This is a genomic window from Neobacillus camarae (assembly GCF_054950115.1).
Map to the genome: position 1 here is coordinate 288,358 of NZ_JBUCKX010000003.1, position 114,618 is coordinate 402,975.

At 42.1% G+C, this 114,618-nt stretch carries 122 protein-coding genes, 2 pseudogenes and 1 riboswitch (2 of these 125 cut by a window edge); of the genes and pseudogenes, 39 read left to right on the forward strand and 85 right to left on the reverse strand.

The window, feature by feature from the left end; genetic code table 11:
* Positions 1-159: the start of a gamma-glutamylcyclotransferase family protein gene (locus ACY8D0_RS16565; RefSeq protein ID WP_462411629.1), read on the reverse strand. The gene continues 270 nt to the left of window position 1, outside the view; the window shows 159 of its 429 coding nt (coding positions 1-159); the start codon lies at positions 157-159; the stop codon falls past the left edge of the window.
* A 34-nt stretch (positions 160-193) separates the two neighbouring features.
* A complete protein-coding gene (locus tag ACY8D0_RS16570; protein ID WP_462411630.1) occupies positions 194-1,066 on the reverse strand; it encodes an aldose 1-epimerase family protein in 873 nt (290 codons plus the stop codon).
* Between the two features lie 191 nt (positions 1,067-1,257).
* Between ACY8D0_RS16570 and ACY8D0_RS16575 the strand changes: the two genes are divergently transcribed.
* The 6 genes from ACY8D0_RS16575 (at position 1,258) to ACY8D0_RS16600 (ending at position 4,519) form a co-directional block, all read left to right on the forward strand.
* Complete coding sequence (locus tag ACY8D0_RS16575) at positions 1,258-1,698, forward strand: cell wall hydrolase (protein ID WP_462411631.1); 441 nt, start codon at positions 1,258-1,260, stop codon at positions 1,696-1,698.
* Positions 1,699-1,847: 149 nt separating this feature from the next.
* The gene (locus ACY8D0_RS16580) at positions 1,848-2,402 is read left to right on the forward strand and encodes an HD domain-containing protein (RefSeq protein ID WP_462411632.1); all 555 of its coding nucleotides are present in this window, start codon (positions 1,848-1,850) and stop codon (positions 2,400-2,402) included.
* Between the two features lie 123 nt (positions 2,403-2,525).
* Entirely contained in the window at positions 2,526-3,140 is a 615-nt protein-coding gene (locus ACY8D0_RS16585; RefSeq protein WP_462411633.1) for a trimeric intracellular cation channel family protein, read from the forward strand.
* 145 nt (positions 3,141-3,285) lie between these two features.
* Positions 3,286-3,786, forward strand: a complete 501-nt coding sequence (locus ACY8D0_RS16590; RefSeq protein WP_462411634.1) for a redoxin domain-containing protein — start codon at positions 3,286-3,288, stop codon at positions 3,784-3,786.
* A 31-nt stretch (positions 3,787-3,817) separates the two neighbouring features.
* Entirely contained in the window at positions 3,818-4,252 is a 435-nt protein-coding gene (locus tag ACY8D0_RS16595) for a glycine/sarcosine/betaine reductase selenoprotein B family protein (protein ID WP_462411635.1), read from the forward strand.
* Positions 4,253-4,279: 27 nt separating this feature from the next.
* Positions 4,280-4,519, forward strand: coding sequence for a hypothetical protein (locus tag ACY8D0_RS16600; RefSeq protein ID WP_462411636.1), 240 nt, complete (start codon positions 4,280-4,282; stop codon positions 4,517-4,519).
* A gap of 135 nt (positions 4,520-4,654) precedes the next feature.
* On the opposite strand, the gene ACY8D0_RS16605 is transcribed toward ACY8D0_RS16600, so the two are convergent.
* The gene (locus ACY8D0_RS16605) at positions 4,655-5,995 is read right to left on the reverse strand and encodes an acetyl-CoA hydrolase/transferase family protein (RefSeq protein WP_462411637.1); all 1,341 of its coding nucleotides are present in this window, start codon (positions 5,993-5,995) and stop codon (positions 4,655-4,657) included.
* 336 nt (positions 5,996-6,331) lie between these two features.
* Between ACY8D0_RS16605 and ACY8D0_RS16610 the strand changes: the two genes are divergently transcribed.
* Complete coding sequence (locus ACY8D0_RS16610) at positions 6,332-6,805, forward strand: divergent PAP2 family protein (protein ID WP_462411638.1); 474 nt, start codon at positions 6,332-6,334, stop codon at positions 6,803-6,805.
* Positions 6,806-6,837: 32 nt separating this feature from the next.
* Here ACY8D0_RS16610 and pssA read toward each other — a convergent pair whose 3' ends face one another.
* On the reverse strand, positions 6,838-7,329 hold the full coding sequence (gene pssA / locus ACY8D0_RS16615; protein WP_462411639.1) for a CDP-diacylglycerol--serine O-phosphatidyltransferase: 492 nt from the start codon (positions 7,327-7,329) through the stop codon (positions 6,838-6,840).
* A gap of 202 nt (positions 7,330-7,531) precedes the next feature.
* Between pssA and ACY8D0_RS16620 the strand changes: the two genes are divergently transcribed.
* Positions 7,532-7,705: a hypothetical protein gene (locus tag ACY8D0_RS16620; protein ID WP_462411640.1), complete on the forward strand. Its 174-nt coding sequence runs from the start codon at positions 7,532-7,534 to the stop codon at positions 7,703-7,705.
* Positions 7,706-7,770: 65 nt separating this feature from the next.
* Here ACY8D0_RS16620 and ACY8D0_RS16625 read toward each other — a convergent pair whose 3' ends face one another.
* The 7 genes from ACY8D0_RS16625 to ACY8D0_RS16655 form a co-directional block, all read right to left on the reverse strand.
* Positions 7,771-7,992, reverse strand: a complete 222-nt coding sequence (locus ACY8D0_RS16625; protein WP_462411641.1) for a hypothetical protein — start codon at positions 7,990-7,992, stop codon at positions 7,771-7,773.
* Between the two features lie 169 nt (positions 7,993-8,161).
* Positions 8,162-8,614 (reverse strand): C40 family peptidase, encoded by a 453-nt coding sequence (locus ACY8D0_RS16630; RefSeq protein WP_462411642.1) that lies wholly within the window; start codon positions 8,612-8,614, stop codon positions 8,162-8,164.
* Between the two features lie 124 nt (positions 8,615-8,738).
* On the reverse strand, positions 8,739-9,107 hold the full coding sequence (locus ACY8D0_RS16635) for a VOC family protein (protein ID WP_462411643.1): 369 nt from the start codon (positions 9,105-9,107) through the stop codon (positions 8,739-8,741).
* 114 nt (positions 9,108-9,221) lie between these two features.
* A complete protein-coding gene (gene galU, locus ACY8D0_RS16640) occupies positions 9,222-10,130 on the reverse strand; it encodes a UTP--glucose-1-phosphate uridylyltransferase GalU (RefSeq protein WP_462411644.1) in 909 nt (302 codons plus the stop codon).
* Positions 10,127-10,531: a GtrA family protein gene (locus tag ACY8D0_RS16645; RefSeq protein ID WP_462411645.1), complete on the reverse strand. Its 405-nt coding sequence runs from the start codon at positions 10,529-10,531 to the stop codon at positions 10,127-10,129. Before ACY8D0_RS16645 ends, galU begins: the two co-directional genes overlap by 4 nt.
* Positions 10,528-11,490 carry a glycosyltransferase gene (locus ACY8D0_RS16650; RefSeq protein WP_462411646.1) on the reverse strand — a complete coding sequence of 321 codons (963 nt, stop codon included), beginning with the start codon at positions 11,488-11,490 and terminating at the stop codon, positions 10,528-10,530. The genes ACY8D0_RS16645 and ACY8D0_RS16650 overlap by 4 nt, the downstream gene beginning before the upstream one ends.
* 286 nt (positions 11,491-11,776) lie before the next feature.
* Positions 11,777-12,205, reverse strand: coding sequence for a cell wall hydrolase (locus ACY8D0_RS16655; RefSeq protein ID WP_462411647.1), 429 nt, complete (start codon positions 12,203-12,205; stop codon positions 11,777-11,779).
* Between the two features lie 187 nt (positions 12,206-12,392).
* Here ACY8D0_RS16655 and ACY8D0_RS16660 point away from each other — a divergent pair, with 187 nt between their 5' ends.
* From ACY8D0_RS16660 to ACY8D0_RS16685, 6 genes are all read left to right on the forward strand, one after another.
* A complete protein-coding gene (locus ACY8D0_RS16660; protein WP_462411648.1) occupies positions 12,393-13,049 on the forward strand; it encodes an efflux RND transporter periplasmic adaptor subunit in 657 nt (218 codons plus the stop codon).
* Positions 13,050-13,057: 8 nt separating this feature from the next.
* A complete protein-coding gene (locus ACY8D0_RS16665; RefSeq protein ID WP_462411649.1) occupies positions 13,058-14,929 on the forward strand; it encodes a DHA2 family efflux MFS transporter permease subunit in 1,872 nt (623 codons plus the stop codon).
* Positions 14,930-15,037: 108 nt separating this feature from the next.
* Positions 15,038-15,436: a DoxX family protein gene (locus ACY8D0_RS16670; RefSeq protein ID WP_462411650.1), complete on the forward strand. Its 399-nt coding sequence runs from the start codon at positions 15,038-15,040 to the stop codon at positions 15,434-15,436.
* A gap of 90 nt (positions 15,437-15,526) precedes the next feature.
* Entirely contained in the window at positions 15,527-16,147 is a 621-nt protein-coding gene (locus tag ACY8D0_RS16675) for a hypothetical protein (protein WP_462411651.1), read from the forward strand.
* 76 nt (positions 16,148-16,223) lie between these two features.
* A complete protein-coding gene (locus tag ACY8D0_RS16680) occupies positions 16,224-16,382 on the forward strand; it encodes a hypothetical protein (RefSeq protein WP_462411652.1) in 159 nt (52 codons plus the stop codon).
* A gap of 403 nt (positions 16,383-16,785) precedes the next feature.
* Complete coding sequence (locus tag ACY8D0_RS16685) at positions 16,786-16,917, forward strand: anti-repressor SinI family protein (protein ID WP_462411653.1); 132 nt, start codon at positions 16,786-16,788, stop codon at positions 16,915-16,917.
* Positions 16,918-17,000: 83 nt separating this feature from the next.
* Here ACY8D0_RS16685 and ACY8D0_RS16690 read toward each other — a convergent pair whose 3' ends face one another.
* Positions 17,001-18,116, reverse strand: coding sequence for a mechanosensitive ion channel family protein (locus ACY8D0_RS16690; RefSeq protein ID WP_462411654.1), 1,116 nt, complete (start codon positions 18,114-18,116; stop codon positions 17,001-17,003).
* A gap of 359 nt (positions 18,117-18,475) precedes the next feature.
* Between ACY8D0_RS16690 and ACY8D0_RS16695 the strand changes: the two genes are divergently transcribed.
* Together ACY8D0_RS16695 and gntK are read left to right on the forward strand one after the other, a co-directional pair.
* Positions 18,476-18,862 carry a GNAT family N-acetyltransferase gene (locus ACY8D0_RS16695; RefSeq protein WP_462411655.1) on the forward strand — a complete coding sequence of 129 codons (387 nt, stop codon included), beginning with the start codon at positions 18,476-18,478 and terminating at the stop codon, positions 18,860-18,862.
* 328 nt (positions 18,863-19,190) lie between these two features.
* Positions 19,191-20,735, forward strand: a complete 1,545-nt coding sequence (gntK, locus tag ACY8D0_RS16700; RefSeq protein ID WP_462411656.1) for a gluconokinase — start codon at positions 19,191-19,193, stop codon at positions 20,733-20,735.
* Positions 20,736-21,123: 388 nt separating this feature from the next.
* Here gntK and ACY8D0_RS16705 read toward each other — a convergent pair.
* Positions 21,124-21,612, reverse strand: a pseudogene (locus ACY8D0_RS16705) (Rossmann-fold NAD(P)-binding domain-containing protein); the annotation flags it as partial.
* Between the two features lie 104 nt (positions 21,613-21,716).
* Here ACY8D0_RS16705 and ACY8D0_RS16710 point away from each other — a divergent pair.
* Complete coding sequence (locus ACY8D0_RS16710) at positions 21,717-22,019, forward strand: hypothetical protein (RefSeq protein ID WP_462411657.1); 303 nt, start codon at positions 21,717-21,719, stop codon at positions 22,017-22,019.
* A 41-nt stretch (positions 22,020-22,060) separates the two neighbouring features.
* Positions 22,061-22,420: a hypothetical protein gene (locus ACY8D0_RS16715; protein ID WP_462411658.1), complete on the forward strand. Its 360-nt coding sequence runs from the start codon at positions 22,061-22,063 to the stop codon at positions 22,418-22,420.
* 613 nt (positions 22,421-23,033) lie between these two features.
* Here the strand turns inward: ACY8D0_RS16715 and ACY8D0_RS16720 are convergent.
* The 9 genes from ACY8D0_RS16720 to ACY8D0_RS16760 all read right to left on the reverse strand — a co-directional run bounded on the left by ACY8D0_RS16720 (position 23,034) and on the right by ACY8D0_RS16760 (position 35,185).
* Positions 23,034-23,252 carry a Fur-regulated basic protein FbpA gene (locus tag ACY8D0_RS16720; RefSeq protein WP_462411659.1) on the reverse strand — a complete coding sequence of 73 codons (219 nt, stop codon included), beginning with the start codon at positions 23,250-23,252 and terminating at the stop codon, positions 23,034-23,036.
* A gap of 230 nt (positions 23,253-23,482) precedes the next feature.
* Positions 23,483-23,974, reverse strand: coding sequence for a PTS sugar transporter subunit IIA (locus tag ACY8D0_RS16725; RefSeq protein WP_462411660.1), 492 nt, complete (start codon positions 23,972-23,974; stop codon positions 23,483-23,485).
* An 86-nt stretch (positions 23,975-24,060) separates the two neighbouring features.
* Positions 24,061-25,386, reverse strand: coding sequence for a 6-phospho-alpha-glucosidase (locus tag ACY8D0_RS16730; protein ID WP_462411661.1), 1,326 nt, complete (start codon positions 25,384-25,386; stop codon positions 24,061-24,063).
* A 57-nt stretch (positions 25,387-25,443) separates the two neighbouring features.
* On the reverse strand, positions 25,444-27,045 hold the full coding sequence (locus tag ACY8D0_RS16735) for a PTS transporter subunit EIIC (protein ID WP_462411662.1): 1,602 nt from the start codon (positions 27,043-27,045) through the stop codon (positions 25,444-25,446).
* Positions 27,046-27,168: 123 nt separating this feature from the next.
* Complete coding sequence (locus tag ACY8D0_RS16740; RefSeq protein ID WP_462411663.1) at positions 27,169-27,942, reverse strand: MurR/RpiR family transcriptional regulator; 774 nt, start codon at positions 27,940-27,942, stop codon at positions 27,169-27,171.
* A 148-nt stretch (positions 27,943-28,090) separates the two neighbouring features.
* Entirely contained in the window at positions 28,091-31,354 is a 3,264-nt protein-coding gene (locus ACY8D0_RS16745; protein WP_462411664.1) for a UvrD-helicase domain-containing protein, read from the reverse strand.
* Positions 31,351-34,092, reverse strand: a complete 2,742-nt coding sequence (locus tag ACY8D0_RS16750) for a PD-(D/E)XK nuclease family protein (RefSeq protein WP_462411665.1) — start codon at positions 34,090-34,092, stop codon at positions 31,351-31,353. The genes ACY8D0_RS16745 and ACY8D0_RS16750 overlap by 4 nt, the downstream gene beginning before the upstream one ends.
* Positions 34,093-34,335: 243 nt before the next feature.
* Positions 34,336-34,473 carry a hypothetical protein gene (locus ACY8D0_RS16755; protein ID WP_462411666.1) on the reverse strand — a complete coding sequence of 46 codons (138 nt, stop codon included), beginning with the start codon at positions 34,471-34,473 and terminating at the stop codon, positions 34,336-34,338.
* 370 nt (positions 34,474-34,843) lie between these two features.
* A complete protein-coding gene (locus ACY8D0_RS16760; protein ID WP_462411667.1) occupies positions 34,844-35,185 on the reverse strand; it encodes a RidA family protein in 342 nt (113 codons plus the stop codon).
* Between the two features lie 181 nt (positions 35,186-35,366).
* On the opposite strand from ACY8D0_RS16760, the gene ACY8D0_RS16765 reads away from it, so the two are divergent.
* On the forward strand, positions 35,367-35,777 hold the full coding sequence (locus tag ACY8D0_RS16765) for a GNAT family N-acetyltransferase (protein ID WP_462411668.1): 411 nt from the start codon (positions 35,367-35,369) through the stop codon (positions 35,775-35,777).
* A 116-nt stretch (positions 35,778-35,893) separates the two neighbouring features.
* Entirely contained in the window at positions 35,894-36,052 is a 159-nt protein-coding gene (locus ACY8D0_RS16770) for a hypothetical protein (RefSeq protein ID WP_462411669.1), read from the forward strand.
* Between the two features lie 107 nt (positions 36,053-36,159).
* On the opposite strand, the gene ACY8D0_RS16775 is transcribed toward ACY8D0_RS16770, so the two are convergent.
* From ACY8D0_RS16775 to ACY8D0_RS16785, 3 genes are all read right to left on the reverse strand, one after another.
* Complete coding sequence (locus ACY8D0_RS16775) at positions 36,160-36,480, reverse strand: hypothetical protein (protein ID WP_462411670.1); 321 nt, start codon at positions 36,478-36,480, stop codon at positions 36,160-36,162.
* Between the two features lie 124 nt (positions 36,481-36,604).
* Positions 36,605-37,258: a DsbA family oxidoreductase gene (locus ACY8D0_RS16780; RefSeq protein WP_462412482.1), complete on the reverse strand. Its 654-nt coding sequence runs from the start codon at positions 37,256-37,258 to the stop codon at positions 36,605-36,607.
* Positions 37,259-37,385: 127 nt separating this feature from the next.
* Complete coding sequence (locus tag ACY8D0_RS16785; RefSeq protein WP_462411671.1) at positions 37,386-38,330, reverse strand: bifunctional riboflavin kinase/FAD synthetase; 945 nt, start codon at positions 38,328-38,330, stop codon at positions 37,386-37,388.
* Positions 38,331-39,032: 702 nt separating this feature from the next.
* Between ACY8D0_RS16785 and ACY8D0_RS16790 the strand changes: the two genes are divergently transcribed.
* Positions 39,033-40,283: an MDR family MFS transporter gene (locus ACY8D0_RS16790; protein ID WP_462411672.1), complete on the forward strand. Its 1,251-nt coding sequence runs from the start codon at positions 39,033-39,035 to the stop codon at positions 40,281-40,283.
* Between the two features lie 66 nt (positions 40,284-40,349).
* On the opposite strand, the gene ACY8D0_RS16795 is transcribed toward ACY8D0_RS16790, so the two are convergent.
* The 14 genes from ACY8D0_RS16795 to ACY8D0_RS16860 all read right to left on the reverse strand — a co-directional run bounded on the left by ACY8D0_RS16795 (position 40,350) and on the right by ACY8D0_RS16860 (position 56,320).
* Entirely contained in the window at positions 40,350-41,783 is a 1,434-nt protein-coding gene (locus ACY8D0_RS16795; RefSeq protein ID WP_462411673.1) for an MDR family MFS transporter, read from the reverse strand.
* Positions 41,784-41,969: 186 nt separating this feature from the next.
* Positions 41,970-42,941, reverse strand: a complete 972-nt coding sequence (locus ACY8D0_RS16800; protein WP_462412483.1) for an aldo/keto reductase — start codon at positions 42,939-42,941, stop codon at positions 41,970-41,972.
* 221 nt (positions 42,942-43,162) lie between these two features.
* Positions 43,163-44,440, reverse strand: a complete 1,278-nt coding sequence (locus tag ACY8D0_RS16805; protein WP_462411674.1) for an L-lactate MFS transporter — start codon at positions 44,438-44,440, stop codon at positions 43,163-43,165.
* A 234-nt stretch (positions 44,441-44,674) separates the two neighbouring features.
* Positions 44,675-45,439, reverse strand: a complete 765-nt coding sequence (locus tag ACY8D0_RS16810; protein WP_462412484.1) for a TatD family hydrolase — start codon at positions 45,437-45,439, stop codon at positions 44,675-44,677.
* Positions 45,440-45,566: 127 nt separating this feature from the next.
* Complete coding sequence (locus ACY8D0_RS16815; RefSeq protein ID WP_462411675.1) at positions 45,567-46,751, reverse strand: M1 family aminopeptidase; 1,185 nt, start codon at positions 46,749-46,751, stop codon at positions 45,567-45,569.
* A 175-nt stretch (positions 46,752-46,926) separates the two neighbouring features.
* A complete protein-coding gene (gene glnA / locus ACY8D0_RS16820) occupies positions 46,927-48,291 on the reverse strand; it encodes a type I glutamate--ammonia ligase (RefSeq protein ID WP_462411676.1) in 1,365 nt (454 codons plus the stop codon).
* A gap of 277 nt (positions 48,292-48,568) precedes the next feature.
* Positions 48,569-50,296, reverse strand: coding sequence for a glycine betaine ABC transporter substrate-binding protein (locus tag ACY8D0_RS16825; protein ID WP_462411677.1), 1,728 nt, complete (start codon positions 50,294-50,296; stop codon positions 48,569-48,571).
* A gap of 1 nt (position 50,297) precedes the next feature.
* Positions 50,298-51,503: a quaternary amine ABC transporter ATP-binding protein gene (locus ACY8D0_RS16830; RefSeq protein WP_462411678.1), complete on the reverse strand. Its 1,206-nt coding sequence runs from the start codon at positions 51,501-51,503 to the stop codon at positions 50,298-50,300.
* Positions 51,504-51,681: 178 nt separating this feature from the next.
* The gene (locus tag ACY8D0_RS16835) at positions 51,682-52,077 is read right to left on the reverse strand and encodes a YkvA family protein (RefSeq protein ID WP_462411679.1); all 396 of its coding nucleotides are present in this window, start codon (positions 52,075-52,077) and stop codon (positions 51,682-51,684) included.
* A 154-nt stretch (positions 52,078-52,231) separates the two neighbouring features.
* Positions 52,232-53,209 (reverse strand): alpha/beta hydrolase, encoded by a 978-nt coding sequence (locus tag ACY8D0_RS16840; RefSeq protein WP_462411680.1) that lies wholly within the window; start codon positions 53,207-53,209, stop codon positions 52,232-52,234.
* Between the two features lie 174 nt (positions 53,210-53,383).
* Positions 53,384-53,626: a hypothetical protein gene (locus tag ACY8D0_RS16845; RefSeq protein WP_462411681.1), complete on the reverse strand. Its 243-nt coding sequence runs from the start codon at positions 53,624-53,626 to the stop codon at positions 53,384-53,386.
* A gap of 115 nt (positions 53,627-53,741) precedes the next feature.
* Positions 53,742-54,905 (reverse strand): YecA family protein, encoded by a 1,164-nt coding sequence (locus tag ACY8D0_RS16850; protein ID WP_462411682.1) that lies wholly within the window; start codon positions 54,903-54,905, stop codon positions 53,742-53,744.
* A 94-nt stretch (positions 54,906-54,999) separates the two neighbouring features.
* Positions 55,000-55,812, reverse strand: a complete 813-nt coding sequence (locus ACY8D0_RS16855; protein WP_462411683.1) for a hypothetical protein — start codon at positions 55,810-55,812, stop codon at positions 55,000-55,002.
* A gap of 34 nt (positions 55,813-55,846) precedes the next feature.
* Entirely contained in the window at positions 55,847-56,320 is a 474-nt protein-coding gene (locus ACY8D0_RS16860) for an Hsp20/alpha crystallin family protein (protein ID WP_462411684.1), read from the reverse strand.
* Positions 56,321-56,499: 179 nt separating this feature from the next.
* On the opposite strand from ACY8D0_RS16860, the gene ACY8D0_RS16865 reads away from it, so the two are divergent.
* Genes ACY8D0_RS16865 through ACY8D0_RS16880 form a run of 4 tightly spaced genes read left to right on the forward strand, consistent with a single transcriptional unit; the run spans position 56,500 to position 57,533 of the window.
* Entirely contained in the window at positions 56,500-56,733 is a 234-nt protein-coding gene (locus ACY8D0_RS16865; protein WP_462411685.1) for a hypothetical protein, read from the forward strand.
* A 33-nt stretch (positions 56,734-56,766) separates the two neighbouring features.
* Positions 56,767-57,027 (forward strand): hypothetical protein, encoded by a 261-nt coding sequence (locus ACY8D0_RS16870; RefSeq protein WP_462411686.1) that lies wholly within the window; start codon positions 56,767-56,769, stop codon positions 57,025-57,027.
* An 8-nt stretch (positions 57,028-57,035) separates the two neighbouring features.
* Positions 57,036-57,272, forward strand: a complete 237-nt coding sequence (locus tag ACY8D0_RS16875; RefSeq protein ID WP_462411687.1) for a hypothetical protein — start codon at positions 57,036-57,038, stop codon at positions 57,270-57,272.
* Between the two features lie 27 nt (positions 57,273-57,299).
* Entirely contained in the window at positions 57,300-57,533 is a 234-nt protein-coding gene (locus tag ACY8D0_RS16880) for a hypothetical protein (RefSeq protein WP_462412485.1), read from the forward strand.
* Between the two features lie 38 nt (positions 57,534-57,571).
* On the opposite strand, the gene ACY8D0_RS16885 is transcribed toward ACY8D0_RS16880, so the two are convergent.
* Positions 57,572-57,895: a hypothetical protein gene (locus ACY8D0_RS16885; protein WP_462411688.1), complete on the reverse strand. Its 324-nt coding sequence runs from the start codon at positions 57,893-57,895 to the stop codon at positions 57,572-57,574.
* Between the two features lie 79 nt (positions 57,896-57,974).
* A riboswitch (SAM riboswitch) is annotated at positions 57,975-58,080 on the reverse strand.
* A gap of 148 nt (positions 58,081-58,228) precedes the next feature.
* Positions 58,229-58,552: a BC1872 family protein gene (locus tag ACY8D0_RS16890; protein WP_462411689.1), complete on the reverse strand. Its 324-nt coding sequence runs from the start codon at positions 58,550-58,552 to the stop codon at positions 58,229-58,231.
* 228 nt (positions 58,553-58,780) lie between these two features.
* On the opposite strand from ACY8D0_RS16890, the gene ACY8D0_RS16895 reads away from it, so the two are divergent.
* Both ACY8D0_RS16895 and yiaA read left to right on the forward strand, forming a co-directional pair.
* Positions 58,781-59,299: a hemerythrin domain-containing protein gene (locus ACY8D0_RS16895; protein ID WP_462411690.1), complete on the forward strand. Its 519-nt coding sequence runs from the start codon at positions 58,781-58,783 to the stop codon at positions 59,297-59,299.
* Between the two features lie 246 nt (positions 59,300-59,545).
* Positions 59,546-60,013, forward strand: coding sequence for an inner membrane protein YiaA (gene yiaA / locus ACY8D0_RS16900; RefSeq protein WP_462411691.1), 468 nt, complete (start codon positions 59,546-59,548; stop codon positions 60,011-60,013).
* A 312-nt stretch (positions 60,014-60,325) separates the two neighbouring features.
* Here the strand turns inward: yiaA and ACY8D0_RS16905 are convergent, their stop codons facing one another.
* From ACY8D0_RS16905 to ACY8D0_RS16935, 7 genes and pseudogenes are all read right to left on the reverse strand, one after another.
* Positions 60,326-60,478 carry a DUF3231 family protein gene (locus tag ACY8D0_RS16905; RefSeq protein ID WP_462411692.1) on the reverse strand — a complete coding sequence of 51 codons (153 nt, stop codon included), beginning with the start codon at positions 60,476-60,478 and terminating at the stop codon, positions 60,326-60,328.
* A gap of 343 nt (positions 60,479-60,821) precedes the next feature.
* Positions 60,822-61,307, reverse strand: coding sequence for a nitroreductase family protein (locus tag ACY8D0_RS16910; RefSeq protein WP_462411693.1), 486 nt, complete (start codon positions 61,305-61,307; stop codon positions 60,822-60,824).
* Positions 61,308-61,514: 207 nt separating this feature from the next.
* Positions 61,515-63,041: a cation:proton antiporter gene (locus tag ACY8D0_RS16915; RefSeq protein ID WP_462412486.1), complete on the reverse strand. Its 1,527-nt coding sequence runs from the start codon at positions 63,039-63,041 to the stop codon at positions 61,515-61,517.
* Between the two features lie 267 nt (positions 63,042-63,308).
* A complete protein-coding gene (locus ACY8D0_RS16920; RefSeq protein WP_462411694.1) occupies positions 63,309-63,812 on the reverse strand; it encodes a DinB family protein in 504 nt (167 codons plus the stop codon).
* A 145-nt stretch (positions 63,813-63,957) separates the two neighbouring features.
* Positions 63,958-64,612, reverse strand: a pseudogene (locus ACY8D0_RS16925) (SGNH/GDSL hydrolase family protein).
* Positions 64,613-64,686: 74 nt separating this feature from the next.
* Positions 64,687-65,022 carry a hypothetical protein gene (locus tag ACY8D0_RS16930; protein WP_462411695.1) on the reverse strand — a complete coding sequence of 112 codons (336 nt, stop codon included), beginning with the start codon at positions 65,020-65,022 and terminating at the stop codon, positions 64,687-64,689.
* A gap of 13 nt (positions 65,023-65,035) precedes the next feature.
* Positions 65,036-65,770 carry a gamma-glutamyl-gamma-aminobutyrate hydrolase family protein gene (locus ACY8D0_RS16935; RefSeq protein WP_462411696.1) on the reverse strand — a complete coding sequence of 245 codons (735 nt, stop codon included), beginning with the start codon at positions 65,768-65,770 and terminating at the stop codon, positions 65,036-65,038.
* A gap of 261 nt (positions 65,771-66,031) precedes the next feature.
* Between ACY8D0_RS16935 and ACY8D0_RS16940 the strand changes: the two genes are divergently transcribed.
* Positions 66,032-66,802 carry a glycosyltransferase family 8 protein gene (locus ACY8D0_RS16940; RefSeq protein ID WP_462411697.1) on the forward strand — a complete coding sequence of 257 codons (771 nt, stop codon included), beginning with the start codon at positions 66,032-66,034 and terminating at the stop codon, positions 66,800-66,802.
* Positions 66,803-66,906: 104 nt separating this feature from the next.
* On the opposite strand, the gene rfbC is transcribed toward ACY8D0_RS16940, so the two are convergent.
* From rfbC to ACY8D0_RS17000, 12 genes are all read right to left on the reverse strand, one after another.
* On the reverse strand, positions 66,907-67,476 hold the full coding sequence (rfbC, locus tag ACY8D0_RS16945; protein ID WP_462411698.1) for a dTDP-4-dehydrorhamnose 3,5-epimerase: 570 nt from the start codon (positions 67,474-67,476) through the stop codon (positions 66,907-66,909).
* A complete protein-coding gene (locus ACY8D0_RS16950) occupies positions 67,466-68,401 on the reverse strand; it encodes an NAD-dependent epimerase/dehydratase family protein (RefSeq protein WP_462411699.1) in 936 nt (311 codons plus the stop codon). Before ACY8D0_RS16950 ends, rfbC begins: the two co-directional genes overlap by 11 nt.
* 4 nt (positions 68,402-68,405) lie before the next feature.
* Positions 68,406-69,497: a CDP-glucose 4,6-dehydratase gene (gene rfbG, locus ACY8D0_RS16955; protein WP_462411700.1), complete on the reverse strand. Its 1,092-nt coding sequence runs from the start codon at positions 69,495-69,497 to the stop codon at positions 68,406-68,408.
* Positions 69,498-69,511: 14 nt separating this feature from the next.
* On the reverse strand, positions 69,512-70,291 hold the full coding sequence (gene rfbF / locus ACY8D0_RS16960) for a glucose-1-phosphate cytidylyltransferase (protein ID WP_462411701.1): 780 nt from the start codon (positions 70,289-70,291) through the stop codon (positions 69,512-69,514).
* Positions 70,292-70,477: 186 nt separating this feature from the next.
* Positions 70,478-70,798, reverse strand: a complete 321-nt coding sequence (locus ACY8D0_RS16965) for a hypothetical protein (protein WP_462411702.1) — start codon at positions 70,796-70,798, stop codon at positions 70,478-70,480.
* Positions 70,799-70,879: 81 nt separating this feature from the next.
* A complete protein-coding gene (locus ACY8D0_RS16970; RefSeq protein ID WP_462411703.1) occupies positions 70,880-72,052 on the reverse strand; it encodes an ABC transporter permease in 1,173 nt (390 codons plus the stop codon).
* Positions 72,045-72,722, reverse strand: a complete 678-nt coding sequence (locus ACY8D0_RS16975; RefSeq protein WP_462412487.1) for an ABC transporter ATP-binding protein — start codon at positions 72,720-72,722, stop codon at positions 72,045-72,047. The genes ACY8D0_RS16970 and ACY8D0_RS16975 overlap by 8 nt, the downstream gene beginning before the upstream one ends.
* Positions 72,723-72,733: 11 nt before the next feature.
* Positions 72,734-73,606, reverse strand: coding sequence for an efflux RND transporter periplasmic adaptor subunit (locus tag ACY8D0_RS16980; RefSeq protein WP_462411704.1), 873 nt, complete (start codon positions 73,604-73,606; stop codon positions 72,734-72,736).
* A 236-nt stretch (positions 73,607-73,842) separates the two neighbouring features.
* Positions 73,843-74,667 (reverse strand): CPBP family intramembrane glutamic endopeptidase, encoded by an 825-nt coding sequence (locus ACY8D0_RS16985; protein WP_462411705.1) that lies wholly within the window; start codon positions 74,665-74,667, stop codon positions 73,843-73,845.
* A 186-nt stretch (positions 74,668-74,853) separates the two neighbouring features.
* A complete protein-coding gene (locus ACY8D0_RS16990) occupies positions 74,854-76,656 on the reverse strand; it encodes a DUF2357 domain-containing protein (RefSeq protein ID WP_462411706.1) in 1,803 nt (600 codons plus the stop codon).
* On the reverse strand, positions 76,640-78,682 hold the full coding sequence (locus tag ACY8D0_RS16995) for an McrB family protein (RefSeq protein WP_462411707.1): 2,043 nt from the start codon (positions 78,680-78,682) through the stop codon (positions 76,640-76,642). The genes ACY8D0_RS16990 and ACY8D0_RS16995 overlap by 17 nt, the downstream gene beginning before the upstream one ends.
* Positions 78,683-78,688: 6 nt before the next feature.
* The gene (locus tag ACY8D0_RS17000) at positions 78,689-79,825 is read right to left on the reverse strand and encodes a hypothetical protein (RefSeq protein ID WP_462411708.1); all 1,137 of its coding nucleotides are present in this window, start codon (positions 79,823-79,825) and stop codon (positions 78,689-78,691) included.
* A 253-nt stretch (positions 79,826-80,078) separates the two neighbouring features.
* On the opposite strand from ACY8D0_RS17000, the gene ACY8D0_RS17005 reads away from it, so the two are divergent.
* On the forward strand, positions 80,079-80,861 hold the full coding sequence (locus tag ACY8D0_RS17005) for a Cof-type HAD-IIB family hydrolase (RefSeq protein ID WP_462411709.1): 783 nt from the start codon (positions 80,079-80,081) through the stop codon (positions 80,859-80,861).
* 138 nt (positions 80,862-80,999) lie between these two features.
* On the opposite strand, the gene ACY8D0_RS17010 is transcribed toward ACY8D0_RS17005, so the two are convergent.
* Complete coding sequence (locus ACY8D0_RS17010) at positions 81,000-81,620, reverse strand: DUF3298 and DUF4163 domain-containing protein (RefSeq protein WP_462411710.1); 621 nt, start codon at positions 81,618-81,620, stop codon at positions 81,000-81,002.
* A gap of 180 nt (positions 81,621-81,800) precedes the next feature.
* On the opposite strand from ACY8D0_RS17010, the gene ACY8D0_RS17015 reads away from it, so the two are divergent.
* Positions 81,801-82,670 (forward strand): hypothetical protein, encoded by an 870-nt coding sequence (locus tag ACY8D0_RS17015; RefSeq protein WP_462411711.1) that lies wholly within the window; start codon positions 81,801-81,803, stop codon positions 82,668-82,670.
* Positions 82,671-82,699: 29 nt separating this feature from the next.
* Here the strand turns inward: ACY8D0_RS17015 and ACY8D0_RS17020 are convergent, their stop codons facing one another.
* The 4 genes from ACY8D0_RS17020 to ACY8D0_RS17035 form a co-directional block, all read right to left on the reverse strand.
* The gene (locus ACY8D0_RS17020; RefSeq protein ID WP_462411712.1) at positions 82,700-83,506 is read right to left on the reverse strand and encodes an EcsC family protein; all 807 of its coding nucleotides are present in this window, start codon (positions 83,504-83,506) and stop codon (positions 82,700-82,702) included.
* 152 nt (positions 83,507-83,658) lie between these two features.
* A complete protein-coding gene (locus ACY8D0_RS17025; RefSeq protein ID WP_462411713.1) occupies positions 83,659-84,603 on the reverse strand; it encodes an alpha/beta hydrolase in 945 nt (314 codons plus the stop codon).
* 33 nt (positions 84,604-84,636) lie between these two features.
* On the reverse strand, positions 84,637-86,286 hold the full coding sequence (locus ACY8D0_RS17030; RefSeq protein ID WP_462411714.1) for a flavin-containing monooxygenase: 1,650 nt from the start codon (positions 86,284-86,286) through the stop codon (positions 84,637-84,639).
* Positions 86,287-86,561: 275 nt separating this feature from the next.
* Entirely contained in the window at positions 86,562-87,617 is a 1,056-nt protein-coding gene (locus ACY8D0_RS17035; protein ID WP_462411715.1) for an LLM class flavin-dependent oxidoreductase, read from the reverse strand.
* 200 nt (positions 87,618-87,817) lie between these two features.
* Here ACY8D0_RS17035 and ACY8D0_RS17040 point away from each other — a divergent pair, with 200 nt between their 5' ends.
* The gene (locus ACY8D0_RS17040) at positions 87,818-89,032 is read left to right on the forward strand and encodes an NAD(P)/FAD-dependent oxidoreductase (RefSeq protein ID WP_462411716.1); all 1,215 of its coding nucleotides are present in this window, start codon (positions 87,818-87,820) and stop codon (positions 89,030-89,032) included.
* 62 nt (positions 89,033-89,094) lie between these two features.
* On the opposite strand, the gene ACY8D0_RS17045 is transcribed toward ACY8D0_RS17040, so the two are convergent.
* Positions 89,095-90,120 (reverse strand): threonine aldolase family protein, encoded by a 1,026-nt coding sequence (locus ACY8D0_RS17045; RefSeq protein WP_462411717.1) that lies wholly within the window; start codon positions 90,118-90,120, stop codon positions 89,095-89,097.
* A 112-nt stretch (positions 90,121-90,232) separates the two neighbouring features.
* Positions 90,233-92,392, reverse strand: coding sequence for an ATP-dependent helicase (locus ACY8D0_RS17050; RefSeq protein WP_462411718.1), 2,160 nt, complete (start codon positions 92,390-92,392; stop codon positions 90,233-90,235).
* 221 nt (positions 92,393-92,613) lie between these two features.
* Between ACY8D0_RS17050 and ACY8D0_RS17055 the strand changes: the two genes are divergently transcribed.
* Complete coding sequence (locus tag ACY8D0_RS17055) at positions 92,614-93,084, forward strand: DinB family protein (protein WP_462411719.1); 471 nt, start codon at positions 92,614-92,616, stop codon at positions 93,082-93,084.
* 81 nt (positions 93,085-93,165) lie between these two features.
* On the opposite strand, the gene ACY8D0_RS17060 is transcribed toward ACY8D0_RS17055, so the two are convergent.
* The 7 genes from ACY8D0_RS17060 to ACY8D0_RS17090 form a co-directional block, all read right to left on the reverse strand.
* Positions 93,166-93,447 (reverse strand): DUF3784 domain-containing protein, encoded by a 282-nt coding sequence (locus tag ACY8D0_RS17060; protein WP_462411720.1) that lies wholly within the window; start codon positions 93,445-93,447, stop codon positions 93,166-93,168.
* 21 nt (positions 93,448-93,468) lie between these two features.
* Positions 93,469-93,861, reverse strand: coding sequence for a hypothetical protein (locus tag ACY8D0_RS17065; protein ID WP_462411721.1), 393 nt, complete (start codon positions 93,859-93,861; stop codon positions 93,469-93,471).
* A complete protein-coding gene (locus ACY8D0_RS17070) occupies positions 93,858-94,079 on the reverse strand; it encodes a helix-turn-helix transcriptional regulator (protein WP_462411722.1) in 222 nt (73 codons plus the stop codon). The genes ACY8D0_RS17065 and ACY8D0_RS17070 overlap by 4 nt, the downstream gene beginning before the upstream one ends.
* Before the next feature lie 337 nt (positions 94,080-94,416).
* Positions 94,417-95,538 carry a cysteine desulfurase family protein gene (locus tag ACY8D0_RS17075; protein WP_462411723.1) on the reverse strand — a complete coding sequence of 374 codons (1,122 nt, stop codon included), beginning with the start codon at positions 95,536-95,538 and terminating at the stop codon, positions 94,417-94,419.
* A gap of 116 nt (positions 95,539-95,654) precedes the next feature.
* Positions 95,655-96,920: an ammonium transporter gene (locus ACY8D0_RS17080; RefSeq protein ID WP_462412488.1), complete on the reverse strand. Its 1,266-nt coding sequence runs from the start codon at positions 96,918-96,920 to the stop codon at positions 95,655-95,657.
* A 114-nt stretch (positions 96,921-97,034) separates the two neighbouring features.
* On the reverse strand, positions 97,035-97,604 hold the full coding sequence (locus tag ACY8D0_RS17085; protein WP_462411724.1) for a hypothetical protein: 570 nt from the start codon (positions 97,602-97,604) through the stop codon (positions 97,035-97,037).
* A gap of 58 nt (positions 97,605-97,662) precedes the next feature.
* Positions 97,663-99,624: a primary-amine oxidase gene (locus ACY8D0_RS17090; RefSeq protein WP_462411725.1), complete on the reverse strand. Its 1,962-nt coding sequence runs from the start codon at positions 99,622-99,624 to the stop codon at positions 97,663-97,665.
* Positions 99,625-99,898: 274 nt separating this feature from the next.
* Between ACY8D0_RS17090 and ACY8D0_RS17095 the strand changes: the two genes are divergently transcribed.
* Together ACY8D0_RS17095 and ACY8D0_RS17100 are read left to right on the forward strand one after the other, a co-directional pair.
* A complete protein-coding gene (locus ACY8D0_RS17095; protein WP_462411726.1) occupies positions 99,899-100,723 on the forward strand; it encodes a helix-turn-helix domain-containing protein in 825 nt (274 codons plus the stop codon).
* A 97-nt stretch (positions 100,724-100,820) separates the two neighbouring features.
* Entirely contained in the window at positions 100,821-102,242 is a 1,422-nt protein-coding gene (locus ACY8D0_RS17100) for a Na+/H+ antiporter NhaC family protein (protein ID WP_462411727.1), read from the forward strand.
* Positions 102,243-102,301: 59 nt separating this feature from the next.
* Here the strand turns inward: ACY8D0_RS17100 and ACY8D0_RS17105 are convergent, their stop codons facing one another.
* The 6 genes from ACY8D0_RS17105 to ACY8D0_RS17130 form a co-directional block, all read right to left on the reverse strand.
* Complete coding sequence (locus tag ACY8D0_RS17105) at positions 102,302-102,679, reverse strand: SET domain-containing protein (RefSeq protein WP_462411728.1); 378 nt, start codon at positions 102,677-102,679, stop codon at positions 102,302-102,304.
* 139 nt (positions 102,680-102,818) lie between these two features.
* Positions 102,819-103,034 (reverse strand): hypothetical protein, encoded by a 216-nt coding sequence (locus ACY8D0_RS17110; RefSeq protein WP_462411729.1) that lies wholly within the window; start codon positions 103,032-103,034, stop codon positions 102,819-102,821.
* 52 nt (positions 103,035-103,086) lie between these two features.
* On the reverse strand, positions 103,087-103,419 hold the full coding sequence (locus ACY8D0_RS17115) for a hypothetical protein (RefSeq protein WP_462411730.1): 333 nt from the start codon (positions 103,417-103,419) through the stop codon (positions 103,087-103,089).
* 142 nt (positions 103,420-103,561) lie between these two features.
* Positions 103,562-104,209 carry a PspA/IM30 family protein gene (locus tag ACY8D0_RS17120; RefSeq protein ID WP_462411731.1) on the reverse strand — a complete coding sequence of 216 codons (648 nt, stop codon included), beginning with the start codon at positions 104,207-104,209 and terminating at the stop codon, positions 103,562-103,564.
* A gap of 20 nt (positions 104,210-104,229) precedes the next feature.
* On the reverse strand, positions 104,230-104,577 hold the full coding sequence (locus ACY8D0_RS17125) for a lmo0954 family membrane protein (protein WP_462411732.1): 348 nt from the start codon (positions 104,575-104,577) through the stop codon (positions 104,230-104,232).
* Between the two features lie 183 nt (positions 104,578-104,760).
* Entirely contained in the window at positions 104,761-105,321 is a 561-nt protein-coding gene (locus ACY8D0_RS17130; protein WP_462411733.1) for a GNAT family N-acetyltransferase, read from the reverse strand.
* Between the two features lie 183 nt (positions 105,322-105,504).
* On the opposite strand from ACY8D0_RS17130, the gene ACY8D0_RS17135 reads away from it, so the two are divergent.
* Complete coding sequence (locus ACY8D0_RS17135) at positions 105,505-106,128, forward strand: cell wall hydrolase (protein ID WP_462411734.1); 624 nt, start codon at positions 105,505-105,507, stop codon at positions 106,126-106,128.
* A gap of 31 nt (positions 106,129-106,159) precedes the next feature.
* On the forward strand, positions 106,160-106,975 hold the full coding sequence (locus ACY8D0_RS17140; protein ID WP_462411735.1) for an RMD1 family protein: 816 nt from the start codon (positions 106,160-106,162) through the stop codon (positions 106,973-106,975).
* A gap of 128 nt (positions 106,976-107,103) precedes the next feature.
* On the opposite strand, the gene ACY8D0_RS17145 is transcribed toward ACY8D0_RS17140, so the two are convergent.
* Positions 107,104-107,607: a hypothetical protein gene (locus ACY8D0_RS17145; protein ID WP_462411736.1), complete on the reverse strand. Its 504-nt coding sequence runs from the start codon at positions 107,605-107,607 to the stop codon at positions 107,104-107,106.
* 258 nt (positions 107,608-107,865) lie between these two features.
* Here ACY8D0_RS17145 and ACY8D0_RS17150 point away from each other — a divergent pair, with 258 nt between their 5' ends.
* On the forward strand, positions 107,866-109,023 hold the full coding sequence (locus ACY8D0_RS17150; RefSeq protein ID WP_462411737.1) for a pyridoxal-phosphate-dependent aminotransferase family protein: 1,158 nt from the start codon (positions 107,866-107,868) through the stop codon (positions 109,021-109,023).
* A gap of 148 nt (positions 109,024-109,171) precedes the next feature.
* Here ACY8D0_RS17150 and ACY8D0_RS17155 read toward each other — a convergent pair whose 3' ends face one another.
* The 3 genes from ACY8D0_RS17155 to ACY8D0_RS17165 all read right to left on the reverse strand — a co-directional run bounded on the left by ACY8D0_RS17155 (position 109,172) and on the right by ACY8D0_RS17165 (position 112,108).
* The gene (locus tag ACY8D0_RS17155) at positions 109,172-110,152 is read right to left on the reverse strand and encodes an aldo/keto reductase (protein WP_462411738.1); all 981 of its coding nucleotides are present in this window, start codon (positions 110,150-110,152) and stop codon (positions 109,172-109,174) included.
* A gap of 74 nt (positions 110,153-110,226) precedes the next feature.
* A complete protein-coding gene (locus ACY8D0_RS17160) occupies positions 110,227-111,408 on the reverse strand; it encodes an MFS transporter (RefSeq protein ID WP_462411739.1) in 1,182 nt (393 codons plus the stop codon).
* Positions 111,409-111,634: 226 nt separating this feature from the next.
* Entirely contained in the window at positions 111,635-112,108 is a 474-nt protein-coding gene (locus ACY8D0_RS17165; RefSeq protein WP_462411740.1) for a hypothetical protein, read from the reverse strand.
* A 166-nt stretch (positions 112,109-112,274) separates the two neighbouring features.
* Between ACY8D0_RS17165 and ACY8D0_RS17170 the strand changes: the two genes are divergently transcribed.
* On the forward strand, positions 112,275-112,502 hold the full coding sequence (locus ACY8D0_RS17170; RefSeq protein WP_462411741.1) for a hypothetical protein: 228 nt from the start codon (positions 112,275-112,277) through the stop codon (positions 112,500-112,502).
* A 47-nt stretch (positions 112,503-112,549) separates the two neighbouring features.
* Here the strand turns inward: ACY8D0_RS17170 and ACY8D0_RS17175 are convergent, their stop codons facing one another.
* Positions 112,550-113,461, reverse strand: coding sequence for an MBL fold metallo-hydrolase (locus tag ACY8D0_RS17175; protein ID WP_462411742.1), 912 nt, complete (start codon positions 113,459-113,461; stop codon positions 112,550-112,552).
* Positions 113,462-113,574: 113 nt separating this feature from the next.
* On the opposite strand from ACY8D0_RS17175, the gene ACY8D0_RS17180 reads away from it, so the two are divergent.
* Positions 113,575-114,618, forward strand: partial view of an ArsR/SmtB family transcription factor gene (locus ACY8D0_RS17180; RefSeq protein WP_462411743.1) — the 5' portion only. 57 nt of this gene lie beyond the right edge of the window; only the first 1,044 of its 1,101 coding nucleotides appear in the window; its start codon is at positions 113,575-113,577; its stop codon lies off the right edge, out of view.

A 114,618-nucleotide genomic window follows, 5' to 3' on the forward strand; every position in this document is an offset into this window, starting at 1 on the left:
CCGAGTAGATGGCCCTTGCTCCACAGCAGGATAACCATAGCTTGAATCATACATGACTCCATTTGTCCAACACTGTTCGGCAAGGCAGATGGCATGTTTTAAAAACCGGTCATTGGACCCACCTTTACGTAATGTTCCATATACAAACACCTTGTGCATTTCTCTCACTCCTCTCCCCTAGCTTACCCCTGCCTCACTTAAACTTCATCTTATACTCCGCTTGGAATGTACCATTTGGTGTGAGTTTATTGATTCCAAATTTCTCTTTCAGGTCGCCGGTAGTGTTGTGTGTATCAGCGATGCCATACCATGGCTCTATGCAAACAAAAGGAGCAATCTTGCCGTTTGTGTACTTTGACCAGATTCCGACAAAGGGAAACCCTTCGAACCCTACTTCCACACCATGGTCTGACTTATCTGATGCGAGTGTGATTTGATTGATATAGCTATAAACTAAAGCGTCCTGGGCAAACAAGGAGTCGGTGAGCTTGATTGTGGATAGATTATTGGCTGCCCCTTTCTCGTGGATAAGGGCATCCTTTAGCTCGTATTCCGTTACTTTCTTAAACGCTGCAGGAACCATGTGTAAACTGTAGTCCTCGATGGTTTCATTTGGTAACAAAGGAATCCTAAAGGCGGGATGGGCACCAATGGAAAAATACATTTCATCCTCGTTGTCATTGACAATTTCCCACCCGACAACAAGCGTATCCTCCTTAATGGTATACCGAATCATCGCTTTAAAATCGTAAGGATATATATCAAGGTAACGCCCCGCCGACTCGAATCGGAAGGAAACATCTGTCGCGGTCTGCTCTTCCACCTCAAAAACAACGTCGCGTAAAAATCCATGCTGGGACAGATTATAATTCTTACCGTCTAGCTGGTATTGATCATCCTTTAAACGCCCTACGATGGGAAACAAAACAGGTGAAACCCGGCCCCAGTATTCTGGGTCCCCAGTCCACATGTAATCCAGGCCGTTTTTCTTTTGCTGTACACCGCGCACTTCCGCCCCGTTTGTACTGATTTCTACCCTTAACCAATCATTTTCTAATATGATCATCTTCAATCCCTCATTTCTAACTGTTCTGTCTTGTATAAACATTATTATACCGAAAGTTACCCTTGCATGAGATTCATACTGGCATCCATTTGAACCAGAAACACTCTACCTCTTATCCATAGCCTCATTTTATTATTTACCATTTTTCACCATGTAGGCTTTTTTTCATACTATATTTTGGGGGTGAAACAATGCCAAGGGTAAATTATCGAAGTTCAGACGTTGACTTAATGGCAAGGATGATGAGAGCGGAAGCCGAAGGTGAAGGAAAACAGGGAATGCTATATGTTGGAAATGTGATTGTGAATCGTATTGTAGCCAATTGTTTAGACTTTAAAGGTCTCAGGAGCATTCCCCAAGTTATTTACCAAGTACAGGGTGGAAACTTTTCTTTTGAAGCAGTCCAAAAAGGGAATGTGTTCTATCAAAGGGCAAGGACCGCCGAAAAAAGATTGGCAAAACAGAACTTGGAGTATTGGAGACAGCACCCAGGGAAATATGCTCTTTGGTATTTTAATCCACATGCTCCATGCCCTCCAACATGGTACGGTCAACCCGCATCGGGGCAATTTAAAAATCATTGTTATTATGAACCAAAACCTGGAACATGCGAAAGTGTATATTCCGGCTAAGCTTACTCTTGAGTAAGCTTTTTTACATATTAGGAAAATGTTACGTTTTCTCCCATATTTTTTCTGAAAATTTAATAAACTTTTTAACAAAAACATCACCAATTGTCTTATAATACAAAATAATAATTTTTTTAGAAGGTGATGGGAAAATGAGACACGTAACCTTGATGCAAATTTTCAATCATCATATAGCAAAAAAATATCTCACCCGTTCGGGGATTGCCCATGCCATTGCTTGTGCATACCATGCTTTCAAATTGGCAAAAACCTTTAACGTTTCGGTAGATTTGGCCACAAAAGCCGCTTTGCTGCACGATATGGGCCATTACACTTGGTACCGCAATGGAAAATGGGATTATGATTTATATAAAAAGAATGATATCCATGCCATCAAGGGAGCGGAAAGAGCCCATAAATTATTGATTCGATTGGGAGAAAATCCGATTATCGCAAAAGAAATTGCGCTGGCTGTCCTATTTCACACGGATTCCTATATGCCAGAAGGTTTTATTAAACGTACGCCATTACAGGAAATCGTGAAACTGGCGGATGAGTTAGATGAGGAACAAGGCGGCATGCACCATTATCGAAAAGTCGAGAAAGATAAGGCTATAAAAATGATTGAACGGTTGGACCAAATGATAGAAAAAGAATTGAAAACTTCTAATCAGGGGTTAAACTATCGCCAAGAAGGACTTCTCTAATCATCACGTGCCTTTATGGACTTTTGCGGTTTAAAAAGAATCGTTGCATTTTGGTGGAAAAGTGCTAAAATCAAACTGTTTGCAGACTTTAATCCAAAGGATCATAAGGGGAAAGTGAAGAGGATGACGTGGGAAGTACTTAGTATGGTTGGCACCATCGCGTTTGCCGTAAGCGGGGCAATTGTTGCGATGGAAGAGGAATATGATATTTTAGGGGTTTATATATTAGGTATTGTGACGGCGTTCGCAGGAGGGGCCATTCGGAATTTGTTAATTGGAGTCCCCGTTTCGGCCCTATGGAGTCAGGGATTGTTATTTCAAATTGCTTTATTGTCTATAACTGCTGTATTTCTATTTCCAACAAAACTGTTAAAGCATTGGCAAAAGTGGGGAAATTTCTTTGATGCGATAGGTTTGTCTGCCTTCGCAATACAAGGTGCCATATACGCTTCAAAAATGGGGCACCCGCTCAGTGCTGTGATTGTTGCCGCTGTCCTTACAGGAATTGGCGGAGGGATTATTCGTGATTTGCTTGCCGGAAGAAAACCAATTGTTCTAAGAGCAGAGATTTACGCCGTTTGGGCGATCCTGGCAGGAGTCATCATTGGTTTAAAAATAGCCGTGGAACCATGGCAGTTATATACCCTGTTCGTCATCGTTACTGGCTTGCGTGTTCTCTCGTATACGTTTGATTGGAAGCTGCCCGTAAGAAGGCTGGGGACACATTACGACGGTTAATCCGTCGATTTTTTTTGCATTTGAAGTTGAGAAGAAACAGTCAAAATAGGTAACGTTTATGTTGGCCAGCTTGGAGGTTAAACTAATTGAGACAAGGGAATAATGAACAGTGTTCGTGAATGAATTCAAGAAAGGAGAGGTTTACATGCCACAAGGAGCTACTGAAACAAGCACCTTGAAAATTGGTGATCAGGCACCTGATTTCACCTTGGAAGCCCATGGCAATCGTGTCGTCACTTTAAGCGATTTCCGCGGCAAACAAAATGTTTTCCTTTGTTTTTACCCTTTAGATTGGACCCCGGTCTGAGGCGCGCAAATGCCTTCTTACGAGGATGATCTACCTCGTTTTGAAGATTTTGATACCCAGGTCTTGGGTATTTCAGTCGACAGCGTCCACAGTCATGATGCATGGGCACATTCCATTGGAGGAATATCCTATCCGCTATGTTCCGACTTTTACCCTCACGGTGAAGTTTCGGAAAAATATGGCGTCCTTCGCAAAAATAAGGATGAGGCAGCCTATGGAGCTTCAGAGCGTGCCCTCTTTATTATTGATAAAGAGGGAATCGTTCAGTGGATAGATGTTCATCCAATTGATAAGCAGCCTGATAATGAAGAATTGTTTGATGTTTTGAGGAAACTTTAAGACCAGCTTGCAGAAAATAAGGAGGCTGTGTATGGAACTCTCAAGAAAAGCTATCCCATATACACCCAGCAGTAAAACACTGCATGAAATGACGATCATGATTGTTTCCACCTCCGGCGTCCATCTGAAGGGTATGGAACCGTTTAACACCGACCCCAGAGAAGGTGATGCGACCTTCCGCATTATTCCAGGAGACGTGGATGCAAAGAACTTAACCGTAACCCATGCCGCCCCAAAGGAGCATTATAATACCGATGCCCCAAAAGAGGATATTAACTGTGTATTCCCTATCGACCGCCTGCGGGAAATGGTGGATGACGGAGACATTGGGGGAGTTGCTGAAAAACATCTCACCATGATGGGTTATTCCATGAGGTTGAATAAAATTAATAATGAAACCATACCCGCGCTTGTCAAAGAAGTGGTTCGTTCCAAAGCGGATGCCGTATTGTTAACTGCCGGCTGACCGCTTTGTCATCGCACTGTAGTTACAGTGCAGCGTGGTATTGAAGCACAGGGTATTCCAACAACCTTAATTACATTGGACGTTGAACAGTCTGGTTTGATGAGGCCGCCAAGGGCGATTCATCCGGTTGGATTCGAATTCGGACATTCGTTAGGAAAACCCCATGATAAAGCAACACAATCAAAAGTATTATTGGCAGCACTTGCGGAATTAAATGAAAGACAAGAGCCAGGACATATTCATGATGTAAATTTTCCATCTTACTAATGCTTTCAAAAGGACGGCTTGATGGGCATCCTTTTTATAAAGTTTGATTTCAAAAAAGGCACGGGCCATATGAAGCCCGTGCCTATATATTGTAAAACAACTTGCTATATTTAAAGTCTTATTAAATTCGTTCCTTTAAACCCTTTTGTTGGTCTTTCTCCAGATTTTCATCTTCTCGGCTTCTGCAATCAAGCTTTCCCTAAAATCCGGATGGGCAATCGAAATTAACAGCTCTGTACGCTCCCATGTGGAACGTCCGGATAGATTAACTTTCCCGTATTCCGTCACAATATATTGGGACTGTGATCTTGGGACGGTTACAATTTCGCCCAGATTTAGAGTAGGGACAATCCGAGAATGTAGTTCGCCATTTTTATCTTGATAGGTAGACGTAAGGCAAATAAAAGCTTTTCCGTCTTCAGCAAGGGAAGCGCCATCCACATAATCCAATTGGCCTCCTGTTCCGCTAATGTGGTTCACCCCAGATGACTCGGAAGAAATCTGGCCAAACAAATCCACCTCAACCGCGTTATTAATCGCAACCATGTTTTTCTGCTGTCTAATCATCCGGGGGTCATTGACATAATCAACGGGGAAAGACGCCAAAAAAGGATTGTCGTTGATCCAGTCATACAATTCCTGTGACCCAAGCGCAAATGACCATGCCGCTTTCCCGCGATTGATTGTTTTTTTGCTGTTGTTTAATTTCCCAGCATTATACATATCAAGGTAGGCATCGACCAGCATCTCGGTATGACAACCCAAATCTTTTAAATCGGATTGAGCAATCAGTTCACCAACTGCCGAAGGTAACGCCCCGATGCCGAGCTGGATGGTGGACCCATTTGCCATTTCTCCTACAACCAGCCGGGCAATTTCTTTGTCCACTTCTTTGCTCGCTGCCCTTGGAAGTGTGGGGATGGTTGGGTTTTGCCCTTCCACGATATAATCGACTTCAGAAATGTGAATGCACTCATCGAAACCTCCTAATGCCCTTGGCAGATTTTTATTCACTTCCACAATCACTGTATCAGCTGTATCCAGAATGGCTTTAGTTGCGGAATTGGTAAGGGAAAAGTTAAAATATCCATGCTGGTCCATTGGAGGTACCTGAATCATGGCTACATTGACTTGCAGGTAATTCCGGTAAAACAATGGTTTATTGCGGTAAACCATCGGGATAAAATCACATAAGCCTTGTTTGTATAACTGCCTGTCTACGCCGCTAAAATGCCAGCTATTATAATAAAAAGTTACCCGATCTGGATCCGCCTTGACGACTTCCGGCACCCGCATTAACAGCATACCTCTAATCTTAATGTCTACAAGTTCGTCTTTCCTTGCGGCTAAAGCCCGGTCCAGCTCGATCGGCATGGTCACTCCAAAGCCGTAATCGACCCAGTCTCCAGAACGGATCATTTTTACCGCATCTTCTGCGGTTCTTAACTTTGATTGATATTCTGCTGTTACCTTCATTTTAAAGCCTCCAAAACTGCAAAAATGTCAAGATAATGATTTTTCAATCGATTAGTGACACAGTAAGATATACTCAAATCAATAAAATCGCCAAAATTATAACTAGGTACTAATTGCTAGTACTAAAGATGATTTTAGCATTTTCGGTACTAGTTGACAAGAAACTAAAAGAATTGTCAAAAAAAACAAATTTTTTTAAAAAACAAATTCCGCTCTTCCCCACAACATATATACAAAACTTAATAATCATGAAAAATTGAATAGGTGTCATTGGTCATTTATAATAAAATCATTCATTAGGATTTTTATGAAAATTGCCTACATTCAGGAGGAAAGATGTTTATATCCTATCCCATTTTAGCAGCACTTTTGGGCATGCTGATTGCTCAATTCGTTAAAATCCCCATCCATTATTTAACAACAAGGGAATTAGATTGGAGACTAATGTTTAGTACAGGTGGGATGCCGAGTTCCCATACTGCCACGATTATCTCGTTGACTACGGCAATTGGAATGAATGCGGGGATTTATTCCAATGATTTTGCAATTGCGGCTATCGTTTCCCTCATTGTGATGCACGACGCGACCGGTGTTCGAAGGCATGCAGGGTTTCATGCGGAAATCCTAAATAAACTTTTGGTTGATTTCAATCAACTAATCGATACCTTAAAAAATCCAAATCTAAAGAAAACGGAATCGAGGGAAAAACTAAAAGAATTGTTAGGACATAAACCTATCGAAGTGTTTTTTGGAGCCATTACAGGCCTCATAGTTGGTGTGTTAACGTATTATTTCTTTCCATTTCAATAATCTTATTGGCATGGAAAAGCAGCTTCACTTCTTCAAAGTTTTTTAATCCTTATGGGGGCCACCATTAAAAGGGCAAGGATGAACGTAATCCATACATTTGCATAAGAAAATATTCCCATGGTTGCCAATGGTAAACCTGCAGCTGGAATGGGTAACCCTCTAAAATAGCCAATAGTCGGTTTCACATTAAACCTTGCCAGCCTTAATGCCCCCATTGTTGGAAAAAGAACAAATGCCAACGATGTTAGGATGGAAGGATTCGCAATGGAGTGGAATACAAGTGCAGGGGCTACTCCAAAACTCACTATATCTGCCAATGAGTCTAATTGGATTCCCACTTCACTGTTCACTCTTAATTTCCTTGCGACTCTTCCATCCAGGAGATCAAAAAGAGCCGAGAAAAAAATAAAAATGGAGGCGGATACCAAAAATCCGCTCATATTTAATGTAATGGAAAACACACCACATAATAAATTTCCGATGGTTAGTAAATTAGGTACCGCTTTTACGACTTGAACAAACAATCTAGTCACTCCTGACGTCGGAATTCTCTTCCTAGTAGCTTCTACTGCAAAATCCCTTGTTATTCTCCTGACACAGGTCCATAAGAAAACCGGGCAAAAACCGCCCGGGCTTATTTTTAGTGATTTTCAAATGGGAGCATGAGATGTTGAATAATTTCACGGGAATTAAGCATTCTAAGATGTGTTTAGGAGGTGAAGTACCTTGTCTTATCAACCAAATGGAAATGAAAAACAAAAAGGTAAAGCATTAGCAGGAAATAGCCAAGGTTCCGGCACAAAATATCATCAAGAGCACGCCGGTAATGTCGAAGGTTACGGCCAGCCTCATCCGGTCGATGGCACTGACACCGGTAGTATGAATATAAACAATGATTAAATCTTTCGGTTATAAAGTCTTCTAAAGAAGGGCTTAAGGCTGGTTCAATAAGCCCTCCTCCTTCTTCATTTATAGTGATTTCCGCTATAATGCCATCTCCCTTCCTCAATCTGCGGCAGTATCCCTCTTATATACGCTTTTAATTCTTCTGGTAATTCATCCTTTTCAAGTTCATCCAGCGTAAAATGGATGATACGGGATAAAGCCGGATCCATGACTTGGACATGGATTTGCAAATTCCCTTTTAAATCGGATACTTTTCTAGTCAACATAATATGAAAAGACATATGATCACCTCAAATATATTATAAAGGAACGTATGTTCTGTTTTCAATCCTTAACTTATTCCTCTAATCCCACATCAGCCTCTTTTCGGGCCGGGACCTTTTGCCTAAAAAAGAAAAAAGCGCTATTCCCTTGTTTTAGGAAAGCGCTTAGTGATTATATACGTTTCTATTAAACCCTTTTAGCCCCTATATATCTAGGGTGCCAATAAGTATTGTAAATGCTTGTAATCATGACACCTTTTGACGATGAGGACATAATCATTCTACCGTTTCCGATATAAATCGCCACATGCGTTGGCCTGCTGGCTTTATTGGGAGCAAAGAACATTAAATCGCCAATCTTAAGAGAAGATATGCGGTATCCATTTCCGTAATACATCTGTGCGGCGGTACGTTTCAGTGTGATTCCTGCTTTTCCGTAGGAGTACTTGACAAGACCGGAGCAATCAAAACCGCTTGGTGACATCCCGCCCCACCGATAAGGAACTCCCATATTGTTTTCCGCTACTTGAATGGCTTTTATATGATAATCATAATAGGCTTCTGCTTTATTACCGGCGTTAGCATACAAAGTGCCAACAGAAGCTAAAATGACAAATGCTGTGATGAATTTCTTTAGCATGCTTATGCCCTCCTGGTAATTTGATAGTTCTACTATACCAAGGGGTTATGACAACGCCATCACAGCTAATTTACAATCCTATTACAATATTATTTTAAAATAATATTATCTTCATAGAGACCGGTTATACCCACTCCAACATTTCGATCCGGTTCCCAAACGGGTCGTTCACATAAAATCGATTGGCACCAGGGAGTTTATCGTCCTCCACATACTCGATGTTATTCTCCTTGAGGTGTTTTTTTAACTCTTCAATCTGTTGAATTTCAAAGGCGGGGTGGGCTTTTTTGGCAGGTACAAACGGTTCTTCTACCCCGATGTGGATTTGCACATTTCCCGCTTTAAACCAAACACCACCACGTTTTTTCAATTCTTCGGGCTTTTCCATCTCCTCAAAACCTAGGATATCGATAAAAAATTTCCTTGCCGTGTCCTCACTGCCTTTTGGAGCCGCCAGCTGCACATGATCGATGGCTCTGAACGTAAACATCATCCCATCCCCCCTATCATCTTCTTTCTTAATAGTACTACAAGTGGATTGGAGTAAAAAGTAACATTTTTAAAAAACCCCCAATTTTCAGGATGATGGGATTTTGATAGATTAGTTCTATTGGGATACGAGTCTTTTAGGAACGGGATCTTTCCTCCGCTCCTCTTTAACAATCCCTTCTATAAACGAAAGAAGGATGTCGTGTAAGTCCTCATGCATTAAGGCAACCTCTATCATGGCTTGTAAATACCCTGCCTTATCTCCAATATCATACCGTTTTCCTTCCAGTTCTAACGCAAACAGGTTTTCCTTCTCACAGAGGAGCCGCAATGCATCGGTTAATTGAAGTTCATTCCCGATGCCGCGTTCAATCGTTTTTAGATACGAGAAAATAGTTGGATTCAGGATATAACGTCCCATGACAGCAATATCCGAAGGGGCCTGTTGAATGGAGGGTTTCTCCACCAAATCCTTCACGGAATGAACCCGTCCAAATTTGCTGTCTGGGTTGATAATTCCGTATTTTGACACATCTGCTTGGGCCACTTTTTTCACACCGATTACAGACTGCTTCGTATGTTGATACGCATCGATCATTTGTTTTAACGCCGGCTGCTCCGAGATCATAATGTCATCACCAAGCAGAACCGCAAAGGGCTCTTCCCCTATAAACTGCTCCGCACATAGCACCGCATGACCGAGTCCTAGTGGTTGTTGCTGACGAATATAATGGATGTTCGCCAGAGAGGAAATCTGCTGCACTTCCCTTAATACATCCCATTTCTGTTTTTCTTCTAACATTTGCTCCAATTCAACCGACTTATCAAAATGATCTTCAATTGATTTTTTATTCCTTCCGGTAATAAAAATGATGCTTTCAATCCCTGATGCGACTGCCTCTTCCACGAGATACTGGACCGCCGGTTTATCGACAATAGGCAGCATTTCTTTTGGTTGTGCCTTGGTCGCAGGCAAAAATCTCGTCCCTAATCCACCAACTGGAATAACTGCTTTTTTTATTTTCATAAATGTACCCTTCTTTCCTTTATCCTGGTAAATACAAGTTGTTTCGTTCCAATATAATTGATTCCAACGCTAATCGCTGTGACGAGTAACTTACTGGTAAACAAAGCAATTCCAAACCACTTATAAAAAACTGTTAATAGTAAAGAAGTAATCACTAACGTGACCAGATTCACACCGATAAAAGTGAAAAACTCCTGCTTACTTCCCTTTCCCTTTTGTTCAAATGTCCACTTCCGGTTCATCATGTAGCTGTTTAGAACCCCTGCACTGTACGAAATACATTGTGCCAGGATAAAGTTAACGGTGAGCCAGGTCAGAAGTGCATAGACGGTAAAATCAATCGAGGTATTGACAATACCCACAAGGGCAAATTTGATAAACGGTATCCACTTCTTAATCATCTGTACATCCTAATCTTTTCAGATTTTTTTTGATAAACCTCCCGAACGATATATAGAGGACGATGTTTTGATTCGTCATATATCCGGCCGATGTATTCACCGATCATCCCGAGCATAAATAAAATAATACCGCTGAATAATAGCTGGATCACAATAAGCGAAGACCAGCCAGTAATGGTCGCATTAGTAAATATTTTTAGGTAGAGGACGACTAACAAATAGAAGAATCCAATCACCGATAAAGCGGCGCCGGCAATACCGGCTAACTTTAATGGTTTATAGGAAAAAGAAGTAATCCCATCCATCGATAATTTGAGCATTTTTTTAAGGGGATATTTGGATTCACCGGCTAAACGCTCATCCCGTTCATATTCAATCGCTGTTTGTTTAAATCCTACCCAGCTCACCAAGCCGCGTACGAAACGATTCCTTTCTTTCAGGTTATTCATTTGGTCACAAACTTTTCGGTCCAATAAGCGGAAATCACCCGTATCAAGTGGGATATCAATCTCCGTCATCGAGTGTAAGAATCGGTAAAACAGCTTGGCCGTCTGTTTTTTAAACACCGTTTCTCCTTTGCGTTTCGTCCGTTTGGCATACACCACATCGTATCCTTGCTTCCATTTTTTTATCATTTCTAAAATAAGCTCAGGTGGGTCCTGCAAGTCGGCGTCAATGACAACGACTGCCCTCCCGAGTGAATATTCCATTCCCGCTGTAATCGCAATTTGATGTCCAAAATTTCTTGAAAAGTCCAGCAAAACAACCGAAGGGTCTTTTTCGCTATACTCCTTTATTATTTCGGCTGTTCGATCCCTGCTTCCATCGTTTACAAACAGAAGTTCATAAGCTTCTCCTGTTGAACGCATTACTTCTGATAAACGGTGATAGGTTTCATGTATCACTTCTTCTTCGTTATATACAGGAATTACAATTGAATATTGGATGGATTGACTCATATTCCATTCCTCCTCATAACTTTTTAGTTTCACATCATAAATACCAATGTTCTATCTAGTCATCCTTCGCTTCTAGGAATTCATGTATTTATCATGCACCTGCAAACTTAAGCAGAACTGAGGATTAGCTGAAAGTTTCCTGAAAGTCAGCGTCAGATGAGTGTTTACAATGGAAACCCTTCAGATAAACAGCAAAAGGCGATACAAACATTTTCTGCTTGTACCGCCTTTTTGTTATTATTTATAGCCCAAACATCACTGCCATGTTGCCCTCGTTTTTAATTCGTTAAAATGTATTATAAACATTTTCGCAAGTTTCCGGTTTCGGTTCGTAAAAGCAATGTGATTTAAAACGGGATACCAATGGTTGACCGTACCATGTCTGCGGACAATTTCCAGACGGCTTGAAGTACCACAAGCTAAATTTCGCCGGCCAAAATCTTTCGCCGTTAACTACCCTGCGGGCTAAGCGTCTCTCACTTTCCCTTGCTCTTTGGTAAAAGTAACCATGCTTAACCGCTTCGAAAGCATGGGGCTGGTAAATCATCTGGGGAATTGTGCGAAGGCCCTTAAAGTCAGAACAGTTGGCGCGTACTCGATTAATCCCAATATTGCCTACTAATAACATTCCCTGAGTGCCTTCACCCTCTGCCTCAGCTCTAAGCAGCCTTGCCAGTAAATCGATATCTGGATTCCTCGCATTCACTACGGCCATAGGCTCCCCACCATCGTTGTTTATCACAAATATATTCTTTCGGGTTTTGTATAGACCATCAATATTCCAATGAATTTTGAACACTTGAAGAAATAGACCTGCTAAATGCATTTCAATGACAAAAAAGGAAATACTTGAATTATTAAAGGAAAATAGGTTTAACAAGATATTTCTGGGGGTAAAGTGAATGAGCACGAAGCGTCTATTAATCGTCAACATCATTATTTTGCTTATTTTAGTGGGTGGAGGATTCGGAATTTATGCCTATTACAATCAATCCGTCAATTATTTATCAACGGATAATGCACAAATTGCCGGACAACAGGTAACCATCTCGGCTCTGGCCAACGGAAGATTGACAGATTGGAATGGCCATGTAGGTGACAAATTTTCAAAAGATGCTACTGTAGGTACTATTGCGACAACGGATGCAGCTGGGAGAACCGTCACAATGGATGTGACCGCACCAACCGACGGAACCATTGTCCAGACGAATGCCGTTCCTAATTCCACTGTAGTGGCAGGCACCCAGCTTGCCCAGGTTTATGACCTGGACTCATTATGGGTAACCGCTAATATCGATGAAACCGATATTGACCAAGTTAAGACAGGACAGGATGTCGATATTTATGTCGATGCCTTCCCTAACAATTCATTAAGTGGAAAAGTGGAACAAATCGGCATGGCAACCGCGGGAACTTTTTCTCTCTTGCCAAGCAGTTCGAATACATCAGGCAACTATACAAAAGTCACTCAAGTTATTCCTGTCAGGATATCGATTGATGATAATGAAGGTGTAGGTATCGTACCCGGCATGAATGTAACCGTGAGGATACGTAAGTAGGTGATCAGATGACCATGTATATCACGGTTTATGTCATTTTAGGAATATTAGTGCTTCTATTATTAAATTTCAGGATGGTAAAAGCAAGAAAGAAAGCTACCGGTCAAAAACAACTCCAACCGGTTTTAAACCGCCCGAACACGCCATCCGATCCAACGGCAGAGACCCCAGAGCAGCCTCTTTCCCGTACCGGGACACAGGACGATAAAGCACAGGAAGCCCCTCAGCATAATTTATCAGACGAAGTTGAAGACATGCTGAAGGAATCAGCCATTCCTGAACCGGCCTTGGAATATGTTGAAGCTAACGTCGAACTGGATGAAAGCAAAATTCAGCAGCAAAAATCCGCAGAGACTGCTGCGGGAGAAACGGGAGCAGGAAAAGTACTCGTGGCTTTGATGCTTGGCGCGTTTGTTGCCATCCTAAATCAAACGCTGCTAAATGTGGCCATTCCCCATATTATGAATGATTTGGGCGTTTCAGCCAGTACCGTCCAATGGCTCTCAACCGGTTATATGTTAGTGAACGGGATTGCCATACCGATTACGGCCTTTCTTATTGAAAAATTCGGAACAAGGAAACTGTTCCTTACAGCCGTTTTTCTATTTACGATTGGTTCGGTCGTTTGTTCCCTTTCAGCTAACTTCAGTATGCTGATGATTGGAAGGGTCATCCAAGCCAGTGGTGCCGGGATTATTATGCCGCTATTAATGACCGTGTTTTTCGCACTGTTTCCTCCCGAAAAGCGAGGAAAGGCAATGGGAATTATGGGAATCGTCATGATTTTCGCTCCTGCCATCGGTCCTACTCTTTCCGGCTGGCTGATCGGACATTATTCTTGGAGATTATTGTTTGATATTGTCATTCCCATTGGGGTTCTGGATTTAATCCTAAGCTTCTTATGGATGAAGGACGTAACAAAGGTAACCAACCCTAAATTTGATCTTCCGGGCTTTTTATTTTCAACCATAGGGTTCGGATTCCTGTTATACGGTTTTAGTGAAGCGGGCAACGATGGCTGGACCAGTGCCACTGTTATCGTTTCATTGTCTGTCGGAATCATAGCCTTGGTGTTATTCGTCTGGCGTGAATTAACGACAGACAAGCCCATGCTGGATTTACGGGTGTTTAAATATGATATTTTCTCCTTAACCACCATCATCAGCATGATTGTCAACATGGCCATGTTTGGAGCCATGATTTTGCTGCCGATTTATTTGCAAAACATTCGGGGCTATACGGCACTCGAATCAGGACTATTAATGCTGCCGGGTGCTATTGTAATGGGAATCATGTCGCCTATTTCCGGAGCGCTATTTGATAAAGTCGGGGCACGGCCGCTTGCGGTGATTGGCTTAATTATTACCGTGATTACCACATGGGAATTTACACGGTTAAGCATGACGACAAGTTATAGTCATATCCTGATTCTCTATGTGATGAGGATGTTTGGCATGTCCTTTATTATGATGACCGTCATGACGGAAGGACTTAATCAGCTGCCCCGTCACCTTGGATCCCATGGCACAGCGGCATCCAATACAGCCAGGCAGGTTGCCGGAAGTATTGGGACAGCACTGCTTGTTACGGTTATGACAACAAGGCAAGGAGTCCATTATGGGGGTTATACCAATGTGATCACAAGTTCCAATCCTTTCATAGCGAGCAGTTTCTCGCAACTCTCACAAGGGATTTCGGCTTTAACCCATGTACCGGTAACAGTGGGCAGGCAGCTTACCACCTATTTAATTTACGGCAAAACCGTGCAGCAAGCGACCATTGATGGAATCAATGATGCCTTCATTGTTGCAACCGGCATTGCCACCCTAGCATTACTTTTGGCATTCTTCATTAAGAGGGCTACTGTGAAAGAACAGTAAATCGTGCGAAATGAAGGAAGACTAGAATGGGTTCCTTAGTCAGGGACCTCTTCTAGTTTTTTTAACAATTGTATGTTAAGTTGGTATCTTTAGGAAGGAGGGTTCGAATTGGTTGACTTAGGACTTTTAATTATTCGGCTGGCGGTTGGCCTGACATTCGTCGGGCATGGGATGCAAAAATTATTCGGCTGGTTCGGCGGCTCAGGTCCTGTTCAGTTTGGGGAGTATTTGAAGTCCATCGGAATTGAGACTGGCGGTAAGCCATTAGCGATTATCGCCGGATTGTTTGAACTAATCGGCGGTCTGCTATTTGCTGCGGGTTTTTTTACCTGGTTTGGTTCCATTTTGATTATTATTATCATGATTGACGCCATCTTCACCGTTCATGGTAAGCATGGGTTTTGGTTAACAGAAGGCGGTTTTGAATATAACTTTATTCTGATTGCCGTTACTCTCGGCATCGCCTTGATTGGTCCTGGTCATTATGTTTTAATTCCTACCCCTTAAAATTAAGATGATATTTTAGAAAATTTAAGAAATATTTAAGAAAGGCTTGTTATGATAGAGGAAAGAATAAGCAATGGGGTGTGTTTTGCTATGAAAAAAGATAAACGTGTCTATATTCCCGCCATTCTCGTGCTGCTAATCAGTATCGGCTTCCTTGTTTATTATTTCCTCTCTCTACCATCTGGAGAAGGTGCCGGTCACATGCCAAAAGGTGAACATTTGCCGGGTGAAAGGCCACAAGAGGGAGGGGAAATATTTAAGACTTTTGGCACCATTTCTATTATTGTAATGGCTGCCAGTTATTCTTGGTTTAGATTTAAAAAAATATTGCGCTCCCCTGTTCCACAACTTAAAAAGCTTTCCCGCTTTATTCACAAGGCCCATCACTTTTTTGGCTGGACTGCGCTAATTATTGCTATTGTGCATGGAGGATATTATCTACTTACGAAATTTGGCGATTTCCACACGAAATCGGGATTGGCGGTTATCCTTCTTTTTATCACGCTTGCCGTTTATGGTTACTTGGTCAAACGGGTACGAAACAAATATATAAAATCAGTACACTTTTTGTTAAGTAATCTTTGTATTGCCGCTCTTTTAGTTCATGCAGCCGGTCAAGTATTGGCAACTGCCTCTGGTACGATTGCCCTGTTTATTATCCTTTGGTTAGTGGAACGACAAGCAAAGCGGTCACAGCCCAGTTCCATTTAACCTTCACTATCAAAATAGAATGGGTAAAAACATGGCGATTAAGCCATGCTAAAACAACAAAATGAGGAGGATTTTTATGCAACAGAAGCAACTGGCGAAACAGGATGTAGGCTCAATTATGAAACCGGAGTTTGCCGGAACGGATGCACAAAAAGTAAAACAACAAATTCAAAAAGATGTAAGCGAAGGACAAGGTGCCATAACTTCTCGGGAAGCAGGAGCCATGCGCGATTAAAAAACCCGATGAGTGGTTATCAGATTGCCGAGAAAGATTGGGCCTGTTGATTTCCGCTCCGGGTGCTTCGCTTTCCGCGGGCGTGCCAAGGAAGCCTCCTTGGCACTGAAAGCACCTGCGGGGTCTCCCCAGCTCCGTCCATACTTTATCCAACAATGGAACCTTTCTTTACTTTGGCAGGCTGCAGTCAGAAGTGCCTGGTGAAATGGCCCTTTTTTCCTCTCTTTTTTATAGTAAACCTTATCCCTCCTATTAATTTCCATTACAAATTTTTCATTTCCTTATCAATTCCTATTTAAACTCCATATCCCCCTTATATGGTTCGAAAGTTATATTAAGGGCGTTTTCATCCTTGAATGTTTACCTTAGTTTACATACATCGTTGTTATAAGGAGGCGGAATTGTGAAAAGAAACGAGTCTAATATTCCTAAAGAATGGATTGAGCTAATAAAAGAAGCAATGAAAGCAAATATTACAAAAGAAGACTTCAAGATTTATTTAAAAGAAGAAAAAGAGAAAAGAGAGAAGAAATAGGTCTCTACAATACATAAAAAGGATAGAATCGGCATTAATTATGCTGCCATTCTATCCTTCTTTTTATCATTTAGAATCCTCTATTAATCAAAGGAACCCATCGTTTGGAATAATTCGTTTGTTTGTGGGGACACGTAGAGGGTTCTGCTCGGGAATGCAACTTCCACTCCCTCTTTCTCCAAGATCGCCATGATTTTCAAGTTGATATCATGTTTAATTTTTACGTGTTCAGCCCACACTGTCGTATTCGTGAAAAAATAGATTAATATATCAAGACTGCTTTCATTATAATGGTCGAATGCAACCATAATCGTATCCGGATGGATTTCTTCATGAATCTTCAACATTCCCTCAATTCGGCTGACCACTCTTTCAATTTGTTCTTTGGTCGTTTGATAGTTTAGTCCTAAGTGAAACTGTATTCGTCTTTTCCCCATCCGGCTCCAGTTGGTAATCGGTTCGTTGGCAAGGGTAGAATTCGGGACGGTCACGAGCGCTTGGCTAAACGTCCGGACTTTGGTGCTTCGGAAATTGATATCCTCTACTGTTCCCTCCACGCTCGGGGTCAAAATCCAATCGCCTATAGAAAACGGCTTTTCTGTCACGATCACGATTCCGCCAATTAAATTCCCTACAGCTTCTTTGGCGGCTAATGCGAATGCCAGTCCGCCTAGTCCAAGACCAGCGACCAATCCATTGACATCATAATCAAATTCCTGGCCAATGATACTGATGCTGATGGCAATCAGGATCACCCGGACGGTCCTTGAAATGAACGGTATCAAAATCAAATCAATCTTATTGTTTATTTTCTGATTGACGCTAATTAAAATCCCTGAGGTCGGTGATGTCAAATTAAACAAACCCCAAGTAAGTAACACGATGACCATGGACCGCAAAAATTTTAAAAATAACGCATTATGCTGCTCGACGAACGGGAAATAATCCATGGCCACGTACAAGCCGACAATAATAAACGCCCATCCTAAGGGTCGTTCAAAGCCTAAACAGATCTGGGTAAAGAAATCAGTTGGTGTCTTTCTAGACAATTTCAATATCAATTCAAACACATACTTGGTAAATAGGTTTCTAAAAAGAATAAATAACAGTAATATCCCTATAGAAATCCCTAGGTTTGTCAACATTTCGGCATCTATATCAGCAGATGAGAAACCCATAACAAATGAATCTAATAACATGACAAATATACCTTCCCTCTTTTATCGCTGAATTCATTCAATCATGATTTAATGACAAGACGATGAAACCAGATCGATTGAACCCTATTTTCCATTGATTACAATGAATTATCTTAACTTTTTTAACAAGATATTTAAATACAACAAAAGTCTCAGATTATACAATTTTTCTGCAAAAAATAGTAATTTACTGTCATTGATTTTTCATGACAATTCAATCAAATTGTAACCTGATAGTTTAATAGAATATGATACATTGTATATAAGTTTTAATAGAAATTACCAGTATGAAGCCATAATTCTTATTTATCACCATTGCCATGAACAACGCTTTCACTATTTTTAAATGAGGGGTTCATATGCTGACACGCTACAAGAAAACGTTCAAAAAAATCGCCATGGGTTTACTATCTTTTATGCCAAATGAAAAAGAATTACCGAGACTCCAAAAGACGATAAAGCTTTATGAAACCGAACAAAACCGGCAACTCTTTTTATGGAAATCTGAAGAAGGTATTATTGGACTTATTGGGCTTTTATTTGTGGACGAGAATGTGAGGCAAATATTGCATATCTCAGTTAACCCTTCTCATAGGGGCGAAGGAATCGGGAAACAAATGATTGAGAACCTAAGGGAACATTATCCGGAAATTATTTTTATCCTCGATAAAAATATCACCTCAGTGAATCAGAACTATGACAAATATGAAGCATTGGCTGCCAGCTGGTCGGATACACCGGCTTGATGAAACTAATTCAGAAAATGTGGTTCTCGTCTTCTTGGAAGACCACATTTTCCCTCTTGTACGTTACTCCTTAACCCATCCCTATCCTCCCTATTAACCATCGGTCTTGTCCATTTTAATTGCAAGTTCACAAGAGCACTGACCCTCAATAGGTATGAAACAAGGTTTTTTTTCGTGAAACAAGGTGCGAATTGTTGGAAATCCTTTTAAAAACAGCCTAATCTTACATACAATAATCTCGTATAGATTTTACTCAAATCACAAATCATGACTTTTCTAATTATAAAAATACAAAGATTATCCAGCTAAAAAGGAGATTATGCAGTTTATGAAGTATTCATCGTACTATTTAGGTGTTGATATTGGTACTACAAGCACAAAAGCTGTATTATTTGGGGGTAAAGGCTCTGTGATTAGCATGCATCATGTCGAATATCCGCTTCACAGCCCTGCCCCCTCGATTGCCGAACAAGATCCAGAAGAAATTTTTCAAGCAGTAAAGACAGCGATGAAAAGTGCGTTGGGAATAGGCTCTGTTGATGCATCCAAGCTCGAGCTGGTATCGTTTAGTTCGGCTATGCACAGTGTCATCTGCATGGACGGTGAAGGAAACCCATTGACGCGCTGCATCACTTGGGCAGATAGCCGTGCTGCAAAATGGGCAGAAAAAATTAAACAGGAATTCAACGGGCTGGAGATTTACAAACGAACCGGTACGCCGATACACCCGATGGCCCCATTAGCCAAAATTGCCTGGCTCAGGACGGATCATCCGAATGTTTTTCAAAAAACAAGAAAATTCATCGGGATAAAGGAATATGTTTTTTACCGGTTCTTTGACCGGTTTATTATCGATCATTCCGTAGCATCGGCCACGGGCCTGTTCAACTTAAACAACCTTACTTGGGATACGGAAGCATTAGGCGTTGCCGGGATTACGGAGGAACAATTATCGAAACTTGTTCCGACTACTTTTCACTTAACTGGATTAAAGAAAGAATACGCGGATGAATTGGGAATATCACATGAAACTCCTTTTGTCATTGGGGCCACAGACGGTGTTTTGTCAAACCTGGGGGTAAATGCCATTGATCCTGGAATCGTTGCGGTCACGATTGGGACAAGCGGCGCAATCAGGGCGGTTACTGATCGACCTGCCACCTCCCCAAATGGGAACACGTTTTGTTACGCCCTTACCGAAGAGCATTGGGTCATTGGCGGTGCTGTCAATAATGGCGGAATGACGTTCCGGTGGATACGGGATGAACTTGGTGGGGCTGAAGTCGAAACCGCCAAGCGGCTGGGAATGGACCCCTATGAAATTTTGACTGAAATCGCTTTGCGGGTTTCCCCCGGTGCCGATGGGTTGTTGTTCCACCCCTACTTAGCCGGCGAGCGGGCCCCGCTTTGGAATGCGAATGCCAGAGGCTCCTTCTTTGGACTCGGTCTGCACCATAAAAAAGAGCATTTGATTCGAGCCGTATTGGAAGGGGTTATTTTCAATCTGTATTCCGTTCTTCTGGATATGCAAAAAATGATTGGGGTGCCGACAAAAATTCACGCAACGGGGGGCTTTGCCCGCTCTGAACTGTGGCGCCAAATGATGGCCGACATTTTTCAACAAGAAGTCGTTGTTCCCGAAAGCATTGAAAGCTCCTGTTTGGGTGCTGTGGTTCTCGGCATGTATGCCCTTGGGAAAATCGATGATTTGTCCGTCGTATCGGAATGGGTTGGTACAACCCATTCCCATCAACCGATAGTGGAAAACGTAAAAATTTACCGGGAATTGGCTCCTATCTTTATTCGTATATCCAGTAAATTGGAACAGGAATACAAAGCTATTGCGGATTTTCAGCAGAAATGGGTGAAATAACAGTTAATTCAATGGATGTAAAGCTATGCGACAGTTGGTGCTCGCTATCCGACAGTTGTGGCTGCATATCCGACAGTTGGGCCCTCTTTTCCGACAGTTAAATGCTTTGCGACAGTAGGATCCAGCTATGCGACAGTTGCGGCTGCTTTTCCGACAGTTGGGCCCTCTTATCCGACAGTTGCTGTACGTATTTATACCGCTATTATTTAAAAATGAGATTGTTGATTTTTTTAATACTGTTTATTGGAACAGAGGGCGCTCGACTCCTGCGGGAGTATAAGGCAGGAGATACCCCGCAGGCGCTTCTTGCGCCGAGGAGTCTCCCCGGCACGCGCCCGCGGGTTCGCTGAGCGACTGGAGCGGACAGGCCTTTGTGGACACCCTGGCACAAGCCGACAAGCTGCCCTGCCCTTACCTGCAAAACACGTCCCGGCCAATTTTTCTCCACTTCCGACTCAAAAAGAGGCCTTCAATGCGCCGTAATGCTCATATGGAGAAATGTTCGCCTCTTCACCCCCTTTCAGTTGTACCTGAGTCAAAGTTTGCTTATGATATTCTTCGGTGATATAGGGTGAAATCCAATCTTTGTATACATAGATGCTTGAAATATACGTATAATGTTGGATATTATCGCTAAGTGCTTCTGCAATTTTTTAAATGTTGCGGAACAAACCACAGGTATCCATTACCACACCCCAGTTCGGGTTTTTCAGACGGGATACATCCCCATTTCTGTCTCCGATGAGCTGCTCCACTTCAGGAAAAGCTTCCTTTTTGGTCCCGCGATTAAATAGGGTGACCTCGTGTCCCTTGCCATTCTTTCTTCCACCAATGCTCTTCCTAAAAACCTAATCCCTCCTAATAGTAAAACTTTCATCCTCCCCCCATTCCAAAAATGTTTACTTCTTATATAACGATTGATGAATGTGTTAAGATACGATGAGATGATAAATTTTAGTCTTTCATTTGAGGAGGGTTTGGGTGATAAATCGTGTGAAAGAGAAATTGGATACAGCCCTTGTGGATTGGGAACTGATGAAGAAAGCTTCGGAGGATGAAAGCGAAGAATGTGCCGAACGGTTTGAGAGGCATTTTTATGACTTTATTGATGAATTAAAGGTTTGGTATCAGCATTTGGAACAACCGCCAGCTACTATTGAAGAGGCGGAAAATCTTAGTGACATCAAGGAAATAATCGACCGGTTGCCGGCACCGCTTGAACTCAACTTTTTAACAGAGCTGGAGTTCATCATAGAAGGAGTAGACCGAGTCAGCTATGATTGAATTACTCTTAGTAGCAGTGTTTTCCGAAGGAGGGTTATCAATTGAAGATTTCTTCACTTTTGTTTAAAGAATCTCCCTCCTATCACGAAATCCCTCCAATTTATGAAGATTTGGGTTTACCTGATTTAGCTTCCTTTATTGAGCAGCGCTTTGAGTTTACTTTTACCATGGGAAAAGAGGACAGTACAGGGCTAGGGACCATAAGATATTATAAAAGCCAGAGGACATACAAGATTTTAATCACCGAAAAAATAACGGGTATTGGTCCCGTTAAAATAGAGAAATTAAAAGAAATGTTATTAGTGGAAGCTAAAGAAGCTTTCATCAACAATATGGAAGCTGAACAAGAAAAAACCAAGGTATATCACGCTGATTTTCGGCGTCCAGGAAAATGGAAATGATAAAAATCGGATGCAGAATTATTGTTCAAAAAAACGAGACTAACAAAAGGCTTTAGCTCCAAGCATATTGAAAAGGAGCCTTAAGCTCCTTTTCATTTAATGAATTAACCTAATTTTTTATCCAGGTCAATAACCTTACAATCTGGAATGGATCATTCCAAGTTAGCAAAAAGCTGAACAGGAAAAACACAGCAACAGCCAAAAACTTCATGTTCCCCTTTTCCCTTTTGAACATAGCCCCAAAACTTAGTACCACTCCCAGAAACAGTACGACCAACCCCGTCCCCATCAATAGCTCAGGAGAGTTGGTATTCAAGGTAGAGGAACCTAGTAACAATGCTCCAATGGCAGCGAATAAAATGGATAATTTAGTAAGCAAATGCAACAGACACCCCTTTTCTTCTAAATTATACCAATTCTTTATTGATAGGCAATAAGTATTTATCCCTCATTCGAGCGTTTTTCTGGAAGTTAGTCAAAAAGACTTGCTTTATATATCGGACTCACGACCACAATTGCCTCCGACCTTTTTAATTCATTGTTGTGCCAGCTATATTCTAGAATGGTTAAGCCATAAAAAAAGGCCCCTATCTTTATAAAAAGTTAAGGACCTTCAGCTGTCTGATCTTTTACCTTTTGCCTTCCACTTGATTGCATTCATGCTATTGTGGGGATGGCAGGTTCGTTTGAGTTCTCTGTATTCATTTTCTAATTCGGATAAGGATAATTCATATAGTTGCCTATCCGCTTTCTTATAAACATTTAAAGCAATTAATTGGTCGATTAATTTTTGTCGTCTCTCTTCCACCGCTTTCCTGAGAATGTTTCCCACTCTTTTCACTCCTTACCTTATAAATTAGCCAAAAAAGGCCCTGCAACGCTTCATCATAAGATGAAACATTGCAAGGCCTTCAGTGAACTGATCGAACCTTAATTATTCCGATTGGTTAAATACGAATTAAATTTATCAGTATTTTCAAACAATGTCAACTGATATTTTAGTTTTTTCTTGTAATTTAGTCAATATTTGCTTCCATATGAAGTATTTCAAGCAGCTTCTTTTTATTTCATTTTCACCTGTAACAAAACAGATTCCCCGCGTGTTACAGAGCCTTGTTCAGTTTTTGTCAAAGAATCCACGGCATCAGTGTTTGTAATGACTACTGGTGAAATCGTGCTTTCCGCCTTTTCCTTGACGAGACCCAAATCAAAGCTAACAAGCTTGTCGCCCGCTTTGACTTTATCGCCTTGCGCCACATGTCCTTCGAAACCTTCCCCTCCCATGGCAACGGTATCCATCCCGATATGGACTAAGATCTCAAGCCCCGTTGTACTGCGGATCCCAACGGCATGGCAGGTAGGAAAAATTTGCACGATCTCTCCGTCCATCGGTGCGACGACAATCCCTTCTGATGGCTCAATTGCCAGGCCGTCTCCAATCATTTTCTGACTAAACACTGCGTCCGGAACCTCTTCTATTCTAATGACCTTTCCCGTCATTGGAGCAACAACGGTTTCCAGTGTTTCCTTTTTGCCGAACAACTTCTTAAACATGGCGGTCCCCTCCAATACCATTCGATTCTATTGGAAAAGGCGAAAAAGTTTTCAGCTTTTTTCGCCTTCTCCTTTATTTTATATTTTTAATGTAATTCCGGCCAGTAGCCTTTATTAGCTTCAATTAGGTCATCCAGGATTTCTTTCGCCACTTTTGCACTCGGCACGGTTTTGGACAGTGTTAACGCCTGCCATAATTTTTGGTAGCTTCCTTCCACATAGGCTTGAACGACCAATTTTTCGACGGTTACCTGCTGATACATTAATGCTCTTTGGAAATCAGGGATCTTGCCTTGGCTTAATGGCTCTGCACCGTCTCTGCCGACAATGCACGGTACTTCTACCATAGCATCATCATCGAAGTTGGCGATAGCTCCATTGTTTTCCACAATCAACAGCATTCTTTCGTGTGTGTTAAAGGCGATTGCAGTGGCCAGGTCGACGATAAAGGTTGCATGGGCACCCATTTCAAATTCACAGCCTGCAGACGTTCCGTTTTCCGTAATGGTTCTAGCTGATGAAAAGACTGTCTTTTCTCTGCCGTCCATTACTTCATTAGCCCTTGTGTATTCTGGATTAGAATGTTCCACCACATAATCAGGGTAGAAGTAATATTTTAAATACGTGTTTGGCAAGAATCTTGGGTCGACCGCTAACAGGTCCTTTGCTTTTTTATGTGTTTCCTGCCAGCTTGCATCCATATGCTGAGTATCCACTTCTTTTTGGGTCAGATAGCCATGCTCTGCTACATAATCGCGAATTTGCGGTAGATATTCATGACCTTCTTTATCTTTTACGCTTGTCCACCAGCCGAAGTGATTTAATCCGAAATAACGCACTTCCAGGTCTTTTGGTTCTTTGCCTATGATATGTGACATTCTGCGCAGCGTTCCAACAGGCATATCACAAATGTTCAACACCTTTGAATTTGGGCGAAGAACGCGGCATGCTTCCGCCACAATGGCCGCTGGGTTGGAGTAGTTCAACATCCAGCAGTCCGGTGAGTATTTTTCCATAATATCAATCAACTCAATCATGTCGCTGATGCTTCTCATGCCATATGCGATTCCGCCAGGTCCGCAAGTCTCTTGACCTACTACACTGTGCTTCAATGGAATCTTTTCATCCATTTCACGCATCGCGTAGCCACCGCTGCGGATATGCGCAAAGCAGAAGTCCACATCCGTGAAAGCTTCTTCCGGATCGGTCGTGAAGGAATATTCGATGTCTGGTGCTTTCTCTTTCAAGACAATGTCGAGCGCTTCCCCTAAAACCGCCTGCCGCGCGGCGTTATTATCATATAATTTTAACTTACGAAGCGGGAACCGGTCCAAGTTATCCAATAACATCATCACAATCCCTGGTGTATATGTGCTACCTCCGCCAGCAATAACTACCGAAAACTTTTTCATATTCTCCATTCCCTTCTATTAATCTGTCGTTTCTTTTGATGTTCCATTTGTATTTTCCTATTCGTTCGTACTTAATCCTAAGTAACTGTCCACAGCTTTTCGAATGTTCGTGACTTGCAGTCCATATACCACCTGGACGTTTTTATCTTTTATGATGACACCGCTAGCACCTGTTTGTTTTTTCAATACATCTTCGTCCACTATGTTCGGATTATCCAGCGTTAATCGAAGTCTTGTATAACAATTTGTAACAGTATTGATATTGCTTGCACCGCCTAAAGCATCGACGATGACGCCTGCAATCCCATCATTCCCCTGAGGGACGCTCGACCCCGCATTTCCTTTGCTTTGCTTTTCTTTGTAATCTTTCTTAGAATATAATTTGGTTTCCTGTCCTTCCTCTTCTCTTCCGACTGTTTTGAAGTTGAATTTCACAATCAAGAAGCGGAAGACCACATAATAAATCGCAAAGAAGATTAACCCGGTTAAAATGTACATCGGCCAGTGGGTCTTCTGAATTCCTAGCGGCAGATTGAACAACAGGAAGTCAATCATTCCGTTTGGACCAATGGCTCTCACATCTAATAGATGCAATGTCACCATGCTTAACCCGCTTAGCGCTGCGTGAACCACAAACAATAATGGGGCTACGAACATAAATGAGAACTCAATTGGCTCTGTTACACCGGCAATAAAGGAAGTGACTGCAGCCGGAATTAAGATGGCTTTCACCTTTGCTTTGTTTTCAGGCTTAGCCGTATGATACATCGCCAAACACGCCCCGATTAAGCCAAACATTTTCGAAATACCTCGTGCATCCCAAATGACGCTTGGTGAAAGTACTTTTACCGATGGGTCGGCAATTTCCGCATAGTATATATTTCTCGCACCTTCGTATACTTTCCCGCCGACTTCTGCTGTGCCGCCCAGTTCTGTATATAAGAATGGAGTATAAATCAAGTGGTGCAGGCCGGTTGGTATCAACAAACGTTCCAATGCCCCGTATAAGAAAATGCCGAAGCTTCCGCTGTGATTGATCAGCGTTCCCAGCTTGTTAATTCCTGTTTGAAAAAATGGCCAAATATACGTTAACGCGATGGATAATAATACAACGACCGGGATTAATACGATAAAGACAAATCGCGATCCTCCGTAAATCTGAAAAGCGCCCTTAAATTCCTTATCAATGAATTTGTTATGAATCATGGCGGTAATGATACCGAGAATTAATCCAAGGAACACACCCATATCAAGGATTTGCACACCCAATACCAAAGTTTGTCCTGTTCCCTGCAAGGAATCCCCTACAAAAAGCAGTCCGTTCAGTGACATAAATTTATTCATAGCATTGACAAACACCAAGTACCCCAGCAAAGCCGTAAAACCGGCAACCGCCTTTTCTTTGTTTGCCAAACCGACTGTAATCCCTACACAGAAAATAAGTCCCAGGTTACCGAGGATCGAAACCAATGACCCTGTTAAAATCGTCCCGAAACCAGTGGTGATCGGATTATTTAAAAATGGGACCACTTCCAATAATCTTTGATTGGTGAGTAGATTTCCCAGAGCAATTAGAATACCTGCAATCGGCAAAATAAGGACTGGTATGAACATCGCTTTTGAAAAGCGCTGCATGCCTTCCATGATTTGTTTTTTCATTTTGCCTGTCCCCCCTCTTATAAGTTGTTCGTTTTTGTCGACACGTTTAGCTTACAATGTAACCGTTTTAAATTCCATATATCAGACAGGATAAAAAACGTGTTTCATACATTGAAACACGTTTCACTCGTTGTGATCCTCTTTTGGGCTTAGCGCTTCCACATACTGCTTGACGATAAATTCAAACATCAAGAGCAGGCTGGGAAAGAAGCTGTTCGGAAGCATATTCCGGTCATCAAGCTTATTATGATCGATGATTTTAAAATTTAAATCGGCAATCCCGGCGATCCGGTTGTCTGTTTCCTTTGTAAAAGACACGGTGAAAATCCCATTCTCTTTTGCGGCTAGCAATTTATCGATGACCATCTGGGTTTCACCCGATTTTGAAATGACTACCAAGGCGCCAATATCTTCTAGATTATTTTCAAAAACTCCAATAGAATCGGTACCGCTGGCAAAAATCGTTTTTCTCCCCAATACCAGCAGTTTTTTATACAAGTACTCCGCCGCGATGGCTGAAAACCCAGTAGCATAAATGAAAATATAGCTCTGTTTCAGATTCAAGACTTTTTCAATAAACGTTTCCATATCCCCTTCTGAGTTATTGGTCAATAAATCCTTCTGGCTGATTTCCAAAAACTCTTCCGACAGGTCGTTTTGCCGGATATCCGCCTTTTTGACTAAAGGCAGCAATTGGTAATACATATCGACAAATCCGCCATAACCAAGTTTTTTTGACAAGCGTATGACTGTTGCGGGAGATGTATAATTTTCTTTTGCGATTGTGCGCACTCCCTTGTGCAATACGTCGTCGATGTTATCAATGATATATTGGACCAGTTGGACATCCAGTTCCGTTAAATTCTTACCTTGGATAATTTTGCTGATATCAATCATTTTTATCACTCTCACTAATTGAAAACCTTTTTAACTACAATATTTTATTATACCAAAAAATCTTTCCTTTATGGGAGCCGTTTCTGACCAAATCAAAAAACCCATGAGGATGTCCTGTTTCATGGGTTTTCATTGTTCTTATAAGTTGTTAGGAACGTATTTCATCATCTGAAAAGTGAATCATGGCCCCGACGATCGGCATATGAATCCATGCCTCAGCAACCGGCTTTCCTGTTGCTTTTGTTATGGCCTCCGCATAGGTTCTTAGCTGCGGCAGGTAACTGAGTCCCTGTATTAGCCAGTCACTTTCTTTTCCAGGGAAGGTCTTATGGTCAATGATCACCCAGCCCTTTGGCGTTTCAAGCAGCAAATCGACCCATCCGGAGGCCTTTTGCCATCCTTTTCTTAGATGGATCGGCCATTCATGGTGCTTTGACATCAAATCAGGATATTGTTTAGCAATAAACTGATCCAGCCTTTCGGAAGCCTCAAGCATGGATGCTTCCGCCAAGGCAAGAATGCCGTACCTTTGCGTGAAGGACTGAGCCATGGCCAATCGTTGTTCCGTTGTCCCGGTACGATTGTCCGCAGCTAAAAAGCCGTGAACCATCTCCCCAAGCAAGGCCATGTCCTGATTTCCGGATAATGGGATCCGAGTTCCAATGCGATGAATTTTGGTTACATCTGGCATCATATTTAAGGACGGAACACGGTTGACATCTTCATCTGCTATATGATTATTCTTCAGTCCACTCGGGCTGAACCGGGCCGGCAGAAACGGTCCTCCCTCTATTGTTCTACCCACGTAAACCTTTTCTTGGGACGGTGTAAGCTCGACTGTTGCTTCCGGCTCTTCCTCCATAGACAGCCTCCTTACCCTGCAAGGGAATAGTTCACCATTTACGATGATATTCCCCCTAAGGCTGATTCCATCCTCTTCAGTTCCTTCTGGCACCCCAATGCTGGCAATCACTTGACGTCCGGAGGCGTCAGTCAACTCTTCCAGCCAGCCGGTTTTTTCAAAATCGCGCGCTGCCATCACCAGATAGTCTCTGGCCCTTGTCATGCCTACATACATGAGTCTTTGATTTTCGTCCAACAATTGCCGCTCCCTCTGTTGAAGCTGAGGAGCTCCTTGTGCATAGGCATCCAAGCTCACATTACTGGTCTGCTGTCCATAGGGCCATGGCCAGTAATACAGCCGGCGGCCATTAAGGGGATCTTCCACATTAAATTTAACAGTGCTAACCGCCGTGACCTTATCAAAAACCGGAAGCTTTTTCCGTTTTGACGACCTATCCAAGGAGTTTAAAATCACAAACGGCCACTCCAACCCTTTTGCTTTGTGATAGGTTAAAACACGCACAGCATTTTCATCAGTGGATTCCGCCACCAGGTTCAATTCTTTATCCCTTACCGCCTCACCCAGGAAAAAGAGAAATCCACTCGTCGTTGCGGCCGAACCATTCGTTGCGGCTGTTTCCTCGTAAACGGAGACAAGCTTGCGCAGGGCATCCAAGTTGGCTAAACGTTGATCCCCTCGGCCCCAGCTCAAGGCGGTTTCGTCCACTCTTGCAGTGACCAAGGCTAGATCCATTACTTCAGCCGGGCTCATTTGGACGATTTTTTCACGCGCATTATCCAACTCCTGTACAAATGGCTCTGTAGCAAAGATGTCTGATAGCTTGTCCGATTGAAGCCAATCGCTTAACCATCGCCCCTCTCCCCATGTGTCCGAGGAAAAGTGCAGCAGTTCTGCCAGTGCCAGTGTATCCCGCGGGTCGATCAAAAAGCGAAATGCGGCAACGGCAAACACCGCTTCAGGCGTTGATAATAGGCCAATTTCTCCTACCGTAGCCGGGATACCCAGTTTGGAGAGTGCTTCAGCCGCCTCAAGGCACTCATCATTGGATCTGCATAGAATGGCCATATCTCCTGCTCTTAAGGCGCGGGGTTCGCGGGTGATTTTATCTATAATGACATATTGGTCTTTATGTCGCAATACATCTTGCACACCAAGTGCCAAATGAGCCGAGTCCATCGTTTTATTTTTGGAGTCTGGATAAGACCAAGCTTCCACTGCCATCGTTTGCTCTGGTCTGTCTTCCCGCTTTGGATCCAGTGCAATTCGCTCGGGTTCCATCCCCCTTGCTTCAAAGACAGGGACGAAAATGCCGTTCACAAACTCAACCAGCGACTGGCGCGACCGATAGGAGGCATCCAAAATGTCAATTTCCAAGTCAGGGATGCTGGTCATGGCGGTTTGCATCAATTCCGGGTCTGTGCCCCTAAAGCCATAGATGGCCTGCTTGACGTCGCCTACCCAAACAGCGCTTTCGGCAATGCCGCGTAGTTGCATGTTCAAGGCGATTTGCAGCGGGCTTGAGTCTTGAAATTCATCGATGAACACTGCGGATATTCGATCCTTTAATACTACTGAATTTTGCTCATCCTGCAAAAGTTTTAAGGCCAGTGATTCTTGGTCGGTAAAATCTATTAACCCGCGTTTGTTCTTTTCCATCGCATAAATTTCCATGGTCTCCGCGGCACAAAGAAACACGGCTGTCATTGCATCCTTCATATCCTGATGCAGCTTTGGATGGCGATCATGGATTGATGCTGCTGCGTGTATAGATGAAACCGCATCCCTGCTTTTGGCTCCGGGCTTTAATTTACTTAATTTTGCCCATTGCTGCCAGGAGAGTGACCCATACCGCTCCCAATCCCTCAGTGACTGCCCAATGGCATCCACTGTTTTGGCGGTGTCTTTAGTCTTATCTTCCCCAGGCAGAGCTGATTTTGCGACGGTGAGGGCTGCCTTTAAGTCTGAATCCAGCTGGTGGTCGGGAATTGAAAGTGGTTCTGGCAGCCAAGAAGACATAGTTTTCCAAGAATACTCAGCACATGCTTGCACTTCTTCGGCACTCATCCCATTTTCCCGTGCAAGCTTAAGCACCTCAAGGACTTGGTTCCCCCAATAATTGCCGCTTTTGTCATTTCTATCATTTATGCCGAGGCGGATAAAGACTGGCCAGTAGTCACGGTAAAATTTATCGATTACTTCCGCAGCAATGGTAGAAAAGAGCGTCTTGGATTCTGTGTCAGCTAGAACTTTTTGTACCGGAGAAAGGCCGATTTCTAAGGCAAATTCACGCAAAAGCCTGCCAAAAACACTATTCATCGTTCCGACATATCCATCCAGAATACGGGTTGCGGATGCACGGTCACCTTCTTCCAGCAGTTTCAACCGAACACGCCCGATTAACTCATCCGCTGCCTTTGTTGTGAAAGTTGTGGCCATAATATTCTCCGGAGGCACACCGTTTTTGATTGACTTGTAAATCTCTTGTGTTAAACTGTAGGTCTTTCCTGCCCCAGCGCCGGCACTTAACATTTTTAATTTTCCGCTCATTCCTTCACTCTCCTAAAACCACAAAGATTCTGATATTCGCAAAATAAGCATGGCGGGTCAATCGTTGAAACAAATGGTTCTTCGATTGGGGCCTGACCATTTGCGGTTTCTGCCCTCATGTTCGTTTTCACTGGAACACCGGATGCAATAACAGTGCCTTTTAAGAGCTGCGACGATACATCCTCCACGGCTTTCCGTAAAACTTCAAATGACTCAAGGAGTGATGGGCCGGTTACATGGTAGTCGGAAGGAAAATCGTCATGCGGTCTGCTGAAGAAATCTCCGGTACTCAACATGAAATAGGCGACCGGCAATTCTTCATTTTTTTGGTCTGATAAAAGCCAATGATATAGAGCCAACTGGACGGATATGTTTTCAAGCTTCACTCTGTAATTATTTGGCCGTTTCGACCATTTGGCATCAAGGAGAATTTTGCTGCCCGATTGGGTTTGTCCAACCAAGTCCAATCTTCCTTTAAACTCCACTTCGCCAGTCCAAGGCTTTTGCAATTCCAACTCGGTATGTTGAATCTTGATACCGGCATCGTTTAAAACTTTGAAAAATTTCTGAAGTGATTTCTGCAAATTGAATCGGGTTTCACTGCGCGTCACCCCGTTTTTTGGTTCCAATAAAGGAGCCGCCATCATGGGCGTTAACTCATCAAACAGTTCCCCTGCCCGAATCCTTGCTTCTTCCTCTGTCCAGCTGGATTTTTCCGTAATCAATTGTTCCAAAATCAAATGTCCCAGGTTTCCAAGCATAATGGAGTCATTTGGGATTGAAAGGACATTTCCCGGTCTAACTTTTGCCGCATAGCGAAAGGTCCATTTTAACGGGCAGCCGATTAAAGCTTCAAAACTGGTGGCGGACTCTTCTTTACGGCGGGCAACGGTTTTCTCTGGAACTCGCCATACTCTAATAGGTTCAGGAATATTACGCGAGTTTAATGGCATACGTTCAAAAGTTTCACAGACCAGAGAATGGCTTGGATGTTTTCTAAGATTAGAAGCATCAAGGGTAATTTTGTTCACCGCACCATTGTCTCTCGCTATGGCATAACGAATTTCATCCCAAAGGGGGTGAATGGGCAAATCAGCCCCTTTTACCTTCCCAGGAGCAAACAAAATCAGGCGGCGGTTTGCCAGTCGGGCAGCCTTCTTCCATGAAGCCGCTTCCCTTAGTCGGCGGACAGCCTCATCGGGAAGGTGGACTCCATGGCTGCTTAGCCAGGTCCTCTCGTTTAAAGTCCAAATCCGGATCCCCGGCCCTGACATGTCTTTATGGAACCCCCACCATAGAATCGTGCCTGCCGGGCCCCAAATTTGTCCAGGATGGCTGACCACCTGCCATTTTGAAGCCTCCTGGCGATAGTTTGACAATGTTGCTCCTTCCCCTAAGACCGAATCAAAAATCCTGGCGACTTGCAAATGGTTCACCATTTTGACACCAAGTGTTTTGATTCCCTCGATGATTTCTTTGGCTATCTGTGTCGCTTGAGCATACATGATATCGTTGGTCATCTGAAACTTAGCGGCAGCCCATTGACTGACCTTTTGACAAATAGTCACCAGTTTATCATATGGAATCCCTTCATTCGGATCGTAATAATCATGCCCAATCCATAAGTCGAGCTTCTCTTGCAAATTCTTTCTGCGTTTTTTTACCTCTTGACCGTCGATTTCCTCTGCTTCCCATAAATGCTCATATTCGTTCATCCCGGCTTCAATTGCTTGGTTCCATTTTGGTCCACCGATTCCAGGATATGCTGCCAATTCATTCGCAAGTTTATAACGAATTCGTCCTGGTACAGGGGAACTAGGGATGGTTAACAATTCCATCATTCGTTCTACCCTTAGGGGTTCCCAATATGTATCAATGGTTAATGGCAGTACTTGGAGTACGGCTCTCCATTTGGAAGAAGCGTCGACCCCTGCACCTGGAACTCCACGTCTGTGCATGAGTTCATCGAGAAACAAGGAGCCTTCCCCCTTTATGACAACGGTATCTTCCGTGTTGTATTCTTGCAGCCAGCTGACCAAAAAGTCCGCCGCGTCCCATTCCTGTTCGGAGCGTATAAGGAGAATGCTTCCATCCCCTTGAGCTTCTTGCGACGATATTTCTCCAGCCAGTACGGCCTGAAGCAGTGATAAATCGGATGCCTGATTTTGAAGGTTTGTTCCAAAAGAACCTGCTTCTTTTACGACTTCGACACCTTGTTTTTTTAATAAATCCACCAGCTGAATCGCCCATGGATCCCATAGGGTTTCGTCTTCATCCACAACCATGATGGAGTCAATATGGACTTGTCCTTGGTTTTCAAGCTGTGACATCAGTGCCCTGACCCGATCGGAAAAGCCAACTGTTTGATTGGAATTAGCCAGTTCCAATTTTGACAGTGTCTCCAACCACTTGCTTCCTCCTGTATGAACAGCCGGGTCCCACCCAGCTAGGATTAATTCATCCCTCCGTCGCAATAGTTCTCTTGCTGTATTCCATGAGTCCGTCTTGAATGACTGGGAGAATGGCATATTTCCTGTATCGTGCTCGCGAATCAGCTCCTGCCACTCCGCAATTCTGATATTTTCTGAGTTTGCAGGTGAAGACATGCCTAATTGGGTCTCCAAAATGCCAATCAAACCGTTAAAACCTGTTACAACTGTTCCTGCCGATGCCTGTTGGTTTCCCAGTGCATCCGGGTAAGTGGCGGAATCCAGCCAGCAGCCAAGAATGATGTTCAAAAATGTCTCCTCCTTTAATGTTGAGCATTCCCCATTAATCGATTAAAGTGGAAAATTGTAATATCCTTTTCCTTTTTGTCATTTTGTTTCGATAGAATCTATTATACACAAAAAGGTGCACCGTTTTTGGTACACCTTGAAAAATTATCCATTGCCATGCCATTTCTATAATTGAAATCCTGTACATAAAAAAACCATCTTTCTATGTATCATGACAAAAAAGATGGTTAACGTATTATCCTTTTATTGTTTTTTAACAGGAGTCACGACAGCAAATAAATTCTCAGATGGATCTGAGACATTCATTTTTACGATTTTATAGCCATTTCCTGCTTCTTTGGTCTCTGTCTTCCTGATAATTGGTAATTGATTATTATTCATGGTTTCTTACTTCCTTCCTGATTTTTGTCACCCAAGAGCCACTATATTCAGGAAGGTCAAAAAGGTGAATCCATTTTGCAAAAATCAAGCCTAATTTTTATCGACTTGACTCTGTTAAATTTCCCGTTGACTTTCCCTCCAATCGGTCAGCAAACCCGCTGGCATGTCGTGTAGCCTCCTCCCAAGAATCGCCCGCGGTTTCTCCACAGCCTCGTTATTCCCTCAGGAGTCGCGCTTATCCGCTTCAATCAACTAGTTAAAGAAACAACATTACCGTTTAACAGAGCATGGGCTTAAAGTTTTTTGTCTTGGCTTTCAACAGCCGCCACTGCTTCGACCTCGACCAATTGGTGCTTGTATCCAAGCACCGTCACCCCGGATAGGGTGCTGGGACATCATGTTCTCCAAACTCTTCCCGAATGGCATCCCATGCCATGACTAAGTCAATTTGGTTACCGGAAGCTACCAGAACTCTCGTATATATTACATCTTCCAATGTTGCGCCTGATTCTTTTAAAGCTTGCTTTAAATTTTCCACACAAAGTTTTGCCTGAAGGCTATAATCCCCTTGGTTAGGTACTTTTCCGTCTTGATCAAGCGGGCAAGCACCTGCAAAAAACAGCAAATCCATTCCTGTTGGAACCCGGGTGGCGTAAGCATAATCAACTTGAGCTAAATGGGCAGAGCGGATTAATGATGCTTTTTTTGTCACATTCCTTCCTCCTTTTTGTCCATATATACAAATTAAATATTTATTGAGAATATCCTTTTTCATTTAAAAAAATCATCATTTTGGTCCCTGGTACCATTAAAACATATGAATCTGGTACTTACCACTCACAAATCCATGGATTACAATTAATAATAACTTAAGTAAATGGAGGAAGGAACAAATGTATAAGAATTATGATATCACGTACATATTGAACGCACCTATTAGCCCCGAACAACTTTCCGCTGTTTTCACGGCTTCAGGGATTAGGCGGCCCACAGGCGATTTACCTCGGCTTCAGCGCATGATTGATAATGCAGATATCACCCTTACGGCGTGGGACAATGACAAGTTGGTTGGTGTCGCAAGGGCAGTAACGGATTTTAGTTATTGCTGCTATTTATCAGACTTAGCAGTGGACTGCGACTATCAAAAAAGGGGAATTGGCAAGGAACTGGTCAGAAAACTGAAGGAACAAATTGGGGAGGAAGTGACCCTTTTATTATTGGCTTCCCCAGTCGCCATGGAGTATTATCCGAAGATTGGGTTTGGAAAAATTGAAAATGGTTTTTGGATTCCTCGAAAAGGATAAAATATCACCACTTGTTTGGCCTATACCACTCTGGTATATCTTTTATCAATTGAATTCATCATCCAGGTGGTATTAATTTTTTCATAATACGCACTCTATATTTCGGAGGTGATAATATGGAAAATAATAACCAAGGAAATAATCATCGTGGAGATAACAATGATGGTGGCATGATGGATAAAATTGGGGAAGTATTTGAAAATGTGGTCGATACCATTACAGGAAATAATCAAAATAATGGTCAACAAAAAGGGCAGAATAATAACAATCAATAATTAATAGTAATCCTATTCTTAAATAAAAAACGGGAAAGAGCTTTGGGAGTTTGAATTTCCCTAGGCTCTTTTTAGGTACTTTTCACCAATTTGTGCTTCCCTGTACTTTAACTTAATAATGTTAATGGAAAAAACAGGTATGCATCATCGATAAAAAACACTGTTACTAGCCCAACCAAACTTCCCATTCCCGACCAAATTGTAATTTGAATTTTGTTTTTTACCAGATTAAGTGAATATCCTATAGCCAACGCCAGATATACAAATGTTAACCCCACGGTGATCCGCCCAATGCTCCATGCAGCAATTAGACTGAAAATGTATATACCGAATGACGCCAGCCAATAAAATCGTTTCTTGCCGTTCAAAGCTAAAGAAATGGATAAAATGGAAACGAACAAAGATATAATTAGAAGGATTGAAAACATAATAGCTGCCCCCTTTTCACCAATAGTAACATATTTTTCCATTTTAAATAAAAAAGACTAGTCTCTTTTTCAACTTTTTGAAAGGAGACTAGTCTTTTATTTGTGAGATTTTTACAGGACGCAATTATTTTTTGGGGATCTCGCACCCATTTTCATCACAGATCATTCCTTCGTCGTTATTTAATACGACGATTTCACCCTCTGCAATGACTTTTCTTAACGCCTGAACAAACACTTCCGTTGGCTGGGCACCGGTCAGGGCGTACTTTTTATTTATCAGGAAGAAGGGGACACCTGTAATCCGGTAGGCTTGAGCTGTTTGCTCATCTGCACGGACCTCATCCGCCATCTCATCACTTGCAAGCATTTTTTCGACCGCTTCCCGGTCCAAACCTACTTCTGCAGCCAATTCCGCCAATGTTTCACGATTTCCAATATGTTTGGATTCAGTAAAATGAGCATGCAGTATACGTTCCGTCATCTCTTTCATTAAACTATGTTTTTTCGCAAACATCGTCAGACGGTGAGCATCGAAGGTGTTCGTTAGAATCAATGTATCCATTTGATAACTCAATCCAGCATCTTTCGCCATTTGAACCATATGCTGGGTATTCGCTTTCGCTTGGGCTATGCTCATTCCATATTTTTTTGCTAATGATTCGTAAATACTTTCTTTTATATCTGTTCCGCTTGTCGGATCCAATTCGAAGCAACGATACGTCACTTCTACCGGATAATCAATCTGTTTAATGGCATCCTCCAGATGCCTTTTGCCAATATAGCAAAATGGTCAAGCAAAATCGGTCCACATTTCGATATGGATCATTCTTATCCCTCCTAAATGCCATTCTTTGTATAGTATAGTGGCTAAGCTTATTTTTTACACAGATTTTGATTATAAAGCCCTATCCAGTGATTCCCAATATCACTTTTGCTTCCTTCTTATCCAATTCCATCCGTTCAATAAGAGCATCGAGCCCGGTAAATTTGATTTCTCCTCTCATGTACCGCAAAAAGGAAACGTGAACCGTTTTTCCGTATAAATCACCAGCATAATCGATTAAATAGGCCTCCACAAGATATCCTTGCCCATTTACAGTCGGCCGGTAGCCAGCACTTATGAGGGCATTCCAAATTTCATTTCCCTCTTCTTCATGATGGATTTTCGCTGTTCCCAAATACACTCCGGGTTTAGGTTCAACATATGACCCCGTACTGCCTAAATTAATGGTCGGAAAACCAAGGGTTCTTCCTAAAGCTTCTCCATGGACAACCTCACCGCTAATGGTATAAGGCCTTCCCAAAAGGCTTTGCACTGCCTCCATGTTTCCGTTTTTCACTAATGAACGAATATGGGTGCTGTTGATTTTTCGTCCGTGTTCCCTCATTTCGGGAACCACGGTAACCGAAACATTTATTTGTGAACATAGTTTAATTAATTCATTTGCGGAGCCGTCCCCGCCTTTTCCAAAATGGAAGCCTTCTCCGACCACAATCTGTTTGACATTTAATTTTGAAAGGTGCTCGAGAATAAATTCATTCGCGGTAATTTTTGCGTATTCTTCCGTAAAATGAACCCGATAATATCGGTCGACATCAAATTGTTTGAGGATTCTCACTTTTTCTTGATCCGGCGTAAGTTTCTGCTGATATCCCGGAGCCTTTTTTAGTATCCAGAGGGGATGGTCCGAAAAACTTAACACGGCAAGTGTTTCACTTTTCCCCTTCATTTCTCTGGCTGTTTGTAAAACGGATTGATGCCCCAAATGGACTCCATCAAATTTCCCAATCACTAAAGTTAATGGAGTAGAATCATAAGGGGGTTCTGACGTTACCTGAATAATTTCCACTGTAATCCCTCTCTAACACCGGTAGTTCCATTATGGTTCACTCTCTTTTAAGCCTTAAAATATAGTTGATATTGCAGTCTTTTTTACTATAAAGCCTTTTTTTATATTAGTAAAAAAATATGTTTGCAATACATATTCAAGCTGCTTTATGTTCTAGTAAAAAAAAGAGCGGATTAGTCCTGCTCCATTTTTTGTTACAGTTTGGTTCGGTTAAATTTGGCTGTAGATACACTCTCCAGGCGCTCATCGAACCTGCAGGCTTGCAGGAGTCGAACTTATCCGCTTTAATCACCAGAGAAAAAATCAATATTATCGTTAACAAAGCCAAAAGTAATATTGAATGGTGCGTAGAAGTCACTCCTCGTTCGCACTCGTTTTTACATATGTTAGGTTGATTTTACTATGTGTATGCTGGGTATACTTACCATGCTGATTGTATTATCTGCCATCACACTTACTGTTTTATTCAAAATTTTCTAGATACACAAAAGGCCCTTCCAATGGAAGAGCCTTACCTCAAATTGAAACGTATGTTCGTTTTTTCATACAATCAAACTAAACGATCCTATATTCGATTTTCATAATATTATTATAAACAATTCTTAATTATAAGTCTATATCTTTATCTAATTTTATACTAATGTTTTAGTTACAAGGGCACTGGTCTTACAAAAATTTGATATTTACGGGAGAGGCGATGTTGTGCATATCCGTTCATGGAGTACCAATTTGAAAATAAGGTTAATGGGTGAAGCTTTGTTTAACATGCTTTTTTGGATGTACTTTCCATTCATAACGGTCTATTTCAGCGGGATGTTAGGAAATGGAATAGCGGGAATCCTAATGATGGTCCCCCCTATTTTCAGTATGGCCGGGAGCCTGCTTGGAGGAGCTTTAACGGATCAAATCGGACGACGTCCTGTCATGCTGATTGGTACTTCGATTCAGATGATGATGTTTGGACTTTTCGCTGTGTCCCCTTCTCCCTGGATTGATTATATCTCGTTTATTGGCATTGGATTGGGCGGTGCGGTCTATAGGCCTGCTAGTTCTGCAATGGTGGCAGATTCCGTTCCCTCCGATCAGCTTCGCCAAGTATTTGCTACCTTTATGACAGCCAACAACATTGGCGCGGTCCTAGGTCCTGCGCTTGGTGCCATTTTCTTTTTTCAGTATCGGCAATTCTTACTATGGACCTGCGCATTGGTTATGCTGCTGTATTTTATCGCCATTTATATCATAGTGGAAGAAACATTGCCTGTTTCGGGGAAAGGGAAAAAAGCTACTGGCAACGTTGCCCGAGTATTCAAGCAACACTGGACGGGTTACAGACTCATATTACACGATAAAGTATTCCTGATTTATATTTTTGCAGGCATCTTTTCTTTAATTCCGATTATGCAGCTAGATATCTATTTACCTGTCTTTATTATCCATCATGTTCCTGCCCAGTCACTGTTTGCATGGAATGGCGCATCCCTCACGCTTTCCAGTACAGAAATATATGGTTGGTTAGTGGGATTTAACGGCCTGCTGTTTGTCCTGTTTATACTTCCCGTAACGAAATGGTTTCAGCACTGGAATGAACGAAACGTATTCATTTTGTCATCTCTGCTGTCTGGAATTGGCACATTCCTTGTTGGCCTTAACACCAATATATGGTTCTTGTTTATTGTTACGGTTATCTTTACCTTTGGTGAGATTGTACGCTCCCCCGTCACTCAAAGTTTTATCAGCCGCTATGCCCCAGAGCATGCACGAGGGCAATATATGGCAGCTGATAGTTTGCAGAACACAATCGGAAAATTTTTGGCACCGATAACGGTATTTCTTTCTAGCTGGGTTCCCCCGATTGGAATCTTCAGCATTATCCTATTTTTGGCATTCATCAGCATCATGTTATATATTCTCTTATTTAAGATGTATTTTGTGAAGGAAGCTTCAGCGGATTAAAACATTATAACTTACCTCAATATGGAAAATAATAAAAGCCGCCAAAAAGTTTGGCGGCTGAACACTTTAGTGTTGAACCTGCTCTTGCTGCTCTAGTACCTTCCTGTGAGACGGCAGGAAGAGTATCGCAATGAGGTTGGCAATTCCAATAAAAAATACCAGAATAAACACAAGATGCATCCCTTGGGAGAGTGCTGCATGACTTACACTGCCCGCATGATCTTTTCCGTATGTGATAATCGCATTATTAAAAATCGTTCCAAATACAGCGATTCCGACTGTTTGGCCAATCGACCGCGTGAAAGTGTTGGAAGCCGTGGCAGCTCCCCGCATTTGCCAGCCAACGGCCGATTGGACAAGGACCGTAGTTGGGGTTGTCGCGTAACCCATACCAAGACCAATCACAATCATAATCCCGACAAAATACCAATACGGCGAACCCAGTTCCAATGCCAATAGCCAAGTTCCCCCGAGAGCAATAAAGATGGCACCTAGAACAGCAGTCAGTTTAGAACCGATTTTGTACATATAGCGCCCGGCAAAGGTTGCACCCAGCGGCCATGCAATCGACATCGGCATTAAAGTAAAGCCAGAACTTGTGGCACTATGTCCCAGAATAGATTGAATCCACATCGGCAAATAAACGTTGACCGCAATCACGACAGTGCTCGATAGAAAACTGACGATATTGGAAACCAGTATGACTGGGATTCGGAACAATGATGGCGGAAGCATCGGCTCCTCCGCTCTTGACTCTATGTAACCAAAGAGCGCGATAAAGATGAGGGCAACGGCAATTAGCATATAGATGGGTGCAGAATTCCAGGCATATTTTTGTCCTTCCCCCGCATTTAACAAGGCATATAAGAGGGATGAAATCCCAATGGTAAAGGCCGCTGCCCCGAGATAATCAATTTTTGGCTTCTGTTTCTGTTGAAGGGTTTCATGGAAAAAGATTGTGATTAAAACGAGTGAGACAATTCCAATTGGCAGGTTGATATAGAAAATCCAGCGCCAGCTTACTTGGTCGACAAAGAATCCGCCCACCAAAGGACCAAGAAGTCCGGCAATACCCCAAACAGAACTAAAGACTCCTTGCATTTTGGCTCGCTGCTCACCAGGAAAGAGATCACCAATTATGGTAAAGGTCAGCGGCATGACGGCACCAGCACCGATCCCTTGGACTGCACGGAACCATATTAATTGGTGCATCGTTTGTGCCGCACCGGACAGCATGGAACCGAGAACAAATAAAATGACTCCGGTTATAAAAACTTTTTTACGGCCAAATAAATCAGCCAATTTCCCATAAATCGGAGTCGTTACCGAAGTGGTAAGTGTATAAATGGCGAATACCCAGCTAATGAGATTTAGCCCGCTAAGGTCACTGACAATTTTCGGCGTGGCTGTACTGACAACAGTAACATCAATGGCAACCAAAAGAATCGCTACTAGCATCGCAATGGTTACCATCTTTCGATTAGTCGTTTTTGGTGACATGTTTCTTTTCTCCTCAAATCATGAAAAAATTGTTCTCCTTATTGTTATCCCCTTTTCCGTCCTTTCATATGAACTGGAGAACATCCAATCATAGTAAGTGGAGATGTTTAACCTTGTCAAGCAATAAATCTCCGAATGAGGAACAAACGAAGACCCGGATCTTTGTCTGGACCCGGGCCGATACTTTTAAATTTGTTTTGAAACTTGATCTATCTCATCCATTTGCTTTTTCGTTAGTTCAAAGGATAATGCACCAATATTCTCTTTAGCGTGGTGTCGTTTTGAGGCCCCTGGTATGGCCACTATGGTTTCTCCGTGGAAGTGAATCAGCCAGTTTAAGGCAATTTGGCTTGTCGATACGCCGTATTCTGCAGCCAACTTTTCTAATATATCAATCAATGGCTTTGTTCTGGCTAGGACGGACGGTTTAAAACTCGACATATACTTTCTCGGCCCATTAAGATTTTTCAACAGTTCGGGATTTTTATGAAATTTGCCGGAAAGGATGCCCTGTTCAAGCGGAGAATAGGCAATAATCGTGATGCCGAGCTCTTTGGCAGCAACCAGAACCCCATTTCTTTCAATCCGCCTGTCAAGCAGGCTATATTTCACCTGGTTCGACACCATCGGGAAACCGTGGCTTTTCAGGACTTCAAAGGCTTCCCTCATTTTTGCTTCATTAAAATTGCTGACACCTGCGGACCGAATTTTCTTTTCTGATAACAAAACCGCCATGGCATCCATCTCAGCCCTGACACTTGAAAACGAAAAAGGCTGATGAATCTGGTATAAATCAATCGTTCTTCCCTTTAAAAATTTCAGTCTTTCATCGATTGTTTTGGTGATGGAAGAAGATGTCCGTAACGCTGGCCACCATTTGGTCGCAATCAGCGCATCATTTGCTTCCTCACCCAGTGAATTTAAGGCATTTGCTAGCGCTTCCTCCGATTTTCCCTTCCCGTATACTTCCGCTGTATCGAACCAATTGATCCCGCCTTCAAGACTGAGCCTGACAATCTCCGTCATTTCCTCTTGTTGCAATGCCGGCCAGTACTTTCCAACCATTCCATTAGCGTTGCTAAATTGCCATGTCCCCAGACCTAATGGAGAAATTTCAATATCTGAATTGCCTAATTGTCTTAGTGAAGCCTTCGTAATGGTTCCCACAACCGTCACCTCATTCCTACTGATTTCAACCTGTTTAAAAAACTCAGTTCTTTGCAGTATTGTAGCGCACATCTGTGTCACAGAACAGTATTAATTAAACAATATGCTGAACTTAGTGTGACAAGAATGAGGAAAATCGCTTAAAAAAAGACCGGATCCCTTCCACAAGAGTTCCGGTCTTTGGTCCTTATATAGAGAAGTGTTTTAACTGGCTAATAATGACCTTTCATATTCGCGATCCCTGACTCGTTCATAGACCGCAGTTTCCTAATATCAAATCTAATTAAAACAGACACAACTAGAGCTGCAATAAACAGGCCCGAAAATACTAACAACGTCCCTTGATAGCTGCCTGTTGTTTCACGGATCCATGAGACAAAGATGGGTCCCGCTAAACCAGCCGCTGCCCAGGCGGTCAGGATGTAGCCATGTATAGCCCCAAGCTGCTTAGTCCCAAATAGATCGCCAATATAGGCTGGGATTGAGGAAAAACCTCCTCCATAACAGGTCATAATCATATAGACAATGATAGAAAACAGGATTGCCACTGTCATATTAGGCAAAACAAAGAAGGCGACAATTTGAAATGCGAAAAATAAGGTGTAAACATTTGGCCGCCCAATATAATCGGAAATCGCAGCCCAAACAATCCTTCCGGAACCATTGAACAGGCCCATGATTCCAACCATCGTCGCTGCAGATGTCGTTGACATGCCTACTAGTTCTTGAGCCATTGGGGACGCAACAGCAAGAATGGCGATGCCGCAGGTAATGTTGATAAACAACATCAACCACAAAGCCCAGAATTGCCTGGTTTTAACTGCCTCATTTGCTGTTAATTGCCTTAGATCAGGCTTAATTCTTTTATTTCCAGACACACCCTCCGTCGAATCAAGGCCCTTAGGGACCCAGCCTGCTTTAGGGGGAGCAAGGTATTGGGCGGAACAGAAGATAATCACAAAATAACAGCCGCCCAAGATATAAAAAGTGTTTGATATGCCGTAATAAGTTATTAAATGATTCATGATTGGGCTGCTGACCATAGCCGCAAATCCAAATCCCATGATAGCCAGCCCTGTTGCTAAGCCTCTCCGATCCGGGAACCATTTAACCAATGTTGAGACAGGCGTTATATAGCCTACCCCTAAACCAATACCTGCAATGACGCCATAAAATAAATAGAGTAATAGCAACGATTCAAAATGTACCGCCAAGCCAGCACCCGCAACCCCAATCCCAAAAAACAATGAACTGAGAGTTCCGGATGCTCTTGGACCGAACTTCTCCACGAAGTGGCCAAGAAAGGCCGCCGATAATCCAAGAAACAAAATGGCTAAACTAAATGTAAAGGAAATTTGTTTTAATCCCCAGCCCATTTGCTGCTGCAACGGCTTTGTAAAAACGCTCCATGCATAAACAGAGCCAATCGAAATATGGATACCTACTGCTGAAAGTGCAACTAGCCATCGATTTTTCATTTGATTTTTCATCCCATTCCACAGATTTTTTATACTTTATTCCCGAGGGTTTTAATTATTTTCACTCCCTTTACATTGTTTGTTATTTGATAATAATATCCTATTATTTTATGTCTATCAAGTAATTTTATCCTTTCAAACACGAACGTTTAAAAATTTCGAATAAATATTGTTCGTTTTTTTAAAAATAGAAATAAAAAAAGCAAGACTGTCTCACGTAATAGGAAACGGTCTTACTTTCAATTTTTATATCCTATAAAATGTCCTGGTGTTATGTAACAGTCTTTCTGCCACTTCGAACTCCGAGAGATTTTTTATTTTTGCAATCATTGAAATGGATTCCTTCATCATGGCAGGATGAGTCATTTTCCCTGCAAAAGGACCTTCAAACGGCCATGGACCGTCGGTTTCGATCATCATTCGTTCTAAAGGGTATATTTCGACTAACTTCTGTATTTTACTCTTATAGACAATTTCAGGTGTAATTGAAATATAATAGCCATTTTCTATCATTCTAGCGACCGTGCTTTCATCTCCTTTAAACCAATGGAAATGCGCTTTCGTTACCAAATATTTTTCAAGAAGATCACAAACTAGAGGAGCGTCATCATAGACGGCATGCAAAACAATTGGTTTGTCCCATTCCTTCGCTAATTTGATAAACATCTCAAGAAGCTCAATATATTGTTCATACTGCTTTTTCGACACCTTTTGATCCTGCCTTAAATAGTACGGCAAACCCACTTCTCCCACTGCAGCCATTTCTTTGCGATACTCCGTCATCCATTCAGCCAAACGAATCACCTCTTGCTCAGTCGGCAGACTTTGCTCCGGATGAAAGCCAAACGCAGCTTTTATCTTTTGATCGGTTCTTGATAATTGTAGATTTCGCTTACACGACTCCAGATTAAATGAAACCGACAACAAGGCTTCAATCATGTCTGAATCTCCCAAAATCAAAGCAATTTCTTGATTGCTGTATTGATCTAAATGAATATGGGCATCAATCATTTTCACTTTCTATTCACCTCTTAGGAGTGCATGTTTAACTTTTTTATTAACAATGAAGAAACACGGCCTCATCATATGCCGTGTTCCACATTCGTGCTAACGACTATAAAATCAACCTGCTCATGATTTAATTCGCATAATAGTTTTTAAATTCCTCTGAGAGCTTGTCGACAGGTCCATATGTCTTCTCTAAGGATTCCAAAGTACGTTTCTGAGAAGTTTCCATCTTTTGTTCAAGGCGCTTATCGGTATACTTATTCTTTGATAAGTATTCAAGCATTTTAGTAAATTCCGGCATACCCTTCGATTCAATTAAATAATTGGATAACAGGAACCCATCCCGATACAGGGTCATATCCTGGTCGGTGACAGCCAAGGTCCCAAGCTTATCGATTGTTTTTACAGTTTTGGACTTTTGGGTCGCCAAGGCAGCCTGCTCCTCCGCCAATTTGGCATCAATGGAAATAGTGCCTGACGCATCCCGTAAGACGCTTCCTTCCAAATACATCGCCAGCCCCTCTTGTATGAATGGGGTTGCGTTATCGTTCGTCAGATCACCAACCATCTTGTGGGTTAGCTCATGTGCCAAATAGCTGAACATGTTGGGTTGTTGTTGTTCCGTGGTAAATTTGAAGGACTCACCCATTTCATTCCACCCTGCGACACTAAGCCAAGGGACCGTAGCGGAAATCTCTTTTACAGACGGATAGATTTTTATTGATATCGGTTTTGGTTTCCAATTAAACTGTTTGGCATAAAAATTAACTAAATCTGCTGCATCTTTCAAGGTTTGTTGGGCTGGCTCTTCTTGCCCTTTTGTGTAATAGACCGTCAGATTCCCTGTTTCGTCTGAAATTTTTTCAAATGGCACATCGTTGAGAACCCACTTATCTTTTACCTTAATCATCTGGTAGTTTACCGTGTTGGTGGTTCCTTGTTTCTTCGGGTCACTCATCATCACACCAAAGGTGACCGTTCCGGTTGTGTCGTTTTCCTGGTGGAAGCTGTATAATTCCACTGAAATTTCATAGCCTTGTTTTTTCCGATAGACGGCTTCTTCAAGCCATCTTTTTTGCTCTTTGTAAAACGTTTTATTTTCCTTATTTTGATAGCTCATAAATAATTCTTGGTCTTCCATGGCCACGGCTTTTTTGATTTCCTGCATGGTCCATTCGGGTGTGCCCTTTTTGACGGTTTGTTCATTATTCTCTTTCTTTTGCGGCGTTCCTTTTGCCTGCTCCTTATCGCTGCACCCGGCTAATAGGAAGCAGAGAACAAGAAAAATCCACCCCGCTTGTAAAAATTTCTTCATTGGTTACTCCCCCTTTATATATTTACGGGAATTTACATGAGTAGTAAAAATTTCCCACTCATTTATATTCGGGAGGAACCAATTATTTCCTTCTTATTCCTAAGTCTAATAACCGTTCCAAAAAAAAAAAAAAAAGCGGGGACAGAGTCGAAACAACCCCATACCCGCTTATTTATTAGAATTTAGATTGGTAGTTTTCGACTTCCCAAGTATGAACTGCAGTACGGTAGCTGTCCCATTCAGCTTTTTTCATTGAGACATACTCGTTATATACGTGCTCACCAAGAGTTTTCGCAGCAATTTCTCCTGCTTCCAGTTCCTTTACAGCTTCAGCTAAACTTCCTGGCAGATTTTCAATGCCTCGGAATGCTCTTTCTTCTTCAGACATATGAAAGATATCATCATTAACTGGTGCTGGTGCTTCCAAACCTTTATCAATCCCATCTAAACCTGCAGACGCAATAACCGCAAACGTTAAGTAAGGGTTAGAGGATGGATCTGGACAACGTAACTCCACACGTGTAGCCAGTCCTTTTTTGGCAGGAATACGGATTAATGCTGAACGATTTGAAGCAGACCATGCGATATAAACTGGTGCTTCATAGCCTGGTACCAAACGCTTGTAAGAGTTTACTAACGGGTTCGTTACAGCCGCAAAGCTCTTGACGTTCTCTAGTACACCAGCAATAAATTGGTATGCTTTTTCTGAAAGCTGCAGTGCATCTTCTGGGTCAAAGAATGCATTTTCGTTTCCGTTAAAGAGAGACATGTTTACGTGCATTCCAGAACCGTTGATGCCGAATACCGGCTTTGGCATAAAGGTGGCATGCAAGCCAAACTTCTTAGCCACTGTCTTGACAACCCATTTGTAGGTAGTAGCAAGATCCGCAGCTGTCAGTACATCAGCATACTTAAAGTTAATTTCATGTTGTCCTTCAGCTACCTCATGGTGAGAGGCCTCAATCGTAAAGCCCATCGCTTTTAAAGCACGATAGATTTCTAAGCGGACGCGCTCGCCAAGGTCATGCGGTGATGGCTCAAAATAACCGGCCTTATCACTGATTTCTTGGGTAGCATAGCCATTATCATCTGTTTTGAATAAGAAGAACTCCAGCTCAGGTCCCACTGAAATAGTATACCCATTGTCAGCTGCACGTTCTACTGTTTTCTTTAGTACGTTTCTAGTATCTCCTTCAAAAAGTGTACCGTCCGGGTTTGTAACAGAGCAAAGGAATCTAGCTTCAGAATATCCTTGTTCAACTGTCCAAGGAAGCACGGCAAAGGTTGATAGGTCTGGCTGTAGGTACAGGTCTGAATTATTGATTGGTGAAAATCCCTTAATGGAGGAACCATCAAACATGATCTTCCCTTCTACTACATCTTCCAGCTGTTCGCTTGTAACCGTTACGTGCTTTAGAATCCCTTCAATATCGACAAATTGCAAGTGTAAAAGTTCGACACTTTTCTCATTGATAGTTGCTTTAATCTGTTCTAAAGTAGCTGCTGATAAAGTTGCTTTTGAAGTTAATGTTTCGCCCATGTCACGTTACCTTCCAATTCCATGTTATATTTTGTTACATCTGATAGATTGATTATATTTAATAATTCATAGTTTGACAATCTTTTTTTGAATATTTTTTGAATATTTTTTATTATATTTAGGAAAGCGTTTACAATTTTATACGCAGTTAATCCGGGTAGTTTCAAATAAATTGTTATAAATATACAAAAAAATGTAATTTTATGTTATTGTTTTGACCTGGGTACCTGCCTCGTTTGCCAAAAAAGGACCATCCTAAAAAGGACAGTCCTCCTCACTATTTTAAGTCTTCTATCGAGTCGATTTTCATATACTTTGGCACAACCAGTCCATTTTGTGTACCATGAAGGTTAGGACCCAAATCGACAATGTCGTCCTTATATTTTTCGTAATATTCCTTATGTGTACTTGGCAGCCAGCCAGAGACCATGCCGTCGGCACTGCCGTTGGCTACACCAGCGAACATCGGTCCAACCTCCACTTGGCTCAATTTTACCTTATACCCCTTCTGCTTAAGTACCCTGGCAATCACATTGGTGCTGGCTATTTCTGTATCCCACGCCACATAAACAAGATTAATGGTTTCCCCACTGCCTGATTCGGCGCCCTTGGTCCATTCCGCCACTATATCGGAATGGTTCTTTATCCATTTATCCGCCGCATCCACCGGGTCAGTTCCATCTTTAATATCCACCATTACCTTTTGGATATCCTCGGTTTTCCAAGAAAACTGGTCGAGTATGGTATACGCACCGGGCGCATCCTGTTCCAGCCCTTTTCTGACAATCGTGTGAATATCCTCAACCGCACCGTATGTCTGATTTGGATCTTTAAGGAACTTCAGATCGTAAGTGGAAAACATCCAATGCGGAGACCATCCAGTAACAATAATGGGTTTCTTCTGGTCATACGCCTTCCTTAATTCTGCGGCCATAGCGGCCGATGAACCTTCCTGCAGATTCCAATCACCCAGTTGATAATCCTTCAACACTTGTTTCGTCTGGGCCATAATCCCTGCTCCAGGTTCAATTCCAATTATTTGATAATCGGTTTGGGCACCTACACCGTTTCCATCTTTATTTTTAGCTGTTTCTTTTGTCATCCCTGTCACAACGGCCGTAATAATAACCAGAACAGCTAAAATCGAAAAGACAATTTTTTTCTTAACCACATGTTCATAGGCAGGCTTTCGTAGGTTTTGGGTGATCCGGTCAAGAATGACGGCAATGAAGACGATGGATAATCCCGCTTCAAAGCCACGTCCAACGTCGATTTGGCTCACTGCCCTGTACACGTCGGCCCCCAAGCCAGGCGCCCCCACTAATGATGCCGTCACGACCATTGATAAGGCAAGCATAATACTTTGGTTGACCCCAGCCATAATCGTTGGCATTGCAATCGGCAACTGAACCTTGAATAATTTCTGGCTGTTGCTCGAACCAAAGGCATCGGCAGCTTCAATTAAATCCCTCGGGACTTCTTGAATACCCAAATTGGTCATTCGTATCGTCGGAGCAATCGCGAAAATGAACGAAGCGATAATTCCTGGTACCACTCCGATGCCGAAAAATAAAATAGAAGGTATTAAATACACAAAGGCCGGCATGGTTTGCATGAAATCCAAAATCGGTGTTACAATCCGATGCACCGTTTTTCTTTGGGCACTCCAGATTCCAACTGGGATTCCAATAATGACCGTAAGCAACCCAGACAATAAAACAATCGCAATCGTTTGGAGGCTCGAATCCCAATAGCCAAGGTTGTCAATCAGAAACAGGCTCAAGAGTGCAAAGACCCCTAATGGCCATCTGCTGGTATAAATAACTAATAGGGTTAAGACGATAATTAAAACAATCGGAGGGCCGGCGCCTAATACATCGACGATAATATCCAGCAGGCCCTCAATCGCAGTGGTTACTAAACTGAAAAAGCCGGCAAAGGCAACGGTAATCCATTGGACCAGTTCATCTACCCATTTCCCTAAAGGGATTTTTGGCACCTTCATGTCATTCACTCTCCAAATCGTTCAAGGAATCTTTGTTTCCCGCCAGAGCTCCAATGACGGCGCCCCGAATGACAACCCCTCTTAACCGGTGTTCTTCATCGACTACAGAGATGGGAAAACTGGAAGTGGCAATCTCGTCCATCAAGTCAGCCAATACGGTATCTCCAGTAACTGTCGGGATATCGGTTGTCATCACGTCTGCAATCTGCTGGTTCTGGGCGATTGCCTGCCGCGCCTGTTCTGCGGTAATAGCGCCTAACAACCTTCGATTCCGGCCGACGACAAAGATACTGGAATATCCTTGCTTCCTCATGATTTCCAAGGCCACCCGCGGCCCACGATCGGCACCGACTCGTTCTGCTGGCTTCATGACATGGGAAGCGGTCAATACTTTCGACAAGTCGACATCTTCCACAAACTTTTCAACGAATTCATTAGCGGGGTTCATGAGAATTTCTTCCGGTGTCCCGAGCTGAATGAGACTTCCATCCCTCATTAACGCAATGCGGTCTCCAATCCGCAATGCTTCATCCAGATCATGGGTGATAAAAATAATGGTCTTATGGTACTTTTCTTGGATGTCGAGCAACTCATCCTGCATATCCTTCCGAATTAACGGGTCGAGTGCGCTGAAGGCCTCGTCCATCAAGATGACGGCGGTATTACTGGCAAGTGCCCTTGCCAGTCCGACACGCTGCTGCATGCCACCGCTTAATTGTTTGGGAAACTGATTTTCATAGCCTTTTAACCCAACCACCTCTAATGCTCGTAAGGCCCGTTCGCGACGCTCTTCAGTGGGAACGTTTTGGATTTCTAAACCGTATTCCGTATTTTCAAGAATGGTTCGATGAGGAAACAAGGCAAAATTCTGAAATACCATACTGATTTTTTTCTGCCGAACCTGCCTCAAGTGAGCGTCGTTCATGGTGACGATGTCTTCATTTTCAATCAAGATTTCTCCGATTGTTGGCTTAATCAGCCTGTTAAACATTCGGATTAAAGTGGATTTCCCGCTTCCGGATAGGCCCATGATGACAAAAATTTCACCTGGATAGATGGCGAAGGAAACATTCTTCACCCCAACGGTCTGTCCGGTAGCTTTTAAAATTTCCTTCTTCGTCTTCCCTTGTTTCAATAACTCAATTGCCGCTTTTGGGTTATTGCCAAAAATTTTCGATACACCCTTGACTTCTATGTATGGGTTCATACTGTCACCTCATTCGATTAATGACCATATCATATACATTTTTACCCATTATTCGTTTTATATGTTACTTAAGTCCTGCAAATTTCCAAAATGGCCGAGCATGATCATAGGCAAAAAAATTAAAGAACCTGCCTAAGTTAAAGACAAAAAAAAGACGCTGCTTAGCGTCTTTTAAAAGTTATTCTATACGTTCTTTCCACAATTTGAATTTCTCAAGATCTTTTGTAATTTGCTTTAGGATAAATCCAATGACCGTCGCATCATCCACAAGTCCTAATCCCGCTATAAAATCGGGAACTAAATCGACAGGCGAGACAAAATATAAAATGCCCGCAATAATCATGACGATTGAGCGGGTTGGTATTTCCTTGTAGTCCCCTTTAATCCATGCCCGGAGAACCTCAAACAGCAGCTGCAGTTTTTCCCAAACATTACTTAACGCGCCTTTTTTCTGATTGGCCTTTTGGATCGCTTCTTTTAACAGGCCATCTGCTTTCTCTTTATCATTCAAGTATTCGCTTGCTTTTGATTCGTATTTTTTATAGCCATCTTCAAATTGAGAATCTTTCGCCATGCAGATTTTCTCCTTATTTCGTAATTGGGGAACACAACCCATTCATTAGGTTTTAAACTCTCTTTATTATTTAATTGTTAATTACTCTTTATTAAACCATTACAACAAAAAGATGTACAAAAAAAACTGCACACCTTCATGGTTGATTTTTCTTTCATTTTAAATCAAGAGAATGGTCTAAAAATGTTCTTAACCTTTGCTGATATTCTTCTTCAGCAATGGTATAAGCTTCGGTATGTCCTGCCCCCGGAACAATCCATAGCTCTTTGTCTTTCGCTGTGGCCGTTTCGTAAATTTCTTTAGCCATTTCTGTTGGAACCAAATCATCCTTGTCTCCATGAATAATAAACAGCGGCAGTTTATTTTTCTTGACGCTCTCGAGTGCTGAAGCCTCTTTAAACGAGTATCCTGCCCGCACTTTCGTAATGGCACTTGTCACATTCATGATGGGAAATGCAGGCAGATGGTATAAATATTTTAATTGATGGGACAATTCTGCCATGACGGTTGTATATCCGCTGTCTTCGATAATTCCTTTTACCTCTTTAGGAAGCTTTTCCCCTGAAGTCATCAGAACGGTTGCCGCTCCCATTGAGAATCCATGAAGGAAAATCTGATCCTCTTGCTTGTCCTTGATTAAAAAATTTACCCACCCTACGTAATCCTTGCGTTCATGCCAGCCGTAACCGATATAGTCGCCCTCACTCATCCCATGGCCTCTGGCGTCCGGTTTTAAGATATCATAACCCAAATCGTAATAATACTTGGTAATTCCTTGCATTTGCTCACCGCTGCCCCGATAACCATGGGCCAAAATAACAGCTTTCCCGTTGGTGTTGGGATTTTTCAAAAACCGGGCTTTTAAGGTTAACCCGTCATAAGAATGGATTTGGACGATTTCAAACTTTTGCTGCTCCGTCCATTTGAGCAGTTCAGCGGTTCTGGCCTGCTGTTCAGGCGTCGCCTTTATGCTAGCAGCAACAGCACTGCTTCCCCCTCCATGCAAGTCAGGTGCGTCCGCACTGCGCTTAATCGCGACGTTATAAAAATAGTTGCCGCCAATTCCGAGCCCAATCGCCAGTATCATAATGACCACAATCCCTATGATGATTAATTTCCGTTTCACGTTCATTCCCCTTGCCTAAATCCATCTTTATTACTAGTTTAATAGAGAAATAGAATACCATATGGTTATTGTTCCCGCAACCGTTCACGTCATCAACCTAATAATGGTGGGATTGAAAAAACAAAAAGACGATGTACATCTGTACATCGCCCCAAACTTTATTTGATTTCTTCATAAAAATTATGCGTATTGTACGCCCGCTTTTTTGATATTGTTGATATCGTCAGATCCGCAAGGGGTAACAGCATAGGTCATGCCGCATTTTGGGCAGTCCATAATAACAGTTTCCAAGGTAAACGTTTCACCACATTCACATTGAATCTCATGTGGAACTAATGGGGCTTGGTTTTCTTTCCCTTTGCTTTTTACATGGTCGACGACAGCTTTTCCATCTTTTAGTCTTGATGCACATCCACAACTCAAATCAATCATCCTCCAAGGATCTTTTTGTATATTTAAGATACCATATAAACCACCGAATCCTTGAGAACAAAAATGAAACCATTGTGAACGTATTTTTTAGCAACATCGAGAGTTATTATTTCCCGCAGCACTTTTTATATTTTTTGCCGCTTCCGCATGGGCAAGGGTCATTACGACCAATTTTATTTTCATTTTTCACAGGAAAGTTATGCAGTAGACCGCCTTGTTCCGATTCCTCCTTAAATTCCATTTCCTGTTCCAGCGCGGCTTGTCTCCAAAACTCCATATCAGGATGCTTTTCCCCGATGATGGAATAATAGCTGTATACCACCTGTTCGATATCCACCAAATTAGTGAAATATTCCTTATCCATGTGAGCGGAGATTTCCGGCAATGCCTCTTTTGAGAACTGGTGGCAGAGCGCCTCAATCAGCATATCCTGTTCATCCAGCTCCTCGGTTGACCGGTAGGCCTCGCGTAAAGCCTCGACGGCAAAGTCCGTTTTGATGTTTTCGACAACAGAACTGGCATAAATGATGGACTCTGATTGATTCAAGTATGGAGCAACCTCTTTTACCACCACATCCGATTGGAATTGGATCAACACGTCCGCTACTTCTTCCAAAAGAACATCCTCATCACGGTTTAACAAGCTTGCCAGCATTGGAATGTATTTTTCCAGCTTCATTAATCCAATCATATAGACCGACAAAATTCCCTCATACGAAAACCATTGCTCTTCAAGATTTTCCTGGATCACCTTGTCGATCTCGTCCCCAGTTATCCAGCCGTTATGTACGATGCTGTTTGCCAGTTTTTTCGCTTTCACAAATGCTTTATGCTGAAACTCATGTGCGCTCTCCAGCGAATCAACGGTTTGCGCAAATTCTTGCAGTACTATCTCTTTTGTGCCCGCAGCAATGAGCTCATAAAAAGCCCATGTATCCTTAGTAAAGTAGCGGTTCAGCTGCTCCTTATATTTAAGCGCCAGTTCCACCTCAACAGATCTTAACAAATCGATGGCCAAATGGGTGAGGTTCTTGTCCATATTTGGGATATTTTCAAGCAGCACGTTTAGTGCCTCTTCAGTTATTTTCTGGTGGTCCACATAAACCAAAACCGATTCCAGCTTTTCTTTATTTTGAAAAGCCTCCTTGAGCAAAGCAACGGTCCACGCTTCTGGTACGTTTGGATAATCATGGAGGGCATAAAGGACCGTTTGTTGGATTAAAATGTCGTTGCTCGTAAGGTGTGGCTTTATTTTTTCTAAAAATGTCATAAGATAATTTCCCTTCTTTAAGCGCTCATTCAATTGTAAGTTTATCACATCCTAAAAACAGAAAAAAAGGACTTCACGAATGACCAGCCCTTGATTAGGATTCCTCATGGGAAGATTCCTCCACTATTTGGATGTTTGTAAATTCCAAATCCGTTTCTTCAGTAAAACTTCCTTGCTGTTCCGTTTCTGATACTGGCCCGCTGGATTGCTTTTGGTACATCTGTTCTTTCATTGCCTTCATTTGCGCGACATCTTCCTGAATTTGTTCGGATACTTCTTTAGGCACCACATCTTTGCCGTAGGTCGCCCCAATATTTAGAGCACCGCTCAATTCCTTGATTCCCAGCTGGGCAAAATTGTTGTTTTGTTCATACCGATCCAGAAATAACTTATCGATATAGAGGGTCTTAAAGAGCGGCTCCGGCTTCGATTCGATGTCTTCCGTGCCACTGGGCTGTTTCGTCCCTTCCTCCAGTTTTTCGGACAGGCCGGCAATTTGTTTTAGGATGACGGCTTGTACCTCATTTAGCAATAAAAAGTTAGTCTCTAAAGCGGCAATTTTTGCACGGATGGCAGATTGTTCGGCCTCATCACGATGCTCCTCACGATTGGACGGATTTTCGTTCCGGGAAAGTGGAATGACCTTGATTTGCCGGACAACCTGTTCCAGGTGATTCACTTTCCGAAGCAAATGTTCATACTCCTTATTCCCAGTCAGCGTTTCATGGCCGGTTGGAGCCTGCCGCTTCTCCTCCTCTTGCCGGCTCAGCTTAAGCAACAAGGGCCGGGCCTGTTTTTCAAATTGGAGCAACTGCTTGACTTGGACCTCCAGTGTGTTCATTCTTGAATTTTCCCGTTGCTCCGGATTGGTTTCATTGGTTTGCTTAAAAAATTTTTTCATATCCATTCCCGATCTCCGTCCCTCATTATTTTATGGGACCTTACTCAATATTTACATATTCCTCGTTTTTAAATTCCCGTTTATAGGAAATGAAAAGCAGGCCATTTTGGAATTTTGCCTGCATTTGGTTCGAATAGACCGGCTCCGGCAACTCAATGGCGCGCTGAAAATCACCCAAATGTCTTTCCTGAAGGATTGGCGTACCTGCATTCATCTGGCGGCTGGAACCTCTTAAATAAAGCTTGGTTCCTGACAATGACAATTGCAAATTCTCTTTGCGATAACCTGCCAAATCACAAACAATAAGGACCTCGTCTTCCGTCAAGTAGATATCGGTTGGAGGAAAGCTTCCGTCCTGGCCGGCTTGGCGTTGGGAACCCTGTGACGGTGTGGCATCTGAAGCTTCTTTTATAAAATCGTTCACAGAGGCCTGCTCAAAGATACTGTTCCAGAAGTCACCTGTCTGGTACTTTTTTGCCAATTCCAGCCATTCCATAAGGTGCTTCATGTCCATGATGGATTCCCCCCTCTGCAACCAGACAAAGCTCGTACTCATAAAGTCTATTATTACATCATATTTGTTCTTCTAGAAAAAAATTCATGTGTTTCCGGTCGGACTTCCTCTCGGTTTCTTAACATAAATCATTTGCCAGCCGCATAGTCTGTAAAAACAGGCTCGGAAGGATTGGATGGATGATGATTTTTTTGCCTTCAAATATCACTATTAAAGGACTGAAGCTGAATAATATCGACCACTTAAGTTCAATGTCTTTTTCTTCAACCATTAAAATCAACCGGAGTGTTTCTGCTAAGAAAAACCAAGGATTTGGCCAGCAGCTCGCCGACAAAACCTTAAGGGCTTTCTCCATCCACTCCACGGTGGACAACGATGCCCAGGATGTTTATTCTGTTAAAAAAAATTTGTAAGTTGATTGGCGCCAGAGATGAAGGAGGAATTACATGACCGGACCCGTTCCCTACATTAACATCAATATCAACATTATCAAGGTCAACTCATTTGAGAACGCTTCGGCCATTAATGTGGGCCAAAACCTGTTGGCGGAGTGGCATAATTCAGACAAGAAGAACCAAGGATTTGGCCAGAATATGGGCGATGGAAGCCATTTTCTCGGGACACGCAGCGGTGTCGATGACCGAGACCAAATCGATTCCGCTTCTTCTTTCGCTTCGTCTCCTATACCGATTATACCGATTCCTTGAGGGGTGACATGATGCTGTTTGCACCGGTATCGCTTACGATTTTGGGGTTTAAAGTGAATGCGATAGACCATGGAGCCGTGGTGAATTTAGGCCCCAGCCAGCACATTGATTTGTTTGTATCCTATAAAAGGAACCAAGGGATTGGGGAGCAAAACGGCGACTTGTCTCCGAACCTATTATCTCTTTCCGGCGTGTCGGATATGGATTTGATTGACAGCCCTACCGTAAAGAACAGCATAATATGATGCATCATAAAAGGGGTGAATCAGTTGATTTTTATTACACCAATGGCGATCAATCTGCTGGGATTTAAAATTAACACGATGGACAACGGTTCCGTGACAAACATGGGTCCGATGCAACTCGTGGACCAATTTATTTCGTACAAACGAAATCAGGCATTTGGGGAGCAAAATGGCGACCTGTCCCCGATTAATGTCCCAACTGCTTTCGTGTTTGATCCTGACGGGACAGACAGCAATACCATTAAAAATAGTGTTATATAGAAGGATGCAGGTCTGAATCAGGCCTGCATGCTTTGTTTTTATAACACATAGTCAATATAATTTCCATGGCCCCTTTCAATCGAGAGCCCTTGGTCCTCTAGTTCCTTCCAAATTCGATGGTCCAGTGCAAAGGCCCCCATTTGCTGCAAGGCAGCAATTTCCTCGTCAGGAAGCGGAATATAATAATCCTCGTCATCAGTACTGATAATTATTTCATATTTTTTTAGTTTTAGAACCATCACTTCAAACTTTTCATCCCATTCTTTCAGTTGACCCTCGACGCAATTGGCGACATGCAGCAGAAACCGTTCTGGATTATAATTTTTAGACATTAACCCCCGGGCAAATCCACTAATGTTCATGAGTTCCACTTCTCCTTTTTATTTTCAACAGTAAAATAAAACAAACCCTCCTACGATGGATGCAAAAGGGGTTTTGGCCGTTTTATCATCCAAAGCTGCAAGCTTTGCTGGTGGGAGCACCTTGCATTTTGTGCAGGTTGCTGTGGCATCATCGAACCAGTTCTCTCAGCCACTCTAGATAACTATTTAATTAGTATTATTTTACTATAAAAATTAGAGATTTAACAATAACTTTGACATAAGATTTCGTGACCGGCTGCTCTTTCCTGTTTTTAGAATAAAACAAAAAACGGCTGCCTTTTAAGCACGACAGCCAAGAATTAGATTTAAGTTTTAGCACATCTTCCGCCATACGTTGGCACCAAAGCCCAACGAATTCCGTTCGATGAGAGAATAGGCGGCATTGGTAATCGCTTGTTCCAATGTATTGCCGGTGGCACAAATATCATTGAAACACACCCTTGATGGCCCATTGATTTTATAGGAGTATCCCAACGCTTCCAATTTATCGACAATCATCATAGCGTGAGCCAGGTTATGCTCTGGCTGGAACTCGGAATCATGGATGAATGTCCCCGTTTCATAATCATACCAGCGATCCCATCTGTTTAATTTCCAACCCAATATTCGTCTTGCAATCGCATCAATTTTCACCATATCCTTCTCCCTTTCGTTTCATCCATTGTGTTATATAACAATTTAAATTATTTATATGAATTATATAACAGAAAAAAATTAATTTCCAGCCATTTTTTTGAAAAATTCAATAAAAAAATTTATGTTCGCTATTCCTTGTAAAATTGTTTTATTAGTGATTTAGGTCACAATAAATTAGCCACGTTTTTTATATAGTTATAGTAGTAATTTCGAAAGGGGATTTTTCCAATGCAAGGATGTCACAGCGGATTATTCTGTAACAGCCCGGTCACACTGTCAGAGGGCTTAAATAAATTAGTGAGCGAACATACTCCATTACGGAGCAGCCTAGAAGCATTATTTACGTTATGTAATCAAGTTGAACAAGAGCCACATGGAAATGCCTTTGCGGAACTCGTTCCCGCAGTACAACATTTTTTTACAGACCTTGAATTCCATTCCGAACGTGAGGAAGACATTTTGTTCCGGATGATGGAAGTATATTTCGGCAAAAACGGCGGCCCGATTGCCGTGATGGAGTACGAACACGAACAGGCGAGAGGGTATATTCAAGAGTTTCTAAAAAGTGCCGAAACCCCAGCAGCACTGACTGTTGAAGAACAGATTAATAATTCCAGTTTGATCAAAGGTGCCTACGAAACACTCTTAAGCCACTTCGCCAAAGAAGAACAAGTCCTATATCCAATGGCCGAGCGGATGCTAACCGACGAGGAAAAAGAAGCCCTAAACCAAAAAGTTTCGGAATAACGCTACCCTATTTAACAGCCCAATCTATTAAAAGATTGGGTTGTTTGTGTAATTTGTAACTTTAACACTAGTACGGATCGGGCGCCTTTTTAAAGTTTCCCGATCAGTACTGAAAAATTGCAATTGGAATTTATGCAAAATTCTCTATCCTTTGTAAGAAATTTCTATATAATAGATTTAGACAGGAGCACAACAGCGTAACTGTGGTGCTCTTTATAGATAAAAAAACAAAGGGGGAACATTCGAATGTCAAACGAAAATGAGGTTTTATTCGATAAAGGAAAAAATAATTCAAAAATGAAAGTGGAAAGAAAAGAGGGAGAGCCGACACCCGCTTTCAAAGGTGCCTCCTGGGCCGCGCTGTTGGTTGGTGTTACGGCTTATCTCATCGGATTGTATAACGCAGGGATGCAATTGAACGAAAAAGGATATTACTTTGCCGTTTTAATATTTGGATTATATTCATCCGTTTCTTTACAAAAAGCTGTAAGGGATAAGGATGAAGGTATACCGGTTACGAATATTTATTATGGGATTAGTTGGTTTGCACTTATTGTATCTGTTGCATTAATGGCCATCGGTTTATACAATGCAGGAAGCATTGTATTAAGTGAAAAAGGATTTTATGGAATGTCATTTGTACTTAGTATATTTGCAGCCATAACAGTTCAAAAGAATATACGGGATACTCAGAAAGCAAGAGAAAGAGATTGAAGTAGTTGTTGCACTTTTATCAGGGCGTACCCCTTTTCAGATGTATACTTGAATAAAAAAAATCGAACGGCAGGAATCCTGCCTTTTTTTTATGTAGAGATTGCTTATTTTCCAAAAGGTCTTTTAAAGATGGCTGTTGATTTCCGCCCCGTACTTCCGCAGGAGTTGAACACATTCCGCTCTAGTCAACAGAGTACCTTAAAAATCGAAATCGTTTACTGGAATCTTCTAATAGGAATCTCTCAGGTTATATCCGAATACAATACTTTTTTTCCTTCGGTTAGATCGCTGCGGTCGATTTGTTTATGGTGGTTAATCCAACCACTCGTTTGCCATCATGATGTTTGCCCCATCCTCAGAATATTTCAGTATTTCCGCACTCAACCTGGCATATTCCACGACTAAACCACTTCTTTGGCTTTCAGAAATGGATACCCCGTAGTTTCCCCGCCCGGCATAGACCATAAAGACTTTTATTTCTTCATCCTCGATATTTTAAAGGAAATATTTATTCACACAAATGGACATACTTTCTGCCATGTAGCTTGTCCATAAATATGACAAATCGGCAGAAGTTAAGTTATTGTTTTCATACCGTACTTCCATTTTGTGACCTCCTGATAATTACATTATGATGTAAGGTCTCCAAATGAAGGGATAATATGATTAACTTGTTAGGCAGGGAGACATATTCATTTTTCTCCATAAGAAAACGCACCACCGATTGTTGGGATGTGTTCAACAATAAGTGATGCGGTGCTCAAATTGGGTACTTTTTTAATTACTCCATGCTTTTAGGATGGAATTCCTATGGGAGCTGCTTACATTTTTGTTGGATGGGGGTGCGTTGCTTGATTTCTGGTATCACTTCCGGATAACCAACACCCAAGACTCCAATGACATCATATTCATCTGGAACCCCAAGAATTTCACGATTTTTTGGATTTCCTCCCATAGAAGACCAGTAGGTACCCACGCCTTCATTCCAAGCAGCTAAATTGAAGTTCTGAACGAAACAGGCTGTAGCCAAGCCGTTTTCCTCTGTTTCAATATCCGTCTTACCATGCTTAGACAGCACCGCTAATACAACGGGAGCATTTCCAAAATTTGTTTTATGGTTTAACTTGGCTCTCGTCTCCGGACCAATCAAATAAACTTCCCAAGGTTCGGTCATGCGATGGTTAGGAGCCATTGCGGCAGCTTGCAGCCATATTTGAAGCATACCAGGGTCAACAGGCTCCGTCTTGAAAACCTTTATATTGCGACGGGTATTAATAATTTCTAAGATATCCAAGTGCTCTCCTCCAACCTTTGTTTTTTTTACTGTATTTATGAAACATTACCGAAACATCCCCAATTAGAATGCCGCGTTAATCATAGTTTAGACTACAATTATCGGTCCGTACAAGTTTAGAAGCTAACTTAGGATAAAAAAAGAAATGCCGCCTTGAAGGAGTTTTTATCAGTTTCCCATTAGTATTCTATTTACAAGTTTCTTGCTTTAATGCCTCTCTTCTAATTGAACCAACTTCTTAATAATTTCATCCTGCTCTTGTTCGGCCACCTCATTTGCAATAATATCATCCTTCACTAATTTTTCAATCGTTTCGTGCTGTGCGTATAATGCATGTTTTTCTAATGTCAATTGTTGTTGCTGTTTTAGGTCAGGATATTTCTTTAAAAGTTCATTGATTTTGTTTTTTTGCCTGGCCAGTTCCTGCTCATACTTTTCAACAAGCTCATGGGAAATTGATTCCGTGATGAACAGTCTTTTTCGAACAGTTTGTATCTCTGCTATTGCTGTTTCGAACCGGTGCCCACGGGCGATTATCTTCTCGTATTCCTTAAGGGTTGATTCCTTTTTATTTACACCTAACAATGCAAGAAGCGGTTTGATGGTAAGACCTTGGATGATTAAGGAGAACAACACGACGCAAAATGCCAAGATTAACAATTCCTCCCTGTCCGCAAAATCACGAGGCAGGCTTAACACGAGAGCGATTGACAGGGATCCTTTTAATCCACCCCAGTTGATTACATGTTTCCAACTGGTTGGAAAATTCCCCATGAACAATAGGCTCAAATAAACAGAAAGGCTTCTGGCCAGAAGCACAATTATGATGGAAGCTAAAACCAATACCCACTTACCTGTCATGTTGATTCTGGTAATCTCTAAACCGACCATCAGGAATACAACGGAGTTGGCCAGCAGGGCGGCAACATCCCAAAAGTTATTAATGTTTAATTTTGTCGTTGGACTCATTCCTATTTTGGCACCGTAGTTTCCTAAAACCAAGGCAGACACCACTACAGCAATGACACCGGACGCATGCACCGTTTCTGCTAACAGAAAGGAACCATAAAACAAGATCAAGCTGAAGATGATTTCCAGCGGATAGTCATCAAAATATTTAGTGAGTTGCGAGAAGCCAAAGCCAAGTGCGCCCCCGATGATGAGGCCAAGAGAAATTACCTTGATAAACTCCCACAAACCATAACCAATACCGGCGAGCCCTAAATCTATGTATGTAAGTAAATAAAAGGCGGATATGTTAAAAAAGACGACCGCCAGTCCATCATTAAACAAGCTTTCCCCTTCAATGACGGTGGCCAACCGTCTGTTGACCCCCACGCTTTTAAAAATTGACAGGACACTAACCGGGTCGGTTGCACTCATTAACGAGGCAAAAACAAATGCTGTTGGGGCAGAAAAACCCAAAAACCATACCATGGCAAGGCCAACAATAAGGAAGGATAGAAGCGTTCCAACGAAAGCAAGTAGCAGAATTGGTCCTCTGTTCTCCTCTAAATGGGTATAAGGGAGTTTCAGAGCGGCTTCCCCTAACAGGGCTGGTAAAAACAATGTAATGATGACAAAGTTAAAAACTTCCCCTTCTGTAATAAAGTCCTTTAAAGGATCCAATACAGGGATAGGAACCGCCCCAATAATTGCACCTACAATCACCAAAGCAATCGGATAAGGACGATTCAACTTTTTCGCAATCGCCGTAACCATAGCAGCCATCATAACCAACAAAAGACCAAGCTCAAATACAAAATGTAAATCTAACTTACCCGTCACTTATTCCCCCCCTTTCCCCTTATCATTTACCAATTATCTAGTAAAAATAAGTGGGGCCTATCCCCCACTGCTTCACCGCGTTAACTGGCTGGGGGCCTGTCCCCCGCCGCTTTACCGCGTTATTACACTGGGGGACAGACCCCCGTTCGAGGTTCAAAAAATATGACACCGCCATCATGACGGTGCCGGATTTCCTTGCTCAAATGATTTTTGTTATACAGATGGCGCATCCATCCCGATTTGAGCCCATTCTTCTCTTGCCGGGCCATAAACGCCTGGGACCCTTATTCCTGCTTGGCGCATAAGGACGGTCATTTGCCCACGATGGTGGATAATGTGTTTGATAAGCAGTGAAAGAGTGGCTGCCCTTGTCATCGTTCTTCCGAAAGCATTGACGGTTTCGTTCAATGTTTCGTCCTTCCATTGTTGTTTGACTGCGTGGACGGTATCGGAACACACTCTTCTAAACGTTCCAGCAATATCCTTTGCCGATGCTGGAACGTTTTCAGAGTTTTCGACTGGCGGAACCTCGAGTCCAAACTCCATCAGCATCCCTGGAGTACTGGTTACGATATGCCAGGCAATCCTCCCTAACGTACGGTTATCCGATGATACCTGTTGATGCAAGGATTCATTCGATAGTGCATCTAATACATTCTGTGTTGAAAAGGCTTCTTGATTCCATTCTTCCATGAATTCAGAAATGGATGTAAACATTGTTTTTCCTCCTGTATTAAATAAAAATTTTCCTTAGTAAGGCCATCAAAAGATAATCCCTCATGTCCCTTTCATAGTATGGAACTTTCACCTTGTTATTAAAAGGTAATTTTCTATTCTTTTACAATGTGAATTCATTTAAAAATTAAGACCGGTTCCAATCAAAGTCGATTTCTTTAAGGAAGGCCCGCGCCAGAACCATATGTCCTGCAGCGCTTGGATGGACACGGTCCCACGCCAAGGTGGCGGCATATAGGTCTTTTAATACCACATTAAAAGCGGCCTGCGTATCGACTAATAAACAACCATTCTCTTCTGCAATTTTTTTAACAACACGTCCATATTGGTCCATGGTATGCCGCATTAAATCCTGTTCGTTCCTTTCCAAATAATATGGAGTCATAAGGACGATTTCCTTCACCAGTGGCTTGGTCTCGATCACCAGATTGCGGAGCGTGTCCTCGTACTCCTCGATATAGACATGTCCTTCTTTTATGTAAGGTGTGTCGTATTGGCGCCATACATCATTAATCCCAATCATAATCGATAACCAATCGGGCTTTTGCTGGATGACATCCTCTTGCCATCTGTTTTTCAGGTCCCGGACAGTGTTGCCGCTATTGCCCTTATTGACCACACGGATGCCCAGTTCCGGATAAACCGCCTGAAGCAGCCCCTCCATAAGATACATACCCTTTGCCGAGCGCGCCGAACAATCCCTCCCCTGCCGGTCTCACCCGTTCGCAATCGGTAATTGAATCCCCCATAAACAACAGTTTTTGCCCTTTTTCTAATTTCAATCGTATCCCTCCCAATTTAGCAAAATAAATAAATGGAAGCCGCCAAGTTAACGTAACTCAGAGGCTTCTCATTCCTACCTTCTATATTTTCTTAATTGCTCATTTAATTCCTTTGTTTGTACTTGAACTTTTTTATAAATTTCAAATAAATTTTTATAGGCTTCCACATTTTTCGGAATCGGATAATAGGTTTTGGACGTTTGAATAAAAACCTGGGCACATTCTTTAAGCGATAAAAACCAGCTGCAGCCGTATGCTGCCAACATTGCAGCACCCATGCCGGGTCCTTGTTCGCTCTTCAGCTTTTCAATTTTTGCATCAAAAAAATCATCCCTAAAGAAGCCCATCCTTTTCATTCGAGGATGGGCCATTTTTGATTGGGAACCGGCGTCCTTTTTCCATTTGTTCACCAATGTATAAATCCTACAATACGGGGATCTTTGTGCTGCTTTTGATAAATTCCGCAAACAATTGGTTCATGGCCTGGTTTGCCCTGGCCATCGATTCCGGATGCCATTGTACTCCGATTGTAAAGGTGGACGGCTTTATATATTCCACTGCCTCTACAATTCCATCAGATGACTGGGCGACAATCCGCAAATCGTTGGCAACCCGGTCGATTGCTTGATGGTGCAGGCTATTGACTCTTACTTTCTCAGAACCAAGCACTTGAAATAGTCGGCTATCTTTTACCAAAGTCACCCAATGGGTATCACGGCTTCGATCAATCTTCTGTGAATGCTGAATCGATTCTTTCACTTGGCTGGGAATATCCTGTATTAATGTACCGCCGAGCGCAACATTCAAAATCTGGATTCCCCGGCAAATGGCCAAAAGCGGAATATCGTTATCCAGGGCAAATCGGGCAATCGCCATCTCCGTCAAATCCCGTTCCGGTGTAAGCGGCCCTAATTGAGGATGGGGGTCTTGGCCAAAAAAAAGTGGGTCCACGTCTTCTCCCCCACTTAGAATGATACCGTCACAAAAAGCTAAGGTCTCTATTGCCAATTCGGGGTTGATATAAGGCAGGACAATCGGTATTCCCCCATTTGCTGCCACGCTCTTATGATAATCATGGTGCACATAGACACCTTCCATGAACTGGTTATGGTTTACATAAGCACCTGTAATGCCAATTACCGGTTTCTTCTTACTCATCTCATTGTCTCCTTGCTTCAGTTATCACGATATTAGAATATTAAACTATTGATTCTAACAAAATATAATCAAAATATACCACTTTTCTGGCGTCAAACATAGTGATATACCTACTTCAAACAAACCCAATATCTATTAACTTAAAGTTTGAACAAAAGCTCGTCTTTTGGCTATTCGTTTACCCAATCAACTCTTAATTAACTATCATAGAATAAGGTGTTGGACAGTAAAAAATATTTGCCCAAAGGGAGGCCATCAATTATGGAGCCGATACAAATAGTGACAATAAGCAGTGATGAGTTTGCAAAGCATCTAGCAGTTATGCTCTATTCATTGCTTAAGAATAAAGTTTCAACTCAAGAAATCGTGATTAATATTATTGACAGTGATATATCGGAAGAAAATAAAATAAAACTTACCCAGCTTGTTGAGAAATTTAACGGGGAAATAAAATTTTTAAACATTTCCGATAAGAAATCGCTTTTTGATGGTTTTAAATTACACCATCATTTTACAAAGGAAACTTTCTTTCGCATTATTGCCCCTGAGTTATTAGACTCCAGTATAGAAAAAGCGATTATTTTAGACGGGGATCTTATTTTTGAACAGGATGTAACCGAACTTTGGAATACAGATTTAGGGAGTTATTTGGTAGGTGCCGTTGAAGAACTTTATGGGAAGTATGTAGAACACCTCTACATTCCTGAAGATGCCATTTATTTTAATGCTGGGGTACTGCTGGTTAACGTAAAAAAATGGAGAGAAAACGATATTTCCAGCACGGTACTTAAGTTTATGCGGGATAATGATAAGAAAATATTTTGGCTAGACCAGGATGGGTTAAATGCTATTCTTACCGATAAATGCCTTCCTTTAGATATTAAGTGGAATTATTGCAGTCACCACCATTACGCAAATATTCTCATTGAAAAACCTGCTATAATCCATTATAACTCAGATATAAAGCCTTGGAACGAATACCATATTATGGGAGAATACTATTTAAAATATAAACAGGAGCTGGATTGGTAGGCAAATTCTCAGTAACCGTACTGTTAGATTAACAGAAAAATAAACTGGTCTAATACATTTGGTATTAGACCAGTTTTTATTTATTAAGCAAGAGGGATTCTCAATCAAAAACCACTATGTTTTTTTAGGAAATCTTGTAATGAAGGAAGTTTTTTATCCTTCTCAGACAAAATAATCTTGTCTTCAGGTTCTACATTCCAGTTAATTCCTAAATCTGGATCGTTCCACACAATTCCTGAATCGTATTCAGGATAATACGGATTGTCACTGAGGTAGTAGAAAGTAGTATCATCTTGTAATATTAGGCACCCGTGTGCAAAACCTTTAGGAACATATAGCATTTGCCTATTTTCAGAGGAGAGGATAGTGGAAAAACTTTTCCCGAAGGTTGGGGATTTCCTTCTTAAATCCACCACAACATCGAGTAATTTTCCCCTTACACAGCGAACTAATTTTGCTTGAGGGAATTTTGTTTGAAAATGCAGTCCTCTGATAACACCCTTTTTGGACGTGGTTTCCATTTCTTCAACGGGATTAAAAACGACTTGATTTTCCAAAAAAATTTCCTTTTCATATGTTTTTTTTACAAAACCCCTTTCATCCCTTGCCGTGAAAGGGTTAATAAGTAAAACTCCTTCAATTGGTGTCGGGAAGAATTCATATTTATTGTTCAAGAATCTCACCTCTTTGGGATTTAAGCCAATTAACTGTTTTATGGATCCCGTCTTCAAATGTCGTCTTCGGTGCAAATCCTGTATCTTTTTTCAATGCATAGAGGTCAAAAATAGAATAATCTAAATGAATCCCGTTTTGCGGCAGTTTGCCGATTCCTAATTCAATATCTTTATCCATACAATCTTTAATAATGAGCAGAAACTCCTTTAATGGCCGTGGATTCATGCTCCCGATATAATATGATTTATTATTCTTCCCGTTTAACCCCATTTGGTAAAATGCTTCTGCGGTATCCTCAATATAGATAAAATCATAGGTTTGGGTCGATGAAGTGAAGGCTGTTTCTTCCTTATTCAGTAGTTTTCTTATCGTTGAAATAACCAGTCGGTCCGAGGTCTCACCAACTCCGTATGCATTCGTGATGATGCCAGCCATAAATCTTATGCCATAATGATTGCATAAGGTACGGCCCATAAAATGAGCGGCTATTTTTGCACTCGAATATAGAGATGATAATTTAACAGGTTCTTCCGCTTTCATGGTTGCCAAGCATTCATATTCCCATAGACTTGATGCAAAAATAAAGGATTGACAGTTCATAGCATTACAAACTTCCACACAATCACATGTAGTATGGATGTTGTTTATTTGTGAGGGATAAACGTTTTTTTGGTGATCAGAAACTCCGCTCCATGCGAAATGATAGAATGCATCAAAATCCTTTTCTAGGATAAGACTAGGCAGTTCTTTTATTCGGCTTAATTCACAATAAACGATTTCGATGTTCTCCTGTTTATTGATTCTATCGATATTAGAATCCTTATTTCTAACAATCGCGAAAACCCGTACACCTTTATTGGCAAGATAATTTGCAAGCGCACTGCCAATAAACCCGTTTGCACCTGTAATGATTACCTTTCTCATCACTTTAAACCTCTAAACTCTTATCATTGCAAAATTCATTAATTTGCTTTAGGCATACTTGTCTCATATCTTCTTCTGCTTTGTAGGCCTGAAACCATTCAATTACTTTATCAAGGGATGTGGACAAATTCCATTTAGGATACCATCCCAGTTTACTTTTCGCTTTTGAACAATCTAATTTTAGAAGATTAGCTTCGTGGGGCTGCTTGTTTTTTTCAATTTGATAAGTGTTGTTTCCGCCCCATTTATTACATAAGTCATTCATCACCCATACAACCGATTTAACATTTTCTTCATTTGGACCAAAGTTCCATGACTCTGCATATTTAGAACCTTCCTTAAACAGCTTTTCAGCCAATAACATATATCCGCTTAAAGGCTCTAAAACATGCTGCCATGGCCGGGTAGCTTGAGGGTTTCTGATTGTTAAACTCTCCCCTCTTAATGCGGCTCTAAAAAAATCCGGCAAGAGACGATCTTTTGCCCAATCGCCTCCCCCTATCACGTTTCCTGCCCTAACCGATGCAAGGGAAATCTGGTTGTCCTTATTTGTTTCATCATTGAAAAACGACATGCGGTAACAAGAAGTGACTAGCTCTGCACATGCTTTGCTATTGGAGTACGGATCATACCCACCTAGTGAATCGTTTTCCCGATAGCCCCATGGCCATTCTTTATTTTCATAGCACTTATCGGTAGTGATGTTTACAATGGCTCTTTTCTTATTATTCGGTAAGTTCCGAACAGATTCGAATAGGTTTACCGTTCCAATTACATTGGTTTCGAATGTGGCAATGGGTTCATCGTATGAGAGCCTTACTAAGGGCTGCGCGGCCATATGAAAAATGATGTCTGGATCAGATGCAGATATTGCGGAGTATAATGTTTCACGATTTCGAATATCGCCAATTTTTGATGTAATATCATCTTCAATTTTGCTAATCTCGAATAAACTGGGATTGGTGGGAGGAGTTAATGAATAACCTGTTATTTTAGCACCTAAAGAATGCAGCCAGATACCTAACCATGTGCCCTTAAAACCTGTGTGGCCAGTGATAAAAACCTTTTTCCCTTCCCAAAAATCTCTCGTTACCAAATCTTTTCCCCCCTTTACTCATCCCAAATTTTCCAACCAGCTTTTCCTGATCCCCACAGAGATTCTAAATATTTTTTATCTTTTAACGTATCCATCGGATGCCAAAAGCCGGTATGTTTATAGGCCATTAGTTGATTTTGCTCTGCAAGCTGCATTAATGGCTGTTCTTCAAAAACCGTGTGGTCTCCTTCGATATAATTGAATACTTCGGGTTCTAGCACAAAGAACCCACCATTAATCCATCTTCCATCACCTATCATCTTTTCTTTAAAACTTCCTACTTCGTGATTATCATTAATTGTTAAAGCACCGAATCTCCCGGGAGGTTGTACAGCTGTAACAGTCGCAATCTTTTGGTGGCTTTTATGGAAATTAAGCAGCTCCGTTATATCAATATCAGCGACTCCATCGCCATAAGTTAACATAAATGTGTTGTTATCAACATAATCTCTTATTCTTTTAATTCTCCCGCCAGTCATTGTCTCTAAACCGGTATCAATCAATGTAATTTTCCAAGGCTCCGCGTCATGTGAATGAATTTGCATTTGGTTCCCTTGCTGGTAATCAACTGTTAAATCAGAATGATAAAGAAAGTAATTTAAAAAATAATCCTTGATTGCCTTCCCTTTGTACCCTAAACAAATGACAAACTCATTAAAACCATATTTTGCATAAATCTTCATGATATGCCATAAAATTGGCTTTGTCCCAATTTCAATCATAGGCTTTGGTATTAAGTGAGACTCTTCACTAATTCTTGTCCCAAATCCCCCCGCCAGAATTACGACTTTCATATGATCTCTCCTTGTATTTCATTTTTAGAAAGCTAGGAAACAAACTATAATGTATATTATGTTTAACTCAACAAACTGATTTAGACTAAATGATTAATTTGGTTTGGGGTCGCTTAATTAGCCGTCTGATTCTCCTTATTTTCAAAAAATAACAGCGCCAATTCAAAGAACCGGCGCTGCTCCTGCCTATTGGATAAATCCATTTAGATACTGGTACAACTCTTCTAATTCATGTTCCTTCCCGACAAAACAATTCGGATACTGCTTTATTTCACCTACACTCGTTAGTTTAAAATCATTCGGCACTGGGAGTCCTGAAGCACAGATGACTAAATAATCAGCGAAAAAGATCAATCCAGTTAACGCCGACGTTTTTATCGTCATCTGATCCATCGTTCTTCCTGCAGGCAATCCTTTTACCGCACTTTTACCGCCGGTTCTTTCAATGACTATTTTCGTCTCATCGACCAGTACTTTGGTGCCCGATTTTAGTTCAAATATTTTCAAGGCTTACCTACCCCCTGTTACTACACTAGTGGATAGTTTTTCCAAAAACAATACATTTATCACAAGCTATTTCCAGTGGTTTTAGATACTCCGCAACGCATCAATCGGATTCAGTCTGGAGGCTTTTCTCGCCGGGGCAATTCCGAAAATGATGCCAATTGCAGCAGAAAACCCAAAAGCCAATAGGACGGTAGAAAATGATAAGGCAAAAGTAGAACCAATCAGGGTACAGACAACAAAGGCAATGAATGCACCCAGCAACAAACCAATGGTTCCGCCAAACAGGGATAAGAAAACGGCTTCCAGCAAAAACTGCTGCTGGATTCTTTTTGGTTCTGCCCCAAGCGCTTTCCTCAGCCCAATTTCCGTCGTTCTCTCCGTGACGGAAACCAGCATCATGTTCATAATCCCAATGCCGCCAACCACAAGGGATATCGAGGCAATTCCACCGAGCATATAGGACAGCATGGTGGTGATTTTATTAATCGAAGATAACATATCTTCCATATTAATAATGGTGAAACTGTCCTTTTTGTAGTTAAAAGACTGGTTTAATACCGCCTCAATGTCACTGGTGATATGTTCCGCTTGATTGGAATCACTCATATAAATATCCACGCTATTCATGTAACCTGTTCCAAGAATGGCCGTGGCCGTAGTATAAGGAATAATGACGGCATCGTTATTGGAAGCCCCCGAAAAGCTGCTGGACTCTTTTAATGTCCCGACCACCGTGTAGGTGACACCAGCGACCCGCAACTTTTTCCCAATCGGGTCTTCTCCCCAAAATAATTCATCTGCAATATCGGAACCAATGAGGCACACTTTGTTTTCATTTTCGATATCCAATATATTGAGACCCCTTCCTGTTTCAATGAGATCCTCTGTTTTGGTAAAATACACATCATTTTTCCCCTGTACAGACACACCGGTTTTTTCGCTACTCTTGTAAACCACGGTGGTATTGCCAGTGAGCGTCGGGGAAACGCCGGCAACATCGGCAATTTCCGATAATCTTTGGATATCACTATCAATTAAGCCTTGTTTCAAAGGTGTTCCGGTCGCTTGAACGGTAATTTTATCAGTCCCGAACGATGAGAACTCACTTGTCATTCCATTCATCGTCGCTTGTACAATGGTAATTAAGGCAATGATGGAGGAAACCCCAATGACAATCCCCAACATGGTCAGGAAAGAACGCATTTTATTATGGACTAAATTTCTCCAGGACATTTTAAGATTTTCCTTAAACATATGCCAACTCCTCCCTCAGTTTGCCGTCTAAAATGCGGACAATCCGGCTGGCATTTTTGGCGATTTCGTTATCATGGGTGATCATGATAATCGTTCTTCCTTCCTTATGGAGATCATGGAACAGCTCCATAATTTGCTGGCCTGTTTTCTGGTCAAGTGCTCCCGTTGGTTCATCTGCCAGCAAGATTGTTGGCTCTGTGACCATCGCCCTTGCGATGGCGACCCGCTGCTGCTGCCCGCCGGAAAGCTGGTTGGGGCGATGGTCGATTTTTTCCCCTAGGCCCACCCTTTCAAGCATTTCCCTCGCCCTTTGTTTTCGCTTCTTTTCAGGCACTCCCGTATAGATAAGTGGAAGCTCGACATTTTGAATGGCAGTAAGCCTGGGAAGGAGCTGGAATTGCTGAAACACAAACCCGACTTCCTTATTCCGTATCGCCGCCAGTTCTGCTTCATCCAGTTCATCCACTTTTTGTTGGGATAAGAAATATTCCCCGCTTGTTGGTGTATCCAAACAGCCAATCATATTCATCAGCGTTGATTTCCCTGAACCGGATGGTCCGAGGATGGCCACAAAATCCCCCCGCTCGACCATCAAATTGATGTGATCTAGTACAACCTGTTCTTCATCACCCATGTGGTATGTTTTCATGATGCCGGTCATTTTCAGTATTTGTTCCCCCATTATTCAACGCCTCCATGCATCATAGATGCTTCAGAACTGGTATCTTCTTTTGTTGAAATCATGACAACATCCCCATCTTCGACTCCAGCTTGTATTTCCACGATGATTCCGTCACTGATACCGGTTTGAACATATTGCTTGGAAGGCATTCCTTTATCGGTCGGGATGAGAACATAAGGCTTATTTTTACTGTCAAATTGGATGGCTTTCATCGGAAGGGTGGTGATTCCTTTGGCGTCCTGTTTTAAAATTTTTGCTTCTGCACTCATTCCCACTTTAATGGCTTCGTCTTGAGGCAGGTCAATTGTTGCAGTGAAATAGGAAACTCCATTTTCGTTTACCGCCTCTTTGGAAATAGAGGCAACGGTTCCTTTTATCTCTTTCTCCAGTGCATTGATAGCCACATTCACCTCTTGGCCTGTGTTTAAGTAAGGAAGATCATACTCATCGACCTTGATGGTGGTCTGCAGCACGGAGTAATTGACAATATCCACGAGCTGGGCTCCGGCCAGTATCTGGGCGTTTTTCTCGGCATACACTTTGGTAATTTCTCCGTCCATTGTCGCCTTGATTTTTTTATTCATTTTCGTGACCAACAAGACATCGCCCTCTTTTACTTGGTCGCCCGATTTTACTTTTACTTCCTTAATCTGTGCGGCTTCCTCGCTCGTGACGGTCCTCCTGTTTTTTGCTTCAACCGTGCCTGAGAAACTGTAGTAAGTGGTAATGTCGGTGGTTACGGCTTTTTCTTTTTCAAACTCATTCATCCCTTTTGGGGTAAAAATAAAACCCGTGCCGACCACCACTGTAATCATGCCGACAATTGTCCAGATGACAATCTTCTTTTTGCTTTTCTTTTTTGGTTTACTCATTGTACTAACCTCCAAAAGTATTTTTTAAGGTAAATGCTGCCTGATGTATTAACTGATTTCATTGTACGGCTTTTGGCTTTTTTCCAAACCGCACAGATTTGGAGAACCACCGCAGGAATTCGGGGAGGCACCGCAGGATTTTGCAGGTTATTAAATGGTGTTACCCCGGCCAAAACTTAAACACAAAAAGAGTGCCTTTGCCGTTGTTCCGGTAGCAGCACTCCCTGTTTATCGTATTAAACCGATTGTGTGGCATTCCTTAATTTTAAATAACCAGCAGCTAATTTTTGCTTATACATCACTTTCACCAAAATGATTTGAATCGCTAAAAACACCACATGGAGGGCCGCATAGTATAAGTCACTCGGGGTTCCCTCAATGACCATAATGCTGATATCAGTATCGGCAATCAGTTGCCTTGTTAAAAAATCATAGATAAGATGCGGAATGACAGCAGTCATCAGAGACCCTGTTTTTAAATAGACATACATTAAGGTAATGGCGGCGCTTAGGGTCACACCCAACATGACCGGATTAAGCCCATCAACAAAAACATGGGAAACCGCAAAAAACAGGCTCGATATCAAAAACAGTTTGGAAACCGGCAAATGCTTTAGATTGGCTACCATATAGCCCCGATACATGATTTCTTCATTAAATCCCACTAGAAACCATGCCACCGCAGAAATCAAAAACATTGGAATAACGTTTATATTAGAGGAAAAATCACTATTAAAACGGGAGGCAAGGAATCCGCCATTTGTCATGAGCACCGTGACGAGAAAGGATAACCCAACCGTTAATAGTAACGATAAAATCGTGAATTGAACTTGTTTACGATCCAGTTTCAGGTTCATGGTTTTCAGCTGTTTTTTATCAACCAACTTATAAAAAAGCCATGTGGCACCAATGGACAGTAAACTTCCGAAAATGGTACTTAACGCAAAAATGTACGTGTTGGAGGATTCAATATACTTGTGCAACCCACCCAGCATCAGCACAGCCAGGATGGCAATCTGAATAAAACAAAGAACAGCAACCCGCAAATAATTTCTTTTCATTGTAAACTTCACTCCTAATGGATTATTGGATTTGCATTCATTTTAGGATTTTTACGTCAGGTCACATAGTGCCGAAAAGTCATATAAAGGTAATAGCCATCCTTTTGGTTAGTCATATTTTAATCCATGAACCAATAAAAAAAAGCTTGCAGACACGTGTTCTGCAAGCTTTTCTTAGTTTGTATGCTAAACTCCTATTTTACCGAGTAAATCCAATATCATGCTGCCCCGGTTTATGATTTTCTCCAACGATGTTTTGATTCTTTCAGCAAAATGAGTATTCTCCTGACCTGGAGTCAAACCAATTACACTTAATTTATGATCGGGATATTCATGGACATTTGCGGCCCCATAACGGTTTGGATACACCGCCCAAACTTCTTGAACAGGACTATTTTGGCTGAACAAATGACTGCCCTTTACCCCATAGAGATAAGGAGAATGGGGATTATCACCATAGCTGACCATTTGCATCATTACCCCGGTCTGCTGGTTGCTTTGGATTTGGGTTTGATCCCAAATTGCACTTCTTGGCCTGTATTTGAAATCAAAGATGATCGTTCCAATAAAAATTTCATCCATGTACACATCGAGCCGGCCATCCGGACAGGTATGAGTGCCGCGGGTATATAAAGGGTTTTCCTTGGATGTAAGCTTGCTTTGAGTCGGTAAAAGGGCTTCATATACCAAGGAAATCCGGACATTGTCTTTCCTAAACACCACTTCCGTATTGGCGGGCAAAGTCGGGATTAACTGGTTGTCTTCCGTTGGATCGGCACTATAAATCCATCCTGATTCCGGTGTAAATCCCATCCCGTCCTCTGAAAGTGCCTTAATGAATTGGATGTAGCCCCAGATTTCATACAATTTATCCGTCCGTTTCCACTGATAGGCATACGCTTGATCAGCCTGACGGGATTGCTCAGCTTTCATTTCCCGATACAGCTGATTAAGGGAACGGTATCGCGGGTCACTGTTCATGGCATGGGGATGGGCTGCCGATTGGTATTCACCAACCTCTGCATACCACGGGGCTGTTTGTATCCATTGGATTGCCCCTCTAATTTTTCCCGCTTCTTCTCCAAGCATCTTGACATTGACTTTTGCCTTTTCACTTTCCACGGTCGTCCGGAACAGGTTGTTTCCGTGGTTCAATTTCTCCACTTTTTCTATCGCTTCATGGAAATCCCTCAAGGTTTGTGAGATGGATTCAATGATTTTCTTCAAGAGACGGTTCTCCGGCAAATCATAGCTGACCACACTGACAGGTGTCATTAAATAATACTCATCTTCCGGATGGCTGACAATGTGCCGGATCGTTTTTTCATCGATGACCCTGTATTTATCCTTGGATGCCAGCCGGTAATCCTTCTTAATTTGATAGTTTACTTTTCTGTACAAATCGCTCAGGGCGGCCATGATGGAAGAGAAGTGGTTGTTAATGATAAAAAACTGCTTTAACAGACCCTGTGGGATTCCATCCAGTCCGGCGTTCAAGCCAGTTTTTCTAAAAATCAGGTCACGGGCAAGCCCGCTCCATTCTTTTTCCACTTCTTCCTTCATGGTCTCGTATTGGTTTTCATCAAGCTGTTTCGGTACAACCTTAACCCAACTGTAAAAACGCTGCCCATCCACTACAACGGCAAGTCTGTAGAACCCGGGAATCAAGGGATAGTACTCCTGTGAATGGTCAAATAAGGTCACCGGGCGTTCCGAAGGGGACAGATACACATCCCCTTCTTCGGGGTCGATTTTTAGCATTCTCCCCGGAAGAGTATCCAACCCATCCAAAAACAAGCGAGCTTCTTCCTTTTCCGACTGAAAAATTAGACCCGCACCGATATTTTCTTTGATTTCCGAATACACTTGTTCCCTTTTATCGTAAAAATCAAACTCATTGGTGAAAAAAGTTTCAACCGGGATATAAACCGTTTGATCGCCTCGCTTTTGTAAAAAAATGACTTCAAAGCCGTTAGAGGGTATAGCCATTTATTTTCAACTCTTTCGTCTTCTGGATCAGCACGTTTCTTGTTTCATAAAAATCGGAAACCTCTTCATACCGGTCGAGAATGTCCACGAGGATGCTGTCGTTTATGTTTTCTGTCCTGCTATCATAACTTCCCAGGAAATTTTTCAGCTGTTCTTCCGGTCCCCTGACTTTTGTCAACACCCGTTGTACCACCTGAAGGTCAAATGCTTCTTTTCTTGACAAGATTGGTGTGTTTGGCAAATTTTTCAGATACATGTCAATTTGCCGGACAACCCTTGGGCCAACTCCTGAGTTTTTGTTGATTTTCTGCAGTTCCTCGTGAACTTCCCACAGTACAGATAATTCTAGTTCATTCATTTGAATTTCTTGGCTGTTGTTTCTAAAACTGTCGTAAAGTTCGAAGGTAAAGGATTCCCTTTTCACTGGGTTTCGTTTTTCCTCTGCCGCAATTTGCACCTCTTCAGTGAGCGTTCTTAGGCTCCCAAACGGAAGAACGGATAAAGAAATCACATTGGCACGGTCTAAAACTTTATCCGAAAAATGGTACGTTGATTCATCCAGATTGACTGTTCCAACAAAGATGACATTGTCGCCGATAGGAATGACCGGCGGGTATTGGGCTGAATTGTACAGCCTGTTTTCCAAGTCCTCATTGTATAGCTTTAAAACTCTTCTTGGACCCGACTCCATTTCTAGAACAGAAAGAAATTGGGAGAAATAGTGCTCGATTTTGGCCAGATTCATTTCGTCCAGGCAGATAATATGAAGCTTCTTTTTGTTATCTTTGGCGCTCAACAAGGCATTGATAATTCCCGAATCCCCCGGCCGGTATACCATATGCAAGGTATCAGCGTAGCCAATCAAATCGGCGTCATCGGTCCATGAAGGCCGAACCGGGATAAATGTCATTTGGTAATTGTCATATAGCCCGAGCACTTTCCCATAGGCTTGGACCAGTTTGGATTTTCCAGTTCCGCTCATCCCTGCCAAAATGACCAAATTAGAAGACTTCATGGCTGTATGGAAATTATATAAATCTTTCACTCCGTAGAGTAATCCTTGTTCCCGGGTAATCTGGATAAACCGTTCCATTAATTTTTCTTCGGTTAATTCATGATCACTTGGGAGCTGTGATTCGGTCTCCTTCTCGGCAGCCGATTCATAAGCTGGAACTGGAACTGGCGGGTTCTTTTTTGCCGCGGTCGGAGGAGTTTCCAACACACCGGTTCCTGTCGCTGTTTGATTCAACGCCTCCTGCGTATCCTTCGGCAGTTCTGCTGGCGCGTACATTGGTTCCGCAGCGGAAATACTTCCGGATATATACATGTGGATTTCTTCAGGGACGTACAGAATGTTTTCGTTTTCGTAACAATCGTCCAACCAATCAGGCTGGAACAGCGCCGACCTGATTGGCTTTTTTGCCGTGAAGGCAAAGCCTCCATGGGCATAATTATGGCCGGCGAATTCCCCAAACATCACATAGTCAAATTCCCCATTTTTCCACAGAATGAATTCCGGTGTATCATTGGGTTCGTTGGAAATCGCGTCAATTCTGCCAACGTATTTCTTGTTTTGCAATCTTTCAACAAATTCGGTATAGGAATTGCCGTGCTCGTCCTCGCTGAAAACCGGCATCGGGATTAACTTTATTTTGCCATTGTAGCTTTCCGATTTGGGCAACAGGCTTAATTCCCGTCCAACATAAACCTCTGAATGGTCAAATAGAATTTTCCGCTGCGGTTTGAACACCACCAGATTATCGCGCAGGAAATGGTTCAACGACCGAATCCGGTCGATTGGGTGTGCATGGTAATTGTCTTCAAAGCCCCATTTTTCGAGATCGGTCCCATAACAAATCACGAGATTGTTATGAGGAAAACTGTCTGGAACTTCCGAAATAATTTTCACATAAAACTGGATGACATTCTGGCTATTGATATAGACCGCTTGTTTGTCCATTGTATTCAGTACATATTCCTCATCAGCCAGCTCACCGACTAAATCTATATTCCATGATTTATTCATTGTTCTTTACCCCTTCATCATAAAATTCTCTAAATCTATAAATGTCGCAAACTCTTGGATTGGCTTTTCTTTTACTAACGTCTTGACCCGCTTTTGGATCCCTCTTGGTGTTTTATACGTTAATAACCAAATTTGTTCAGCACGGTTGAGGACCTCGTTCGTTCTTTCTTCATGGATTTCCGTTGCTTCAATGATGGTTAAATCATATTTCTTATACTTTTGTACCCGGGTGTTCATGGGGTCGCCAATAATTGCAACAGTGATTTTATCATGAGCCTCCTGTATCGCGGCTGGCTGAGTGTTATCTGTATTTGGTTCTATCGAAGGCCGCTCCTGTTCGGTTCTGAGTTTGAGCAGCAAAGCATTTAATCTGGCGATTTCGTCGTCCTTGTGTTTTATAGAGACAGTCTGTTGATCCATTTTTTTCTGCAGAGTTTCCAGTTCAGGAGAGACCTCTGCCAATTTATTCTTTACCTTCCCATATTCTTCCTTAAGCGTTTGCATTTCTTGGGAAAGGGTTTTTCTCTCTTCTTTCCACTGCTTTTTTTCCTTCTCAAAAGCAGCATGGGCCGTAGTGGCTTTTTCCTTTAATTCATCGTTTTTTTGTTCTGATCTTTTGACTTTCTTCTCAAGATTCGCAATTTTCTGCTGTGACTGATTTAACTCATCTTGCAGCTGTTTCAATTGTTCGTTATCCATTTCTGATGGGTTGTCTTCTTCTTCCTGATTCTCTTCTGCTTGACGTTCAAGAAGGTCCAATTTCTCTTCTTCTTTAAGCTTGGTAAAAATCTCATGGCCTTTTTGGATATCTTCCTCGTTTTCGCTGGACAGCAGCACGCTTAACAGCATCGACGGGGGAATATCCTCTCCGGCACTTTGAAGTAGCTCCTCGATGGTTTTTCCCCGCCACTCGGCTAAACCGTCCGCCCCTTCGGCAATCGTATTAAAGAAATCTTTGAGCATGACCGAATTTTTGGGATGTACCGCCTCTTGAATCAACTTTGGCCTTAACATCTTAAACTTTTTTTGCTGGTGATTGATCTGCCTAAACCCCGGCACCTTAATACCAAGATTCTGCCCGATATTTGCAATCGCCTCATCCGAAAAATTCTCAAGAATCCACTTCCAAATTTCCTTCTCCATCCTTCATCCACTCCCACCCTACTAAATAAAACGTTACCCTTCTATTCTACTAAAAAATCGCCCTCATTCGACCCTTTTTTACAAATAAAAATTTTATAAATATAACAACCCTGCAACGCATTAAAGTGCTGGGGGCCTGTCCCCCAGCGCTTTAATGCGTTACCTTACCGGGGGACAGGCCCCCTTTTGTGGCCATTTTTGTGTTATACTAGGTGATACAGTGATTGTTTTATGTTATTTGGGAGTGTGTTTTATGGGTTATAAAGTTGTCATTTTAGATATTGACGGAACGATTTTGCCGCATGGGAAGACGGTTAGTGATGCTACTAAGCAGGCAATCTCGCGGTTAAAGGATAAACGGATGAATGTTATGATTGCTACGGGGAGGGCCCCTTATTTTTCTGAATCGATTGTTCAGGAGACCGGAGTGGACTCATTGGTCTTTTTTAATGGAGCCTATGCGGTTCATGATGGTCAACAAATTTATCGGAATCCGATTGAAAAGAGCCTGTTAGAAAGATTGATGCTTTTGTCTAATGCAAATGATCACCCGCTGACTTTTTTAAGCGGCAGTAGTTTTACTGCCACTGATTTAAGCCATCCCTATTTGGTTCAAGCGTATCGGCACAATACCTGGCGCCCGGAAGTGGCCCCTCAAGGATACTGGATGGACCAAGATATCTATCAATTGTTCCTCCATTGTGATACAGATGAAGAAAAATCCTATGAATTAGATATCCCCGAACTGGATTTCAGAAGGTGGACATCCACTGAAGCTAAAACCTGCGATGTAAACATGTCCAAGTCGAATAAATCCGTAGGCATCACCAAACTGTTAGCAACCCTTGGCATTGCCCCGGACGAGGCGGTTGCATTCGGTGATGGCTTAAATGACATGGAAATGCTATCTTTGGTCGGCATGGGCGTCGCCATGGGTTCTGCCCGCGAGAAAGTGAAACAGGCTGCCGATATGGTAACACTCCCTGCAGAAGAAGACGGTGTCTATTATGGATTAAAGAAACTTGGGTTAATTTAAAGGGTACAGCATCCTTATACCCGATTGAAAGTTAAACTTCCCTATTTGGCCAAGAAGCTTGTAGAATCCTATTTTCTACAAGCTTTTTTATCGTTTCTTTTTTTATAATATACTCCCCAACCCGAAAATTACCTTTCCTTATCCATTTACAGCCATGCGCCCCAACGGGCCTTGTTCATCCAATATGTCCTGCAGGTTATAAACAGAGATTGGAAACATGGGGAAGCCAAATGCATAAGGAGTCATCTCATACAGCTGAAAATAGATTACAAGGGCTTTGTCTGCCATATAGAAGTCTTGATTGGGCTTAATGCCTGTGAAATCTTGAAGTAGAAAAATATTGCACTGTATGATTTGTTCGCTAATAATCTCTGAAAGTTTCTGCACGTACTGGCTGTCCCTCTTAAACAAGTCTTTCAACTCACAATGCTTCCCTTTTTGCAGGTCAAATGTAAGGGACTTTATATACGTCATACCGTGGGCGGCATGATAATGGTACGTATAATTCGAAAGGGATAAGCTGAGAACGTGCCGTTGATTGTTTTTGATTTCGTAAGTTCCCAGCATCTCCTCGACTGTGGTGGGCATCTCCCCTGTTTGTTGATGAATCAACGTTTCGGTCTGTTGGATAATTGTCCGGTTGATAAATTGCTCCAAGTTATGATTATGTGCACCAGTTACCTGCGGATAGTAAACGGTTTTTTTCGGACCATCTTTCAGCATCACCGTTCTTATGTTTAGTGGTAATGTATTAGGCATTTGCATCCTTCCTCAAAATCCATTTAACCCATTTTATTTTACAGGCAAAAATATGTGCCACCAGCTGAATGAACCCCTTAGTTTACACGATCAATATTTGGTGTTAGGTATATTTTTGTATCCAATCATGCAGACTGTACATACTTGGAATTTATTCTCTGTTTGTTAGGTGATGTTGGAATGGATATTTATCGTGCCATTTGGGAAGCAGATATGACGGGGAACGGAATCCGGCCCATTACAGCCGCCGATTGTGGAAATCAGGATGAAGGATATGTGATCGTTGATTTGGAGTGTTTCAGCCCTGAACACCGGGTTTTTAAAGAAGTGGTGATCCCTGACCGAAAAAAACAGAGCTACCAATTAGTGGAGCAGCTCTTTGATAACTATAACTTAAACCATTATGGCAGAGAAAAAAACACCACAGCCGAATCTAACGAAGTGAAAGAATTTTTGCAGATGGCGATTGATTCCCCTCCAGTCAAAATGGCCAAAAACTATATTGAGGAGAAAAACAACAAACGGTTCACCGACATGCAGTGGTATAGACATTTACATGACCTGTGGTTCCGCCAGTATGACAGCGAATCCGGAAAGGACTTATCTGGCTTTGAGCATGTGTTTATCGGTGAACAAAAACAGCGAAGGCTGGAAGGACACCATTTTTGGTATAAGTACTGGCTGGAAGATAGTGCCGATTCAAACAAACACGCCCAAGACCAAATTGACTTAAAATGTGAATATTTTGGGGAACAAAAGGGGGCGCCTTATGTGGTCACTCTCGGTTACCGTTTGCAGGCTTTCGACTATCGTAAAAGGCGCTATTCTAAAGTCGGGAAAAATCACTGTGCCTTTTTTACAGGAATCAGTGCGGAGGGACTTTTGGCATTGGGGACCGTCCGTGCCCTGAGGCATAAAGATGTTCCTGAAGAAATTCTCATCAATCATTCACCATTTAGGCTGGAATTGTTTATGAGTCCTGATGGAAAAAGCATTCGCACCTTTTATCCAATGGCCCCCGCAAGTGAAAAAGAAAATCCGATCCGATAGGAGAGAAATTGTCCTTCTCATTTTTTGACTTACGATGATGTTGCTTGGCCTAACCTTTCCAGCACTCTCCTCTTTCGATAAAGCATCATGCCGGCTTCGGCCAGGTCGTTAACCATTGATCGATTGGTGAATGCCCCGAAAATCATCCCAGCAACCGGTACCATTTGAAAAAGCTTCTTCCAGCCAAACTGATCTCGATAGGTAAAAACCACCTCACGCCAGCCCTGCAGCTGGGATACCATTTCATTAGACCGGCTTCCCTGTTCATAAAAATGGGAAAGCTCATACAAAATTGCCTTTTTGCCCACAATGTCAGAGGATGAAAATTGCAAGCATTTGATGATGAACACTCGCTCACTTTTTTCATTTGGATCATATCCATGGATCACGGCAATTTCCTGCAATGTTTTTAATGAAATCGCCATAATGGCCGGGATATCAATGGCCAGCGTAAAAAGTCCGCCGATACCTGTGCTAGCCCCTTGGATGGTGGCAAACTTCTTCCTTTGGCCAGCTAGTTCCTTGCTTAATTTTTCCATAGTGGTTAAGGGAATACCCTTGATGTCAGACATTTCTACAATCGGATTCCCCGTCTCTTTTTCAATCATCGCAAAGATACTTTCTTTTTTCATCAAGTATCTTCCTCCCGTTTGAATGTAAGAGCCTATTTCCTCTAGTAAGGCTCCTACTTTGTCGTGGATGAATTGAGGCGTAATTTTATCAAGAAGTTTAAATGGCAAGCGTCCAAGCCGTTCCCAAATCCATAAATGCCCTTGATCTTTTTCCCACTTTTCAATGGCTGCAAGTTCTTCTATTAGTTGTTCTTTTGACTCCATCACAATGCCACCTTCAATGTCTCGTTATAATAAACATACGCTTTATATTAAAAAAGGTTTCACACAATGGTAGTTTATACAAATTGCCGAAAAAAAGACTGACCCGGGAACCTGTTTAAAAAACGGTCTCCTTCGTCAGTCTTCCACATCTTTTATTTTGTCTCAACGGCAAAAAATGCTTTTTTCAAGGCATCAGCAGCCTGGTCAATCGCTTTCTTGCTTTCGTCCAATAAGCCCGGCATTCCAAAGAATCCGTGAATCATCCCTTCGTACCTTGTGGCCTCTACTGCCACTCCAGCTTCTTTTAGGAGATTCCCATAGGCTTCTCCTTCGTCACGCAGCGGGTCAAACCCTGCCGTAATGACCAAGGCAGGAGGAAGTCCGCTTAAATCCCCCGCTTTCATTGGTGAGGCATACGGGTTCAATCCGTCCTGCTCATTACGCAGATAATGATCCCAGAACCAGACCATCATTTTCTTTGTTAAAAAGTACCCTTCTGCATTTTCTTGGTAGGATTCAGTGTCATATGAATGGCTTGTCACCGGATAAATCAGCAATTGATAGGCTAAGGATGGTCCTCCTTTATCTCTGGCCATTAATGCTGTGACCGCCGTAAGATTCCCCCCAGCGCTATCGCCGCCTACCGCAATCCGTTTTGCATCTGCTCCAAGGGAGGAAGCATTGTCCGCCACCCATTTGACCGCTGCATAGGCATCCTCAACAGCTGCAGGGAATTTATGCTCCGGTGCCAACCGGTAATCAACAGAAACTACAACACATCCCACTTTATTGGCTAGTGAACGGCAAGGTATATCCATTGTATCAAGATTGCCAATCACCCAGCCGCCTCCATGGTAGAAAACCAATACCGGGAACGGGCCTTCACCAGCAGGGGTGTAAATTCGCACCGGTATTTCGCCTTCTTGTCCTGGGATGGTTCTGTTTTCTACTTTTGCTACCTCCTCTGGCACACCAGCCAAGGGGCCTAAGTCAATCGCTTGCCTTGCTTGTTCGGCTGACAGCGTCTCCAATGCCGGACCGCCGGCTGCCTCTAATTGGTCCAATAAAAATTTTGCTTGTGGATCAAGATTTGCCATTATTATCACTCCATGTATAAGTATTTTTATAGATTAATAGCTTTTATTTTGAAATGCCCTTGAGGCCTGTCCGGTCAAAAACCCTTCATATCCTTTGGCGGCCACTTCATCACAAATTTGCCGGTAAAGCCCAACTCCTCCGACAAAGGGTAAAATCCCCTTGGGCTTGCCTTCGATATTAGCCCCCATGTACCAAGAATCAGTCTTTGGCAAGAGAGTCATTTCCACAATTTCCCTGCATTGCTGACTCCAAGCTTCTTCAGCAGGTACTGCTGCCTCGAATACTTCTAGGTTATTTTTGTGAAGATATTCCAGAAAATCAGAAATCCATTCCACGTGCTGCTCAATCGAAACGAGCATATTGCTCAAAACCGATGGACTTTGCGGGCCTGTAATCATGAACATATTCGGGAAGCCTGCAGTTGCAATGCCGAGGTAAGTTTTCAGCTGTGCACCCCCTGCCCACTTTTCATTGAGTGAGACCCCGCCCCTGCCACGAATATCCATTTTAAAAAATGGCCCTGTAATCGCGTCGAAGCCAGTTGCAAAAACAATCATGTCCAACTCATATTCCGTCTCTGTTGTTTTCAGGCCAGTGGGTGTAATTTCCACAATTGGCGCTGCCTTAATATCGACAAGGGTAACATTTTCCCGGTTATATGTTTCAAAATAATCGGTATCGATGATGGGCCGTTTGGTGCCGTAGAAATAAGACGGCATCAGCTTGTCAGCCACCTCCGTGTCCCTCACGATGTTTCTTATTTTAGAACGGATGAAATCCTGCGCCGTTTGATTGGCTTGTTCCCCAAAGCCCAAGTCACTGAACTGGTAGAGCATCGTAAACAGGCCACCCTCTTGCCAGGCTTTCTCATATACCTGACCCTGCGTGTCCGGGGAAACCTCTATAGCCAGATCGTCCCTTGGGAATGATGGGACCCCGTGCATTGAGGCGCACATCAACTGTTTGATTTCGCTGTAATTTTTTCGAATCTGTCGAATGTATTCCGGGTCATAAGCATGGTTTTGTGCTGGGGTACTATATTGTGGTGTTCGCTGAAAAACTGTGAGGTGGCCTGCATCATTGGCAATTTTAGGAATAGCCTGGATACCGCTAGATCCTGTTCCAATCACGCCGACCCGCTTTCCCTTGAAATCTACTTCTTCATGCGGCCATTTTCCTGTGTGATACATTTCCCCTTTGAAAACGTCTAATCCCTTTATTTTGGGGCTATTAGATGCTGACAAGCAACCAAGAGCGGTAATAAAATACTTTGCCGTTATCAAATCACCGGTATTTGTGTCTATTTCCCAGAAATCATAGGTTTCGTTAAAGCGGGCGGTTGTAATTCGCGTGTTGAATTGAATGTCCCTGCGCAAATCGAGTTTGTCTGCCACAAAGTTGATATAGTCTAATATTTCCGGCTGCTCGGCGTAGCGTGAAGACCATGTCCATTCTTTCAGGAGCTCTTCTGAAAAAGTATAATTATAGTAGATACTTTCGATGTCACATCTCGCCCCCGGATAGCGGTTATGGTACCATGTGCCGCCAACATTTTCGGCCGCCTCATAAACGCGTACTGAATACCCCGACTCTCTGAGTTTATGTAGCATGTATAAACCCGAAAACCCTGCTCCAACAACTACAGCATCAAAGTGTTGAACATCCATCTGGCTACCTGTCATTTATAAAGCCCTCCTTTTTTTAAAAATTCTAAGCAAAAAACTGTAAACGTTTGCAAATTATATTCTATCTGACCTATTAATCTTCCTGCTTTTTGTTAAAAAACGGTAAAACCCATCCAAAAATATCTCCTTTTATTGATCACTCGACTATATGAAGGGGAACAAGGAGAATCTACTGATACACAGAGTTGATTACTCCATTTTTGCCTAGTCCGAATACAAAAAGGCCTCCCTTTAAGGAAGCCCATTTTTATAAATTTCTAACTATGTTTTTGCTATGCCTGTTGAGCTGCTTCCCATTGGGAAACTTCCTCTCGAACCCGAGGCGCTACCTCTTTGCCTAGCAGCTCAATTGCCTTCATCACGTCTTCATGCGGCATGCTTCCAACCGGCACATGGAGCATAAACCGTGTCACTCCAACATTTTTGCGAAGGTGGATGATTTTCTGCGCCACTGTTTCCGGGTCGCCGACATAAAGAGCGCCTTCAAAACTTCTTGCAGCATCAAAAGCGGAGCGGTCATAATAGCCCCAGCCCCGTTCCCTTCCAAGCACGTTCATCGCTGCTTGAGTCGATGGGAAAAATTTATCCGCTGCTGTGTCCGTATCATCGGCGATAAAACCGTGAGAGTGGGATGCGACTGCTAGCTTGCTGGCATCATGTCCAGCTTGGGCTGCCGCTCTTTTATAAAGCTGAACCAATGGGGCAAACCGGACAGGGCTGCCTCCAATTATGGCTAAAACAAGCGGCAATCCAAGAAGGCCGGCGCGGACGACAGATTCTGGCGTGCCTCCGCTGCCGATCCAAACAGACAGTAGATCCTGTACCGGTCGTGGATATACTCCCAGATTGTTGATGGCGGGGCGATGTTTGCCACTCCAGGTTACTTTCTCTGATTCGCGTAATTTTAGCAGCAAATCTAGCTTTTCATCAAATAGCTCATCATAGTCTCTTAAATCATACCCAAACAATGGGAATGATTCGATAAAGGACCCACGTCCTGCCATAATTTCAGCGCGGCCGTTTGAAATGCCGTCAAGCATGGCAAATTGTTCAAACACCCGCACCGGGTCATCTGAAGAAAGAACTGTCACAGCGCTGGTTAGCCGGATTCGCTTCGTTTGTGATGCCGCTGCGGCCAGCAGTACAGCAGGAGAGGATGCTGCATAATCCTTGCGGTGATGCTCCCCTACTCCAAATACATCCAAACCAACCTGATCGGCAAGGACAATTTCCTCCACCACTTCACGCAGCCTCTGGGCATGACTGACGACTTTACCGGTTTTAACATCCGGTGTCGTTTCCACAAATGTTGTAATACCTATCTCCATTACAAGTCCTCCAATTTTTTCCTCTTGTGTTTATTTTTACATAAAAACCTATTAATGGTCCCTTCAGCACCCTTACAATTTTCTATGTATTGATTCTCATTATCTTATAACGTTTTATACGGTGCAAATGATTAATTCTTTGCATGCATAAAGGGCTCAAGGAAATATTAACTATAATTGTTTTATTCAGGAGGAAGAATATGAACCTAGAAACCGGAAAGTATTATTGGCCAACAACGTTTCCTGACGCCCCCTCTTATCCAATGTTAGAGGAGGGCCTCGATTGTGATGTACTGATTATAGGTGGAGGAAGCTCTGGTGCCCAGTGCGCTTATTATCTTGCAGAATCCGGGTTAAATATAGCGGTGATTGAAAAAGGGAAAATTGGCGGTGGCAGTACGAGTACGAATACAGCTCTGATTCAATATTCAGGTGAAAAAATGTTTACCGAACTAATTAACACCTTTGGCAACAAATACATCGAGAGGCATCTACAGCTGCTGAGAGAGGCAATTAATGAAATTGACAAGGCCTCCCAAATGGAGATTGATTGTGAATTCTTTCGCAGGGACACGCTTTATTCTGCCAGCTCCCCAGAAGACGTCAAACGTTTGAAAAAAGAGTATGATTTTTTAAAGCAGCAGGGGTTTGAGCTGGATTTTTGGACGAAGTCTGACATCGAATCAAAATATCCTTTTAGCAGGGAAGCTGCCATCTACTCTTATAATGACGCAGAGATAAATCCCTTCAAGTTTACCCATGCCTTATTCGAATATGCGGCCAAAAAAGGGGTGCATATTTTCGAAAATACAGCCATGAATGGACATCATTTTGAACCTCAGCAACAGCAAATGGTTATCACCACAAAGACGGGAAATTCGATTCGAGCCCGTTATGTTATTTTTGCAGCAGGGTACGAAGGAATCGATATAAAAAAAGAAAAGCAAGCTTCATTTGTAAGCACCTATACGGTTACCACAAATCCAGTTTCAGACTTCAGTTCTTGGTATAATCGTACTCTCATTTGGGAAACAGCCCGTCCCTATTTATTCATGAGAACGACAGCGGACAACCGGATTATTATCGGGGGACTGGACGAAAATACGATCTATCCTGAGGATCGGGATAGTAAGTTGATGCACAAAAAGGATAAGTTGATTCAAGAATTTAATAACATGTTTCCAAATATACAGGTAGAGCCTGAATTTTATTTATCAGCCTTCTACGGAGGAACAATAGACGTCCTTCCCATTATCGGCAGATACGTCGAATATCCCAACTGCTACTTTCTATTCGCCTTCGGTGATAACGGAACCGTCTATAGTCAACTACTAGCAAAGCTTATTGCTGAAAACATCACCAAAGGAGAAAGCCCTGATATGGAGATGTACCTCGAGAAAAGACCTCTTCTATAACAACAGCTTTACCACTTTAAAGCGCCGGGGGACAGGCCCCCGGCGCTTTAAAGTGGTAAAAATTATAGATGCTTTCTGATGTCCCCGAGGAAAGAGTCAACTGCTTCTTCCTTGGTGGCCCAAGAGGTCACGATGCGGATGGCGGACTGGTCTTGGTCGACCTTTTCCCAAACGAGGAAAGCGTAGTCTTTTTGTAATTCGTTAATGACTCCATCCGGAAGGATCGGGAAGATTTGATTAGACGGTGAATGAGTTAAGAACTTAATGTTGGCTTGTTTTAATTCTTCGCTAATCCTTTTGGCATTGTTATTAGCGTGCTGGGCTAGCTCAAAGAACAGATTGTCCCGGAAAAGTTCAAGGAATTGGATGCCAAGAAGTCTTCCTTTTGCAAGAAGCGCTCCCTTTTGTTTCATATGGAAACGGAAATCTTCCTTAAGAGAATCACGGCAAATCACTAATGCTTCCCCGATGAGTGCTCCGTTTTTTGTGCCGCCTATATAAAACGCGTCAACCAGGTCCGGAATATCGGATAACTGGAGGTCATTTTCAGACGAACATAAAGCGGACCCCAGCCGTGCCCCATCCATATAAAAAATCAGATTATTTTCCTGGCAGAACTTACTTAAAGCTTGAAGTTCAGCTTTATTATAAATCGATCCAATTTCTGTGGAATTCGATATGTAAACCAGTTTTGGCTTAACCATGTGTTCATCTGTATGCCCATTTAATACTTCCTGAATTCCAGATGGAGTCAATTTTCCATCGCTTGTTTCAACGGATAGAACTTTATGTCCTGTGGCTTCAATAGCCCCTGTTTCATGCGTCTGAATATGGCCGCTGTTCGCTGCAATCGCCGCTTCATGTGGTCTTAAGAAAGCAGAGATAGCAATCAGATTAGTTTGAGTTCCGCCAGGAATTAGATGAATATCCACATCCGCCCGGCCGAGCTTCTCCTTAATCAGTTCGATAGCCTTTCGGGAATACCGATCTTCCCCGTAACCATCCTCTTGCTCGAAATTAGACTCCAATAACGCATTTAAAATTCTGGGATGCGCGCCCTCTGCGTAGTCATTCTTAAAGCTGTACATCACAAGGCCTCCAATTATTAATTTAACACCCTAATCTTAATATATGGGGACAGTCCCCCACAACTTTAAAGTATTAACGCGCTGGGGGCCTGTCCCCCAGCGCGTTAATGCGTTAAACGATTTCCAGCAGCCCCATGTCTAAGCAGGTTTTGATGGAGAGTTTTTTGATTCCTCTTTGAAACTGGATTTCGATGTGTTCTTGGTCTAGTTGAACGATGGTTCCTGTTCCAAAGACGCGATGTTTTACGGTGATGTCTTCTTTCAAAGCTTCAGGATTTCTTATCGCATTTGGATTCTGCGTAATCATTGGATTGCCAGCTTTGTCATGTTTCAATGGTTCTCTTCTCGAGAGTATGACCGAAGGTGATATTATTTTCTTCACATCTAAGACAAATTGCGATAGGCTGACACTCTTGCCAAATTGCTTTTTATAAGCAACCAGTTCAAGGTTTAATTCGGCCCTAGTCATCCCTACATAAAATAATCGTACCGCTTCTTCCTGCAGATTTGTGTCCTCCAAATCATCGTCGGTCGGAATGACTCCTTGAATGAGATCAATCATATAAACATTCTTGAATTCTAAACCTTTAGAACTATGAAAAGTCGATAGAGTCACTACGTTATCATTTTTCTTAAACTTGGATGTATAAATGACGTTTTTCAAATGGTCCAAGCGGGAAGCAAATTCTTCCATTGTCTTTAGAGGTCCCGCTATTTGCTCCAATGTATGAAGAATCCCCATCAAGTAATCTTTATTAAACTTTAGACTCCTGGCAATCTTTTCAAGCGTCTTTTCATACCCCAGCACCCCGCGGATAATCTTCATTACTTCAACTGGCCGCTTTCCTTTCATCATCACAAAAGCCAGTCTACATTCCGTTATCTGCTCTGAGCGTTTCGGGTCCATGATTTTTAAAAGATGATCAAAAACCGAACCATTATGAGGATATTGCTTAAGTTCCGCCATCTTTTCTTTTGTAATAAAAATTGGCAGCTTTTTGTAGATTTGCTCAAAAATGTCCACACGTTTGTCACTATAACTTAGACGCATAAAGTTTAAAATATCTTTAACCACCCAGTGCGAAAAAAACCGGTTGTCGTAATCCTTTATATAAAAAGGAATGCCGGCACGTTCAAACTCATTCACCAATAGAATAGATGATGAATTATTCCTAAACAGAACCGCCGCATCTTTAAATCTTTTGAGCCCAGCTATTTTTTCCACTAAATAGGAAGCCTGCATCTCAAAATCATCCAGGTGTGTAATCATAATCGGCTCGAATGACGGGTTTTCCGTAAACATATTTTTATTATAGCGATGCTTATTTTGCTTGATAAATTGATTAGCCGTATCCACGATTTCTTTAGATGAGCGATAATTTTGTTCCATCATTAAAATTGCGGCATCCGGATAAACCTGTTGAAAGTTAAGCAAATATTGGGGTTCCGCTGCCCTCCAGGTGTAGATTGACTGGTCGTCATCCGCCACCACATACAAATTCCGATGGGGTTTTACCAGTTTTTCAATAATCGAGTGCTGCACCATTGAAGTGTCCTGACTTTCATCAGTCAAAACATAATCATACCGCTGCTGGTACTTGCGAAGCAGGGAAACATCTTTGGTAAATGCCTCATTAGCAATAGTCAGCATATCATCGAAATCCAACAAGAGCTTGCCGTCCCTGGATTTTTTGTAGTCCTCATACTCTTGAAAAATTCGCAGAGCGAACGGGACATTACAGTCCACTTTCTCCCAGTCCTTCCGAGGGACCATTTTGTTTTTGATAAAGCTGATATAGGTGGTCAGCTCCTCTAGCTGGTCCTCTGACATGATTTCATTCGTAAACCGATTAAACAGCTGCTTAATTAAAGCTGTCTTTTGAATGGGAGCATCTTTACTGCCTTCAATGATATGATAAGAAACCCTATTTTTATAAAAAGATTCACGTACAACCTCAAATGCTAGGCTGTGGATTGTCGAAAAATCTACCGACTGGTCTGTGAATTCAGGAAAAAACCGTTGAAAACGCTGGCGCATGTCGTTAGCTGCCGCTTTACTAAAAGTAACCGCCTTTATTCTGGAGGGATGTACTCCCTTCTCTTCAATCAAATAACCGATCCTCATAATCGTGGTCGTTGTTTTCCCCGAACCAGGCGAAGCGAGCAGCAACAAAGGTCCTTCTGTATGGAGAACAGCCTTTTTCTGAACTTCATTCAAGGAAACCCCAAGTTCTTTTTTCTTTCTATCAAAAAAATTCTCTTTTCGAAACATACCTGTTCTCCCTCAAAAATAATACCTTTAAAAGTATAGTACATTTACATAACTATCTCAATCCGACGGTAGCATACACTGGAAACAGCAAAAAACAATCACTATTTTATTTTAATTCTAAAACTGAAATTTTCTTTCTTCATTCCTATTTCTTAAAGTAAGAAATAAAAGAAAATCGAATGTCATATATTTAAGGCGATTATTTCATTGGAGGGAACAAGTTGAAAAAAAAAGAAGAGCTAATCAATGAATTTTCCAAATTAATTTCTTTTGTTGAATCATTAAGAGAGTTAGATGAAGAAAAATGGACCACTCCAATCGAGGAAGGTAAATGGGCGACAAGGGATGTCGTTGCCCATATTATGTTGTGGGATCAATATTTTTTAGAGGAGGCCATAAAAAAAATAACCAGTCATCAATCATTGACGGTTAAACACCTAGATTACGATGAGTTCAACAAGAAGGCGATTGAATTCGCAAAAGAAAAAAGCAAACGGGATATCATTGATATGTCTATTTATTTCCGAAAAGAACTTATACACCATTTAGGTTCCATCTCTAACGAAGATTTTACAAAAGCGTATATTGACGGGGATGGCAATCATTTTTCGGCAGATAACTATTTAATGAGTTTTATTTCCCACGATTTTTACCACATTAATCAATTAAAACTATTCTTTTCCAAGGTTTAATCGTTAAGCTAACCCAAAAAGTTCTAAGAGGACCGCCTCTTTTTTGAAAAAGGAGCGGTCTGGGTAGAAACGCTTCTCCTGTCACTCCACCATTTTAATATTGACATAACCAAGTAAAATCACATAGCCCGCAATCATAATAGGAAATAGTATTTGCGCATCGGGATAATCGACAAGTGCAGCAATTAACATCGCGATACCGATTATGGCATTATAGGAACCTACTAGTTTCGATAACTTATTCTGGTCTCTTACCCTTCTATGATTGAACCCCGATAATAACCAAGTTTGTTTCTTCACCCCGACAAAATAGGCTAACACTAAAAAGAGAATGCCGAATACTAATAATGGCGGTTGATTCATGGTAAAACTCCCCCTTATGGATTATCTTCGTTTTGCTATAAAAGGAACAATATAAAATGCTGCAATAAAGGTGATGGAAAGATAGAAAATTAGGTAGTTTGCATTGATATATTGTGTTTTTAAAAGTTGATCTGAGATTAACAGATACACTAAAAGCAGCAAATTAGCGATGGAGAAAGTTTGGAACGAGTACTGTTTGATATTTTGATTCACTCTTTCGTCGTATTCAATCTCCTCGCTGAATTTCTGCTTTTTGATTCTGAGCCATTTAAAACCTGCTACACCAACGGCAAGTCCCGCTAGTATTCCCCACTGAGTTTGGCCTGTCAAAAGGCTTAAAATGGCAAAACTCACGATCATACTGATGACAACCGTCAAATAATTCACTTGCATGATTTGGGCAGCTCCTTTCACTGGTCTTCTCCTTCTATCCAAAAAAGTTCGTCTAACGGGCAGTCCAGATGTTTACCAATTAGTAAACATACACGGATTGTGGGATTGTATTTTTGTGCTTCGATTAAATTCATCGTCTGCCGCGTCACTCCAACTAATTTGGCAAGGTCGCCTTGGGTCAATTTTCCTTTTTCAATTCGGGCAATTTTCACTTTATTTTTTACAGTAGCCTCTTTCACAGGCTTCACCACTTTTCTTTCTCTGTACTTTTATTGTAATATATATTTGACAATTTTAAAATATAAATTACACTTTTTTTAAAACGCTCTATAAAAGGATATTGTTGATTTTTAGAACACTCTGTTGATCGGAGCAGATATACTCGACTCCTGCGTGAGTACGAGGCTGGGGAGACCCCGCAGGCGCTTCCAGCGCCGAGGAGGATCCCCGGGCACGGCCCGGCGCGGGTTCGCTGAGCGCCTGGAGCGGAAATCAACAGCCCTATTTAACAGAGCCTATTAAAAATAAGGAGTCATTAAAGCAAATTTAAAAGCCAAGGGATCCCCTTGGCCTTCTTTAATAGATATTTATTTCTTTTAACCAAGCCAATACCTGGTCAATTTCTTCTTTGGTTGTTTTCCTTCCTAAACTAAACCGAATCGCTCCCATTCCAACTTCTTCAGTCACTCCCATCTCCTTTAATACAGGAGACAATTCAATATTTCCGGCATGGCAAGCCGAACCGGTTGAGGCAGCTAAACTCGGCATTCTATCCAGAATATCCTGTCCAATTCGATTGACAAAACTCACATTCAACGTATTCGGCAGCCGTTCCTCTAAGTGCCCATTTAACACAACCTGTTCCCCAAAATGATTCTTTAAATGCTTCCAAAAATAATCCCGTAACTCTTCTAAGCTATGATTTTTCAACTGAATACCTGCGGTTTCACAGGCCATACCAAGCCCGACAGCCAATAGGGTATTTTCAGTCCCTGCCCGAAGGCCGAATTCATGCCCTGCTCCATGTATCAACGGTTCCAATTCGATTCCGCCCCTGATAAACAAAGCACCAATCCCTTTTGGCGCATAGAGCTTGTGGCCGGCAATGGTCAGCATATCGACTTTTAATTCGTTCACATCAATCGCAATCTTCCCCACCGATTGTGATCCGTCCGTATGAAACGCAACACCATGCTGTTTTGCAATTCTCCCTATTTCATGGATGGGCTGCAGCGTCCCAACCTCATTGTTCGAGTGCATGATTGTGATTAAAATGGTTTCCTTTGTAATCGCTTGTTCAATTTCCTCTGGAGAGACTCGGCCATACTGGTCCACACCAACGTACGTAACTTTTGCCCCCAGCTGTTCAAGGAACCTAAGAGGATTTAAAATGGCGGGATGCTCAATTTTTGAGGTAATAATATGAGTGCCTTTATGACGATTTTTAAAATAATAGCCTTTTAACGCCATGTTATTGGCTTCACTGCCTCCGCTCGTAAAAATGATTTCCCGCGGGGAACAGCCAATTAACCCGGCGACCTGATCTCTAGCAGTTTGCAATAATTCTTTGACAGGTTTCCCCGACCAATGCAAGGCTGACGGGTTTCCATAAAAATCATGCAAAAGGGGCATCATGGCATCAATTACTTCAGGATCCAATGGGGTACTGGCATTATAGTCAAGATATATCTTTTTCAATTTTATCCTCCCTTTCTAAGTTTGATGACGTGAAAGATTTTCTTTTATTCTACTATACTCTTATTCACCATAATAAAAAACTCAAGACCGCCAACGGAGCTTGAGTTTTTCGTTTCCTATAAAGTTGATTTCGCAGTCCGAACTACTATCGAAGGCTGTACGGTAGGACTGTACGCCGGCTCCTCATGCAGACTGATATCCAGTCCCATTTCCTCCTCCTCTTTCGTCACACGCAGTGGGACGATCAACTTGATCAATTTTAATAAAATCCATGTACCGACAGCACCTAATACAATGGCTGTAGCTACCCCAACAAGCTGATGCAGCAGCTGTTCTGGGTTCCCATAAAACAATCCATTTTTGCCTGCTTCATTGACAGTTGTTGTGGCGAAAAGTCCTGTGGCAAGCGACCCCCAAATTCCCGCAAGACCGTGTACGCCAAATGCATCTAACGTATCATCGTATTTGAATTTCTCTTTAATAAAATTAATGCCAAAATAGCTTACCGGTGCGGATAATAATCCGATGATGATGGCAGATGAGACTGTAACAAAGCCTGCAGCAGGCGTAATGCCGACTAAACCGGCAATCGCACCTGTCGCCGCACCCACTAAAGTCGCACGTTTTCGCACTTTCCACTCAATCAAGAGCCAGCACAACCCGCCGGAAGCAGCCGCAACTTGAGTATTCGCAAAGACCAGAGCTGTCACTCCATTTGCACTCAATGCACTGCCAGCATTGAATCCAAACCAGCCAAACCAAAGGGTCGCGGCTCCAATCAAAAACAACACAACATTATGGGGGGATTGTTTTCTCTGCAAATGTTCATATCTCGGACCAATGACCAAAGCTGCCGTAAGGGCGCTGACACCTGATAAGATATGGACGACTGTGCCTCCTGCGAAATCGAGTTCTCCGAGCTGGGCGAGCCAGCCGCCGCCCCATACCCAGTGGGCCATTGGCGCGTAAATGAACGTCACCCACAAAATACTAAAAAGAATCCAAGCCGGAAAAGAAATACGGCCGGCAATTCCCCCAGATATAATGGCCACCGTAATCGCTGCAAAAGCACATTGGAAAATGGCAAAAATATAATGGGGAATGGTGTAAGTTCCAAAAGCGGCTTCTCCTCCGACCCCATTGAATCCTAGGTAATCCAAGCCGCCTATAAAACCGTTAATGTCTGTTCCAAAACTAAAAGAATATCCCCACAATACCCATATGATAGTAATCACAAGCAAACTGACAAAGCTGTGCATCATCGTGGAAACGACATTTCGATCACTGACCAAACCGCCATAAAAGAGCGCAAGACCAGGCACATGCATGAAAATAACAATCGCTGTTGCTACCAACATCCATGTCGTATCACCTGAATCAATCGCTGGAGTGGTTTCAGCCGCAAAAGCGCTCACTGGAATGATGAACATAAAAATGAGTAAGGAAAGCAAGAATAATCTCCATTTTATTCGCATCCTATCTTTTCCCCCTTAAAATTAATGATTGTGTTCTTTCATATGAGATATCTTGTTAGCATTTTGATTATGGCTTTCAATTGATACCGTTAGCCCAATGACGGAAAGAGTAAATACGAATGAGCAAATGAGGGGAGCCATTTGGGAGACTTTTATTTTCGTTTCTTTTACTGTCTCTTTTTGAACCATGAGACTGAGCGATATTACGGAAAATAAAAATATGATGTCCATTGCAATCAAGATAAAAGTTTCACGGTTTTCCGGAACCATATCTCCTAGCATAGCCCCCATCATCGCTCCCATAAAACTTGCTCCCATCGCCTCCATGATACCGGACAGGCCAAACAGGCTCCCGATAAAATACGCCAGAATGAAGCTGATGACAATCGATAGTACAGTAGAGTAAGCCAATTCCCCAGAGAGGAAACGGGCCACAATCAATCCAATCAAGGTGCTACTCACCATTCCTAATGACATGGAAATACATTTGCCAGTAACAGAGCTAACGTGCTGCTTTTTCGCCTTTGTATCTAAACAAAAGTAAACAGAATATCCAGCAAGGATAAGGAAACTGATGATCAGCAGCAGCATTCTTACACCTCCCTATTTAAATTTTCGGGAGCTGGATCGACCAGCTCCCCTTCCCTAGTTAATGGCATGAACTGCTGTTTGACATGCTGCATGAGGATGTTTTGGCTTTGGGACGAGGCAGATCCAGTGCGGGATTGCGGTCAAAATATCCTACTGGCTTTAATTGAAAGCTTTGATACGCCGTTGGCATGACCGGCCAGTCTTCCGGCCGTGTGATATGGTGATGGCCCATCGTATACCAAACGACAATATCTTCATTTTCAATAGGACGGTCCGCTTTTACATATTGCTCTAATGAGTCTCCTCCTTTTGACTGATTCGGATATTTGCCAGAAGCATACATTTGACTGCGGTCAAACTTCGTGACATGAAGATGATTTTTAATAAATCCGGCCCGTTGAATGACGGTTGCCTCATCATCCGCAAATGGCAGGCAGTTCTCACCAGTGACCAGTTTATAGCTGACTGGCTGCCCTAAATAGTTTTTAGAATTAGGGTTAACGATTTTCCAGGTTCTTTGTGATGCTAGGTCAATCGTTCGGACGGATTCTGTTTCTGTTTTAAATGTCTTTGAAACGGTATAAAAAGCATTCCTATTTGGATTTTCCGGCCCAAGCTTCTCAGCAACTGTATGGGATTCGACTAAAGAGTTGTTTACCCCGTCAATCATTGGATCGATTCGGAAATTAAAGAAATGCTGATGGTACGGCGCATTTACTTGAGGGGCCACTTCTGTTCCATACTTCGGTTTTTCCCCTTCATCAAGCGCACCCACATTCAATATGCCAGTTAACTTGACTTCGCACTCAATCGTTCCATCTTGGTAAAAAGACCAAAAGAATCCATAATCATAGTTTGCTACTGTTGCAAAAAATGAGATTACCAGACGGCGCGAACGGCGCACTTCCACTTTATTGGTTCTCCAGTCGGTATGTTTCCATGCCACCCCGTAATCTTCTTCATGGAGACAGACTGCGTTTTTGACGGTGAATGGCCCTCCTTTACTATTCGCCATCACCGCATCAAAGTATTTAATGTACCCTAAACAGTCACAGCCCAGCTCCAATGAATTTGCCAGCTGACCAATACCGTATTCCCCTGCATCAAAGGCATTTTGCCAGTTATGCACCGGATTGGTATCACTATATGGAACCACCATCTCCGAAAGGGCAGCACGGTAAAGAATCGGACGCTCTTTTCCTTTATCTTCATATGTGACAGTGTGCAGCACGAGGCCTTCTCTGGGGGTAAAGCCAAACCTGATGTTCCATTTTTGCCATTTGATTGAATGCCCGCTGATGTCAAAGCTTGGTCCTTCTGGCTGAGTAATTTCCAATGGTTTTACATCCTGTCTTGTTTCAATCGGATAACTATTTGCCTCTTCCGGTGAATACGCCCCATCTATTGGCGGAAGCGGCTTTACCCCATAATCTTCAATCCTAAGAATCTCCATTTTATTCACATCCACCACTGCAATGAGACCGGTAATCGGGTAGGCATAGCCGTTTTCATTTTTCGCAGGTCTTACCCAAGCCAAGGCTCTAACCAGTCTTTTTCCTTCATCCTCCGGAATATGGAAATAGCCCGAAGACCAAGGGTCGACCATCACCAAACTTGGGTCAGTGACTCCTCGTTTTATAAGAGCCGCTTGATATTCCGGATTATTTTTAACTAATGCCTCTACCGCCTCAAATTCATCAAGGATAAAACCGGGCCGGACATCAGGAATCAGCTCCCAAGAAACGACCTCTTCCATTGTCAGGGATACGATTGCTTCATAAGTTTCATTCATTTCTGGCTCCAACAGGATCATAAAGACTTCTCTGTCAAAAGAGTCCCCCACTTTAAATTTTAGAACCACATCTTTTTCCGGCTCATGCAGTACCACTTGTGCGAACCTAGCCGCTTCACTGATATTTCTATTCCTTTTTAAAATAGTCACCGCTTTCGTTATCTCTTCCGCAGCTAATGGCTCAAGGGGATGAATAGCTTGTTTTACGGACATTTCATGTGTTTGCATCGGGTCCCTTCCTCCTTTTTTTGTAGCATTTTACTTTGTTTTTGTTGACTCTTAAAGAATATCTAGTTTTTTTGTGAGGTTATTGTAAAAAACGAAACTATGGAGGAGTCCATTGATTTTTCATGTGAGATTTACTGACGTAATAAACCATATTTGTACTAGGAGAATGGTATTATTATTTCGTAATTTTCTAATTGTTCAAGGAATACAAAAAACCTCCTTCACTAATTTAATAAATGGTTGTTTTTGGGAGACCTAAGAAAGGAAGATGGAAATGAATAGGCTTCAAAACTACTTTCCTGCGCAACCTGAGATTCAACAAAATACGATTTTTTATCAAGAATTAAAACCAAAAGGTACTTGGTTAAGTGATGATATTGCGTTATTTTACCAATTTAAAACGGAACTTCATGCTGCTACCTTTCTTTCACTCGTACCCGATGGCTGCATTGATTTATTATTTTGTTGTGATACCACCAGTCCCTCTGCCTTTCTTTGGACCAGCCCATTTCATCGTAAAAAACAGCCTGAATTCCGGAGGGATTGTGAATATTTTGGTATTCGGTTTTTCCCCGAGCAAAACCTGGTCAAATTAAACTACCCGATGATTGAACTGCTCGATCAGCAAATTCCCTTAACCGATGTGATGTCTAATGTTGAATCCCTTATCGAAATAATGGCCGCTGGAACATCATTCAGTGAGAGAATAGAACAAATTGAAAGTTTTTTAAAAAGGAACCTTTTGGAGACAGGAAACGAGCAAAAAATTGTCCAATATGCGATTCAAAAAATTTATGCTTCACGCGGGCTGGTCAATGTTTATGATTTATCCTCTTCCATTGGTTATTCCGAACAGCATATTCGTAAGAGATTTGAAGCCATTATCGGATTTTCTCCTAAACAATTTTGCCAAATTGTCAGGTTCCAAAATACCCTAGATCGGTTTTTAGCTCGGGATAGTCCCAATCTATTGGATATTATTTTTGAAAATGGCTATTACGATCAAGCCCACTTTATTAAAGGGTTTAAAAAGTTTATGCATCTAACGCCAAAGCAATATAAAGTTGAACTCCATTCGACGACGGGAATACGCTCTTAAGGAATGGATTTCTCCTCTATGAACTTAAATAAACAACTGCCTACTATGGTTATAATAAATAAGGCAGTTATCGTGTTAAATGTTGGAGGAAGAACTTTTGGAACATACTTGGCTTTCCCTATTACCCTTTGTCATTGTGATTTCAATGTCGATATGGTTAAAAACGATTTTACCAGGACTAGTTATCGGGCTCCTTGCAGGGGCATTAATTTTTAAAGCCAATCTCTTGGATGGCATTTATCAATCGGTCACATATATTGTTACTACCTTGTCCAATGGGTCGAATATAAAAATCATTGCTTTTTTGTATATCTTTGGAGGCCTTGTGGGGATGATGAACATTTCAGGAGGCATTAAAGGGTTTTCTGAATGGGTGGGAACAAAAATCAAGACAGAACGGGGGCTACTGGTTCTGATTTGGCTTACTCTACCTTTTACGTTTATGATGCCGATGTTTCGGATCATGATGATTGGACCGGTCGTCAAAACCCTGGCGAAAAAAATGAACCTGCCAAAGCAAAAAGTCGGGTTGACCATGGATATCTCTACAGAGTCCGTGATTGTGCTGCTGCCAGTCGCCACTGCCTTTGTTGGGTTTATGGTCTCTTTGGTCGATGCCAGCACTCAAGGCCTGAAGCTAGCGATGTCTCCCTATCAAATATTTTTGCTGAGTATTCTGTTTGACTTTTTTGCCATTGTGATGCTTTTGATTGGGCTCATTCAGACATTTTGGTCGCGTGCTAAGCTCCCAAACCCTAAAACCGACCAAGAACAGTTGGAAGAGGAGGAACATGAATTCCACAGGATTGGCATCAAAAAAGAATTATCCTTAGTGAAAGCACAGCCATGGCATTTGATTGTTCCCGTTTTCTTGCTGCTGGGATTATCCTTGTTTCTTTTATGGAAAGATGGGACATCAAGAGGGGCTGATACGGTGTTCAAGGCTTTTTCCGTTGCGGACGCCACCTTCGTGATGCTGTTGGCTGTTTTTATTACCCTGATTCTAGCATTTCTGTTTTACATCATCAGGCGCCAGCCTTTAAACGAAATGTTATACCACTTTTATGATGGAGGGAATCAGATGATGGAGGCCATCAGCCTTCTGGTTCTCATCTGGGCTCTGACCCTATCTGCGGAGGACCTTGGTTTTTCCGCCTTCATCAGTTCCACTTTAGGGGCATTCCTGCCGGCATTTCTGACTCCAGCTACAATTTTTCTGCTTGGCTCGGTGGTGGGATATTTTATTGGTTCATCATGGGGTACGTGGGGATTGTTTATGCCGCTCGGTATCTCTTTGGCGGTTTCAACCGGAGCTTCCATTCCATTAACGGTTGGAGCGGTATTTGCCGGTGGCGCTTTTGGTGCTTTAACATCGCCATTGGGTGATACCACCATCACAACAGCATCGATTTTGGATTTGCCTCTCGTCGATTATGCGCGTTTTAAGTTGAAGATATCCGCGATTGGCGGAATGATCGCCATTGTACTTTATCTCATTGCAGGAATGCTTATTACTTAAACATACAAAAAAGGCTTGGTTGCCCAAGCCTTTTTAACTATAAAAATTGGAACTGAAATTTAATCTTGGTCAAACCATAATGGTTCTTTGTCATCAACATCGCCATTATAATTGATTAGAATCTCTTCTCCAGCTTTTATATCTCTGTAAGCATAGAAGTCAAATGTGTGATTATCGAAATTGATTTCATAAATGGCATTAGGTTCGTAAGAATGGTTAAACAACATTCCGTAACCGAGAAGAATCGCAGAATGATTAATCCCATACTCGAAGGCGTAATCAGCCAGTAAGGTTTTCTCTATGTGTTCATGCTGGTCGTTCGGATAGGAAATCACAGGTGCTTCATGGAACAGTACTCCTTTTTTAATGTCACATGTTGCGAATACTCCTCTATTGAATTCTCCATCACTTATTGAAGATTTTTTAATCTCAATCATATTGTACTCCTACTCGCTTATAAAATTTTATCTTAACTGTACCATAAAAGTTACCAAAGATGAAGAAATTGTTCAGCTTTGTAAACAGTCTATAAGGTTTTGGCATTCGGACAAATAAATAGCAGCATGGCTGCCCATGCTACATTTTTTGCATTTCATCATCGATTAGTTGTTTCTGTCGGTCAATAATTTCTATGGCCTGATCGGAAATATTGGTCAGCTGCATATATAAATCTTTCGTAGACTCAAAATCTCCCTCATTTACTTCTTGGATAATTTGTTCAACGATTTGTCTTCTCTTATGACCAGCTGCTCTTAACTCTTCTCCTAATTGTTCTAGTTTATTGAAATCCATCCTATTCCCCCAATTTTACTTATTGGAGGTATTGTTCCCAATGTTTGGCGAGTTATGAATGTCTGTTTTTTTGTAAAACATAACAAGTTCCATCTTGGTCAAAGTACAAATATTCCCCGAATTGGATATTAAAATTGATGTTTTTTTTATCATAAATTAGTTTGGCCACTTTGGTAAATTGATTGATAAGTTCGGCAGGGGGATTGGTAATGATGTCTTGAGTCCGATTTGAAATAACAAATCCTCGAGGATTATATCTTCGTTCAGGCTTTAACTCTGTCGTCCAAGTACCATTTAGGAGAACTGATTTTGCGATTGTTTTCTTTTTTCGATTTTGGACTGACCAAACGTTTCGGCAATTACATCGATGAATTTTGCTCTTCAATCCACCATAACCTCTTTTCTTTTTTGAAATGAACTTATATCATTTTATTCGCAGTGGACGTAAATCAGAAATATTATTGAACCTATATCGTGAACAAAAAAAGCAGTAATCCTCTAAGATTACTGCCTTTGCCAATAATTATTCAATTGGATGAACCCTTCTCACGATTTTGCATTTTTTCAATTTGTGCTATCCGCTCGTCAATGGTGCTTTGATGAAAAGCATTCGTTATATTTTTTTCAAGCCGGTCTAGGTAGGTTTCGATGTCCTTAAACTTAGAGTTAGGCTGGCTCGTATGAGAAGTCTCGGAATCCGTCACCTGGCTGATCCACTGGTTGGCACGGGCCACGTTTTCCCGCCCCATTAATTCCATCCGGCGAAGCTGCATATCCTTAAGCTTTTGCTTCATGTCCTCATGCTTTCTTTCCAGGTCACTTAGCTGCCCGGTTGCTTGGGTAAGTGCGGCCTGTAGGCGGCTGGCACGTTCTGCATATAACTGGTGTTCCTCTGAGGCAAATTGGGAAAGGTCTGTCTCTCCCGCATTTGCAGCAATTTCGGACTGATGCTTTCTTTTTTCAGCCATTTCCCCAGCGAGTCTACATTCCCTTGAAAACTCTTCCTTCAAATGAGCCTGGCGTTCCACAAGTTTTCCGACCTTCTCTGTTTCCTGCTCACACTGGCGAAGATATTGGTTCAGCAGCGCAATCGGATTTTGTTTTTCCTTTTGATTCAAGGCATCATTTAAATCTGCCATCACCACGTCTTTAATTCTTGTAAATAAGTTTGTCATGTATCGTATCCCCTTCACTCTTAAAGTTTGTTTAATTCATTCCACTGTTTTTCAAATTTGCCAAACGGGTCGCTTTCTACTTTGACCGTTTTTTTGCTGGTCGTGTTCCAGTTTTTATAAACCAGGTACAGCACATAGGCAGCCCCAACCCCAATCAGTGCCGGAATATGGCTGATTGCCCCTGTTAAGACGACTAACCCGATAATAATTAAAGCAACCTTCCAGCCAGTGGATTCTGTTTTTAAAAATTGCTTGTAGATGAAGTACAGAACAGCAAGGCTGATAAGCAAGCCGGCCATTGGGCCAAGGGTTGCCAGAAAGATGATGGCCGCCAGCCCTCCCGCTAAAAGTAAACCAAATTTTTTCATTTCATTTTCCTCCTTCAATTATTTAGCCATTTGTTTTTCATGTATTCATCTTAACTCGATTCTTGATTTTCCATAATTGCGCTGGAGCTTGATTTTTATATCAGACCTGAGACCTAGTGAAGTTGGACCAAAACAAAAGCTCACACTTTATCTTGTCATACAAGTAAAGTGTGAGCTTTGAAACTACCGCCACGCACTCTTGTGCAGCAGGTAGTGGTGGTGGGTCTGGTTGTTTATTTCTACATCATTTATATATTGGAATCCAATTTTTTGAATGACTTTATTGGATCCGGTATTTCGAGGCAGCGCCACAGCGTTCAAAATTTCTACATTGGTTTGTTTAAACAAAAAGGTAATCAATCCTTTAGCAGCTTTCGTGGCGTATCCGCGGTTATGGTAATGCTTTGAAATCGCATAAGCAATTTCGCGATTAGGCTGGGGCAGCTCTTCCTTTATCCCCGACATAACGAACCCAATCAACTCCTCTGTTTCTTTTAAAATGACCGCCAATCTCAAATAGGTTTGTTCTTCAATATTAGGAAGTGCAGCTATAAACTTTTTATTTAAAGGAATCTCGTAATTCGTCACCCAGTTTAATCTCTGTTCTCTTGTGGTTTTAAAGTCAGGCAAAAATTCGTACACCTCAGGCTGCAGTGTAAGTTCATAGATGGCATCCGCATCTTTTACTATATATTCCCTCAGCAAGATGTCTCCTAAGTCTATCATCAGTATATCCTTCCCCATGGTTTCAACTCCTACAAGCTATTAAAAACGCAACATCATATTAGCATAATTTTCCTAATCATCCTATTAAAAACATGTCACCTTGTTCTATGTCATGAAATTGTAATACTAAAATATTGTTTTTTTTCATAGTAATAGAAACAAATAAGAGAATCATATCAATCTACTAGGAGGAATATAATAATGAAAAAACTAATTACTGCACTAACAATGGCGGTCTCGCTCTTATTTGCTTCACCAGCTTTGGCCTATACGGTCAAAAGCGGAGACACGATGTGCAAAATCGCTAGGGAAAACGGACTAACTTTACAGGAATTGGAAAAACATAACCCGCAGGTGCAAAATCTTGATATAATCTATATAGGAGAAACCATACATACCAGTCCCACAGTAACTGTTGCCAACTATTCCCCGGCACCCGTTGCCACACCATTAGTGAATAAGCCATACTCTGATTATGATATTGATCTTTTAGCAAGATTAGTACGAGCCGAGGCGCAAGGTGAACCGTTTGGAGGAAAAGTGGCGGTTGCAAACGTTGTCCTAAACCGGGTGGAAAGCACTGCCTTCCCCGATACAATTGAAGGCGTCATTTATCAAAAGGGACAATTTCAGCCAGTCCGAAACGGCCAAATTAATAAACCTGCTGATGAGGAATCGATTCACGCTGTCTCTCAGGCACTCAGTGAAAGCAGGGACATAACAAACGACTCCTTATATTTTTATAATCCAGATACTGCTACCAGCCGCTGGCTCGATTCTAGACAAACCACACTGGTTATTGGAAATCATGTTTTTAAAAGATAGAATCTATTAATATGCTGAAAAGAGTGAGAAGATGAACGCTATTACCTTTAAAGCATTTGCCCTTACAAACGAAATCGATTTAAACAAGATTGCCCTGCATTGTGGTATTCCGAAAAAATTCACCTGGGAACAGCCATTAATCTTAAAAGGGTCTATACTCGAAAAACTCTTGAGTAAACAAATGGAAGAATCGCAAGGTATCCTTGTTTTTTCGTTTGGCAGTGTGGTTTTTATCAACGTTTCCGACACAGACGAGATGAATAAATTTATCAAATTCCTGCAAAACTTCGAGCCCGACATCGATTTAAAAAATAGAGATCAGTATACGGATGATTACAGTCTCCATATTAGCGAGTCTGACCATATGGAACTCACGGATGAATATGTAGTCGTACCAGATTATGAAGATTTCTACCCCGAATTGATTTCGACGGTTCTTGCAAAATCGGTTGCCTTGGAGAAAACGGAGGAGCAGCTAGGAAAGATTCATGACAAATTGGAAACGATGATTGACCGGCTTGAGAAGGGAAAATTGAGGATTGGCAACAAAGAACTGGCCAGAACGACTGCGAAAATCGTCCGCCATGAATACAACACGCTGGCTTATATCATGATCCTGGATAAGCCTGATATTACTTGGACCAGCAGCACGGCCAGTGAATTTTACGATCGGATGACCGAATTCTTTGAACTGAGTGACCGTTACAAAATTTTGAAAAGCAAGACAGAAATTTTGTATAACATTATGGATGGTTTTTCAACCATCAGCCATTCCATCCGCGGGCTGTTTGTTGAATGGATTATCGTCATCCTTATTCTATTTGAGATTGTGTTGACTTTTTTATAGTTTCGAAGGAATGCAGCATGTTGGCGCCATGCTGCATTCCTTTTGTAGAAAACTATTGATTTTTTAGGAATTACAGTTCCGGAATGACTGTATATGTGTGGAAAAGTTTTAAATTGGCAGCAGGCTTTTTACCATGAACATTGATATAACAAATAGTGGGTTTTAAAGTTGAAGTTTTTCAGGAGGTTATCAAACAAGATTATGGTTTGCATCACTTGTTCGTAATAAATGTCACCATAGGAGGTGCTTCCAAAAAACGGTCCTGGTCTGGTGGGCAATATTTGCGGGGAATGGTCAAAATCCTTTAGAACTCTCACACAAAGATCATAGAGTTGCTTCAAGTTGTCTTTTGTCAATTCTTGAGTAAAAACTGGTTCATCTTTCCCCTCGTGGAGATTTTCCACAAACCAATGATGGATTTGGTTTGCCTTTCTCCAGTAAGCCACTTCTTCGTATAAGCTCGTCCAAGAGTGGCCAAACTCATTAAAGTGCTTAAGGTGCGGCTTCACTTTTTGATAAACCTCGTCTTGGTTTGCCTTGTGTTCACTTAAATTTAGATCGGCTGCTTTGATTTCCTCGTAAGTCATGCCGGAAATCTTGGGTAACGAAAATAGATACATATCAAGGCCCATTTCTAATCTCCTTTAATTTTTTTGCAGATACTATTTGAGTAATTGCATTTCCATCCTATCACAATCCAATTCTACTAAATTGGGGCCCATATGAACAAATATTGAATTTTTTTAATAGGGCTCAAATTGGAATTTTCGTAAACACACTTTTTCTTTGTTTCTATTTAGGGATATTTACCATTTATTTTGATATAATTTAACTGGATATTGGAAATTTGTTTATTTGTATCATCATACTTACATAATGGAGGAATCTGTATGTATCCCAACATTTTAAGACATCCAGGACCGACCCCTATCCCCAAAAAAGTCCAACTGGCGATGAGTCAGGATATGATCAGCCATCGGACAGAAGAGTTTGTTCAATTGTTTCGCGAAACAACCAACCGTGTGAAACCTGTCTTCGGGACGAAGCAGGACATCTTGCTTCTGCCATCAGGCGGAACCGCCGCATTGGAAGCGGCCGCTGTCAATACGGTGTCACCTGGCGAAGACGTAGTGGTGATTACCGTTGGGGCCTTTGGGGATTATTTTGTCTCCATTTGTGAAAAATACGGGTTTAACGTGCATAAACTGGAAAAGCCATGGGGCCAAGCTTGCACGAAGGAAGATTTAAACGAGTTCCTCAAACCATTATCAAACATCAAGGCTGTTTTTGCCACTTACAATGAAACATCTACCGGAATCCTCAACCCTATTGAGAAATTGGCACATGTGGTGCACACGCAAACTGATGCATTATTTATTGTGGATGGTGTGAGCTGTATTGGCGGGGCACTGGCTGAAATGGATGCTTGGGGAATTGATATTTTAGTAACGGGATCGCAAAAAGCCATGATGCTCCCTCCGGGCCTTTCTCTTTTGAGCGTTAGCGATCGGGCATGGAAAGTGATCGAACAAGTCCAAAAACCTGCCTACTACTTGGATTTATTAAACTATCGCAGTTGGGCAGAAAAAGGAATGACGCCGAACACTCCCGCAATTTCACTGATTATGGGGCTCTCGGCAGTATGTGATTTGATTGAAGAAGAAGGTGGAATCGAGCAGACCATCTCGCGGCATGAATTAATGAAAAATATGGTCCGTGAAGCCATGAAAGCATTATCTATCGGCCTTCTCACCAGTGATGAGCATGCGTCACCGACCATTACCACAATCCTCGCTCCTGAGGGCGTAGACGCCACGGCATTTATCAAACACCTGAAGCAAAAATATCACATTGATTTTGCAGGCGGGCTCGGCCACCTGCAAGGGAAAATCTTCCGCTTCGGGCATATGGGCTACTGCTTCCCGTCGGATATCCTAGAAGCCGTCTCCCTTATCGAAGCAGGCTTGCAAGACTTCTCCTACCCATTTGAACCCGGAGCAGGAGTACTCGCAGCCCAAAAAGTATTCCTTGACGCCCAACATAAATAAAAACATACCAAAACCACAAAAAGGTCTGACCGCACCTGCGGCAGACCTTTACATCTTTCGGGGCCTGTCCCCCATTTAATTAACGCTTTAACGCGCTGGGGGACAGGCCCCCGCCAGAGTAAAGCGTTAACGCACTACCCCGTTTTGGTTATCTGAAGCCCAGTATTGGGTGTGGTACGTACGGTTCTTCGAGGAAGGTAATTTCTTCAGGTGTCAGTTGGATTGTGAGGGCGGCGACTGCGTCTTCAAGATGGTGCAGTTTGGTTGCTCCGATGATGGGTGCAGTGACCGGCTGTTTTTGCAGTACCCAAGCGAGTGCGATTTGCGCCCGTGGAACGCCGCGCTTTTCGGCTAATTCCGCCACTCGTCCGACCACTTTGCGGTCGGCTTCTACGGCTGATGCGTAAAGAGTTTTACCGAATTCGTCCGTTTCGGAACGTGATGTTGTCTCATTCCAATCACGGGTCAGCTTGCCTCTTGCCATTGGGCTCCATGGAATTACGCCAATTTTTTCTTCCTTACAAAGCGGCAGCATTTCCCTTTCTTCTTCCCGATACAGCAGGTTCAAATAGTTTTGCATTGATACGAAGCGGGTCCAGCCGTGTTTCTCGGCGGTATGTAAAGCCTTTAAAAATTGCCAAGCATACATAGAAGAGGCCCCAATGTATCTCGCTTTGCCGGCTTTCACCACATCGTGCAATGCTTCCATGGTCTCTTCAATTGGTGTGCTGTAATCCCAACGGTGAATTTGGTACAGGTCCACATAGTCTGTACCCAACCTTCTTAAACTGTTATCAATCTCACTCATAATTGCTTTTCGGGACAGGCCTGCCCCATTTGGTCCAGGATGCATCCGATTGAACACTTTTGTGGCGATGACAATTTCATCACGTCGGGCAAAATCCTTAAGCGCCCGGCCGACAATCTCCTCGCTTGTACCATCTGAATAGACATTGGCCGTATCAAAGAAGTTAATGCCCATGTCCAATGCCTTCTTAATAAACGGACGGCTTTCTTCTTCGTTCAACACCCACGCATGGGTTCCCCGTTCCGGCACCCCATAGCTCATGCAGCCAAGACAAAGGCGGGATACCTCCATACCGGTGCTGCCAAGTTTAACGTAGTCCATATACTTCAACCTGCTTTCTGTGATTTTTTCATTTATATTTCAACAGGCTGCTAGAAACAGCAGCCTGTTGTCATCTACCTCAATGCTCTCAGATATTTATAGAAAAAACAAAAAACAAAGAACAGTACTGTCCCTAGAAATATGAAACCTGAATTCACGGAAGTACTAGTGGAGATGAGGCCGAAGCCAATTCCTATCAAAAAGGTAATCCCTCGCTCAATCAGTGATTGAAAGGATTCCATTGTGGCCCTGATTTCCGAGCCTGCTCTGTGGTGAAGAAATCCTGAAACAACAGGTTCAATTACCCCGCTTGCTAAAAATATCAGGATAATCATGAGGATACCAGAAATGCCAGAAAAAATGGCAGACAGGAAAAATCCAGCAGCGGTCAGCCCTAGAACCGTTATAATAATCGTCTCCGCTTTAAAATGGGTCAAAAAATTGGCGGCCATCAAATTTCCCGGGATTCTCGCTAGAAAAATGATGGTCGAGAATACGCCAAAAAATAGGACTTGAAACCCTTTTTCCTCTAAATACAGCTGCCAAAACTCATCAAGATACGTGATGCAGGCAGAAATGGCCAGTGCGTTCGTTATCACCCAAACCAACCGGGTATTGGTATTAAAAAATCTTATCGTTTGGATAAAGATAACCTTTAAATTGTCCGATTCGCTTTCATTTTCGGTCTTCTCCTTCTTCCTTGGAGGTTCATTAAGAACAAACGTAAGGACTAAAGCCAAAAGCATGCTGCCAACGGACAGAACATAGTTCATTCCAAATCCAAAGAAATTTGCCAAGACACTTCCGGAAAGCGCGGCCACGATCGCCCCGATTAATTCAACCGAGTTGATTCTTCCAATAATTTTTTCAAAATCCTTTTCCTTTTTCTCTACCAAGAGAGAATCATACAATAACGCATTTAAGGCACCGCTTGAGCAGGCACTGGATATCCCTGCCAAAAACACCACCAAAGCAAAAGTCCAAAAGTGATAGGCCAAGAGCAGTATGACGAATTCCAGCATGGATAAAACGGCCCCTAACACAAGCAAAACCTTTCTTCCGAATCGATCTGCTAAAATACCGGAAGGAATTTCACAAACCATAACCGTGACGGCGTAAATCATCTCACATAGAACGACCGATATGACCGACATGCCCCGCTGCTCCCAAAACAGCCTTTCGATGACGTAAGCAGGGATAAGGTTATGGAAAAAAGCAATAAAGAAAATTCTATTTACGTTAAGATAATAATTCATGCCTTTCTCTCCTTTTTATATTTTTTGGTTTAAAAAATATAAAAAGGAGGCGGCCGAATTTTTTGTTCATATTAACAAGGAGGTCTTACATATTTCATCCAATCAACTCCCTTGGGCTTTTTTTCTACATCCATAATTTCTTTATATTTATTATAATCCTGCATATAAGAACAAACCACTATTCAAATCCTTTATTTTCATTTTTCGCCTTAGTCTGAAAACGGACTTATTTTTTAGGATCATCTGTACTTTTATTTTTCGTTTGGAATAGATCCTTAGATACGGAATTCAATTTATTTACAAAGCGGTTGAAACCGAATCCTACAAAAAAGGCTATGGAAATCTGTCCTAACGGCGTGTCTTGATTATCAGTAAACTCAATGAGCAGTACCCCACTTTGAATCAATGTAACAGCAACAACTGCAGTCCCTGTTGCAAAAATCGGATAAAAAATATACATAATCCACTGGCGGTAATCGGATAATTCGCCTCTCATATAATGAGTGCAAAACATATAAAGATGCCGCAATGAACCGCCAATGGCCCCGGCAAAGAAATAATATAAAAAAACTTCAATTATAGACAGAGACGGCATCTTCGATTCCAAGGCACCTGTCCAAAGCATGCCAATCATAATAAAACTGCCAAAGAACAAAAGTGAAAGATAAGCTAATATTAAAGCCTTCAACCAACTTTTCACCTCGACACCCCTGGTTCTATCCTATGAAGGTTAATGCCATGAAATGTCGGGCCAATGGACCGAAAAGGGGCCTGTCCCCCACCACTTTAAAGCGATGAAGGACTGGGCCGCTAAGATTAATTTTCCATTAGTTGGGCATTATATCCGTAAGGAAGGAGTGAATAGGATGGCCCAGAGTGATAAACATAAGCAAAATGATACAAACGACAAGATGACTGACGTGGGTGAAGCAGTAGGGAATATAGGAAGTGGTGCCATTGGAGCAGCCGCCGGCACTATGCTGGGCCCGATTGGAACGGTTTCAAGTGGGCTTTCTGGCAGTGACTTGGCAACTTCTAAGGATGAAAACAAAGAAAATGCCAAAAACAAAGAGAGAAACAATCGCCACAATTGAATCAACATGAAAGAAGGCTAGAATTGAAGTTTTCTAGCCTTGTCTTTTTATGGGTGCATCTTTTTTGCCACGAATACTGCTATATTTTTTTGAAAAACTTCAGGAGAAGACCAGTTTTGATATTTGTACGGAACTTCTATGTTGTCTGCTTCCCGGTTTGCTAATTCACCAATGTCCTCCATATATTCCATCACCTTTGCTATGTCAGATTTTTTCCCGATTGGACCGTGCCCAGGAATAGCCGTTTCGAAATCCATACATTCAATCTTCCGCAACATGTTCACCCAATTTTTCGGTTCGGATTCTTCAAAGAAAGCGGGGTGATTCTCGACAGAGAGTAAATCTCCCGTAAAAATCACCTTATCTTCCGGCAAGTAGAGAAAGGCATCACAATATGAATGTCCTCCTCCTAAAGTAAAAAGAAAAGCTGTCCTTTTGGTTCCAAAGAACCGTAGTTCATTCTTAAAGGTCTGCTGCGGCAGGGTCAGTTCCAATCCTGGCAATGATGTTTCCATTTCCTTGAGGAAACTGATTTGCGGGTCCAATTTCCCATCTGGATTTTGGCTTTGCAGAGAGTCAATATACCTTGTCAGACCATCTAATTCACTCTTTTGCTTGTGAATCCGCGCGGGGTGCAGCTCTTTAATTTTTTCAAAAGTGATCTGGCTGGAAATGATGGTACTGTCACTAAACACTTGATTGCCTCTAATATGGTCACCGTGCCAATGACTATTGACCACCCACGTGATTTTTTCACGGTTGGTCGCCTCCTGTGCCATCCTCTTCAAGTCTTCGGCAGCCTGCTGGGTGTTAAAGGTATCAAACACGATAGTTCTATCACCCAAATCCACGAATCCCGCATTGGCCACAGAACCACCCCCTGGCTTAGATATCGCCGCATAGATTCCCTCCGTTACTTTTTCCAGTTTGAAATGCTTGCTGAAGAATTTACCGTTCACAAAAAACTCTCCCTTCTACCTTATAATTGATGCTTTATATGAACCTATTATATGATGGAATTAATTAACAAAACTACTTATTGAGTAAAGAGTAAATCAGTTGGAGGGGAAACATGTCTTTTTCATTAAAAGTGGCTAACCTTACACCGGAGCAAATAGATTTTGGTTATTCAGCTGCACATGAAACCCTGATTGCGTTGCATGTGTTCTCGGATTGCAAGCACCATCCCCTGCATATTCCATGGGTGATGCAGGCACGGAAAAAAATAAGTCCTGTATTAAAAACAGAAATTGAGGCGTTCAGGATTTTTTATAACCGTCCGATTGTCCCGTTCTGGGAATTGCAAGAGGACTCGGCCATCCGTTCATTTGAAATAGACCTTAATGAACTGTTACAAAAACCGAAGGAGGAATATCAACAGGTAGTTCTCGAGGCTTTGGATGGCCCTGTGGCCCATCAGTCTGAAATGGCAAAAAAGCTGCTTGAAGTGGGGGTAGATCGGTATCCAGAATTCAACCAAATAGTTTACGAGCTGGTAGAAAATCCGGAGGCCAGTCGGCAACGTTTTGCGAACATGCTTGAGGAATTTTGGAATCGCTGTTTAAAAGAGGAATGGCCAACAATGGAGGAGCGGTTTTTAAATGACATTGCCCTTCGAGGACGAATCCTGATGAACGAAGGAGTACTCCCATTACTGGCCAGTCTTTCGGATGAGATTGCCAGCATTCCTGGGGAGAATCGTGCGGTCATTAGGAGGAAATCAAAAAAGGAAATCACTTTTGGAACGGAGGACCGGTTATTTCTGGCCCCTACTTACTTTGCTTGGCCACACTTATTTGTCAGCACCCATAGACAGCTAGGGATTAACTATTCTATTTCGGAAAACCAATTGGAAGCGGCCCAGCCCATTCCCCCCGAAGACCTGCTACAGATTTTCCGTGCCTTGGGGGACTTTACAAGATTGCAAATCATCCGATACTTAACCCAGCAGCCCCGATCAACGAGAGAACTGTCCACTTTAATCGGCATAACAGAAGGAGCCATCTCCAAACATCTGAAAATACTTAGAGACGCAAACCTCATAACAGCCAGCCGGCAAAGCTACTACGTCTTCTACCAACTAAACAAAAAAACCCTAAACAACTTCCCGCACGGA

What these genes read in the sequence shown, in the direction of transcription:
- ACY8D0_RS16805 (WP_462411674.1), bottom strand. Translation starts at nt 44,440, where the DNA reads ATGAAAAATCAAATGAAAAATCGATGGCTAGTTGCACTTTCAGCAGTA.
- ACY8D0_RS16655 (WP_462411647.1), bottom strand. Translation starts at nt 12,205, where the DNA reads ATGGCCGTAGTGAATGCGAGGAATCCAGATATCGATTTACTGGCAAGG.
- ACY8D0_RS17125 (WP_462411732.1), bottom strand. Translation starts at nt 104,577, where the DNA reads ATGAAAAAATTTGGTTTACTTTTAGCGGGAGGGCTGGCGGCCATCATC.
- ACY8D0_RS16990 (WP_462411706.1), bottom strand. Translation starts at nt 76,656, where the DNA reads ATGGCTATACCCTCTAACGGCTTTGAAGTCATTTTTTTACAAAAGCGA.
- ACY8D0_RS17130 (WP_462411733.1), bottom strand. Translation starts at nt 105,321, where the DNA reads ATGGGGAAGGATATACTGATGATAGACTTAGGAGACATCTTGCTGAGG.
- ACY8D0_RS16810 (WP_462412484.1), bottom strand. Translation starts at nt 45,439, where the DNA reads ATGATTGATGCCCATATTCATTTAGATCAATACAGCAATCAAGAAATT.
- ACY8D0_RS16690 (WP_462411654.1), bottom strand. Translation starts at nt 18,116, where the DNA reads ATGTTATTAGATTCATTTGTTATGGGTTTCTCATCTGCTGATATAGAT.
- ACY8D0_RS16890 (WP_462411689.1), bottom strand. Translation starts at nt 58,552, where the DNA reads ATGGTGAAAATTGATGCGATTGCAAGACGAATATTGGGTTGGAAATTA.
- ACY8D0_RS16575 (WP_462411631.1), top strand. Translation starts at nt 1,258, where the DNA reads ATGCCAAGGGTAAATTATCGAAGTTCAGACGTTGACTTAATGGCAAGG.
- ACY8D0_RS17035 (WP_462411715.1), bottom strand. Translation starts at nt 87,617, where the DNA reads ATGGAGATAGGTATTACAACATTTGTGGAAACGACACCGGATGTTAAA.
- ACY8D0_RS16610 (WP_462411638.1), top strand. Translation starts at nt 6,332, where the DNA reads ATGTTTATATCCTATCCCATTTTAGCAGCACTTTTGGGCATGCTGATT.
- ACY8D0_RS17095 (WP_462411726.1), top strand. Translation starts at nt 99,899, where the DNA reads ATGAATAGGCTTCAAAACTACTTTCCTGCGCAACCTGAGATTCAACAA.
- ACY8D0_RS16605 (WP_462411637.1), bottom strand. Translation starts at nt 5,995, where the DNA reads ATGAAGGTAACAGCAGAATATCAATCAAAGTTAAGAACCGCAGAAGAT.
- ACY8D0_RS16885 (WP_462411688.1), bottom strand. Translation starts at nt 57,895, where the DNA reads ATGAACATTAGTGGATTTGCCCGGGGGTTAATGTCTAAAAATTATAAT.
- ACY8D0_RS16725 (WP_462411660.1), bottom strand. Translation starts at nt 23,974, where the DNA reads ATGTTTAAGAAGTTGTTCGGCAAAAAGGAAACACTGGAAACCGTTGTT.
- ACY8D0_RS17090 (WP_462411725.1), bottom strand. Translation starts at nt 99,624, where the DNA reads ATGCAAACACATGAAATGTCCGTAAAACAAGCTATTCATCCCCTTGAG.
- ACY8D0_RS16660 (WP_462411648.1), top strand. Translation starts at nt 12,393, where the DNA reads ATGAGCACGAAGCGTCTATTAATCGTCAACATCATTATTTTGCTTATT.
- ACY8D0_RS16740 (WP_462411663.1), bottom strand. Translation starts at nt 27,942, where the DNA reads ATGATTGATATCAGCAAAATTATCCAAGGTAAGAATTTAACGGAACTG.
- ACY8D0_RS16970 (WP_462411703.1), bottom strand. Translation starts at nt 72,052, where the DNA reads ATGTTTAAGGAAAATCTTAAAATGTCCTGGAGAAATTTAGTCCATAAT.
- gntK (WP_462411656.1), top strand. Translation starts at nt 19,191, where the DNA reads ATGAAGTATTCATCGTACTATTTAGGTGTTGATATTGGTACTACAAGC.
- ACY8D0_RS17050 (WP_462411718.1), bottom strand. Translation starts at nt 92,392, where the DNA reads ATGTTTCGAAAAGAGAATTTTTTTGATAGAAAGAAAAAAGAACTTGGG.
- ACY8D0_RS16865 (WP_462411685.1), top strand. Translation starts at nt 56,500, where the DNA reads ATGATGATTTTTTTGCCTTCAAATATCACTATTAAAGGACTGAAGCTG.
- ACY8D0_RS16985 (WP_462411705.1), bottom strand. Translation starts at nt 74,667, where the DNA reads ATGAAAAGAAATTATTTGCGGGTTGCTGTTCTTTGTTTTATTCAGATT.
- ACY8D0_RS17000 (WP_462411708.1), bottom strand. Translation starts at nt 79,825, where the DNA reads ATGGAGAAGGAAATTTGGAAGTGGATTCTTGAGAATTTTTCGGATGAG.
- ACY8D0_RS16625 (WP_462411641.1), bottom strand. Translation starts at nt 7,992, where the DNA reads ATGTCTTTTCATATTATGTTGACTAGAAAAGTATCCGATTTAAAAGGG.
- rfbF (WP_462411701.1), bottom strand. Translation starts at nt 70,291, where the DNA reads ATGAAAGTCGTAATTCTGGCGGGGGGATTTGGGACAAGAATTAGTGAA.
- ACY8D0_RS16980 (WP_462411704.1), bottom strand. Translation starts at nt 73,606, where the DNA reads ATGAGTAAACCAAAAAAGAAAAGCAAAAAGAAGATTGTCATCTGGACA.
- ACY8D0_RS16770 (WP_462411669.1), top strand. Translation starts at nt 35,894, where the DNA reads ATGGAAAATAATAACCAAGGAAATAATCATCGTGGAGATAACAATGAT.
- ACY8D0_RS17105 (WP_462411728.1), bottom strand. Translation starts at nt 102,679, where the DNA reads ATGATTGAGATTAAAAAATCTTCAATAAGTGATGGAGAATTCAATAGA.
- ACY8D0_RS16825 (WP_462411677.1), bottom strand. Translation starts at nt 50,296, where the DNA reads ATGAAGGTGCCAAAAATCCCTTTAGGGAAATGGGTAGATGAACTGGTC.
- ACY8D0_RS17160 (WP_462411739.1), bottom strand. Translation starts at nt 111,408, where the DNA reads ATGAATTATTATCTTAACGTAAATAGAATTTTCTTTATTGCTTTTTTC.
- ACY8D0_RS16680 (WP_462411652.1), top strand. Translation starts at nt 16,224, where the DNA reads ATGCAACAGAAGCAACTGGCGAAACAGGATGTAGGCTCAATTATGAAA.
- ACY8D0_RS16830 (WP_462411678.1), bottom strand. Translation starts at nt 51,503, where the DNA reads ATGAACCCATACATAGAAGTCAAGGGTGTATCGAAAATTTTTGGCAAT.
- ACY8D0_RS16735 (WP_462411662.1), bottom strand. Translation starts at nt 27,045, where the DNA reads ATGAAAAAACAAATCATGGAAGGCATGCAGCGCTTTTCAAAAGCGATG.
- ACY8D0_RS16730 (WP_462411661.1), bottom strand. Translation starts at nt 25,386, where the DNA reads ATGAAAAAGTTTTCGGTAGTTATTGCTGGCGGAGGTAGCACATATACA.
- ACY8D0_RS17005 (WP_462411709.1), top strand. Translation starts at nt 80,079, where the DNA reads ATGGGTTATAAAGTTGTCATTTTAGATATTGACGGAACGATTTTGCCG.
- ACY8D0_RS16940 (WP_462411697.1), top strand. Translation starts at nt 66,032, where the DNA reads ATGGAGCCGATACAAATAGTGACAATAAGCAGTGATGAGTTTGCAAAG.
- ACY8D0_RS16855 (WP_462411683.1), bottom strand. Translation starts at nt 55,812, where the DNA reads ATGGATATGAAAAAATTTTTTAAGCAAACCAATGAAACCAATCCGGAG.
- ACY8D0_RS16920 (WP_462411694.1), bottom strand. Translation starts at nt 63,812, where the DNA reads ATGTTTACATCCATTTCTGAATTCATGGAAGAATGGAATCAAGAAGCC.
- ACY8D0_RS17120 (WP_462411731.1), bottom strand. Translation starts at nt 104,209, where the DNA reads ATGACAAACTTATTTACAAGAATTAAAGACGTGGTGATGGCAGATTTA.
- ACY8D0_RS17155 (WP_462411738.1), bottom strand. Translation starts at nt 110,152, where the DNA reads ATGGACTACGTTAAACTTGGCAGCACCGGTATGGAGGTATCCCGCCTT.
- ACY8D0_RS16645 (WP_462411645.1), bottom strand. Translation starts at nt 10,531, where the DNA reads ATGATTAAGAAGTGGATACCGTTTATCAAATTTGCCCTTGTGGGTATT.
- ACY8D0_RS17025 (WP_462411713.1), bottom strand. Translation starts at nt 84,603, where the DNA reads ATGGCAAATCTTGATCCACAAGCAAAATTTTTATTGGACCAATTAGAG.
- ACY8D0_RS16755 (WP_462411666.1), bottom strand. Translation starts at nt 34,473, where the DNA reads ATGAATAATAATCAATTACCAATTATCAGGAAGACAGAGACCAAAGAA.
- ACY8D0_RS16775 (WP_462411670.1), bottom strand. Translation starts at nt 36,480, where the DNA reads ATGTTTTCAATCCTTCTAATTATATCTTTGTTCGTTTCCATTTTATCC.
- ACY8D0_RS16570 (WP_462411630.1), bottom strand. Translation starts at nt 1,066, where the DNA reads ATGATCATATTAGAAAATGATTGGTTAAGGGTAGAAATCAGTACAAAC.
- ACY8D0_RS17110 (WP_462411729.1), bottom strand. Translation starts at nt 103,034, where the DNA reads ATGGATTTCAATAAACTAGAACAATTAGGAGAAGAGTTAAGAGCAGCT.
- ACY8D0_RS16935 (WP_462411696.1), bottom strand. Translation starts at nt 65,770, where the DNA reads ATGAGTAAGAAGAAACCGGTAATTGGCATTACAGGTGCTTATGTAAAC.
- ACY8D0_RS16815 (WP_462411675.1), bottom strand. Translation starts at nt 46,751, where the DNA reads ATGAAGAAATTTTTACAAGCGGGGTGGATTTTTCTTGTTCTCTGCTTC.
- ACY8D0_RS16650 (WP_462411646.1), bottom strand. Translation starts at nt 11,490, where the DNA reads ATGAGTCAATCCATCCAATATTCAATTGTAATTCCTGTATATAACGAA.
- ACY8D0_RS17040 (WP_462411716.1), top strand. Translation starts at nt 87,818, where the DNA reads ATGAACCTAGAAACCGGAAAGTATTATTGGCCAACAACGTTTCCTGAC.
- ACY8D0_RS16580 (WP_462411632.1), top strand. Translation starts at nt 1,848, where the DNA reads ATGAGACACGTAACCTTGATGCAAATTTTCAATCATCATATAGCAAAA.
- glnA (WP_462411676.1), bottom strand. Translation starts at nt 48,291, where the DNA reads ATGGGCGAAACATTAACTTCAAAAGCAACTTTATCAGCAGCTACTTTA.
- ACY8D0_RS16850 (WP_462411682.1), bottom strand. Translation starts at nt 54,905, where the DNA reads ATGACATTTTTAGAAAAAATAAAGCCACACCTTACGAGCAACGACATT.
- ACY8D0_RS17030 (WP_462411714.1), bottom strand. Translation starts at nt 86,286, where the DNA reads ATGACAGGTAGCCAGATGGATGTTCAACACTTTGATGCTGTAGTTGTT.
- ACY8D0_RS16840 (WP_462411680.1), bottom strand. Translation starts at nt 53,209, where the DNA reads ATGAACGTGAAACGGAAATTAATCATCATAGGGATTGTGGTCATTATG.
- ACY8D0_RS16795 (WP_462411673.1), bottom strand. Translation starts at nt 41,783, where the DNA reads ATGTCACCAAAAACGACTAATCGAAAGATGGTAACCATTGCGATGCTA.
- ACY8D0_RS16860 (WP_462411684.1), bottom strand. Translation starts at nt 56,320, where the DNA reads ATGGACATGAAGCACCTTATGGAATGGCTGGAATTGGCAAAAAAGTAC.
- ACY8D0_RS16995 (WP_462411707.1), bottom strand. Translation starts at nt 78,682, where the DNA reads ATGAATAAATCATGGAATATAGATTTAGTCGGTGAGCTGGCTGATGAG.
- ACY8D0_RS17045 (WP_462411717.1), bottom strand. Translation starts at nt 90,120, where the DNA reads ATGTACAGCTTTAAGAATGACTACGCAGAGGGCGCGCATCCCAGAATT.
- ACY8D0_RS17085 (WP_462411724.1), bottom strand. Translation starts at nt 97,604, where the DNA reads ATGCTGCTGCTGATCATCAGTTTCCTTATCCTTGCTGGATATTCTGTT.
- ACY8D0_RS17140 (WP_462411735.1), top strand. Translation starts at nt 106,160, where the DNA reads ATGAACGCTATTACCTTTAAAGCATTTGCCCTTACAAACGAAATCGAT.
- ACY8D0_RS16745 (WP_462411664.1), bottom strand. Translation starts at nt 31,354, where the DNA reads ATGAGCGGAAAATTAAAAATGTTAAGTGCCGGCGCTGGGGCAGGAAAG.
- ACY8D0_RS16905 (WP_462411692.1), bottom strand. Translation starts at nt 60,478, where the DNA reads ATGGTCTATGCCGGGCGGGGAAACTACGGGGTATCCATTTCTGAAAGC.
- ACY8D0_RS17020 (WP_462411712.1), bottom strand. Translation starts at nt 83,506, where the DNA reads ATGGAGTCAAAAGAACAACTAATAGAAGAACTTGCAGCCATTGAAAAG.
- ACY8D0_RS17145 (WP_462411736.1), bottom strand. Translation starts at nt 107,607, where the DNA reads ATGGGCCTTGATATGTATCTATTTTCGTTACCCAAGATTTCCGGCATG.
- ACY8D0_RS16675 (WP_462411651.1), top strand. Translation starts at nt 15,527, where the DNA reads ATGAAAAAAGATAAACGTGTCTATATTCCCGCCATTCTCGTGCTGCTA.
- ACY8D0_RS17060 (WP_462411720.1), bottom strand. Translation starts at nt 93,447, where the DNA reads ATGAATCAACCGCCATTATTAGTATTCGGCATTCTCTTTTTAGTGTTA.
- yiaA (WP_462411691.1), top strand. Translation starts at nt 59,546, where the DNA reads ATGTCAAACGAAAATGAGGTTTTATTCGATAAAGGAAAAAATAATTCA.
- ACY8D0_RS16765 (WP_462411668.1), top strand. Translation starts at nt 35,367, where the DNA reads ATGTATAAGAATTATGATATCACGTACATATTGAACGCACCTATTAGC.
- ACY8D0_RS16595 (WP_462411635.1), top strand. Translation starts at nt 3,818, where the DNA reads ATGGAACTCTCAAGAAAAGCTATCCCATATACACCCAGCAGTAAAACA.
- ACY8D0_RS16870 (WP_462411686.1), top strand. Translation starts at nt 56,767, where the DNA reads ATGACCGGACCCGTTCCCTACATTAACATCAATATCAACATTATCAAG.
- ACY8D0_RS17170 (WP_462411741.1), top strand. Translation starts at nt 112,275, where the DNA reads ATGGCCCAGAGTGATAAACATAAGCAAAATGATACAAACGACAAGATG.
- ACY8D0_RS16875 (WP_462411687.1), top strand. Translation starts at nt 57,036, where the DNA reads ATGATGCTGTTTGCACCGGTATCGCTTACGATTTTGGGGTTTAAAGTG.
- ACY8D0_RS17135 (WP_462411734.1), top strand. Translation starts at nt 105,505, where the DNA reads ATGAAAAAACTAATTACTGCACTAACAATGGCGGTCTCGCTCTTATTT.
- ACY8D0_RS16950 (WP_462411699.1), bottom strand. Translation starts at nt 68,401, where the DNA reads ATGAGAAAGGTAATCATTACAGGTGCAAACGGGTTTATTGGCAGTGCG.
- ACY8D0_RS16630 (WP_462411642.1), bottom strand. Translation starts at nt 8,614, where the DNA reads ATGCTAAAGAAATTCATCACAGCATTTGTCATTTTAGCTTCTGTTGGC.
- ACY8D0_RS16835 (WP_462411679.1), bottom strand. Translation starts at nt 52,077, where the DNA reads ATGGCGAAAGATTCTCAATTTGAAGATGGCTATAAAAAATACGAATCA.
- ACY8D0_RS16895 (WP_462411690.1), top strand. Translation starts at nt 58,781, where the DNA reads ATGCAAGGATGTCACAGCGGATTATTCTGTAACAGCCCGGTCACACTG.
- ACY8D0_RS16915 (WP_462412486.1), bottom strand. Translation starts at nt 63,041, where the DNA reads ATGATGGCTGCTATGGTTACGGCGATTGCGAAAAAGTTGAATCGTCCT.
- ACY8D0_RS17010 (WP_462411710.1), bottom strand. Translation starts at nt 81,620, where the DNA reads ATGCCTAATACATTACCACTAAACATAAGAACGGTGATGCTGAAAGAT.
- ACY8D0_RS16695 (WP_462411655.1), top strand. Translation starts at nt 18,476, where the DNA reads ATGCTGACACGCTACAAGAAAACGTTCAAAAAAATCGCCATGGGTTTA.
- ACY8D0_RS17015 (WP_462411711.1), top strand. Translation starts at nt 81,801, where the DNA reads ATGGATATTTATCGTGCCATTTGGGAAGCAGATATGACGGGGAACGGA.
- ACY8D0_RS16665 (WP_462411649.1), top strand. Translation starts at nt 13,058, where the DNA reads ATGACCATGTATATCACGGTTTATGTCATTTTAGGAATATTAGTGCTT.
- ACY8D0_RS17150 (WP_462411737.1), top strand. Translation starts at nt 107,866, where the DNA reads ATGTATCCCAACATTTTAAGACATCCAGGACCGACCCCTATCCCCAAA.
- ACY8D0_RS16585 (WP_462411633.1), top strand. Translation starts at nt 2,526, where the DNA reads ATGACGTGGGAAGTACTTAGTATGGTTGGCACCATCGCGTTTGCCGTA.
- galU (WP_462411644.1), bottom strand. Translation starts at nt 10,130, where the DNA reads ATGAAAATAAAAAAAGCAGTTATTCCAGTTGGTGGATTAGGGACGAGA.
- ACY8D0_RS16635 (WP_462411643.1), bottom strand. Translation starts at nt 9,107, where the DNA reads ATGATGTTTACGTTCAGAGCCATCGATCATGTGCAGCTGGCGGCTCCA.